A 110,301-nucleotide genomic window follows, 5' to 3' on the forward strand; every position below is an offset into this window, starting at 1 on the left:
CGGCGCGCGAGCACCGGTGAGGTCGTCGACGAGGACTGGCTGCGGTTCTCGTTTCCGGTGCAGTGGCACTACGACGTGCTGCGCGGCCTCGAGTACTTCCGTGCCACCGGAGAACAGCCGGACCCGCGGCTCACCGAGGCGATCGCCGTGGTCCGCGGCCGGCGACAGCCGGACGGCGCGTGGCTCCTCGAGAACACCCACCCGGGTCTGGTCCACGTCAAGATGGAGGACGGCGACGGCCGGCCCAGCCGGTGGAACACGCTGCGTGCCCTCCGGGTGCTGCGCTGGTATGCCCGAACCACCTGAACCGCATCCTCGCCTGCGGTGCAGGCTCGCTCAGTCCGAACCACTCTCGTCGTCGCTCGCACCGCTGCGCACCGTGCTCGGCAGGACCCGGCGCATGATGTCGGCGACCGTGACCAGCCCGACGGCGCTGTCCCCGGCGACGACGACGGCCAGCTGCTCGCTCCGCTCCCGCATCCTGGCCAGCGCCTCGTAGACCGGCACCGAGGGATGGAGCACGAAGGACTCCCGAGCGAGCTCGGCCGCCGGGTGACCGGGGGGCAGGGTGAGGGTGTCCCGAACGTGGACGACCACCGGAAGCCCACCGTCCGGGGCCGCCAGGAGGATGCGCATGTGGTCGCTGGCCGCAGCCGCCGCCTGCACGTCGTCCACGGTGCTGTCAGCGGCGACGGTGACCGGCTCCTGGTCCTGCGGAACAAGCTCGCCGACGGTCAGCCGCTCGAGCTCGATGACCTCGGAGATCTGGGTCTGGAACTGCGGGTCGAGGGTCCCCTTGGCCGCCGACTGCTCGACGAGCTGGCGGATCGTCTCGGCGTCGCGTCCGCCGACCGCCGCCCGGTCGACCGGCGTGACCCCGCTCGCGGCGACGAGCCGGTTCGCGAGGGCGTTGACGCCCACGAGGATCGGTCGCACGACGCGGATGAACGCCCGGGCCGGGACACCGACGGCCTTGGCCGCCGTCTCGGGGTGGGCGATTGCCCACGACTTGGGCGCCATCTCGCCCACGACGAGGTGGAGGAAGGTGACGAAGAGCAGGGACAGTGCGAAGGATGCCCCGCCGGCCAGCCACGCGGGGAGGCCGACGGTCTCGAGCAGCGGGCCGAGCCACCGGTCCACCGCCGGCTTCGTGACCGCCCCGAGAGCGAACGTGGCGGCCGTGATCCCGAGCTGGGCACCGGCGAGCATGACGGTGAGCTCGTTCATCCCCCGGAGCGCGGCTCGGGCGGAGCGAGAGCCAGGGGCTTCGAGCTCGAGCCGATGCCGCCGCGCCCCGAGCAGGGCGAACTCGATGACGACGAAGAATCCGCTCAGCACGATGAGCAGGATCGTGACCGCGACGACGACGAGCGGGTTGCTCATCGCATGTCCTCGCGGTCGTCGGTGCTGTGCCCGGAGAGGTCACCGACGTGCTCGTCGGCACGCGGTGTGTCGAGAGGTCGGCGCAGGAGCCGGATGCGGAGCTCGCTCGGGACGTGCCGGGCGATGTCGAGCACCTCGATCTCCAGGGAGTGAACCTCTTGCTCGTCCGAGACGAGGTTGCCGGGGTCCTGCGGCAGGTCGACCGTGAGCACGCGTCCGACCTCGGGCAGTTCACCGGTCTCGGCGATCACGAGGCCGGCGATGGTCTCGAAGTCCCCCTCGGGCAGTCGGTGGCCGACGGTCCGCTCGACCTCATCGACGTGTACGTCGCCCTCCATGTGCCACTCGTCATCCTCAGCGCCTGCGGTGATCGGCTCAGGCGGACCTTCGTCGTGCTCGTCGGTGATCTCGCCGAGCAGCTCCTCGGCGAGGTCCTCGACGGTGAGGATCCCCGCGAAGCCGCCGTACTCGTCGATGACGCAGGCGAGTTGCTGGTCGGCCTCGGTCAGTTCGGCCACGGCGGCCGGCAGGGGCATCAGGGTAGGGACGAGGACGGCCTCGCGCATCACCGTGGAGACCGGCGCGCGGGCCGAGGTGGCCTCGCGGAGCACGTCTCCGAGCTGCACCACACCGACCGGCTCGCCCCGGCCGTCGATGACCGGATAGCGCGTGTGGGCTTCGGCCATGAGAGTGCGCAGCTCCCCGACCGTCATGTCGGGGCCGATCGTGTCCACCTGGGCCCGCGGCACCATGGCGTGCTCGACGTCCTGGTCCGGGAAGTCGAGGATGCGGTCGAGCAGCATGGAGAGCTCACGCGGCAGGTCCCCGCTGTCGCGTGAGTCGGCGACGATCCGCTCCAGGTCCTCAGCCGTCGCGGTGGTGTCGAGGTCGTGGATCGGCTCGATGCCGACGAGACGGAGGAGGACGTTCGCGGACTTGTCGAATAAGGCGATCAGCCAGCCGAAGACCGTCAGGTAGATCAGCGTCGACCGGGCCATCCAGCGCGCCAACGGCTCGGCGTTGGCGATCGCGAGGTTCTTCGGGTAGAGCTCACCGAAGAGCATCTGGACGAGCGTCGCCACGACGAGCGTGAGGACCGTGGCCACGGAGATGCTCGTGGCGGTGGACACCCCGCCCCCGAGCAGGACGCCCAGAGACTCCCCGACGAGCGGCTCGGCGACGTAGCCGACAAGCAGGCCGGTGACCGTGATGCCGAGCTGCGCTCCTGAGAGCATGAACGAGGTTCGGCGTGTCACCTTCAACGCGCGCTCGGCGGCGGCGTCGCCCTCCTTGGCCCGCGCGGCGAGCCGGTTGCGGTCGACCGACATGAAGGCGAACTCCTGAGCCACGAAGTAGCCGTTCGCGGCGATGATCACGAGGATCACGACGATGCCGAGCAGGAGGAGGAGCACCGCCTCAGTCACCGGGGGCCCCCTTCAGGTCCGGGCTGGGTGAGCAGCGGGGACTAGGAGGCTGCGGATGATCGGGGTCCGGCATGTCTCCACTGTAGGAGGGTGGAGGCACGACCTCCGATTCGCGCCCTCAGCCGCCGGCCGCGGCCGCGGCGGGGTGCGCCCGGTCGTCGAGGCGCTGCCGTGCGACGAAGCGGAACCGGTCACCGCGGAACTGCGAGCGGGTCCACTCGACGACCGTACCCTTCGAGTCCCAGGCCGTCCGGTGCACGAGGAGCAGCGGGAGCCCGGTGTCCACGCCGAGCAGGTTCGCGGTGAGGGGCTCCGCGAGGACGGTCTCGACGACGTCCTCGACGGCCTCGACCTCCCGGCCGTACGCCTCGCCGAGGCTGCGGTAGAGCGACCCGCGGGCCTCGAGCTCCTCGCGCAGGCCGGGAAGAGGGCCGGGGACGTGCGCGACCTCGAGCGCGATCGGCTCGCCCGCCTGGGTCCGCAGCCGCTCGACCCGGTGCACCGGCGTGCCCGGGTCGACCTGCAGCCGGCGGCACAGCTCGCCGGCCGCCGGTTCCGTCGTGATCGAGAGTATGCGGCTGCCGGGTCGCCAGCCTTCCTCCGCCAGGTCCTGGGAGAAGGAGGTCAGCTGGCGCACCTGCATGAGCTTTGGCCGGGCGACGAACGTCCCCCGCCCCTGGGTGCGTTCGAGCCGGCCCTCCACGACGAGCTCGGAGATCGCCTGGCGGACCGTCGTCCGGGAGGTGCCGAAGCGCTCGGCGAGCTCGCGCTCGGTGGGCACGACGTCACCCGGCTCGAGGTCGGCGATGAGCGCGAGGATCTCGTTCTTGACGAGGTAATACCTGGGAACCTTCACGAGTCCTCCGGACCGTGCGCTCGTGGCCGAACGCTTGACGTATCGATTGGTCTATGCCAATCTTGCCACATCGCACAGTGGTCTAAACCAATTCTCGGACCACTACCCCACTCGTCACGACAACCGCCACGACCCCACGACCGCCCCGGAGGATCCCATGACAACGACCGTCACGTCCCCAGCCACCGAGAAGCGGGGACTGCGCATCCCCGGCTTCGCGCAGCTGCAGCGACTGGGCAAGAGCCTGATGCTGCCGATCGCACTGCTCCCCGCCGCCGGGATCCTGCTCCGACTCGGACAGGACGACCTCCTCGGCGGCATCGAGGCACCCATCGTCGGGCCCTTCTTCGACGCCATGAGCGCCGCCGGTGGCGCGATCTTCGCCAACCTGCCGCTCCTGTTCGCCGTGGGCGTGGCCATCGGTTTCGCCCGCAAGGCGGACGGCTCGACGGCGCTGTCTGCGGTCGCCGGCTACCTCGTCATCGCCGAGGTGTTCTCGGCCATGTCACCGGTCGTCCTCGCCGGCGAGACCACCCCGAGCGGTGACCAGGCGACGATCAACTACAGCGTCTTCGCCGGCATCGTCATCGGTCTGGTCACCGCGTACCTCTTCGACCGCTTCCACACGATCCAGCTGCCGCCGTATCTCGGCTTCTTCGGTGGGCGCCGCTTCGTGCCGATCGTCGTCTCCTTCTCCGCACTCTTCATCGGCTTCGCGATGAGCTACCTCTACCCGATCTTCGACATCGGTCTGACGGGCATCGGTGAGTTCATCGGCGGTGCCGGCGCGCTCGGGGCCTTCGTCTACGGCTTCGTCAACCGGATGCTCATCCCGCTCGGCCTGCACCACATCGTGAACACCTACATCTGGTTCCTCTACGGCGACTTCACCGCCGACGGTGTCACCTACACCGGCGAACTCACCCGATTCGCCCAGGGCGACCCCTCGGCGGGCCGGCTCACCTCCGGCTTCTACCCGATCCTCATGTTCGGCCTCCCCGCCGCCGCGCTCGCGATGATCCACGCGGCCCGCCCCAAGCAGAAGAAGATCGCCGTCGGCATCCTCTCCGCGGCCGGCCTGACCGCGTTCCTCACCGGCATCACCGAGCCGCTCGAGTTCGCGTTCATGTTCGTCGCGTTCCCGCTCTACGTGATCCACGCCCTCCTCACCGGTCTGTCGCTGGCCATCGCGTACTCCCTCGACATCCACCTCGGGTTCTCGTTCTCGGCCGGGCTGATCGACCTGCTCCTCTACGGCACGGCGCCGGCGGCCAAGAACATCCCGCTGCTCGTCGTCATGGGCCTGGTGTTCTTCGTCGTCTACTACCTGATCTTCCGCTTCGCCATCGCCAAGTGGAACCTCATGACCCCCGGGCGCGACCCGCAGGGTGACGACGTCGCGGCGATGGACGACGACGCCACCGACGAGTCCGGCGCCTCAGGGTCCGCCAGCGAGCGCGCGGAGAAGCTGATCACCGCCTTCGGCGGGGCGGAGAACCTCAAGGCCGTCGACGCCTGCATCACTCGGCTGCGGATCGAGGTCGCCGACAAGGGCAAGGTCGACCAGACCGCCCTCAAGGCCCTCGGCGCCTCCGGCGTCGTCGAGGTTGGCAACAACGTCCAGGCGATCTTCGGCACCCGGTCCGACGCGCTCAAGGACGAGATCCGGGCGACGCTCGACTCCGGTTCCACCCCAAGCGGCACATCGTCGCAGCGGACCGCCCCGTCCGCCGACGCCGCACCGACGAGCGCGACCGCTGCTCCGGCCGCACCGACCGGCCGCACCGTCGTCGTGTCGCCCATCGCCGGCACCCTCGTGCCGCTGCAGGACGTGCCCGACGCGACCTTCGCCAAGGGTCTGGTCGGTCCGGGACTGGCCATCGATCCGCCCCGCGAGCACGTCGACGCCGTGGCGCCGGTCTCCGGCACGATCGCCAAGCTCTGGCCGCACGCCTACGCGATCAAGACACCCTCCGGCGCCGGAGTCCTCGTCCACCTCGGCCTCGACACCGTCCAGCTGAAGGGAGAGGGCTTCACCGCATACGCGAGCGAGGGCGACGAGGTCGAGGTCGGCCAGCGGATCGTCGGCTACGACGTCGCGGCCGTCGAGGCCGCCGGCCGCAACCCGGTCGTGCCGGTCGTCGTCCTGGACCGCAAGGCTGCGGACGTCGCCCTGCGCGAGCTCGACGCCGGAGCCGACGTGCGCTCGCTGGAGCTGCTCCTGACCGTCGCTGCGACCAAGTCTGCCGCTGCCGCGAAGGGAGCGTGAGCGGTCATGGAGGTCGTCATCCTCGACGAGCCGGCCGCCCTGGCCGCACTCGCCGCCGACGCGATCGGGGCCCTGCTGCGGGATCGACCCGACGCGGTTCTGGGACTCGCCACCGGCTCCTCGCCCCTGGCGGTGTACGACGAGCTGGCCGCCCGGTTCGAGCGGGGTGAGCTGAGCTTCGCCGCAGCGCGGGGCTTCACCCTCGACGAGTACGTCGGCCTGCCGGCCGACCACCCGGAGCGGTACCGGACCGTCATCGACCGCGACCTCGTCTCCCGGGTGGACTTCGGCCCGGGGGCGGTGTCCGGACCGGACGGGTCGGCGAGCGACATCCCGGAGGCGTGCGCCGCATACGACCGGGCGATCGCAACCGCCGGAGGGGTCGACCTGCAGATCCTCGGCATCGGCACCGACGGACACATCGCCTTCAACGAGCCCGGCTCGTCGTTCGCCTCGCGCACCCGGATCAAGACCCTGACCCGACAGACGCGACTCGACAACGCGCGGTTCTTCGACGGCAACGTCGACGCGGTGCCGACGCACTGCCTCACCCAGGGTCTCGGCACGATCATGGAAGCCCGGCACATCGTGCTCCTCGCGACCGGAACGGCGAAGGCCGAGGCGGTCCACCAGCTCGTCGAGGGTCCGGTCAGCGCGCTCTGGCCCGCGACCATCCTGCAGCACCACCGGCACGTCACCGTCCTGCTCGACGAGGCAGCCGCGAGCCGGCTGCAGCTCGGGCAGTACTACCGCGAGACGTATGCGGGCAAGCCGGACTGGCAGGGGATCTGACGATGATCATCGGCGCCGGATCGCTCCTCACGGGCACGGCTTCCCTCGGCGCGGGCTGGGTCGAGGTCGCCGGCGACCGGGTCGTGGCGCTCGGCTCGGGCCTGGCGCCGGGTCCGGTGGACCTCGACCTGTCGAGTGCCACGATCACGCCCGGCTTCGTCGACATGCACGTCCACGGCGGAGGAGGCGGCGCCTTCCCCGAGGCGACCGCCTCCGCCGTCGCCGCGGCGGTGGGCCTGCACCGCAGGCACGGCACGACGGCGATGATGGCCTCGCTCGTCTCCGAGCACCCGGCCACTCTCCTGCACCAGGTGACGACCCTCGCCGACCACGTCGAGTCCGGCGACCTGCTCGGGATCCACCTCGAGGGTCCCTGGCTGTCCCCGCAGCGGGGCGGGGCGCACGAGTCGTCCGCTCTGCGCGGTCCCACCCCTGACGAAGTCGAGACTCTCCTCGCCGCGGCGCGCGGCACGATCCGGATGGTCACCATCGCCCCCGAGCTGCCCGGGGCGATGGACGCCATCCGCCGGCTGTGCGACGCCGGGGTCGTCGTCGCGATCGGTCACACCGATGCGACCTACGACCAGGCCCGGGCCGCCATCGACGCGGGCGCGACGGTCGCCACCCATCTCTTCAACGCCATGCGCCCCGTGCACCACCGCGAGCCCGGCCCGGTCGTCGCCGCCCTGGAGGACCCCCGCGTCACGGTCGAGCTGATCACCGACGGCGTCCACCTGCACCCGGCCCTGCACCGGCTCGTCACCGCGGAGGTCGGCGTCGACCGCGTCGCTCTCGTGACCGACGCCATGGCGGCGGCGGGTATGGCCGACGGTGCCTACACGCTCGGCTCGCTGAACGTCGAGGTCGTCGACGGCGTGGCCCGGCTGGCGGGCAGGGACACCATCGCCGGCAGCACGGCGACCATGGCGCTGCTGGTGGCCCAGGCCGTGCACAACTCCCGCGCGGAGCGTGCTGACGCGATGCTCACGGCCGTCCGGCAGGTGACCGTCAACCCGTTGCGCGCCCTCGGCCTGCCGGCCCCAGGACTGGCGGAGGGTGCACCCGCAGACCTCGTCGTGCTCTCTCCCGACCTCGATGTCGTCGGTGTCATGCGGCAGGGCACCTGGCTGCGACGACCCGGCTCACCTGGCGACTGACCTGCCCTCGCACGAGTACGGTCGGGGCAGGAGCAACGAGGCTCCTCACGACCACGGAGGCACCATGTCGAACCACGTCTACAACGTCTCGGAGATCGTCGGCAGCTCGCACGACTCCATCGAGGACGCCGTGCAGACCGCGATCGCCGAGGCGAGCCAGACCCTGCGCAATCTCGACTGGTTCGAGGTCACCGAGATCCGCGGTCACCTCGAGGAGGGGCGGATCGCCCACTGGCAGGTCGGCATCAAGCTGGGCTTCCGGCACGAGAGCTGAGCGAGGCGCCTCCTTCACAGCTCCGCTCACGGCTCCGAGGACCCGGCCGGACGGCCGCGGCCCTCCTTGAGCCGGCCCCGGCGGCGCTTGTCGTCCAGACGGCGACGACGAGAGGCCGCCGTCGGCCGGGTCGGTCGTCGCGCCGGACCCGGCGGTGAGCCGGCCTCGCGCAGCAGCTGCGCCATCCGGGCTCGCGCCGCGCGCCGGTTCGCGAGCTGGCTGCGATGCTCCGACGCCACGACGGTCAGGACGCCGTCGGTCAGGCGACCCGACAGCCGGCGCAGCACCCGCGACCGCACCTCCTCGGGGACGCCCGGACTGCCGGCGATGTCATAGCTGAGCTCCACCCGCGAGTCGGTCGTGTTCACGCCCTGGCCGCCGGGGCCGGAGCTCCGCGAGAAGCGCTCCCGGAGCTCTCCGCCGGGCACGACCCACCGGCGGCTCACGACGAGGTCCTCGGCCACGGCTCCAGTCTCGCCCGTCCGCGGCGCCGACGTCGACGCGCCCCGTGTCGTCCTCCCGCGCCAACCCACCCGTGTCGCCCGATATCCGCAGCGGAGTACGGTGGCTGGATGACGGAGAACACCGGCACCGACACCAGCACCAAGATCGCCGAGTACGCCCACCCCGAGCGGCTCGTGACCACCGCCTGGCTCGCCGAGCGGATCGAGGCCGGGGAGACCGGTCCGGGGAAGCAGATCGTCGTCCTGGAGTCCGACGAGGACGTCCTGCTCTACGACATCGGGCACATCCCGACAGCGCTCAAGCTGGACTGGCACCAGGACCTCAACGACCCGCTGACCCGCGACTACGTCGACGGCAAGCGCTTCGCCGAGGTGATGACCGAGCGGGGCGTGGCCCGGGACTCGACCGTGGTCATCTACGGCGACAAGAGCAACTGGTGGGCGGCCTACGCGCTGTGGGTCATGACCCTGTTCGGCCACGAGGATGTCCGACTGCTCGACGGCGGCGGGGCGAAGTGGGTTGCGGAAGGCCGCGAGGTGACCCGCGAGATTCCGCAGGTTCCTGCGGAGTGGACCACCGCATACCCCCTGGTGGAACGCGACGACGCACCGATCCGCGCGTTCAAGGACGACGTGCTCGGCCACCTCGGCAAGCCGCTCGTCGACGTCCGTTCCCCCGGCGAGTTCAGCGGCGAGCTGCTGCACATGCCGGACTACCCGCAGGAGGGCGCGATGCGCGGCGGGCACATCCCCGGCGCGAAGTCCGTCCCGTGGGCCCGCGCGGCCAACGAGGACGGGACGTTCAAGTCGCGGGCCGAGCTCGAGGCGATCTACCTCGACGAGCAGGGCCTGGCTGCTGACGACGAGGTGGTCGCGTACTGCCGGATTGGCGAGCGCAGCAGCCACACGTGGTTCGTGCTCACCCACCTGCTCGGGTTCGAGAACGTCCGCAACTACGACGGGTCGTGGACCGAGTGGGGCAACTCGGTGCGCGTGCCGATCGAGCGGTGACGATGGGTTCGCCGCTCGCCGAGATCGCCGCCGACTTCCGGGAGGCGGCGCCCCCGGACCGACTCCAGCTGCTGCTCGAGTTCAGCGAGGAGCTGCCCGACCTGCCACCGCGGCTCGCCGACGCCCCGGAGAAGCTCGAGCAGGTGCACGAGTGCCAGTCACCGCTGTTCCTCGCCGTCGAGGTGGGTGAGGATCCGGGGGTGCCGACCGACGACCAGCGCGTGTCGCTCTTCTTCTCCGCACCGCCGGAGGCGCCGACGACGCGAGGGTTCGCCGGGATCCTCCACGAGGGTCTGGACGGGCTGACCGTGGCCGAGGTGCTCGCGACCCCCGACCAGGCGCCGATGGAGTTCGGGCTCGCCGAGGTCGTCTCGCCGCTGCGGATGCGCGGCATGGTCGCCATGCTGAGCCGGATCAAGCGCCAGGTGCGGCTGCGGACCTCGGCGGAGACGGCCTCGAGCTGAGGTAGGTCAGGCCGGCAGTCCGTCGAGGCGCGCCAGCACCTGGAGCATCACCTCGTCGGCGCCCCCGCCGATCGAGGCGAGCCGGACGTCGCGGTACAGCCGGGCGGTCCACGTCTCCTCGAGATAGCCCATGCCGCCGTGGAACTGCAGGCAGGTGTCCGCGACCTCCCGGACCAGCCGACCGGCGGTGAGCTTGGCGACGCTCGCGAGGCGGGTGATGTCCTCGCCCGCCTCGTACGCCTCGCAGACGGCCAGGTTGTGGCTGCGGAGCAGCTCGACCTGCGCCTGGAGCTCGGCGAGGCGGAAGGTGACGTATTGCTTCGAGGCGAGCGGGCCGCCGAACACCGAGCGCTCGTGGACGAACGCGCGGGTCCGCTCGAGCGCCTTGTCGCACGTGCCGACCGTGGAGTACGCGGCGAACATCCGCTCGATGATGAACTGCTCCATCTGCTGCTGGAATCCGCGCCCGATCTCGCCGATGGTGTTCGCGACGGGCACTCGGACCTCGTCGAGGACGAGCTCGGCGGTATCCGAGCTGCGGTTGCCCAGCTTGTCGAGGGTCCGCGAGACACCGAAGCCCGGGCGGTCGGTCGGCACGATGATCTGCGACATGCCCTTATGGCCGCCCTCGTCGGAGGTGCGGGCGAGCAGGCAGACCCAGTCGGCCTGGGTGCCGTTTGTGATGTACATCTTGCGGCCGGTGATGACCCAGTCGTCGCCGTCGCGGACGGCCCGGGTGCGCAGTCGCGACACGTCGGAGCCGGTGTCTGGCTCGGTGACCGCGATCGAGGTCACCGACTCCCCCGCGATGGCGGGCGCGAGGAACTCCCGCTTCTGCTCCGGGGTGCCGAACCGGTGCAGCGACGGCGTCGCCATCATCGACTGGACCCCGATGGCCATGCCGACCCCGGCGGAGTCCATCCGGCCGAGCTCCTCGGCCGCCACGAGCTGGTAGCTGTGGTCGGCTCCCTCGCCGCCGTACTCCGGGTCGTACTCGAGACCGAGCAGGCCGATCGCCGCCGCCTTCGGGAAGAGCTCGTGCGCGGGGAAGCGACCAGCCGCCTCCCACTCGTCCGCGTGGGGGTTGACCTCGACGTCGACGAACCTCCTGACGCTGGCCCGGAAGGCGTGGTGGTCCTCGGTCAGTCGCATACAGGGACGCTAGGGCGCTGATGTGAAAAAAGCAATCATGCTTGCTTTTTTCGAGACGTCCTGCCAGCCTCGCTCCATGAGCGAGACGGCATCGGGCACAGGCACACCGCGTGCGACGGCGACCGCCTTCGTCGAGGAGTGCGAGGACCTCGACGCGCTCGTGGCCGACCTGTCTGCCTCCGACTGGGCGCGCGAGACCCCGGCCGTGGGCTGGACGATCGCGCACCAGATCGCGCACCTCGCGTGGACCGACGAGGTCGCCCTGCTCAGCGCGACCGACCCGGAGGGCTTCGCCGATGTCGCCGCCGAGGCCGCGCAGGATCCCCTCGGCTATGTCGACCGGCAGGCCGAGGCACGGGCCGCTCTGCCCCCGGCCGAGCTGCTCGCCGGCTGGCGAGACGGTCGCCGGCGCCTCGCCGACGTCCTCGACTTGGTGGACCCGGACGTCAGGCTGGACTGGTTCGGGCCGCCGATGAAGCCGCGCTCGATGGCCACGGCCCGCCTCATGGAGACCTGGGCCCACGGCCAGGATGTCGCGGACACGCTCGACGTCAGCCGGACCCCGACCGACCGGCTACACGACATCTGTCACCTCGGGGTCCGGACCCGCGACTGGGGCTACCTCATCAACGGCAAGGAGGCGCCGGCCGGGGAGTTCCGCATCGAGCTCACCTCGCCCTCGGGGGCGGTCTGGACGTGGGGTCCAGAGGCCACGGACGGCGCGGCGGGCACGGTCACCGGATCCGCGTTGGACTTCTGCCTCGTCGTCACCCAGCGCCGCGACGTCGCCCGAACGGACCTGCGGAGCACCGGTGCGGCGACCGAGTGGCTCACCTTCGCCCAGGCCTTCGCCGGGGCACCGAAGGGTATGCGCGGGTGAGCGCCCCCTCGAACGGAACCGCGGTCGGGCGGGACCCCGAGCTGCTGCGCATCGGGAACTGCTCCGGCTTCTACGGCGACCGTCTCTCCGCGATGCGTGAGATGCTCACCGGCGGGGAGCTCGACGTCCTCACCGGGGACTGGCTGGCCGAGCTCACGATGCTCATCCTGCTCCGCGACCGGCTCAAGGATCCGGACACCGGATACGCCAAGACCTTCCTGCGTCAGCTCGAGGACTGCCTCGGACTCGCTCTCGACCAAGGGGTGACCATCGTCGCCAACGCGGGCGGGGTGAACACTCCCGGTCTCGTGGCGGCGATCCGCACGATGGCCGCAGCCCAGGGGCGGGAGCCGACCGTCGCATACGTGCGGGGGGACGACGTGGGCGCGCGGGCCGGCGAGCTCGGTCTCGGGTCCCCGCTCGGAGCGCACGCCTACCTCGGCGCATTCGGGATCGCGCGGGCGGTCGCCTCGGGGGCGGATATCGTCGTCACCGGCCGGGTGACCGACGCCTCGGTCGTCCTCGGCCCCGCGATCGCGCACTTCGCCTGGACCCGGGAGGACCTCGACGCGCTCGCCGGCTGCACGGTGGCCGGGCACGTCATCGAGTGCGGGGCACAGGCGACGGGCGGCAACTACCCGTTCTTCACCGAGGTCGCCGACCTCGTCCACCCCGGCTTCCCGCTGGCCGAGATCCGTCGCGACGGCTCGAGCGTCATCACCAAGCACCCCGGCACCGCCGGCCTCGTCACCGTCGACACGGTCACCGCGCAGCTGCTCTACGAGGTGGGCGACGGCCGGTATGCGGGGCCGGACGTCACGACCCGGCTCGACACCGTGCGCCTCACCGAGGACGGGCCCGACCGCGTGCTCATCTCCGGGGTGCAGGGGGAGGCGCCGCCGCCGGAGCTCAAGGTCTCGTGCACGTCCTTCGGCGGCTTCCGCAACGAGGTGACGATGGTCCTCACCGGCCTGGACATCGAGGCCAAGGCGGACCTGTTCCGGCGGCAGTTCGAGGACGCGCTCACGACCTCCCCGGCCGAGGTCACGTGGACACTGGCCCGGACCGACCGTCCGGACGCCCCCACTCAGCAGCAGGCGGCCGCCCTCCTCACCGTCGTGGGCCGCGACCCGGACGCGAACGTCGTCGGTCGGGCCTTCGCAAACGCAGCGGTCGAGGTGGCACTGGGCTCCTACCCCGGCTGCCACCCGACCGCTCCGCCCGCGGCGGGGTCCCCCTACGGCGTCTTCACGCCGCGGTTCGTCCCGCAGGAGGCTCCGGCGCACGAGGTCGTCCTCGACCACGGGACGGTGGAGCGCGTCGAGCCGCCCACGGTCACGGCGACGCTGCAGCCGTTGCGCGGTCCGGGCCCCGAGGAGACCGGCGACCTCGGCCCGACCCGGCGGCTCCCACTCGGCGCGGTCGCCGGCGCTCGGGCCGGCGACAAGGGTGGACACGTCAACGTCGGCGTCTGGGTGCGCGACGAGCGGGCCTGGCCGTGGCTGTCGGCCCTGCTCACCGAGGACCGGGTGCGCGAGCTGCTCCCCGACACGGCCGGGCTCGACCTCGAGATCACGCGCCTGCCGAACCTGTGCGCCGTGAACATCGTCGTCCGCGACCTGCTCGGACTCGGCGTCGCCTACAACGCTCGCTTCGACCCCCAGGGCAAGGGGGTCGGCGAGTGGCTGCGCTCGCGCCACGTCGACATCCCCGAGGCACTGCTGACCTCGACACCGCCCTCCGGAGAGAACCGATGAGTCACGCCGACTGGACCACCGACGAGCTGCGGGCGCTGCGCGCCACGACCACCGCCTTCGTCGACAAGGAGGTCCTCCCCCACCAGGACGGATGGGAGGAGGCCGGTGAGCTGCCGCGCGCACTGCACCTCGCCGCCGGGCGGCTCGGCCTGATCGGCGTCGCCTTCCCGGAGTCCGCCGGTGGGGGCGGCGGAGGCCAGCGGGCGGCGGTGACCGTCGCCGAGGCACTGCACGAAGCGGGCGCGGCGGCCGGTGTCTATGCCTCGCTCTTCACGGCCGGGATCGCGTGTCCGCACATCGTCGCCGCGGGCGACAAGACGCAGATCGACCGGTGGGTCGCGCCCACCCTCGCCGGCGAGCTGATCGGCGCGCTCGGAATCACCGAGCCGGGTGGCGGCTCCGACGTCGGAGGCCTGCGCACGACCGCGCGCCGCGATGGCGACCACTACGTCGTGGGCGGATCCAAGACCTTCATCACCTCCGGGGTGCGCGCCGACTTCGTGACGACAGCGGTCCGCACCGGCGGGGGGGAGCTGCGCGGCGCCCGCGGCCTCTCCCTCCTCGTCATCGAACGGGACACCCCGGGGTTCGAGGTCTCGCGACGGCTCGCCAAGATGGGCTGGCGCTGTTCGGACACCGCCGAGCTGTCCTTCACCGACGTCCGGGTGCCGGTCGAGAACCTCGTCGGCCCCGAGAACGCCGGCTTCCTCCTCATCGGCCGCGCTTTCCTCAGCGAGCGCATCGCCCTCGCCGTCCAGGCGTACTCCCAGGCCCAACGCTGCCTCGACCTCGCGACCGCGTGGTGTCGCGACCGCACGACCTTCGGTGCGCCGCTGATCTCCCGGCAGGGGGTGCAGACGACCCTCGTCGAGATGGCCCGCCGCATCGACGTGGCCCGCACCTACACCCGGGCGGTCGTCGACCGCTACGAGGACGGGGAGGAGCTCGCCGACCTCATTCCGCAGGTGTGCTTCGCCAAGAACACCGCGACCGAGACCGGCGAGTGGGTCGCCCACCAGGCCGTGCAGCTCTTCGGCGGCCTGGGCTACATGGCCGAGAGCGAGGTCGAGCGGCAGTACCGCGACATCCGCATCCTCGGCATCGGCGGTGGGACCGTCGAGATCCTCAACGACATGGCCGCACGACGACTGGGACTGACCGCATGACCATCCTCCGGAGCACCCTCGACCCGACGAGTGAGGAGGCCGTCGAGGCCCGCGAGTCGATGCTCGCCGCTCTCGACGAGATCGGCGAGGAGGCGCACAAGGCCGTCCTCGGCGGGGGCGAGAAGGCCGTCGCCCGGCACCGGGGGCGCGGCAAGCTGACCGCCCGGGAGCGCATCGAGCTGCTGCTGGACCGGGACAGCCCGTTCCTCGAGCTGGCCCCCCTCGCGGGCTACGGGTCCAGCTTCACCGTCGGCGGCAGCGTCGTCGCCGGGATCGGTGTCGTCTCGGGGGTCGAGTGCCTCCTCGTCGCCAACGACCCGACGGTCAAGGGTGGGGCGAGCAACCCGTGGTCGCTGCGCAAGAGCCTGCGGATGCACGAGATCGCCCTGCAGAACAGGCTTCCCGTCATCTCCCTCGTCGAGTCCGGCGGTGCCGACCTGCCGACCCAAAAGGAGGTGTTCGTCCCAGGTGGCGCGATCTTCCGCAACCTCACCCGACTCTCCCGCGAGGGGATCCCGACCATCGCCCTGGTCTTCGGCAACTCGACGGCGGGCGGCGCATACCTGCCGGGCATGAGCGACCACGTCGTTATGATCGAGGAGCGCTCCAAGGTCTTCCTCGCCGGGCCCCCACTCGTCAAGGCCGCGACGGGCGAGGAGTCCGACGACGAGTCCCTCGGCGGGGCGCAGATGCACGCCCGCGTCTCGGGTCTCGCCGACCACTACGCGCTCGACGAGCAGGACGCGATCCGGATCGGGCGGCGCATCGTCGCCCGGCTCAACCGGCGCAAGGCCGCCGGGCCGCTCGTCCCGGCTCCACGGCCGCCGCGCTATCCGGCCGAGGAGCTCCTCGACATCGTCCCGCCCGGCCTCAAGGCCCCCTTCGACCCGCGCGAGGTGATCGCCCGGGTCGTCGACGACAGCGACTTCGACGAGTTCAAGCCGCTGTACGGCACGTCGCTCGTCACCGGGTGGGCGCAGCTGCACGGCTTTCCCGTCGGCATCCTCGCCAACGCCCGGGGGGTGCTGTTCAGCGAGGAGTCGCAGAAGGCCGCGCAGTTCATCCAGCTCGCCAACCGCGCGAACACCCCGCTGTTGTTCCTGCACAACACGACCGGGTACATGGTCGGCAAGGACTACGAGCAGCGGGGGATCATCAAGCACGGCGCGATGATGATCAACGCCGTCTCGAACTCGACCGTTCCGCACATCTCGGTGCTGCTGGGCAACAGCTACGGCGCCGGGCACTACGGGATGTGCGGTCGGGCCTACGACCCCCGCTTCGTCTTCGCCTGGCCGTCGGCGCGCTCGGCCGTCATGGGTGCCCAGCAGCTCGCGGACGTCGCCTACATGGTCTCCAAGGCATCGGCGGAGTCACGGGGACTGCCGTTCAACGAGGAGGGCATGCAGGCCCTCCGGACCATGATCACCGACCAGATCACGGCCGAGTCGATGCCGATGGTCCTCTCCGGTCTGGTCTACGACGACGGCATCATCGACCCGCGCGACACCCGCGACGTCCTCGGGATCGCCCTGTCCGCCATCCACACCGCACCGGTCGAGGGCACCTCGTCCTTCGGCGTCTTCAGGATGTGACGACGATGCCCGAACTCATCTCGACCGACACCACGACCATCACGAGCGTCCTCGTCGCGAACCGGGGCGAGATCGCCCGCAGGGTGTTCGCGACGTGCCGCCGTCGCGGTCTGGCCACCGTCGCCGTGCACTCCGACGCCGACGTCACCGCGCTGCACGTGCGCGAAGCGGACGCCGCCGTCCGACTCCCGGGCAACGCCGCGGCCGAGACGTACCTGCACGTCGACCGGATCATCGAGGCAGCCCGACGCGCCGGCGCCGACGCCGTCCATCCCGGCTACGGCTTCCTCTCCGAGAACGCCGACTTCGCCCAGGCGGTGCAGGATGCCGGCCTCACCTGGATCGGCCCGCCGGCGGAGGCGATCCGTCTCATGGGCAGCAAGGTCGCGGCCAAGGAGCTCATGCGCGCCGCCGGCGTCCCGGTCCTCGACCGGCTCGACCAGGACGCCGTGACCGAGGCCGACCTGCCGCTTCTCGTCAAGGCCTCCGCGGGCGGTGGGGGCCGGGGGATGCGTATCGTCCGGCGCCTCGACGACCTGCCGGCGGCGATCGAGTCCGCCGACGCCGAGGCCGCCTCGGCCTTCGGTGACGGGACCGTCTTCTGCGAGCGCTTCGTCGAGGGGGGACACCATGTCGAGGTCCAGGTCATGGCCGACCGCTACGGGACCGTGTGGGCCCTCGGCGAACGCGAGTGCTCGCTGCAGCGCCGGCACCAGAAGGTCATCGAGGAGGCGCCATCGCCGCTCGTCGAGCGCGTCGGCCCGGGCATGCGGGACCGGCTGCTCGAGGCCGGTCGGGCTGCCGCGGCCGCGGTCGGCTACGTCGGGGCGGGCACGGTCGAGTTCCTGGCCACCGAGGACGGGTCGTTCTTCTTCCTCGAGATGAACACGCGTCTGCAGGTCGAGCACCCGGTCACCGAGTGCGTCACCGGTCTCGACCTCGTGGGGCTCCAGCTCGACGTGGCGCAGGGGCGGGCTCTGGAGGGTGCCGAGCCGACGATGACCGGCTGGTCGGTCGAGGCGCGCATCTATGCCGAGGACCCCGCTGACGGTTGGACCCCGCAGACCGGGACCGTGGCCGTGTTCGACGTCCCAGGGGTCGGTGCCGAGTTCGACCGTCCTCCGGAGCACGGCATCCGTCTCGACTCCGGCGTCTCGGCCGGCTCCGTGGTCTCCACGCACTACGACGCGATGCTCGCCAAGGTGATCTCGCGCGCACCCACCCGCGAGGCCGCCGTCCGCGAGCTGACCACCGCCCTGCGGCGCACCCGCATGCACGGGGTCCGGACGAACCGGGACCTCCTCGTCGCCACCCTCGCCCACCCCGAGGTGCTCGCGGGGACGGCGCACACTGGCTTCTACGACACCAACGACCCGGCCGCCCTGAGCGCAGACACCGGACTCGCGCCCGACCTCGGCGCCCTCGTCGCGGCCCTGGCCGACGCAGCGGAGGAGCGATCACGTCTCGGTCACCTCGTCGCGGTCTCGAGCGGCTTCCGAACCGTCCGCGACGGGTTGTACCGGCACCGCGCATACCTGGTCGACGGCGGTGGGGCCGACGGCGATGGCGTGAACGGCAGCGAGTATGCGGTGGGCTACCGGTTCGCGCGGGACGGACTCGAGCTGGAGAGACTTCCCGCGGGCACCCAGGAGGTCCGGCTCGTCGACCTGGCGGGCGACCGCGTCGTCCTCGAGCTGGACGGGGTGCGCCGGTCCTTCGAGGTCTCGCGGCACCCGGTGCCGGGGCAGGATGAGGCGGCCGTCGCCATCGACTCCCCCCTCGGCTCGGTCGAGCTGCGGCGGCTCCCGCGCTTCGTCGACCCCTCGGCCCGGGCCCCCGAGGGTGCGCTCGTGGCTCCGATGCCCGGCGCCGCCGTGCGGATCGCGGTCTCGGTCGGCGATGTCGTCGCGGCGGGCCAGCCGCTGATGTGGCTCGAGGCCATGAAGATGGAGCACGTCATCGCTGCACCCGCCGCCGGCACGGTCCGCGAGATCCTCGTCAGCGTCGGCCAGCAGGTCGAGCAGGGCACCACGCTCGCCGTCGTCGATCCGGCTGCCGCCGAGGACGGCCCGGCGGCGTGACGATCTCCGGCGAGCCGAAGCAGGACCGCAGCCGCGCCACGCGGCAGCGGCTCCTCGAGGCGGCCGTGTCGTGCCTGGCCACGAGGGGATGGGATGCCTCCACCGTGTCCGTCATCGCGGCGGAGGCCGGCATCAGTCGTGGCGCCGTGCAGCACCACTACCCCACCAGGGAGCACCTGGTGCTGGCGGCGCTGCGCTTCATCTTCGACGAGCGCAAGGCGGCTGTGGAGGCGACCGAGATGCCGCGCCGAACGGGTCGGGCGCGCGTCCACGCGGTCGTCTCACTCATGGTCGAGGTCTACGGCGGCGACCTCTTCCGGGCGGCACTGCAGGTGTGGACGGTCGCCGCCGCGGATGCTCAGCTGCGCGATGCCGTCGTGCCGATGGAGCGGGCCTTCGCCCGGGAGGTGCACGAGATGGCTGTGCGACTGCTCGAGGTCGACGACTCGGACCCGCACAGCCGAGCGCTCATCCAGGCCACCTTGGACCTCGCGCGCGGGCTGGCATTGGCCAACCTTCTCACCGACGACACCAGACGTCGGCGCAGGGTCGTCGACACCTGGTCCGACCAACTCGCCGAGGCGCTCGGGGTCCCCGACTGACGGATCGTGTGACCAGACCGGTGCCAGGAGGCCGTTTCGGTCACACGATCTCAGCCGCCGTGGTCTGCACGCGGCTCGGAGGCGACGAGCATCGCGTCATAGGCGGTGAGGTTGTGCCGCAGTTCCCATACCCGCGAGATGAGACCCGACATCGGAAGTCGGTCGACGGCGAGCCGACCCCACGTCCCGAACATCAGCCGGGCATTGCGGGACTCGAGGAGACCGCCTGCGACCATGCTCCGCACCGCGTGCGCGACCTCGGCGTCGATGAGGTGGGGTGCTGCGAGGCGGCGATCCTCGACTGCCTGAACGCAAGCGGCGTTGCCGGATATGGCACCGACGGCGACCGAGGCGTCGACGACGATCACGTGTCGCGTCCGGAGCGCACCGCCTGGACGATGTCCTCCAGATCGAGCTCGCGGCGTGGTGCTTCGTGCAGGACCTCTGCGTTCGCCCGGAACGCTACTGCCGCCTTGAGCTCTCGGACCGCCAGCGAGCTCACCGACATCGACTCGCGTCGTGCGAGCTCCTCGAGTGCGCGAGCCACCTCGTCGGGAACGTTCCGCAGGTACAGCGTCCGCATGTCGCAGAATGCTAGCGCTATGCGATCGACCCGCACCACCGACGAGTCACCAGAGCCCGTCATCGTGACCTGCTGTCATCACGAGTTCGGAGACCACGTTGTCTGCGACCGTGATGAGCGACAGGCGTCCGTCGTCCCGCTCGGCGGCGATGACACCCGAGACCACATGGTCGAACGAGAATTCGGCGAACTGGGCGCGTCCCGATGTCGCAGCCCGAGCACCGGGGCGCAAGAAGTGGTCGATGAGGTACTGGATCTCGACCGTCGCGTGGTTGGACTTCTCTCGCTGGACCCACCGCAGATGCGTCCCGGTCACGGTGGGCTCCCAGTCGCATGAGCCGAACCCGCTCTCAACGACCACTGCGGGCCCGACAACACCGAGCGAGGCCTGCCGATGCTCAGCCTCTCGCAGTTGCTCCAGGCTCGGGTTCATCGGGACGTCGTACGGATCGGAGGCCTCCGGTCCCGGCCACCGTCGACAGAAGGCGCGCAACCACTGAACCTCCGCCGGGTTGAGGTGCGGGCGGATGCGTGGCCCTCCGAGATAATGCGTCGAGTACCCCACCATTGACCCTTCCGTCGTCGTGCCGCACGAGACGACTCCATCACGTGACGGATCGGAGCGTTGAGCGTTGTCCACAGCTCTGTGGATGACGACCGGCGCCCCTCCCCATCCTGCGGGAGGCTGCCGACATGGACCGACATCTGGAGCATCAGCCATGGATCCTCGACGACCCTGCCGCGACGTTGCCCGTTATCATCCGTCAGGGACGAGGACGGATCGGCAGCACTCTCGTGGCGCATGTCGACCGCGAGACTCGCGCCCTCATGGGGGTACGACGCCTTCGAACACCTGAGCCACGGTTCACATCCGAATCCGAGCACTGGGGGCAGGTTCTCAGCCCCAGTCAGGATCTCAGTGACCTCCTCGGCGACATCGCCCATGAGATGGCGCCACCACGGGTCCGGACCGATGCCGGTTGGAGTCCCACCGCCGCGGACCTCTTCACCGTGGTGTGTCGCGAGGGATATGTCGTCGACACCGCTGTCGAGTGGCAATTCGTCCATGCCTGGCGCTACGCCGCCATCACGTCGGCCTGCAGCGACGGGGACGTCTATGTCGTCACGCCGGACGGGTGGACGGGCATCATGGATCGACGAGCCGGACTGACACCCACGGTGGCGCAACGACCGCGCCTTTTTGCGCTGTGACCGAAAGGGCGACGACGGGCGCCACTCCCGCAGTAATCACACGAAGGACGGACATGGGACACCTGGTCTACACCGGCATCGGGTCGCTCGACGGCTACGTCGCGGACGTCGACGGCGGCTTCGACTGGGCCGCTCCGGATGAGGAGGTGCACGCCTTCGTCAACGAGCGCGACCGGGCCGTCTCGCTCGAGCTCTACGGCCGGCGGCTCTACGACGTCATGCGGGTGTGGGAGACCTACGGCACCGAGCCGGACAGCCACCCGGTGGAGCGGGAGTACGGCGAGATCTGGCGCGGTCGTGACAAGGTCGTCTACTCGACGACTCTTCCCGAGGTCACGACGACGCGAACCCGGCTGGCGCGGGACTTCGACCCCGCGGCGGTGCGGCGGCTGGTGGAGCACGCGACCGGGGACGTCAACATCGGCGGTCCCGAGCTCGCCGCCCACGCGCTCCGAGCGGGCATCGTGGACCGCCTCGAGTACTACGCCCACCCTGTCGTCATCGGCGGCGGATCACGCTGGCTACCCGACGGTCTCCGCGTCGACCTGCGTCTCCTGGGGACGAACCGGTTCGCCTGCGGCGTGGTGCATCTCGAGTATGCGGTGGTCGCCTGACCAGCGGAGACCCGCCCACGCCGAACCGCTCAGCCGGCGTCGGGTCCGGTCGCGCGGGCCTCGTCGACCGACCGCAGCGCCTCCTGGAGCCGGGCGATCCAGTCACCCTCGTGGCGGCCGACGAGCCGGACACACCACGCGAGGGCGTCCGAACGCGAGCGGGCGACGCCGCCGGCGACGAGGGTGTCGAGGACGCGGCGCTCGTTCTGGCGCAGCCGGGTCATGACCGGCACCGCGAGATGGGTGAACAGGACGACGTCGTCTCCGTCGGCCACACCCCAGGACACCTTGCGTCGGAACAGCTCCTCGGCCTCCCGGGCGATCGCGATGCGCGCGGTGCGGGTGCGCTCCCGGTAGTCGGCGATGCTCTCCTCGCCGGCCTCGTCGGCACGCTGCGGACGCGGTCCGACGACGGTGATCTCCTCTTTGTCGACGGTGACGGTGGCGCCGTCGCCGAAGAGGTCGCTGATGCGTGGGGTGAACCAGTCGATGATTTCTTGCATACAACAATTACATCATTACATCCGAGACAGCACAAGACCCTCGGGCACCGGCACGCGCAGTTCGCTCAGTCCTCCGGCAGCGCCGCGAAGTCCCGCTTGACCCCGAAGTACCAGTCGAGCGACTTCTTGGGCCGCTTCCACCGACCGCGCATGTCGGTGTCGGCCTGCTCGTGGCTCGCGTCGCCGCCGCGCACGGCGTCCTTGAGGTGCCGGTCCTGCTGCTGGATGATCTCGTCGGCGCTCTCGCCACGGAAGGCCACTTCGCACGGGCCGCCGAGCTGGCGGCAGGTCATCGTCTTCATGGTGGGTCCTCTCGTCCTGCGGATCGGGTATGCGGTGGGCGAGGAGCGAGAGCCCCTCACCGCATACGACGATCGCCGGGTCGAGAGTGTGACACCGGTGCGATCCACGTGTCTGGCGCGCCTACCGTTCGTGCGCACCGCGTCGACGCCGCAGCGTGGCGAGGATCCCCGGCTCGGCACGGAACTCGATGCGCGTCACGCGTCCCTCTCGGACGGCGAAGTCGAAGGCAACGCGCGGGGTCCCTCGGTCGAACCAGGCCGCCCCGGGCCGGTCCCCGACGAAGACGGGCAGAGCGGAGGCCGCGGCGCCGTCGAAGAAGGCCGCGACCTCGGCCCTGCCCTCGATGCGTTCGGGGGTTCCGAGGGCGACTGCGGGCTCGTCGCCCAGGACGACGACATCGGGGGCCAGCAGCTCGAGCAACCGGGTGAGCTCTCCGCCGCGGGCTGCGGCGAGGAATGCGTCCACCACCGCATGGTCGGCGAGCCGGTCCTCGGCGGCCGGCTGGGCGACCTTGGCACGGGCTCGCGACGCGAGCTGACGGGCGGCGGCGGGGCTGGTGTCGAGCAGCTCGGCGATCATCGGGAACTCGAAGCCGAACGTGTCGTGCAGGACGAACGCGACCCGTTCACGCGGCGAGAGCCGGTCGAGGACGACGTGCAGAGCCGCTGCCACCGTGTCCGCGAGAACGACGTCGTCCACGGGGTCGGCAGCCGGTGCGATGGCAGGCTCGACCTCCTGCTCGGGCACCGGAACCCGCGCCTTGAGCCGGTCCAGGCACAGCCGCACCGTGACCGTCGTGAGCCAGGCGGCCGGGTTGTCCGGCTCGTCCGATGTGCCGTGCAGGCGGATCCAGGCCTGCTGCGCGATGTCCTCGGCCTCGCCATGGTCTCCGAGGATCCGCGTCGCCAGGCCGACGAGCCGGGGGCGCTCAAGGGTGAAGGCAGCGGTCCGGTCCACCGTGACTCGCTGTGCCCCGTACTTCTAGCGCGTCTTGGAGACCCAGGTGCCGGCGAACTGGTCATGCCAGCCACGCCGCCACTGGGTGTCGTTGTTGATCGTCACCGCGATGTAGATGACCGCAGCCAGCGACGCGAGCCCCGCGATGAGGCCGCCGAGGATGGGCAGGATGCCGATGAGCGAGATGGCGAAGTAGGCGTTGCGCTTGAGCGCCTGCTCCACCGTCGGGTTCTGCCCTTCGAGGTTCTGGACCCTGAGGCCGAGCACCATCTTGCCGACGGTCTGTCCGCGTGAGGACTCCATGAACGCGTAGTAGCCCACGACGATCGCCGTCGAGATCAGCGTGCTGACGACGCCCGCACCCCAGCTGCTGCGCATCCCCATGCCGAAGGCGGCGAGCCCGAGGATCGCGGAGATGATCCCGATCGACAGCCCCAGGAGAATGCCGTCGATGATCTTGGCGACGAACCGCGTGCCGAGGTCACCGGGCTGTCCGGCGGAGGAGACCTGCTGGGGCGGCTGGTACTGGTACGGCGGCGGGGGCTCCCCTCCACCGGGCGGCGGCGGGGGCGGTGCGCCTCCTCCACCGGGCGGCGGCGGGGGCGGCGGGGTCCCACCGGGCGGCGGCGGGGGCGGCGGGGTCCCACCGGGCGGCGGCGGGGGCGGCTGCTGGGTCATGACGTCCTCCTCGGCTCGACTGACGCCCCTCGACCGTACCGAAGAGCGGCTCCCCGCAGAACGACAGGGCCCGACGATCGGCCGAAAGTGTGACGGCGGGAGCCACGCGGCGGCCCGCACCATTGGCGCACCGCGGGGCGATGGTGCAGCCTTGGAGGTCGACGACAGGAGACGATGCCATGGCCTTCACCCGAGACTCCGTCCCGGATCTCACGGGGCTCACGGCGGCGGTGACAGGAGCCAACGGCGGCCTCGGACTCGAGACGGCCGCGGTCCTCGCGGACAAGGGTGCGACCGTCGTCATGGCCGCGCGAGACCAGGACAAAGCGCACGGCGCCCTCGAGACGATCCGCTCCCGGTCGCCCCACGCGAGGCTCGAGCTGGTCGAGCTGGACCTGGCCTCCCAGGAGTCGGTGCGGCGGGCCGCGGAGACCATTCGTGCCGGTCACGACCGGCTCGACATCCTCGTCAACAACGCCGGCGTGATGGCGATGCCGGAGCGGGCGACCGAGGACGGCTACGAGATGCAGCTGGGCGTCAACCATCTGGGCCACTGGACACTGACCGCGCTGCTGATGCCGGTCCTCTCGGCCGCGCCGGCGGCGCGGATCGTGACCGTCACGAGCACCGCGCACCACTTCGGGCGTGCGCTGGACCCCGCCAACCCGCACCTGCACGGCAGGTACGACCCGTGGCGTGCCTATGCGCAGTCGAAGCTCGCGAACTACCACTTCGGGTTGGGTCTGCAGGCCGAGCTCGAGCGGGCCGGCTCCCGGGCGATGAGTCTCATCGCCCACCCCGGTCTGTCCCACAGCGAGCTCCAGACGACCACGGTCGCCGAGGGTGGCGGCGGTGTCCTCGGGCCGTTCTTCGCGTGGATGGCCGCGCACACAGGCATGGACGTCGAGGACGGGGCGATGCCGCAGATCCGGGCAGCGACCGACCCACGGGCCGTCGGCGGCGAGTTCTACGGCCCTCGCTTCGTGAACACCGGACGCGCCGTGCGCCTCCCCGTTCTCCGGCGAGGGAGCGCCGAGGCGATCGCGACCCTGTGGGCGGTGTCCGAGCGCGAGACGGGCGTCGCGCTCGAGGTGACGACGTGATCTTCGAGGTCGACGCCATCCTCTTCGATATCGACGGGACGCTGGTCGACTCCACCGGCACCGTCGAGCGGACCTGGCGCGCCTGGGCCGCACAGCGCGGCCTTCCTGCCGAGGACATCCTCGCCGTCTGTCACGGTCGCCGCACCGAGGACACGGTCGCGGAGTTCCTGCCCGCCGCGGAGCGGGCAACGGCGGTCGCGGAGCTCGAGCGGCTCGAGCTCGACGACCTGGAGGACGTCGTCCCGCTGCCCGCCGCCTTCGAGATCCTGAGCCTGCTGCCTGCCGACCGCTGGGCCGCCGTGACCTCCGGCTCCGGCCCGCTCATGCGTGCACGTCTCGAGGCTGCTGGACTTCCGGTCCCCCGGGTGCTCGTCGCCGCCGAGGACGTCAGCGCCGGCAAGCCGGACCCCCAGGGGTACCGGCGGGCGGCGGACGGACTCGGGGTCGACGCCCGCCGTTGCCTGGTCGTCGAAGACGCGCCCGCGGGTCTCGCAGCCGGGCACGCAGCCGGCGCGAGCGTCCTCGCCGTGGCAACCTCGCACCCTGCCGAGGTGCTCACGCCGGCCGATGCCGTCGTCGCCGACCTTCGCTCGGTGCGGGTCGGGATGTGGACCGAGCGGCTGACCGTGGAGGTGACCGGGGGCTAGCGGATCGACTCGCCGACCGGAACGAGCGGCGGGAGGGTCCATTCCCCGGAGAGGATCTCGGGCCTGGGGCGGTAGAGCCGGACGAGGACGTTCCAGCCCTCGGGGACCGGGATGGCGTTGGGGGTCGTCGTGTCCTCGCGATCAGCACTGAACCGGACCGTGACGGAGCCGTCCGGAGCCGGCCGGGCCATGACGCTGTTGACCGTGTAGCGGCCGGCCGGGTTCGGTTGGAAGAAGCCGTCGGCGTTGTAGACCGACACGGACCAGAATGCATCGACCGGCACGTCGCGGAAGGTCATCTCGTACTCCCCCGGTGGCAGCCTCGGGTCCACCCCCATGTAGACCGCCTCGGACGTCGGCAGCCCTCCCCAGCCCGCCGCAGTGCCGATGAGATGGCGGACCGGGTCCACCTCGTCGCGGGTCCCGAACATCCGGTCGTAGCCGACGAGGCCACTGGCGAGGACGAGCAGCGCGTTGCGCGTCTCGTCGAGGCTCACACGATCGAGATCCGGGGCAGGGAACGGCACGCCCGACTCGGCGGTCAGCACGAGCCGGTCCTGGAGGCGAGCCACCTCCGCGATGTCGCCTGCATCGGCGGCATCCACGAGGATCCGCACGGCCAAGAACGCGTATGCGGTGCCCACCGACTCCGTGTCGAGGCGATAGGTGCCGGACTCGTGCCAGACGGCCACGACATGGTGGCCCTCGTCGACCACCATGACCGACAGATAGCGGTCGCCGGCGTCAGGCACCTCGAGAGTGGCTCCGGCACGGAGGTCGACGACTGCGAAGCTGTAGAGCGTGTCGCGGTTCATTCTGATGACCGTCTGTTCGTCGATCGAGGCCGGCTCCCGGTTGTGCCGGAACCTGTTCACACCCCCGGCGTCCCGCTGCAGGTCATGGAGCATCCGGGCCGTCTCTGCCCACACGAAGTTGTCGACCGTCACACGTGTCGCCATGTGGACCTCCTCGGATCTCATCGCGGGTGCCGACACTACTCCCCCGGACGAGCGTGGGCGTGATCAGTCCGTGACGGGTTTGGCGGAGACGAGCTGGATGAGGTTTCCGCAGGTGTCGTCGAGCACCGCCATGACGACAGGGCCCGCGTCCGTCGGCGGTTGGGTGAACACCACCCCACGCTCGGACAGTCGGGCGTACTCCGCCTCGACGTCGTCGACCTCGAACTGCGCGAGCGGGATGCCGTCCTCGGCGAGCGCCGCCCGGTACGGTCCGACCGCGGGATGCTCGGCCGGCTCCAGGAGCAGCTCGGGGCCGTCCGGGTCCGCCGGTGATGCGACCGTGAGCCACGAGTGCTCACCCACGGGGATGTCATGGCGCGGCACGAATCCGAGGACATCCGTGTAGAACTGCAGAGCAGACCGCTGGTCGTCGACGTAGACGCTGGTCAGGCTGATCTTCATGGCCGGGGCCTTCCGGTCGTGGGCCACCGCCGGCTGATCTCGGCGAGCGGCTCCGGGGTGAGGAAGTGGAGCTTGGTGCGACCACGCCGCTCGGTGGCGACCAGACCGGCCGCCTCGAGCACGTCGAGATGCTGGGAGATGCCCTGACGACTGATCGTCACACCGTGTCGGGACATCAGCGTCGCGCAGATCTCGAACAGCGTCTGTCCGTCCCGGGCGGTGAGCTCGTCGAGGATCACCCGTCGGGTCTCGTCGGCCAACGCCCGGTAGACGTCCACATCACGACTATATGCAAGTATCCACTTGCATATCAAGCACCTGGCCGCCTCCCGGCCCTCGGCGGTCCGAGGTCGGGGCGCGCAGCATCCGGACGATCAGCCGCACTCGAGCGCGGAGCCGAGGTCTGAACGCGCACTCTCCACCTCCTGCGCCTGGGCCCGGATCGTGTCCGCCGCCTCCTGCAGCGTCGCGTCGCTGTCGGCATCCGTGATGGCGGAGTCGAGGTCGCTCCACGCCTGGTTCAGGGCATCGACGCGGTCCTGGGCGACGTCACCGAGGGCGCTGTCGAGTTCACCGGCGGCGGAGGCGACGTCGTCACGGGCCTCGCGGACCTGTTCGACGGTCGCGTCGGCAGTCAACGAGTCACGCAGGGTGGTGAGGGCCGTCTCGTACTCGGTGAGTGCGGTGCAGGCGTCGGCGGTGTTCTCCTCCGGGGTGTCCGAGCAGGCTCCGGTCAGGAGTGCGGCGCCGAGCGCGAGGGTCGCGGCGGCGCCACGAAAGGGGGTGGTCATGATGGCTCCTCCAGGTGGGGATCAGGACAGCACCACTGTGAGCCGACCCCCGCGGCGCCCACCTCACCCCCCGCGGATGAGATCACCGGTCCGGACTGCCCTACCGCCGATCCCCGGCGCTCGTCATCGATGGCGATCGTCGCCATCCCGGGAGGTGCAGTGTCACAGTGGATGAGTCATGGGGTTCCGACTGCTCGCCGATGCGGCCATGGTGGCGCACTTCGCCTTCCTGGCCTACCTCGTCATGGGCGGCTTCCTCGCCTGGCGCTGGCCGCGGACCATCTGGGTTCACCTGGCCGTCGCCGCATACGGCTTCTTCAACGTCCTCGTCGGGTGGGCCTGCCCGCTGACCTACGTCGAGAACTGGGGCCGTGATCGTGCCGGCGATGCGACCCTGCCGGCGACGGGGTTCATCGACCACTACATCGCCGGTGTCGTCTACCCCCGCGAGCACGAGGCGCTCGCGCAGCTGCTCGTGGCGGTCGTCGTCCTGGTCTCCTGGGTCGGCTTCGTGGTGCGCCGCCGGCGGGGTACCACGGGGCGACGGCCCCTCGTGGGCGGTGCTAGGCCGCGGTGACCTCGCTCAGTCGGCCCGTGGCGACGTCGAAGACGAAGCCGCGCACCGAGTCCTTGTGCGGGATGAACGGACTGGCCTGGATCCGCGCGATGGACTGGACGACGTCGGCCTCGAGATCGGAGAAGACCTCACAGGCCCAGGTGGGCCGCAGGCCGGTGTCGGCCACGATGGAGTCCTTGAAACCGTCCTCGGTGAACGTGAGCATGCCGCAGTCGGTGTGGTGGATGAGGATGATCTCGGTCGTCCCGAGGAGGCGCTGGCTGATCGCGAGCGAGCGGATGCCGTCCTCGGTCACGACACCGCCGGCGTTGCGGATCACGTGTGCGTCGCCCTCCTGCAGGCCGAGCACCCGGAAGACGTCGAGGCGGGCGTCCATGCAGGCGAGGACCGCGACGGACTGGGCCGGAGGGAGCGGCAAGGGTCCGCTGAACCGCTCCGCATACCGCTCGTTGTTCTCGAGCAGGGAGTCTGTGACGGACATGGGTTCTCCTTCGGGTCTGCGGTCTGGATAAGCATCCGTTATGTCGAAGGTAGAGTGCTCTGATGTGAGCGCCGGAGACTGGAAGGACATGTTCCTCGCTGCGTGCGACGGAGATCTCGAGCTGGTGCGCTACCACCTCGATCACGGAGTCGACGTCGACTTCGTCCATGCCGAGTTCCAGTCGACCGTGCTCGTCGCCGCGATCCTGGCCGGTCAGGAGAGAGTCGCGGACCTCCTTCTCGACCGCGGCGCCGACCCCACCGCGAGATCCCCGCTCGAGGGGCAGACGCCGCTCGAGGCGGCCCGCGAGATCGGCATGAGCCATGTCGTGGATCGCCTGCTCGGGATGGGGGTCGTCGACGCGACACCCGCCTGAACGCCCGGCCTTCAGTACCGGCGCGGGGCCGGAAAGCGTAGACTGGCGCCCGTACCGGTCGTTCCGCGAGACGCCGGCGATGACGAGGCGGCTTCTCGTCCCCCTGGGGTTGTCGAGCACTGGGGTTGTCGAACGCGGGTTCACGGGCCTGTGCTCGCAGGCAGGTCCCCGCGCCGCCCGCCCCGTCGTGACAGCCGCCCCCGTGACGAGCAGGTGCACGGCACCGCACGCGGCCCCCCGCCGTGTCCACTCAGGAGAAGGATCCGCTTGGCTCAACGAGCTCAGCGCCGCACAGGCGCGACACGCGACCGACGTCGCCCGCAGGCCGGGGGCGAGGCCGGCATGATCCCCGTTCTGGCGAGGACAGCCCGCCAGGTCGAGGCCGCCGCACGCCGCGGCAAGGTGCGGCCGAGCAACCGGACGGCCTTCCAGGTCGTCGCGCTCCTCATCCGCGAGGAGCGGGCCCGCATCAAGGCCGACGGCGACCTGTCCGAGTCCCAGAAGACCGTCGGCCAGAAGCGTCTCGACGACATCGCGACGGTGCTCGCCAAGACAGCGGCCCGCGACACGTCGCTGCTGCAGCTGCTCGCCGAGGACGCCGACCTGTCCTACGCCGCCGTTGACCTCAAGAACGAGATGCTGCGCGCCGGCGGACGTGAACCCGAACCGGAGCCTGAGCCGGAGGCGGCAACCGAGGAGCCCGCTGCGTCGGCACCGCGCCGCGTCGTGCCGCGGACGGTGGTCGCCGCCCAGCTCGCGAACCCCTTCCTCCAGCCGGAGTACTCGGCGGTGCCGCCACGCCCGAGGACCAACCGCCTCGGCGGCTGGGAGCTGCTCGAGCCCCTCTTCAGGTCCTTCGAGCAGGGCGGCGAGGCCGCCTGCATGCCGCTTCCCGAGCCCGAGGAGGCGATCCACGGGATCGCCGACCTCGAGCTCATGCACCACCAGGCCCAGGTCGTCGCCGCCGCAGCGGAGGGGCACCGCACGTTCCTGCTCGCGGACGAACCGGGACTCGGCAAGACGGCCCAGGCGCTGCTCGCGGCGGAGGCGGCCGGCGCATACCCGCTGCTCGCCGTCGTGCCCAACGTCGTCAAGGCCAACTGGGCGCACGAGGCCGAGCTGTGGACGCCCCGCCGGCGGGCGACCGTCATCCACGGTGACGGGGAGACGACCGACGGCTTCGCCGACATCATCATCGTCAACTACGAGATCCTCGACCGGCACGTCGGCTGGCTGGGCAACCACGGGTTCCGCGGCATGGTCGTCGACGAGGCGCACTTCATCAAGAACAAGTCCTCGCAACGCTCGCGCCACGTCCTCGAGCTGTCCGAGCGGATCCGCTCGCGCAGCCGGGGCGCGTTGTTCATGGCCCTGACCGGAACGCCGCTGATCAACGACATCGAGGACTTCCGCGCCATCTGGCAGTTCCTCGGGTGGATCGACGACAAGAAGCCGCGGCACGCGCTGATGGCCGCTCTCGAAGAAGCGGGCCTGACACCGGCCGACCCCGGTTTCTCCGCCGCGGCCCGCAGCAGCGTGATCGACCTCGGCATCGTGCGCCGCCGCAAGGTCGACGTGGCATCGGACATCCCGGCACGGCGGATCGCCGACCTGCCGGTGGAGATCGACGACGAGGCCGGCCGCTCGATCCGGGCTGCCGAGGAGGAGCTGACCCGCCGGCTCGTCGCCCGGTATCACTCGGCGCTCGCCACCCGGACCGGGGTCGACGACGTCGAGGGGATCGACCTTGACCTCGTCCGCCGCGTGGCCACCTGGGAGCGCGAGAACGCCGACTCCGCGAAGAGCGGCGAGAACGTGTTCTCGGTGATGCGACGGATCGGTCAGGCCAAGGCCGGCCTGGCGGCCGACTACGCAGCCCAGCTGGCCCGCAGCGTCGGCAAGGTCGTCTTCTTCGCCAAGCACATCGACGTCATGGACGCGGCTGAGGAGACCTTCGCCCGACGGGGCGTGGGGTATGCCTCGATCCGGGGCGACCAGACCCCGAAGTCTCGCAAGGAGAACATCGAGGCCTTCCTCACCGACCCCGAGGTGGCCGTCGTCGTGTGCTCGCTCACCGCTGCCGGGGTGGGTCTGAACCTCCAGGTCGCCTCCAACGTCGTGCTGGCCGAACTGTCCTGGACCTCGGCGGAGCAGACCCAGGCGATCGACCGCGTGCACCGGATCGGCCAGACCGAGCCCGTCACCGCGTGGCGGATCATCGCGGCTCAGACGATCGACCCGCGGATCGCCCAGCTCATCGACGACAAGGCGGGCCTCGCGGCCAGGGCCCTGGACGGCTCCGACGAGGAGGTCGGCTCCTCCGCCGACGTCCAGCTGCAGGCCCTGATCGACCTGCTCACCGAGGCGCTCACGGCCCAGATCGAGGCTGCCCGTGCCACGACTGATGCCGAGGTCGAGTCCCTGCTCGGTTGAGCACGACCTGGCCTCTCGGTGAGGCGGACCACGCCGTGACCCCCTAGCCCCGGCGCGGGGTCGGGGAGCAGAATCGGATGTGGGTGCCGTGGCCGTCGCCACCGCCCCGGCACCCTCCTGCACCACGGTGACGACCCACGTGAGGAGCAGCCATGAGAGCCAAGCCCGGTGACCACATCATCCTGGCCGGCGAGCTGGTCAACCAGCCGGTGCGCGCAGGTGAGGTCCTGGAGGCGCGAGGAGCGGACGGAGGACCGCCGTATGTCGTGCGCTGGGAGGACGGACACGAGAGCACCATGTTCCCGGGACCGGGAGCGGCCCTGAGAGTGACCGGCAGCGAGTCCGAGAATGCGCCCGAGCACCACACCGACCTCGTCGCGCGTCCCGAGCTCGGGACCTCGCGGCAGTGGAACGTCCGGATCACGATCTTCGAGAAGGGTGACGACACCACGGCAACCGTCGCGCTACTCGCCGACTCGCCGGAGGCGCTCACCGCGAAGGGGATCAGCCACCGCAGCAGCGAGGACGACACCGACGCCCACATCGGCGACGAGGTGGCCGTGGCCCGCGCGCTGCGGCATCTGGCCGACCAGCTCATCACCACCGCCGAGCACGACATCGAGGAGGCGACCGGCGAGGTCGACGTCATGGTCAGACCGCGCTGAATATCGCCGACAGCACAGATCGCGCCTCCATGGACGCCGTCATTCGGTGGCGCGCGGTGGAGGCTCGGCGTAGCCTGAACCGCGTGCGCGGGGGCCGGACCCGGCGCCCGTCGGAGGAGAGATCGTCATGCGCAGGTCCGCCATCGCCGTCGTCAGCTCCCTGATCCTCATCGCTCTGGCGGCCGCCATGCCGACGGCTGCGCAGGCTCGCCCCGACCCGGTGCGTTTCGCGACGTTCAACGCCTCGCTGAACCGAAACGCCGAGGGGCAGCTCGTCGCGGACCTCTCGACGCCCGGCAATGCCCAGGCGCGGACGGTCGCCGAGATCATCCAGCGCACCCGGCCGGACGTCCTGCTCATCAACGAGTTCGACTATGTCGAGGACGGCGTTGCGGCCGAGCTCTTCCAGGAGAACTACCTCTCGGTCAGCCAGCAGGGCGCGGCGCCGATCGAGTATCCCTACTACTTCGTGGCGCCGTCCAACACCGGCATTCCGTCGGGCTTCGACCTCAACAACAACGGCGTGATCGGTGGTCCGGACGACGCCTTCGGCTTCGGCTTCTTCCCCGGGCAGTTCGGCATGGTCGTGTACAGCCGGTACCCGATCGACGACGACGCCATCCGGACCTTCCAGACCTTCCTGTGGAAGGACATGCCGGGTGCCCTGCTTCCCGACGACCCGAACACCCCCGAGCCGGCGGACTGGTACTCCCCCGAGGAGCTCGAGGTCTTCCGGCTCTCCTCGAAGAGCCACTGGGACGTGCCGATCCGGATCGGCGCCCGCGACGTCCACTTCCTCGTCAGCCACCCGACCCCGCCGGTGTTCGACGGCCCCGAGGACCGCAACGGGACACGCAACTTCGACGAGATCCGGTTCTGGGCCGACTACATCAGTCCCGGCCGGACCTCCTCCTACATCTACGACGACGAGGGCGTGCGCGGCGGCCTGAAGCCGGGGTCGATGTTCGTCATCGCCGGCGACCAGAACAGCGACCCGCTCGACGGGGACAGCATCCCCGGCGCGATCCAGCAGCTGCTCGACCACCCGCTCGTCAACACGACGGTCACGCCGTCGAGCGAGGGGGCCGTCGAGGCGAGCGAGCTCCAGGGAGGAGCCAACGAGACGCACCTCAGCGACCCGCGCTTCGACACCGCCGACTTCTCGGACGTGGCACCCGGCAATCTGCGGGCCGACTACGTTCTGCCCAGAGTGAACCTGCGCATCGCGGATGCCGGCGTGTTCTGGCCGGTTCTGAGCGATCCGCTGTCACGGCTCACCGGAACGTTCCCGTTCCCGAGCTCGGACCACCGGTTGGTCTGGGTGGACGTCGACGTCCCCGGGTCGGCCGCGCGCGCTCGCTGACGTCCACGGGTTCAGGTCGCTGACGCACGTCGGGCGGCGGTCACGATGACGATGACCGTCCCGAGGAGGAGCCCGCCGAGGAGCAGCGCAACGCTGCCCACCACCGGTGAGATCCACCCACGGGCCAGGTGGTCACCCACCGCGACCGCGGTCCCGGGCTCGAGGTCGGCGACGACGACCGCATAGGTGCCGGTCCGGTCGGCTGCGAAGGACAGCACCGCATCCCCGACCTGGCCGGGCTCGCCGGGCACGTCGTAGCGCAGCTGCGCCCCGTATGCGCGGAGCGCCGCCTCCTCACCGGACGGTCCCGTGACGGTCACCGCGGGGGTCGTGGGCACGGCCGTCGACCGGTCGTGCTCGAGGTAGACGAAGAACCGTCCGGGATCGGTCACCGAGACCGAGATGGTCCCGTCGGCGGTGAGTCGGGAGAAGTCCTGGAGGTGCGATCGCCAGTCGAGGAACGTGGTCGTCCCCCACATCAGCGCGGCGACGGTGGCCAGGATGGCCACGAGTGCCCCGAGCCAGTAGCCCGCGGTACCGGGGCGGGTGGCTTGTGCTGTCGGTGACGCCCGCAGATCGGTTGCTGGGGTCGTTGTGTGCGTGCTCATGACGGTTCCCTTCTGTCTGTCTGTCTGTCGTCACGGCTGGGTCCGTTCGAGGACGGTGCCGACCAGGTAGTCGACGAACTCGTCGGGCTGCTCCCACAGCGGGCGGTGGCCCGAGGTGTCGAGGACGATGCGGTCCTTCGCCGGAGCCTGGATCGTCGGGTACCACTCGTCGAAGAGGTCGGCCCGGCCGGGCGCCTCGTGGGCGCCCTGGACGAAGAACATCGGGACCTCGAAGTGTGTCGCGCTCTTGCGGAAGTCGATGTCCTGAAGCTGCGGGTAGAGCGCGGCGAAGGTGTCCAGGAAGGCTCCGAGGATGTGGACCTGGTCGATCAGGGTGTACTCATCGACGAGGAGGTTCTCCGACATCTGCCCGGAGCCCTCGGAGTTCCCGCTGTGGTCGTAGGGGTAGACCGCCTGCTCGTGGGAGAGCGCCGTCTCATACGGGAACATCTCGTCGTAGGGCGGCGGTCCGGCGTCACGGAGTCGGGTGGCCAGTCCGTCGTCGCCCGTTCGGGTCGCCCACGCGAGCGTGTCGTCGTAGAAGATCTCGTCTGTGGCGCGCTGGCTCACCATCTGGCCGGTGCCGACGAAGGCGCGGTAGAGCTCCGGTCGCTGCTGCACCGCGAGCACTCCGAGGGTGGTGCCCCAAGACTGTCCGAGCAGGTAGACCTGCTCCACGCCGAACCGCTCGCGGAGGTGGTTCGTGACGTCGATGGTGTCCGCGACGTAGCCGTCGAGCGTGACGGAGTCGGTCGGATCCAGCTCCGGGTACGACGTCCCGGCCCCCCGCTGGTCCCACGTGACGACGGTGAAGTGCTCCTCGAGCGCCGGCAGATGGCGACGCATCGTGCCGATCTCGGAGCCTCCCGGGCCGCCGGCGAGGAACAGCAGCACCGGGTTGTCGACGCTCGCGCCGCGGATCATGAGCCGCAGGTCGTGGCCGCCGACCTCGAGTGTCGTCAGCTCGGCCACCGACCCGGGGAGCGCCTCGCCGTCCACCCCGGTGATGGGGTCCGTCGACGCGGGTCGAGCCAGCGCGGCGACCAGCACGAGCAGCGCCACGGCCGTGAGCGCGACCCCGGCCCGGCCGAGCGCTACGGTCCCCCGTCGGGAGGTGCTACCGGAGCGGGTCCTCGGATCCGGCAGTCGAGAGCGCGCCACCCCGGCTCCTACCGCCGCTCCCAGCACGAGCGGAAGGAGTGACAGCAGGGCGTGGAACCCGCGACCGGTGACCAGCGCGATGGCGCCGTACATCGTCAGGTGGATGCCGTCGACCATCGGACCGTCGACGGACATCCTGGCGAGCTCGAACACCGCGGCGAAGGTGGCAGGTGCCACGAGCATCGCCCATCGGCTGCGCATGAGGAAGCCGGCCATCAGACCGACGACCAGGCTGACGAGGATCGACCAGAGCGCGGTGCTCGTCGTCAGCGGCCCTCGCGGCGTCCACGCCGCGGCGACGAGTCCCCAGACGGCGGCGATCGCCACGGCGTAGGCCAGTCCGAGGGCCTGGGAGCCGGCGACCCGGTCTGTTCGAGGACGCCCGGTTCCCAAAGGCTCGGTCCGTGACGGCTCGGTGCATGAAGGCTCGGTCCGTGGGGTGTGGAGATCAGTGGTCATGGTTCCAGCGTGGTTCGCCGGCTCTGCTATGTCGTCCCCCTGGGCGCTCGGCCTGGACCACCCCCGAGGAGGGACCGGCCGTCCCCCCGCGGGAGGACGCCCGGCGCAGGCGAGGGCGATACGGTCGACGTGTGGTGCGATGGATGGCTGCGGACCGGCGTCACCCGCAGGGGATCTGGTGGATCGCCTCGGACGTCGTCGTCGCGGCGCTGTTCACGTGGATCACCGTCGTCTCGCTGCGCAGCCCGGCCTACGTGGACCTCTACGGCGAGATCGAGGGCGCCGGATGGCTCCTGGCCCTCAGCCCCAACGCCCTGCTCCTGGTCCGCCGGCACGCGCCGGTCCTCGCCCTCGGTGCCGCGGCCGGCCTCTACCTGCTCGCCAGCGCCACCCAGGGAGACAGCAACGCACCCCTCGCTCTGCCCTTCTTCACCTACTCCGTCGGACTGACCCGTCCGCCCAGGGTCTCCGCTCCTCTGGTCGGAGCCGTCGCGCTCGCCCTCTCGACGACGACGTTCTACGGACCTGGCGATCCGGACGCCCTCGTCATCGTCGTCTGGTTCCTCCTGTGCGCCAGCGGGTGGGCGCTCGCGGTCGCCGTCCGCCGAAACCAGGGGCTGGCCGAGCGGCTCAGCCAGGCCGTGGACGACCTCGAGGCCCACCAGGCGCAGGTCGCAGCCGAGGCGGCGGCCGACGAGCGGGCGCGAATCGCACGCGAACTGCACGACGCCGTCGGCCATGCCGTCAACGTCATGGTTCTACAAGCCGGTGCCGCGCGGCTCTCCAAGCAGCCCGACAAGGCCTTCGCGGCGCTGCAGGAGATCGAGCACCTGGGCCGCACGGCGCTGACCGACCTCGACCACATGCTCGGCCTGCTCGACGACACCGAGGCGCCGATCCGGGGACCGGCGAAGACGAGCGCCGACATCGTCGCCATGGTCGAGGAGCTGCGCGCGGCGGGTGCGAGCATCAGCCTGCGCGACGAGTGTGACGTCCCGCTGGAGCGGCACGTCGGCGCGGCCGCGTACCGCATCGTCCAGGAGGCGCTGACCAACGCCCTCAAGCACGCGGGCGTCGCCCACGTCGACGTGACCCTGTCATGCACGCCGACGCATCTACACCTGAGTGTCGTCGACGACGGTCGGGTGTCGCCCACGTCGGGCTCCGGTCGCACGGGACGCGGCATCGCCGGCATGACCGAACGGGCCAAGGTGCTCGGCGGCCGACTGAGTGCGGGTCCGGTCGAAGGCGGGGGCTTCCGCGTGAAGGCGGTCCTCCCGCTCAATCCTCAGGACGACCTGCTCGCGCCCGACACGACGGCTGGCTCGCGTGCCGACGGTGTGCCCGCGCCCGCGCGGACCGCCGATTCGAGGACGTGGGCGCGATGACGATCCGCGTCCTGATCGTCGACGACGACACCCTGGTCCGGGCCGGCCTCCGGTTGATGATCGAGACCCAGGACGACCTCGTCGTGGCCGCCGAGGCGGCCGACGGTGACGAGGCGGTCGCGCTCGCGCGTGACCTGCGGCCGGACGTCGTCCTCATGGACGTCCGCATGCCCGGGATGGACGGCATCGAGGCGACCCGCCGGATCACCACCACCCCGGGAGAGGATGACGACTCCGATCCCCCGCGGGTCGTCATCCTCACGACGTTCGAGATCGACCAGTACGTCTACGACGCGGTGCGCGCCGGCGCGAGCGGGTTCCTCCTCAAGCGCACCCCACCGGAGGCCCTCATCGAGGGGATCCGAACCATCGCGTCGGGCGACGCGCTGCTCTCACCGTCGGTCACCAGGCGGCTGATGCGCGAGTTCGCCCGAGCCACCACCGAGAGTGGCCGGCCCACCGATGTGACGAACCGCGACCTCGAGCGGCTGACCGAGCGTGAGCGTGAGGTGCTCATCCACATGGGTCATGGTCTGGCCAACCGGGAGATCGCCCGCGAGCTCCACCTCGGTGAGAGCACGGTCAAGACGCACGTCAAGCGGATCCTCATGAAACTGGCACTGCGGGATCGGGTTCACGCCGTCGTCTACGCCTACGAGTCGGGGCTGCTCGCGCCACGTCCGCCGGACGGCCGGTGAGCCCACCTGCCGTTCCGAGTCCTCGACCTCAGGGGGTCGGTGAGGGCTCCCCGCCGAGGAGGGCGTTCATCCGACCATCGGGGTCGAGGCGGGTGAGCAGCGCGTCGCCGATGCGGGTCAGCTGGTCGACCTGCTCGGGCGTGAGGACGTCGAGCACGTGGTGTCGCACCGCGGCGACATGCCCCGGAGCGGCCTCGACGACGGCCGCCCAGCCCTGCTCGGTGAGCCGGGCGTTGGTCGCCCGACCGTCCTCGGGGCAGGGGAACCGCTCGACGAGCCCACGGGTCTCGAGGCGCTGCACGACGTGCGACAGCCTCGGGAGGGTGGCGTTGGTGCGCTGCGCGAGCGCCGTCATCCGGAGCGTGCGCTCGGGCGCCTCGGAGAGCATCGCGAGCACGTAGTACTCGAAGTGCGTGACTCCGCTCTCCCGGCGTAGCTGGGCGTCCAGGACCCCGGGCAGCAGCTCGGTGACCGCTACCAGGCGCAGCCAGGCGGCGCGCTCGTCCTCGTCCAGCCATCGCGGTTCCATGAGTCCACCCTAACGTAATAGTTGACACGACAACTAATCTCTGCCACAGTCTTACTTGTAGCAACAACCAACCACCCGACGCCCAACCACCCGAGGAGCCCCTCATGTCCCACATCTCCATCATCGGAACCGGAGCCATGGCCCAGGCGATCGCCGCCGTGGCCGGCCGCGGCGGCCACACCGTCACCCTGCTCGGCAAGGACGACCTCGACGTCACCCTCGGTGACGTCGTCGTGCTCGCCGTCCCCTACCCCGCCGTCACCCAGGTCCTCGCCGCCCGCGCCGACAGCCTCGCCGGTCGCATCGTCGTCGACATCACCAACCCCCTGAACTTCGAGACCTTCGACTCCCTCACCGTCGCGGCCGACGGCTCGGCCACCGCCGAGATCGCCGCCGCCCTCCCGCAGTCGCGCGTCCTCAAGGCCTTCAACACGAACTTCGCCGCCACCCTGGCCTCCGGCACCGTCGGCGACCTGCCCACGACCGTCCTCATCGCCGGAGACGACGCGGACGCCAAGTCCACCCTCGCCGGCATCGTCGCCTCCGGTGGCCTGAAGGCCGTCGACGCGGGTTCGCTGCAGCGCGCCCGTGAGCTCGAGGCCATCGGCTTCCTCCAGATCACCCTCGCCGCCGGCGAGAAGGTCTCGTGGACCGGCGGCTTCGGCGTCGCAGCCTGAGCCACGACCCCGGCACCACCCACTCATCGACTCCTCTGGAAGTGAGCACCGCCATGACCGTCAGCCCCGTCCGCCTCAACCACGCCGTCCTGTTCGTCAGTGACCTCGACCGCAGCGTCGCCTTCTACGGGCAGGCGTTCGGGATGACGGTCATGGCGAGCGAGCCCCGCGCCAACGCCGCCTTCCTGCGGCTGCCGCGCTCGGGGAACCACCACGACCTCGGCCTGTTCGGGGTCGGCGCCCAGCCCCCCCGCCCCCGCGGCGCCCTCGGTCTGTACCACCTCGCCTGGCAGGTCGACACGATCGACGAGCTCGTCGCCGTCCGCCGCACCCTGCACGAGCTCGGCGCCTGGACCGGCGAGTCCAGCCACGGCGCGACCAAGAGCGTCTACGGACAGGACCCGGACGGCAACGAGTTCGAGGTCATGTGGATGCTGCCCCGCGCGAGCTGGGGCGAGTACGCCGACGCGGCCCCCGTGGACCGCCTCGACCTCGCGGCCGAGCTGGAGCGCTGGTCCGGCGTCGGCACCGCCGCCGAGCTCGTCCCGCTGGACGTCGTGTGAGCGCCGAGATCCGAGTCGACGACCGCGGGTTCGGCGAGCCCGTCGTCGTCACCCACGGTGACTCCGGCCCGGACGTTCCGCTCGTCGTGCTGCTCCACGGCCGCGGGTCGGACGAGCGCGAGATCCTCTCGCTCGCGCCGCACCTCCCCGCGGGTGTCGAGTACGCCGCGGTCCGCGCGCCCATCGCCGAGGGCGGTGGCTACGCATGGTTCGCCAACCGCGGCATCGGCCGTCCCGTCCCGTCCTCCCTGGCCGAGACGATGGCCTGGTTCCGGGGCTGGCTGGACCGGGTCGCGTCGACCGGACGCCCGGTCATCCTCGTCGGCTTCAGCGGCGGCGCCGCCTTCGCCGGCGGTCTCGTCCTCCACGACCCCGGCCGGTATGCGGGGGTCGCCGTCCTGTACGGGACCCTCCCGTTCGACGGCGGGGTCCCCGTGGAGACCGGGCGGCTGGCTCACCTGCCCGTGTTCGTCGCTCAGGGCGACACGGACACGGTCATCCCCCGCGAGCTCCTGGACCGGACCTGGTCCTACCTCCACCGGGAGTCCGGCGCTCCGACGGTCGGCAGACGCGACGCGGGCGGGCACGCCATCACGGTGCCGACGCTGCAGCGACTCGGGCAGTGGATCGCCGAGCGGCTCAGCCACGTCCAGGTCAATGGCGCGGCTCCGGGCGGGCGACCCGACGACGTCGTCTGGCCCACCCTCGCCGGCGGATCGCTGTCGGCCCGGACGGGAGTGCGCCCCGAGGTGTTCACCGACATCCCGCAGCAACAGCTCACCCAGAACGCTCCCGAGGATCTCCAAGAGGAGCTCTTCACCCGTGTCGCCGCTCTCCCGGAGGTCGCCGGCGGCGCCTCGCAGATCTCCGTGCCGGGGGCGCGCGCCTTCCGGCTGCCCGACGGCAGGGGACCAGACGACGCCTACCTCGTCCCCGCCGCCCGGGAGTTCGCCCACCTCCACCCCGGCTACGACGGGTCGCTGCACCTCGCCCTACCACCCGAGCAGGCGGCCGACGTCGTCGCCAAGGGATGGGGCGTGCCCCACATGTGGGCCGGCACCCGCCTGTCCGCGGGGTTCGTCATGGTCTTCGGCCCCCGCGACCGCGAGGAGCTCCAGACCGTCGCCGGCATCGTCGAGGCGAGCCACGCATACGCATCGGGGACCGCAGCCGGGGCCGCCTGACGCGAGAGGTGCCCACCCACACATCGGCTAGCGTGGGGCAGCGTGACCACGACCAAGCGCATCACCCTGGCCCAGCGACCGACCGGACTGCCCACCGACGAGACCTGGGCGCTCGAGGAGGTCGAGGTTCCCACCCCGGGCGACGGCGAGCTCGTCGTCAAGGTCGACCACATCTCGCTCGACCCGGCGATGCGCGGCTGGCTCAACGACGTCCGCTCCTACGTGCCCCCGGTCCAGATCGGTGAGGTCATGCGCGCCGCGGTCACCGGCACGGTCGTCGAGTCGCGGCACCCCGACTTCGCCGTCGGTGACGCCGTCACCGGAACGCTCGGCGTCACCGAGTACGCCGTGACGGACGGCGCCGGTGTGCGGAAGATCGACACCTCCGTCGCGGGTCCGGCCACCTGGCTCGGCGCACTCGGCATGCCTGGACTCACCGCCTACCACGGCCTCTACGAGGTCGGCGAGATGAAACCGGGCGAGACCGTGCTCATCTCGGCCGCCGCCGGCGCGGTCGGCAGCGTCGCCGGCCAGCTCGCCAAAGCGCGCGGGTGCACGGTCATCGGCATCGCCGGCGGTCCGGACAAGTGCGCCTGGCTCGAGGAGCTCGGCTTCGACGCGACGATCGACTACAAGAACGACAACGTCCTCAAGCGGCTGCGCGAGGTCGCGCCCAAGGGCATCGACGTCTACTTCGACAACGTCGGCGGCGAGATTCTCGACGCCGCCCTGGCCAACCTGCGACGGGGCGCACGCATCGTCATCTGCGGGGCCATCGCGTCCTACAACGACGAGGAGCTGCCGCCCGGGCCGAGCCGCTACATGTCGCTGCTCGTCTTCCGCGCGCGGATGCAGGGCTTCCTCGTCTTCGACTACCCCGACAAGGACGAGGCGGCGCTCACCGACCTCGCCGGGCTCATCACGTCCGGGCAGATCGTCGCCCGGGAGACCGTCGTCGAGGGCGGCGTCGAGGACTTCGGCGACACGCTGCTCGGGCTCTTCGAGGGACGCAACACCGGCAAGCTCGTCCTGAAGATCGCCTGATCCGCACCCGGGCGCCGGCGCCGGGCGCCCGCGCCCCAGCCGGTCACGGCCGCCCCGGGTCAGCCGGCCAGCGCGCGCTCGATGTCGGCGATGACCGCGGCCTCGCGCTCGGAGCGGTCGTCCGCCGCGTTCGCGACGTCCTCGGCGGACTGGAGGACGACCTGCGTGAACTCCTCGACGAGCGTCGGGGCCTTGAGCCGGAGGATGCCGACAGCCTGACCGAGGAGCTCGAGGGTGCGCACCCGCGCCTGGTCCGGGCTGCCGGACGGCATCTCGGGGAAGCCCTTTGTGAGCAGTCGCTGCAGCTCCGGTGAGGCGCCCTTGATCGCCTTGCTGCCGGCATACGACTCCTTGAAGGAGTCGAAGAACCCCGGGTCGGCCTGCGCCACCATCGCACCGGCCCGGACTGCGGCCGACCGCACCGTCTTCTCCTCCTCTTCGGTCAACGCGTTGCCCGGGTCCTGTGTCGTGTCGGTCATCTGCATCTCTCCTGTCCGGAGAGTCCTCGTCGACCCTCCTGCCCCGTTTCTACCTCACCGCACGACACGGCGCCCCTCGAACGACGCGTCGCGGGCGGATGGGACATCATCGTCAGCAGCGACGCCTGCGCCCGTGGAGTCGCCCGAACGAGGAGTGCCGCCCGATGACCGCCATCACCGTCCCCGCCCCGGAGGACCTCCGCCGGCAGGCGGCCTCCGCCGCCGCAGCGTGTGGAGTCGACCTCGCCGCCCACGCCGGGAACCGCGAGCACCACTCCCCCATCACCGGTACGACGGTCTCGGCCCTGGCGTGGAACTCGCCCGAGGACGTGGCGCAGGTGTGCGAGAACGCGCACACCGCATACCTCGGCCTCCGGCAGGTTCCGGCGCCGGTGCGCGGCGCCATGGTCCGGCGGTTCGCCGACCTGCTCACCCAGCACAAGGCCGACCTCGCGACGCTCGTGAGCATCGAGGCCGGCAAGGTCACCTCCGAGGCGCTCGGAGAGGTGCAGGAGATGATCGACATCTGCGACTTCGCGGTCGGCCTCTCCCGCCAGCTGTACGGCCGGACGATGCCCAGCGAACGACCGGGCCACCGGCTCATGGAGACCTGGCACCCGCTCGGCGTCGTCGGCATCATCAGCGCCTTCAACTTCCCTGTCGCCGTGTGGAGCTGGAACGCCGCCCTAGCGGTGGTATGCGGTGACCCGGTGATCTGGAAGCCGAGCGAGCAGACCCCACTCTCGGCTCTCGCCGCCGCGGCCCTCCTTCAGCAGGCCATCGCGGACAGCGACCTCGACCCCGCGATCTCCCAGGTGGTGCTCGGGGACCGCGAGGTGGGCCTGGCGCTCGTCGACCACCCGCTCGTCGCGCTGGTCTCGGCGACCGGGTCGACGCGGATGGGTCGCGAGGTCGGGCCGCGGGTCACCGGCCGCTTCGGCCGGGTGCTCCTCGAGCTCGGCGGCAACAACGCGGCCATCGTCGCGCCGAGCGCCGACCTGGGGCTGGCCTCCCGGGGCATCGTCTTCGCCGCCGCCGGCACCGCGGGTCAGCGGTGCACGACGATGCGGCGGGTCATCGCACACGAGAGCATCGCCGACGCGCTCGTCGACAAGGTGAGCACCGCATACCGGAAGCTGCCGATCGGCGACCCGATGGAGGAGGGCACCCTCGTCGGTCCGCTCGTCAACGGGTCGGCCTTCGCGGCCTTCGAGTCGGCGGTCGAGACCGCCCGAGAGGCCGGCGGCGAGGTCGTCGCCGGCGGCTCCCGGGTGGAGGTCGAGTCGGTGCCCGACGCGTACTACGTCGAGCCGACGGTGATCCGGATGCCCGCGCAGGCGGACGTGGTCCGCCAGGAGACCTTCGCGCCGATCCTCTACGTGCTGACGTATGCGTCGCTCGCCGAGGCGATCACGCTCAACAACGCGGTCCCCCAGGGTCTCTCGTCGTCGATCTTCACCGAGGACCAGGCCGAGGCGGAGCTCTTCATGAGCTCGGTCGGGTCGGACTGCGGCATCGTCAACGTCAACATCGGCACCTCCGGTGCCGAGATCGGCGGGGCCTTCGGCGGCGAGAAGGAGACCGGCGGCGGGCGCGAGTCCGGATCGGACGCCTGGCGGGCCTACATGCGGCGGGCGACGAACACGGTGAACTACTCCGGTGAACTGCCGCTGGCCCAGGGGGTCACGTTCGAGGTCTGAGGCGTAGTGCGCTCAGTCCTCGATGTCGGCCTCGCCCCGCTGCCGCAGCTCCTCGAGCCCGTCCCTCATCGCCCGCAGACGCTCTGGTGGATGGCCTACCCAGTCGACGATCTCCCCCACCACGCGCACCGGATCTCGCGTGCGGAAGGAGCGGGTCGGATTGCCCGGGAACCGCTTGTCCGTGACGTTCGGGTCGTCCTCGAACTCGCCGGTCGGTTCGACGAGGTAGATCCGGCCGCGCCCCTCGCCGGCTGCCAGCTCGGCGCCCCACGTCGCGGCGTCGAGGGTCTCGGTGAAGTACACGTGGTTCATCATGCGGCCGGCCTCGAAGTTGGAGTCCCGGCCGGGGACGAGGAGCTCACCCATGGCGAGGTCGGCCTTCGTGCCGTGCAGGTGGACACCCTCCTGGTACACCTCGAACGGGACCGGCTCCCGCGGCTCGCTCACCGGCTCCACCTCGGTCGACGTCGCCGCCCGGTGACGGTGGGCGCATCGGGATGCTGCGCCGGGCCACCCAGGACGCGGTAGAGGGCGTCGCGGATCGAGCGTTCCCGTTCGTCGTCCCAGAGCCGGAAGCCGGAGCGGTTCATGGCGTAGCAGAAGCCGACCTTGTGCTCCGGGTCGGCGAACCCGAAGGAGCCGCCGGCACCGGGTGTGCCGAACGCCCTCCACTGGCGCCCCCCGAAGCGGAAGCTCGGGGAGGGCTTGACGTAGCCGAGGGAGAAGGCGGTGTCGACGTGCAGGATCTCGTCGTGCAGGCCCTCGGTCGGCGGCGTCGCCGGCTGTTCCAGCTGGGAGAGGGTCTCGGGCCCGATGCCGAGGTCCTGTCCGCCGCAGGCGAGGGCGGAGTAGATCCGCGCGACCGCGCGGGCCTCACCCGTCCCGTTGGAGGCCGGCGACTCGACGGCGAGCACGTCGCGGCGGTTGTAGTTGTCCAGGACGCCGAGCAGTCGGGGGTTGCCGAAGGCCTTCGCGGTGGCGCTGCGAGGGTCGAGGAAGGCCCGGACGAACCGGGGCGGCAGCTCGCGCAGGTGCAGCACCATCTCGGCCGGCTTGTAGCCGTGGATCGTCGCCAGCCGTTCGGCGGGGACCTCGGTCGGGAGTCCGATGTGGAAGACCGCGTCCAGTGGAGCAGCCACCTCGTCCGCGAAGTACCGCCCGATGGTGCGGTGCTGTGGGTCGACCCGGCGCAGCAGCTCGCTCTCGTACCAGCCGAGCGAGATGCCGTGATAGCCGTGCCGGGTGCCGGCCGGCCACGCAGGGGTCTGGCCGTCGATGGCGGCGGCGACCCGGTCGGGGTCGGCGAGGACCTCGAGGTCCATCGGCACGTCCGTCACGGCCAGACCGGCCTGGTGGCTGAGCAGCTGACGAACGGTGATCGCGCCCTTGCCCGCCGCGCCGAACTCCGGCCAGTACGACGCCACGGTCGTGTCGTAGTCGAGCAGCCCGCGGGAGTGCGCATGGGCGAGCGCGACGGAGCTGACGCCCTTGGTGGTGGAGAACATCGTCACCAGCGTGTCCCGCTGCCACGGCAGCCTGGCCACGCCGTCGCGGTACCCACCCCACAGGTCGACGACCGGCCGGCCGTCGACGTAGACCGCGCACGCGGCGCCGACCTCGGCACCGGCGGCGAAGTTCGCCCGGAACGCGTCGGCCACGGGTCCGAAGCCGTCCTCGACATCTCCGTCGAGCAGCGTGGGTGGAACGTCGACCTTGAGAACCATCGTGACCTCCTGGGCCTGGCGACCTGCCGGGGCCGGTGGCCGGAAATCTACACGGATAGGCGCTGATCGCGCGGGGGCGCTCTGGGTGGTCAGCCCGTCGCGCCGCAGGCACGCCAGACGAGCCGTGCTGTCCGACGCGCCCAGTCCTCGGGCGGAGGGACCTGGGCGATCGCGAGGGCGTACCACGAGCCGGTGAGGAAGGTGCCCGCGATGACCAGGTCGGCGTCGGCGTCGAGGACTCCCTCGTCGATGGCTCGCTGCAGACACGAGCGGATTCGCGCACGCCGCGGTGCAACGACCAGGTCGTGGTACTTCGCCCGCAGGGCGTCGTTGACTCCATCCCCCAGCATCAGACCCGCCAGGGGCAGGGCGGCCGCTTCGGTGATGCAGTGACGGAAGTGCTCGAGCTCCGCGACGAGGTCCTCGAAGGGGTTGTCGCCGGTCGGCGGTGGCGAGACTTTGGCCAGCCGGGCGATCGCGTCGACGACGAGCGTCTCCTTGTCCGGCCAACGACGGTAGATCGCCGGCCTGGACGTCCCCGCCTCTGCGGCCACGGCTGCCAGTGACAGCCCCGAGAAGCCGTCGCGGGCAAGCTGTCGCAGCGCGGCCTCGAGCACGGCGTCGTCGATCGAGGCGTCGCGGGGTCGGCCGGCACCGTGACGTTCGAGAGTCCGCTCTGGCATGACGCCAAGATTACGTGACAGGGATGTATTGCTCTAGCGATCTCACTGTGGGTATCTTTACATTCCGCCTCTGCAACGTAATGAAAGGCTGACGATGTCCACGACGATCGACGTCCACGGTCCCGCCAAGCGGGTCCTCATGGTGGTGTCCAACCCCTCGACCTCGGACCAGACCGGCTGGCCGATCGGCTTCTGGTGGGCCGAGCTGACCCATCCGTACTGGGAGTTCACCGAGGCCGGCTACGAGGTCACGATCGCCAGCCCGGACGGCGGCCCTGTCGTGGCCGACTCGTTCTCGGACCCCTCCGACGAGTCCGGCTACTCCGCGCACGACCTCATCAGTCGCGGCTTCATCGCGAGCCCGGAGCACGCAGCCCTGGTCGAGTCCACCCCCGCCCTGGCGGACGTCGACGAGACGACGTTCGACGCCGTGTTCCTCGTGGGCGGTCAGGCCCCGATGTACACGTTCCGCCGGGACCAGCGGGTCAAGGATCTCGTCGGGCGCTTCATCGCCGGAGGGAGGGTCGCCGCCGTGGTGTGCCACGCGACCTGCGTCCTGCTCGACGCGACGACGCCGGACGGCGAGCTCGTGGTGAAGGGCCGGACGTGGACGGGGTTCGCGAACTCCGAGGAGGCCTACGCCGACGCGTCGTCGGACAGCGCATCCAACCGTTCTGGATCGAGGACGAGGCAGCCTCCCTCGAGGAGACGAACTTCGTCGTCCACGGCCGCTTCCGCGCCCACGCGGTGCGAGACGGCAACCTCGTTACCGGGCAGCAGCAGTACTCCGGTGCCGCCGCGGCCCGGATCGTCGTCGACATCCTCGGCCGATGACGACAATCGGCGGCGCAGCCCTCTCGGTGGTCGTGGTCGGTGCCGGATCGGTCGGCACCGCCCTGGCGACCAACCTGCGTCGGCTCGGTCACCGGGTGCGTTTCGCACGGAGGGCTCCGCGCGACGACGAGGTCGAGATCGACGGCGCGTCGGTCGGGGCCGACCTGACCGTCCTCGCGGTGCCCTTCGGGGTCGTCGGTGACGTCGTGCCGCGCCTCGGGCTCTCCGCCGGTGACGTGGTCGTCGACGCGACCAACCCGTTCGGGCGGCCGCTCCCGGTGGATGCGACAGCGGGCGCAGCGGTCGTCGCGGACGCTGCCGGACCCGGCATCCACGTCGTCAAGGCGTTCAACGTCATGGGGGCCGAGCACCTGAGCGACCCCACACTTCCCGATGGCTCACGACCCCTCCTCCCGGTCGCCGCGGACGACGACATCGCCCGCTCGAGAGTTGTCGCCCTGGCGCGGGACATGGGGTTCGACGCGGTCCCGATCGCGGGTCTGTCGAACTCGGCCCTACTCGAGGACGCGGCACGGTACTGGGGTCTGCTGGCCATGAACGGCGGCCTCGGCCGCGATGTCGTCCTCGTCGCACACCGGCGCCGGGCGGACCCCGCTCCATGATCGTCAAGCGCAACCTCAGCCCCCGTCGGGTGCTCGCCTACACGGCGGCGCCGCTGGCCTGGGCGGCACTCTGGGCTGTGGTCGCGCCGATGGCCGTGGGTCTCTCAGGGGAGACCCGTCTCACCGTGCCGTTCCCCATCGTCGCGACGCTGGGCGCCGCGCTCGCGATCTTCGTCGCATTCCGGAACAACAGCGCGTTCGCGCGCTGGAGCGAGGCCCGGGCCGCCTGGCAGGCGGTGCTCGTGGCGTCCCGGACTCTCACGAGACAGGTGATGGCGTCCACGCATGCCGCAGTCAGAGTGGGCGCGGTCGCCGAGCACCAGGCGCACGAGCTGCGGGCCCGGATCGCCGACCTGCTGATCGAGTTCGCGTGGAGTCTCGCGTCCGTCACTCGCCCGATGCGTCCCGTGCCGAGCGGCCGGGACCTCGGCCGCCGCCCCGACGCCGTGCTGGTCGAGATCGCCGGTGCGATCAAGGAGGCCATCGGGACGGGCGCGCTCGGCCAGTTCGACCCGATCGCCACCGAGCCACAGCTCGTCGCGCTCGGCACCGCCCAGGGTTCGATCGAGCGCATCGCGACCACGCCGACGCTTCGTCAGTACGACTACTTCACGCGGCGCCTCATCGCCCTGTTCGCACTCGTGGCGCCGTTCGCCGTGGTCGGTCTCGTGCCCGAGTCGCTCTGGCTGGCGACACCATTGGCCCTGCTGCTCTCCGGCACGTTCATCGTCCTGGTCGTCACGGGCGCGGCCAACGACGAGCCGTTCTCCGGCGCCGTCACGGACGTGCCCATCGAGACCGTGTGCACCCAGCTCGAGCACGACGTGCTCACCGTCGTCGGCCACCGTGACGCACCGACGCCGCTACAGCCGGTCGACGGCTATCTCTGGTGATCAGGGCCCTGAGGAGGATGCCCGACCGATCCTGTACAAAAAATGTGCGCCACGGTGCATCCAAACCTGTACGCCCGATAGAAGTAATGGATATCGGGTGACTCCGCACCCGCCGACAGATAGGAAGTTCAATGAAGCGCATCCTCGCCACCACCTCCGTCGCCGCTCTGGCCGTCATCGGTTTCGCCGGAACCGCCAGCGCCGCACCCGCCGACGCCGCCTGCTTCGGCCAGGTGCACAAGCTCGTCAACACGGAGGGCTTCGGCGATTTCGTGAATGTCGGCCAGCTCGTCCAGGGTCTCGGTGGGAGCGGCGAGTACAAGAACGGTGGGCAGGCCAAGAAGGCGGTTGCTCCGGTCGTGGGTGAGTGCTGAACGGGTAGTTCGCCATCATCTGACACCTCTGACGGCGGCTCGGATCTTCGGATCCGGGCCGCCGGTCTGTGTCGCACCGCTGCTCTACTGGCCAACGCGGCGAGACACCGGCGCTCGGACGTAGGTAGTCCACTCTCGCTCATCCGGGGAGGCGCCCGGCGCGCCGAACCGCGACACTCTCCAGGCAGTATCGAGTCCAGACAGCGTCGATGCACCCGGTCGCTGTGACCTCGCAGACGCGGTCGAACCGGCCCTGCCCTCTCGGGTGGACACTCGAAGGTGCACGGGCTTCGGCTGCGTCTCCGCAGCAGCCGGACCGAACGGACCGGCTCGCTTCACGCTCGAGCCGGTCGTGGCCCAGATGGGAAGCGACGCCGTGACGAGCGATCCGGTGACGGCCGGGCCGGTGACCGACCGGAGCGCTCCCGGGCTCACCGGTCCGGAGGTACTGTCCCGCCGCGACCGGGACGGGCCGAACAGGCTTCCCGAACCGCGGCGGCGGTCGCTCTGGCGCCGTCTCCTCGGTGAGCTGTTCCACTTCTTCGCGTTGATGCTGTGGGTCGCGGGAGGTCTGGCCCAGGTCGCGGGGCTCACCCAGCTCGGTGTCGCCATCTTCGCCGTGATCCTCATCAACGCGATCTTCGCGCTCGGCCAGGAGGCGCGGGCGGACCGCGCGGCGGACCGTCTGCGCGCGATGATGCCGACCCGCGTGACCGTCCGCAGGGACGGTAGACGCCAGATCATCGACGCGGCGGACGTCGTCGTCGACGACATCCTGATACTCGAGAGCGGCGACCGGGTGCCGGCCGACGCCCGCCTCGTCGCCGGCAACCGGGTGCTCATGGACACCTCGATGCTGACCGGTGAGAGTGTCGCGACGACCGTCGCCGACGGCGACCTGCTCTATGCCGGCACGTTCCTGGTCGAGGGCGAGGCGGTGGCGCTCGTCGTGGCGGTCGGAGAACGGACCCGGCTCGCGGAGATCGCCCACCTGACGACCGCCACTCCCAAACCCGTCACACCCTTGACCCGGGGCCTGCGCCAGGTCGTGCGGGTCATCGCCGGCATCGCGATCACCATGGGGATGCTCTTCCTCGCGATCTCCGTGCTCATCGGCAGACCGCTCGAGGACGGCTTCATCTTCGCCATCGGGGTCACCGTCGCGCTCGTCCCCGAGGCCCTCCTCCCGACGGTCACCCTGTCGCTGGCGTGGGGGGCCGAGCAGATGGCGCACCGGCAGATCCTGGTCCGCAACCTCGACGCGGTCGAGACGCTGGGGTCGACGACCTTCATCTGCACGGACAAGACGGGAACCCTGACCCGCAACGAGATGACCGCGACCGAAGTGTGGACCCCTGAAGGGACCCTCAGGATCACCGGCGCCGGCTATGAGCCGAGCGCGCAGATCTGGGCTTCGGCCCCCGAGGCGATTGCCAGCGGCCTGGCCATGGCGGTCGCGGGTATGCGGTGCTCCACCGGGCATGCCATCAACACCGATGGCGTGTGGCGGGCACACGGCGATCCGACCGAGGTCGCGATCGACGTCCTGGCGCGCCGGCTCGGCGCCGACACCGACGCGGATCGGCGGGCCCACCGGGCCCAGCTCCGTCTTCCCTTCGACGCACGCACGAGACGGATGTCGGTGGTCATGGACGGGGTCCTCGTCGTCAAGGGAGCACCGGAGAGTGTCTTTGCACTGTGTCAGGGTCTCGGGGTCTCCGAGGCGGAGTCGGCGGACGGGGTCCACAGGACGGCGGCCTCCACCGACGCCGCCACCGTGGCGGCAGCCCTCATGGACCGCGGACTCCGTGTGCTGGCGATCGCAACGGGAGCCCCGGGGGCTCCGCCACCGGATGACGCAGGGAGGTTCGAGCAGCCGCTCCGGTTGCTCGGGCTCGTCGGCCTCGAGGACCCGCCCCGCGACGATGTCGCGGCCGCGCTCGCCGCATGCCGCAAAGCAGGCATCGCCGTCGCCATGATCACCGGCGACCATCCGGCCACCGCATGCGCGGTCGCCGACGCGGTCGGCCTCCGCCGTCCCGAGTCACCGGTGCTGACCGGTGCCGAGCTCCCCTCGGATGACACCGTCCTGGCCTCGACGCTCGACCACGACGGGATCGTCGTGGCGCGCGTCTCCCCCGAGGACAAGCTGCGGATCGCCCGCGCGCTGCGTTCGCGGGGCCACATCGTCGCGATGACCGGCGACGGCGTCAACGATGCCCCGGCGCTGCACGAGGCGGATATCGGGGTGGCCATGGGGCGATCGGGCACCGACGTCGCGCGTGAGGCTGCCGACCTCGTCCTGCTAGACGACTCCTTCTCGAGCATCGTGTCCGGTGTCGAGCAGGGCCGCGCGACCTTCGTCAACATCCGACGGTTCCTCACGTACCACCTGACCGACAACGTCGCGGAGCTCACGCCGTTCGTCGTCTGGGCGCTCTCGGGCGGCCAGTTCCCGCTCGCACTCGGTGTCCTGCAGATCCTCGCTCTCGACCTCGGCACGGACACGGCGTCCGCGGTAGCGCTGGGCGCCGAGCCTCCCGCCCGTCATCTTCTCGAGCGACCTCCAGTCCGTGGACGTCTGCTGAACGGGACCGTCCTGCGCCGCGCCTTCGGCGTTCTCGGCCCGACGGTCGCGGCCTCGACAATGCTCGCCTTCCTCGTCTCCCTCGTGGCCGCCGGCTGGACGCCGGGTGCCGCCTTCCCCTCCGAGGGTGCCCTTCGGGCCGCGTCGGGCGCGGCGTTCATGACGGTCGTTCTCGCCCAGACCGCGAATGCCTTCGCCTGTCGGAGCTCGACGGTGTGGCCTGGGCGTCTCGGCTGGCTGACCAACCGCCTCCTCGTCCCCGCGGCGTCGATCGAGCTGACCTTCTCCTTCGTCGTGCTTCTGGTCGCACCCATCGCCCTCGTTCTCGGACAGGCCTCCCCGCCTCCCGCCGGCTGGGTCGTCGCGCTGCTGTCTGCGCCGCTGGTACTCGCCGTCGACGCCCTCGACAAGAGGTCTCGAGCAAGAGCGACGTCCCGGTAGCGCGGCCCATGCGCGGGCTCCCCTACAGGCGGGTCAGATGAGATGCGGCAGCGGCCAGGTCCGGCCGGTCGTCGTGTCGACAAGAGCTGCATCGTGGATGTGGAGGGTCAGCGGCACGACGTCGGAGACCATCCTCACGACAGTGGACAGCTGCGCGCCGCTGGCTCGGGTCGCAACGGAGACATGGGGTATCCACTGACCGGCGCAGTAGTGACGATGAAGCTCACCACCCGAAGTCGTCACGGCGGTGACCGCCGCAGCCTGACGAGACGCGATGTCGGTCGAGATGGCCGGGGCCAACGCCACCCGGCCACGTGGAAAGGTGATCGTGCCGTGAACCGTGACCGGGGAGGGATCAGCCCGGGGAAGCCCGCCCAGCGCGCCCTGGACGCGGTGCAGGTCCCAGCTGCGGAGGACCGCATACGACAGGTGCGGAAGGTGGCGTCCGTGGGTGTGGGTCGCCGGCGTGGAGATCCCCGCCTCCTCGAGCCGCGACCACAGCTCGCGTACCCGCAGATCGGAGTCGGCATCGAAGAGAAGACAGACGGCCAGGGCCATCCCCCCATCATCCTCGGGGGACCCGATGCTGGTCGCGGAGCCCGTGCACGCACCAACCTCCCCGCCTGAGCCCCACGCACACGGTCGCCTCGACCGATCCGGTGATCCATCCGGGAGGACGCCGGCCTCCGGTGACCCGAGCCACACCCCGCCAGCCGCAGGGCGCGCCTTTCGGCACGTCCCCCGCTACGGGCTGATGCGGAACTCGCTGACGTCCGCGTGCTCGATCATGGCGGTCTGGTCTCCCGATGGCCCGGATCCTCGGAAGGTCATGAGTGCGCCCTCGTCCGCCCACCGCTCGTAGACGTTGACGCGCCGCGGGTCCAACAGGTCGGCTGACACGGCGAAGTCCAGACATCCGTCGGTGCTGCGGGCACGCTCGACGACGTCCCGGCATCCGGCCAGGTAGTCCTCGCGAGCGGACGCAGCCACGAACAACGCGCCGGCAACGATGATCACGAGGCGCGTGCCGCCCGCGTGATGATGTCCGCGAGGTCCTCCGGCCTGCTCCACATCGGCCAGTGGCCGGTCGGCAGGTCGACGAGCGTCAACCGCCGATACTCCAGGAGACCCGCGAGGAACGGGATGCCCTGCTCGGCGTAGGAGCGGTAGTCGGCCGACGAGTATGCGCTGCACACAATGGTGCCCGGGACGTCAAGGCGTCGCTCGTCACTCAGGGTGACGGCCTCGCGCATCATTGCCGCGGGTTGGGGCACCGCTCTGTCGCGGAACGTCGCCAGCTGCTCCTCGGTCAGACCGGCCATGGATCCCTGCTCGAGCTCCTCGTCGTACTGAGCGGACAACGGGTACTCGGCGCCGGCGACCTCCGGGTCCATCGCATGTCCGTCGACCACGGGAGCGGTGTCGACCCAGACCGCGTGGTCGACATCGTCGACGTGCCGATCCAGCGCGACGGTGGCGGGAATGGCTGCACCGCTGTGGGCCACGAGGACTGTGCGTGCGTCCTCCGGCGCGGCAGCGAGCGCCGCCTCGATCGCGGCGACGTGATCCTCGAGGTGCACCGAGCCGCGGTCGGGATGATCAGGCTCCAGACCGGGCAACGTCAGGGCGACCGCCTGCACGCCCTGCTCGTCGAGACGGGGCAGGACCTCGTCCCATGCCCACGCCCCGAGCCAGAACCCCGGCACGAGGACGACGTACGGGGGCACACCACTGTCGTTTCCGCTCATCGCGCCAGTATCTCGCTCACGTCGTCAGATCGCAGGGGCAAGGCGGCGATGGGGTGCGAAGCCGTGCAGCCCAAGCCGGTCACACACCGTTGCCGGGGACAGCCGGACGTTCGGGAAACGTCACCGGGGTGAGCAGCTGTCGCGTCACCAGGCCGACGAAGGATGAGCGGGACTCGAGGTAACCCGCGTACGCGTCCGGTCTGCCCTGCAGGGCCCACTGCACCGTCGCGCTGAGCCAGGCCGCGTCTCGAGCCGCCTCGATGCTCCACCCGCCGACGACGTTGAGTACCGGAGCCGCCGCCCGGTCGAGGTCGACTGCGGCTCCGGCGAGGAAGGACTCGCGCACCTGCTGCACCTCTGCCGCGAGGAGCTCATTGATGGCGAGGAAGTCGGCGCGCACTCCCGGCGAGTCCAGGGTCCGACCGAGCTGGCGGCACGTGCGCACCAGCGCCAGACCGAGATCGAAGTTGATGTGCGCGTTCATCCCTGCCAGGGCGTACTGCAGGGGCGCGGTGCCCGGTTGCGCGCGGAGCTCGAACAGTGGCTGCCAGGCGTTGCTGCGAGAGTTCGCGTCGCTCGCGCGGCATGCGTCGAGGTAGAGGCCCGCGAATACGCAGTCGAGGCGCTCCATGAAGGCCGCGTCCTGGAAGGAGCGGGCCGCCACCTCCTCTCCAACGCGCTCGGTGACGTGCAGGTACATGCGGTGGAAGTCGGCGACCCCGTCTCCGGCGGGCAGGGCAACACTCAAGCGGCGCATCTCGTCGATCACCTGACGAATCGACGCGGGCTGTTCGGGCGGGGGGTCCACCTTCGCCAGTGGACGATTCCCGTTCAGCGCCGCAGTCATTCTGGTGACCGCACCCGAGGCACGGCTGAGTCCGTTGCGGGCGGCGAGAGCCATGTCGTTGAGGAACCCCATGGGAGCGGCCTCTCCTTCGTCTCTGCTCGGATCCCCTCACCCTAGTCTCGGCCGGGAGGGAGCGACCTGCCATGATGGGCGCAACCCCCACGCGTGTGTGATTGGCGGGTACCGGGGGAACACTCACATGTCGTTCGGAGAAGGAGGGGACGTGAGCGACGAGCAGCGTTCGACGCCGACCGAGCCCTATACGACCTGGCCACAGCCACAGCCACAGCCCATTCAGCCGTACGCGCCCGCCGGCCCCGCGCAGCCGGCACCGTACGGCCCCGCCGCAGGGTTACCGGCCGGAACCGGCGCCTACACGCACACGACGGCGGTCGCTCGCCCGGTGGGTTCGGCGCACATCGCCATCGCCTGGGTGTTCGCAATCATCACGTTCGGCTACTTCCTGCCCTGGGCCGTCGCCGCCACTCGGCAGAAGAGCAACACACTGGCCATCGCTGTGCTCAACCTCCTCGTGGGCTGGACCTTCATCGGATGGATCGTGGCTCTCGTCATGGCCGTCCAGAGCGAGCCCGCCCAGGTGACCAACGTCGCGTATGCGGTGGCGCCGGTGGTGCACACCGGCGCGCAACCCGTCCCGGCGGGTTGGTACCCCGACCATCTCGGCGTACGACGCTATTGGGACGGGCAGCGCTGGACGGGCCACACCGCACCGTGAGTGGCCGGTCGGGGCCCAGCCCCCTGGGGGCTGACTCGGAGACCGACGACGGACTCTCGGCTGCGACTGTCTCCGACATCACACGGCGAGGCGGTGCCGCGCGCGTACGCTGAAAGTGAGGAGGTGGTCCGAATGTCCGCCACTTCGACCCACAAGCCAACGCCGACCTCATCCAGGGCGCGAACGCTCACGCTGGCGGCCTACCTGGTCAACCTTGCCTATCTCGTGTGGTTCTGGGTGATGTTCGCCGGCGCCTATTGGGTCGCATCCTGGTTCGACATCGACCCGGCCGAGGAGTCGGTGTTCGACCAGGGCCTGCTCGGCTGGGTGGCAGGCATCGGAAGTCTTCTGGTCATGGTGCTTCCGAGCCTCGTCGGTGCCCTTCTCGCCCTTCGGGCGAAGCGGGCCGGGGCGGGCACGGCCGCAACCGTGGCGCTCGTCCTCAACCTGGCATTGCCCGTCGGGTGGATCGCACTCCAGGTGCTTCTCGCCCCGTAAGGACTGCCGGACCGGCGGAGGGCTGGCCCGGTTAGTCTGGCAGTTCGGTGAACACGGCCACGGGGGGACCGATGGATGTGCAGGACTACCTGCGCGAGCTCGCGCAGGTGAACCAGAACGGCTTCGGGTTCCTCGTTGCGTATGGGCTCACGTGGCTGACGGCCGCCCTGCTGGGCCGGCGCTTCGGTGATCGCGTCGGCACCTACGCGGCGCTCTTCCAAGGAATGGTCGGCCTACCACTCGGGCTCCTGCTCACGATGACAGCCGCCCAGGGCGCGCGGCCCGACGACCCGACCTTGAACGCCCTGTCCATCTATCTGAGCATGGGACAGCTGCTGGTGCTGCCGTTCGTCATCGTCCTGGTCGCCCGTGGCCGGCACACAATGGCTGTCGCCACTCTCGCCGTGACCCTGGCGGTCCACTTCGTGCCGTACTCCTGGTTGTACTCCACGCCGATCTACCTCGTCGTGGCGGCCATCGTCGCCGTGGGCACCGCGGTGCTCGTCGCCCGGGACTCACAACCGGCAGGCACCGGATGCCGGATCTGTGCCGTGACCGGATCGGCACTCCTGCTGGGCGGCGTCATCGCCTTCGCAAGCTGACCGAGCCCGGCCGGCCAGTCACGGCGATCTCGGAACGAACGGCCGCCGTCTCGACCGCGCGGCCATGTCGTCGCGCTCGGTGAACACGCAGCAGGTGCGGAGCCGGACAAGGCCGGCACCGACGCCGGGTCGCGTCAGGCATCGTTCGACGCGAGGTATCAGGGTGACCCTCCGCGACTCTTCCTCAGTGAACCCACGAGGAGAGGAGTCGAGATGCGACGTCACGCTATGCCGGTTGCGGCCATTGCCGCTGCCGTACTCAGCACAGCCACTGCCTGCCCGGGAACATCCAGCGTTCCAGGGCAAGACATCCTCGACTTGATCAACGACAAGCGTGCCGCGGCCGGCTGCGATCCGGTTGCCGGCGAAGACCGGCTACGCGCCGCTGCGGACCGCCACGCGGTGGACATGCGCGACAACCCGGCAGTCCGCTCGGATCCGAGTCACCTCGGATCCGACGGAAGCACGCCCTCGCAACGCATCGCGGATGCCGGCTACGCACCCGTGTCCCGCATCGGGGAGATCATGTACTGGGCGAGCGGGCCTCCCGGCAATACGCCATCGGCCACCGTCGACTGGTGGATGAACAGCCCTCGTCATAGGGAGATCATCGAGACCTGCGCGTTCACGCACGCCGGAGTGGGCCTGGTCTACCCGGGCGGTACCGAGTGGTACACAACGGTGGACTTCGGAGCCCATTAGCTGCCGTGCGCCAGCTGCACCCGCGCGCCGCTGCCCGGCGAGTCGCATACGCTCGGGACCAGAGATCGCTGTCAGCGGCGGAGGGAGCCAGCATGCGGCACGGAGACGACGACGCCCTCGACCCGACGGCGGCCGAGGTCGAGGAGGAGGTCGTCGACTCCTTCCGAGAGTCCGTCGAGGAGGGCAGCGAGCGGCTGCACCGCGGGTGGCGGGCACTGCTGACCACGGGGATGTTCGGGGGCATGGAGATCGGCGTCGGGGTGCTCGCCTACCTCGCCGTGCTTGAGGCGACGGGCAACCACCTCCTCGCCGGCCTCGCCTTCGGGATCGGGCTCGTGGCGCTGCTTCTCGCCCACAGTGAGCTGTTCACCGAGGACTTCCTCCTCCCGGTGATGGCCGTCTTCGCCGGGAGAGGGCGACTGCGTCACCTGGTGCGGCTCTGGACCGCGACCCTGGTCACCAACCTGGTGGGTGGGTGGATCTTCATGTGGGTGGCCGTGCAGGCTTTTCCCCAGTTCCGCGAGGTTCTCGAGACAACCGCCCGGGAGTTCGTCGAGTCACCGCTCGATCTGCGCGCGGTCGCCCTTTCTCTTCTGGGTGGAATGGTGATCACCCTGCTCACCCGGATGCACCGCGGCACCGACTCCGACGGGGTGCGAGTCTTCGCGTCGGTAGCAGCGGGGTTCCTCCTTGCCGGGCTCGGCCTCTTCCACTCCGTGCTCGACTCCATCCTCATCTTCGGTGCGATCCACGCCGGAGCCGCGGTCAGCTATCTCGACTGGCTCGCGTGGGTCTGGTACGTCATCCCGCTCAACATGCTCGGTGGCCTGCTCTTCGTCACCGGGCTGCGGATGGTGCGGGCCAGTGAGCTTCCCGAGGCGCCGGGACCCGACAACCGGGTCGTCGAGGGACGCGGCCCGCTGTAAGTCGTTCACGGCAGACTGAGTGAATCGCGGAGTCACGGTTCGAAGGAGAAGAGATGTCGCCCCTGCCGCACCTGGAGCCGACCGAGCAAAGAGTTCTCGGGGCCCTGCTGGAGAAGCAGGTCACCGTACCCGCCGGCTATCCCCTCACCGTCAACGCGTTGCGCACCGCGTGCAACCAGAGCACCAGCCGGGACCCGGTCGTCGACTACGACGACCAGACGGTCGAGTCCACTGCCCGCGCGCTCAAAGGGCGAGGGCTGGTGCGGGTCGTCTGGGACGGCCGCGGCCAGCGCACGCTGAAGTTCCACCAGCTCCTCGACGAGACCCTCGGCCTCGACCCCGCCGAGCGTGCGCTCATCACCGTGCTCCTGCTGCGCGGTCCGCAGTCCGCCGGCGAGCTGAGGACTCGCACCGAGCGGCTGCACGGGTTCACCGACCGCGCTGCTGTGGAGGAGTGCCTGAGCAGGCTCGCAACCCGCGAGGAACCACTGGTCCAGGAGCTCGCCCGGCGGCCCGGGTGGCAGGACCCGCGATGGATCCACCTCCTCGGGCCGGTGCAGCTTCCCTCGGACGCCCACGTGGCATCGGAGTCGGTCGACCTGGAGAGCGTGCTCACCGAAGGACCGCAGGCTCGGGATGCCAAGGTGAGCGCCGCATACGACTCGCTCGCCGGTGAGTACGCGACCAGGCTCGCCTCCGAGCTCGACGAGGCCCCCTTCGAGCGGTGGCTCCTCGAGCGGGTCGTCGACCTGGCGGACGGGCACCCCGTGGCGGATGTCGGTTGTGGTCCCGGGCTGATCAGCGCCTACCTGCACGACCACGGTGCCCGCGTCGTGGCATCGGACCTGAGCGCCGAGATGATCGCACAGGCTCGGGTCGACCATCCCGAGATCACCTTCGAGGTGGGCGACCTGCGCCGCCTGATGCGCCCGGTGGACGCCGACGGCTGGGGCGTGGTGCTCGCGTGGTACTCGCTCGTGCACCTCGCCGGCTCCGAGCTCCGCGACGCGATCGAAGCGCTCGCCCGGCCCGTGCGCCCCGGAGGTTCGGTGGTGCTCAGCCTGTACGCCGGTCCCTCGATCCGGCATGTCGCCGAGCTGTGGGACATCCCGGTGGATCTCGACTTCGTCCACCACGACCCCGCCACGGTCATCGCAGCTGCGGAGGCGGTCGGACTGACCGACGTGGAGTGGTACGAGCGGGGAACCTCACCCGGCGCGGACGAGCCGGTCCACCGCTTCTACCTCATCGGTCGGCGAGGGAGCTGAGTGTCGGGCCTCCAGGTCACGGGCACTCACCAGATGTTGCCCGCACCCGGCGTGTAGGACGGAGAGACCACGCCGACGCCGGCGATGAGGGTCTGGCAGTTCACGACGCCGCTGAAGGTGGCGACCGGCGCGTCGACCGTGAAGGAGGGCGCGGTGACGTTCACGGCACTGCCGGCGGTGATCTCGATGTCACCGGCCGCGGTGATCCTGATCGTGGACCCGTTGGAGTGTGTGACGGTCACTTCCGCCGCGCCCGCGTCCAGCACGACCTGGTGCCCCGACTGCGTGCTCATGCTGATCTTCGGGCCGGTCGCGCCATCGTCGAACTCGAGCCTGCTGTCGCCGCGGGTTCGAAGCAGGCGGATGTCGTTGCCGGGCGTGGGGAAGTGCGGAAGCGGCAGGTGATCGCTCCACGTGGAACCGATGACGAACGGATGGCGCAGCTCACCTCCCTCGAACGCGACCACGACCTGGCTGTTCACCTCCGGGAGGATGACGAGCCCGTGGTCTCTGTCGGCGTACGGCGTGCACATCGCGGCCCAGAGTGTGAGATCGCCGCCCTCGCTGTCGGCCAGACCGGGCAGCCTCACCTGGACCCGACCACGGTTCGTCGGGTCCTGGATGTCGACGACCAGAGCGCGATAGACACCGTAGAAGGCGGGCTCTCGGCTCGACTCTGTCGACCTGACCGTGTTCATGACCACCGATCCTCCACTCGCACATGGGTCCGAAGCCGTGAGCCTCGGTGATGCGGCTCGACGAACCCCTCCATGCTCGCGCCTCGTATCCCGGGTCACAAGCGGTCGTAGGATCGTCCCCTAGCGAGAAGCGGATCGACAGGGGAGCCGGCGATGCCCGACCTGGAGGAGAACAAGGCCAACGTCACGGCGTTCTATGACCTGATGTTCAACCAGTGCCGTCCTGCCGAGGCGATCGAGCGGTACGCCGGGGACGTCTACATCCAGCACAACCCGCACGTCGGAGACGGCAAGCGGGCCTTCGTCGACTACTTCGAGCGGATGGCCCGCGAGTACCCCGGCAAGCGGGTCGAGTTCATCCGAGCCTTCGCCGAGGGTGACCACGTGATCCTGCACTGCCACCAGGTGTGGCCCGGTGACCTGGAGTACGCCGGGATCGACATCTTCCGCCTCGACGACGCCGGCAGGATCGTCGAGCACTGGGACGTTCTCCAACCGGTCCCGGAGCTGTCGAGCAACGCCAACGGGATGTTCTAGGCCCATGGCAGAGGGCTCGTTCGGCCGGTCCGGGTGGGAGGACCGCTGGACGCAGGTGCGCGCGACCGCCGGCGAGAAGGTCGGACGGATGCCGCCGAACAGATGGCTGCTCGAGCTGACCGCGGACCTGGAACCGGGCCGGGCTCTGGACGCCGGCTGTGGACACGGCGCAGAGGCGGTGTGGCTGGCTGAGCGAGGCTGGCAGGTGACCGCCGTCGACTTCTCCGCCACCGCATTGGACTTCGGGCGAGCTCGCGCGCAGGCAGCCGGTCCAGACGTCGCCGGCCGCGTCGAGTGGCTGGAGGGTGACCTCGGATCATGGGTTCCGGAGGCGGAGGCGTTCGACCTCGTGGCGAGGTCTACGTGCATGTCGCCGGGTCGGTGCCGGGGGCACTGGCACGCCTGGCTGGTGGGGTCGCCCCGGGTGGCCGGCTGTTGCTCGTCGGTCACCAACCCCGTGACCCCGCCACCGGTGCGCCGACCCCCGCGGCCGGTCAGCGGCAGGTGTCTCTCGCCGACGTGGACGAGTGGATCGACGACCCGCACTGGCACGTCGAGCTCTCGGAGGAGCGGCGCCGACCCGACCCGACGTCCGGGGTCGACGCGGTGATCCGGGTTTTCCGGCACCCCTGAGCCACGAGCCCGGCAGCTACATGTCTGCTCTGGTCACAGGTCTGCTCTGGTGGGGGGACGGGCCGCGAAAGGGCCGGGGCCGGCGTCCATGACACCGGCCCCGGTGGGGTTGCGTGCGGGGCTCAGCCACCGCATACGGGCTGGATGTATCAGCCGGTCACTTGACCTCGGAGCGACGGACGATGACCAGACCGACGGCCAGGGGGATGAGGAACCACAGGGTTCCGGAGACGGCCAGCTGCTGCCACTGCTCGCTCGTCACCGTCCCGTTGAACAGCGGCGCCTGCGCGAAGCCGTAGTCCACCCACGGCTGCAGGTCGGCGAACCACTGCTGGGTCGAGGCGAGCAGGCCGAGGAGCGGGGGGAGCACGAGCGTGTAGACGAAGTACGCGACGATCGCGCCGGCGGAGTTGCGGATGAGCACGCCGAGCATGAACCCGAACAGCATCCCGAGGACGCTGCCGACGACGATCAGGGCGAACTCGCTGACGGTGGCGTTCCAGACCGGGTCGAGCCCGGTGACCACGCTCCCCAGCAGTGTGCCCAGGGTTCCGACCACGAGCGCGATGAACATCGCCACGATGCCGACGACGAGTGCGGCGAGGAACTTGGCACCGAGCACCCGGCCGCGGTGGGGGATGAGGGTGAACGTCGTCAGGCCGCTGCGCTGGCTCCACTCGCTCGTCACCGCGAGGATGCCGATCATCGGCAGGATCACCGTCATCGGCGCCCCGATCGCTGCCGCGAAGTTGTCGAACGTCAGCGCGTCGTCGGGCGCGAAGACGATCAGGGCCGCGGTGGCCAGGAGGCTGGTGATGACGATGCTCGCCATCAACCAGAAGCCCGCGCGGGTGTCGAACATCTTGCGCAGCTCGACCCCGACGATGCGGGTGAGCGGGATGCGCGCCGCCGCCGCCCGGGGGCGCACGACGGTGGCTGTGCTGTCGCCGGACGTTGGCCCGCCGACGGTGGGTTCGAGGACGGTGGTGCTCATGCTGCGACTCCTTCGCGCTGGGTCTGTGCGGTGAGCTCGAGGAACATCTCCTCGAGCCCTGCCCCGTCGGCGTGACGGAGCTCGGTGAGAGCGAGGCCAGCGGCGAGGGCGACCTCGCCGACCTGATCGGTCGTGGCGTCGGTGTGGACGCTGCCGTCGGGGTGGACCGTGTGGTCGAGACCGGCTTCCTCCAGCGCACGGCTGAGTGCGGCCCGGTCCTTGGCGCGGGTCACCGTACCGACAGTGGCGAGCAGGTCGGTCTTCGTGCCCTGGGCGACGATGCGGCCGTTGCCGATGACGACGAGGTCGTCGGCGATCACCTCGATCTCGTGGAGGAGGTGGGAGGAGAGGAGGACGGTGCCGCCGCGGTCTGCGTAGCCGCGCAGCAGGTCGCGCATCCAGCGGATGCCGGCGGGGTCCAGGCCGTTGGCCGGCTCGTCCAGGATGAGCACGTGGGGGTCACCGAGGAGGGCGGTGGCGATGCCGAGTCTCTGCCGCATACCGAGGGAGTAGTTGCGCACGCGGCGGTCGGCTTCCTCGGCGGTCAGGCTGACGAGGTCGAGCATCTCCTGGACCCGGGACTTCGGCAGGCCCATCGTGCGCTGGGCGATGGTGAGGATCTCCCGGCCGGTCCGTCCGGCGTGTTGGGCCGAGGCGTCGAGCAGGACACCGATCTCCCGACCCGGGTTGGGCAGGTCGGCGAAGCGGCGCCCGTCGATCGTGGCGGTCCCGGCGGTGGCCGGCGTCAGGCCGGTCAGGATCCGCAGGGTGGTGGACTTGCCGGCGCCATTGGGGCCGAGGAAGCCGGTGACGCGACCGGTGGCCGCGGTGAAGGTGACGTCGTCGACGGCCGTGAAGCGGCCGTAGGTCTTGGTGAGCGATTCGACTGAGATCATGCGGACCAGCCTGCTGCCCAGACTGATCAGCCGCTATGAGGGGGGCACCTGAGCGCACCCTGGTCGCCCCCCGGAACAGGCTCGGGGTGTGAGTCAGGGGGAGTTCAGGGCCGAGGACACGGTCCTCGCGACGCCGCGCACGGCCAGGGCCAGCAGAACGAGGGTCAGGCCGGTGACCACAACGTGGAGTCCGAGCACGATCGCGAGGACGGCCAGCGAGACGGCCGTGTTGCCGAAGATGAAGAAGAGTCCGGCCGCGACCGAGATCAGGCCCAGAGCGAGGTTCCAGCCCCAGCCCTGCACCTCGCCCCTGGCCAGCCAGGCCATGACGGCCTGGATGAGGCCGCCGGCGAGGAGGGAGATACCGACCGTGAGCACGAGGACGAAGAGCGTCACCTGGGGCCACACGACGGTGACCACCGCGCCGATGAGGTAGGCCGCCCCGACGAGCCACCCGATCCACCGGCGCTCGCGCAACGAGGCGGTGCCGAGGGCCTCCACCGCCGAGAGGAGCAGGGCGAAGAACACGAGCCAGCGCAGGGTGTTGACGCCGGCTGAGAGGTTGAACATCAGCACGAGGCCGAGCCCGATCATGACGAGACCGAGAATGAGCATGGTCATCCAGCTGGCCTTGACCCACCCGGGCAGGTCCTGCACGCCTCGTGGGTCGGCAGGGTTGTCGATGCTGGTCATTCGAGCCTCCGGTGTGCAGGGCCGCGCGGTGCGACGACCTGAAGCTAGTTGCGCCGCCCGGGTCCGTCAACGACCTCGGAGGCGGTCACCGGGCGAGCGCCGTGCTTGCATACCGGGAGAAGAGTCGAGGGTGGGCGGACCCAGTCCGCCCACCCTCGAGTGGTTCACCTCAGATCAGTCGGCGACGCGGTCGTGGTCATGGTCATGACCGTGGTCGTCGCCGCCCAGCGGGCCCGCGAACGTGTGCTCGGGACCAGCGGGTGCCGGGATCCGGAAGTTGCCCGGGATCTTCGCGCCCCGGACCTCGTTGACGCCCTCGGTCGACGCCGCGTACGTGAAGACCGCGAAAGCCACCGCGTCGGAGTTGACCTCCAGCGCGTGCGGGTCGTAGTTGTCGATCGTGTCGCAGACGAGGTGGTAGCACGGGTCGAACTGATCGCCCGCCGTTCCACCCCAAATCGCCTGCTGCTCGGGGGTTTTGATCTGCTCGGCGCCGGTGAAGAGGCCACCGGAGGCGATGCCGTTGTTGATGAACGCCTGGTAGTCGCTCCGACCGCTGAACGCCGAGTCGTCGTAGGGCTCGCCGCGCTGGGTGTAGAAGGACTCGAAGGTCTCCTCGATGTGCGTGGAACCGGCGGGCACGTCGACCGGCGCCTCGAAGCTCGACTGGTCCGCGTCATAGACACCGAAGTAGTAGTTCGGCGACCCGATCATGTCGAAGTTGAGGTAGAGCGCGATCTCGTCGAGCTCCTCCTGCGTGCGCTGACCGACCCACTCCGTGGACCCGATGAGGCCCAGCTCCTCGGCGCCCCACCACGCGAAGCGAACGGTGTTCTGCGGCCGGGACTTGCTCATCTGCTGGGCGACCTCGAGGAGTGCCGCCGAACCAGAGCCGTTGTCGTTGATCCCGGGGCCGGCGGGGACGGAGTCGAGGTGCGCGCCCGCCATGACGACGTTGTCGTCGGTCTTGCCGGCGAGCTCACCGATGACGTTGTAGGACGTCACCTCGAAGAAGTCCACCTTGACCTGTGCGGTCGAACCCGGTTGGGCCAGCGCCTCACCGGCGGCGAATGTGGTGCCCACCACGGGGATCGCCGCCTCGAAGGGCAGCAGCGTCGCGTTGAGCGCACCGAAACGGTCTCCGGCACCCGGGTCGCCCTGGTTGAACAGCACGACCGCCTCGGCGCCTGCCGCCTGGGCGTTCTGCGCCTTCAAACCGAAGGCACACGTCCCGCGCTGCAGGAGCGCGATGTCGTTCGGACCGGCGAAGTTCAGGCCCGCGAAGTCGGCAGCCTCGCAGCCGCTGCTGTTGGCTCGGTCGCCGACGAGGTTGATGTCGACGGGGATCACACTGCCGGTGACGTCGCCCTCGCCCGTGCCCTGTGCGTCGAAGGCGGTGTAGTCCGCGGTGACCGGCGTCAGCTGCCGGAGGACGACGTCGGCCGCGTCGTAGGTGAACGGGACCACTTCGGCGGACCAGCCCGCCTCCTCGAGGACGTCGACGACATAGGCGACGCTGGCGTCGTAACCCGGCGTCTGGTCGGCCCGGTTGCCGCCGTTGGCGTCGGCGATGGCCTGGAACTCCTCCATGTGCTCGACGACTCCGGCGAGCCGCACGCACTCGAGCAGCTTCTCGTAGGTGTTGTTGGTGCGGGTGTCGCACGCGGCCTGGGCCGGTGCGGCGCCGGAGGACGGCGCGGTCACGAGCGCTGTGCCGAGCAGAACGCCCACCACTCCCGCCGTTCCCACGGTGCGCTTCATGCGCGGACTTGTCATCAGGACTCCTTCGTCACTGTGCAGGGGACACGGTGCCGGGTCGTCGGCACACGAGAGGCGAACGTAACCCGGATCGGCGCGCCTCGCCACCGGAACGGTTTTCGAGGGGTGCGGCGCCACAGTCGACGGGCCGACCCGGTGGCCCGGGTGGGCGGGTCAGAGGTCCGCGAGCAACCACGAGTCCGCGACACCGACGACCACACGGTCGGGAGGCTCGCGATGCGCGCGCACGAGAGCGGTGTTGACCTCGTCGACCTCGGCCACCCAGGCGGCTGCGAGGTCAGGGCGCTTGCCGAACCGAATGTGCCGGTCGGTGAGCCGTCGCAGACGCGTCGCGTCGTCGGTCTCGACCCACCAGACCTGGTCGAGTTCGCTTCTGACGGAACGCCACTCGGGCCGGTCGAGCAGCAGGTAGTTGCCCTCCGTGACAACGAGCCGGACGGTCGGAGTCACGACGACGGCGCCCGCGATGGGCTGCTCGAGGGTGCGTTCGAAGCCCGGTGCATAGACAGGTCGGTCGGCGTCGGTTCGCAGCCGCCGGAGCAGCGCGGCGTACCCCGCGGCGTCGAAGGTCTCCGGCGCGCCCTTGCGGTCACGCAGGCCGAGCCGCTCGAGCTGGACGTCGGCGAGGTGGAAGCCGTCCATGGGGACATGGGCGACGACGTCCGGTCCGAGGGCGGCCGCGATGCGCGTGACGAGGGCTTCGGCCAGGGTGGTCTTCCCCGAGCCGGGGGCGCCGGCGATCCCGAGAACGGCCCGTCCCGTGTCGGGCACGAGGTCGAGGGCGGCGGCGACGAGCTTGTCGAAGCTCACGTGGTCCGACTTCCGGAGGGGGCTGTCATGGCTCTCCCTCGATGTCTACGGTAGAGGTATGCGGTCGGTGCCGCCCCGCCCCATCATCCCGTGGTCGGTGGTCCTGTCGGTCCTGGTGACCATCTCCAGTCTGGCCGGTCTTCTCGACTCCCGCGTGTACGACCGGGAGACCGAGAACTGGACTATCCAGGCGTGGGGCCAGGATCTCGGAAACCTGGTCGCGGTCGTCGTCCTGCTCATCGCCGCCGTGCGGTACCGGAGCGGGTCGCACCGAGCGGGACTCGTGTGGCTCGGGACCCTCATGTACCTGATCTACGCTTTCATCGTCTACGCGATGGCGGTCCACCTGAACTACCTCTTCCTCGTCTACGTCGCCGTGCTGGGTTTGAGCGCATGGGCGGTGATCTTCCACGTGAGCGACGTGCGGGACCGGACCACCGCATACCCACCCGGTCGTCCGCGGACCGTGGCCGCGTGGGTGCTCATTCTCACCGGCGTCCTGTTCGCCGCCCTCTGGCTCGGCGAGCTCGTGCCGGCCCTGGTCACCGGTTCGGTGCCGGCCGGCCTGACCGAGGCGGGCCTGATCGTGAACCCGATCCACGTCATCGACCTGTCCGTGGTCCTGCCGGGGTTCATCATCAGCGGCGTGGCGGCCTTGCAGAACCGTGACTACGGGCTGTTCTGGGTGGCGCCGTGGCTGACGTTCTCGGTTCTGATGGGGACAAGCATCGTCGCGGCCATGACACTGATGCTCGTCTCGGGCGTCGGAGACTCGCTGCCCCCGGCGGTCCTCGTCTCCCTGATCGTCGTCGCGAGCCTGGTGGCCCTGGCGGGGTACCTGCGCGCCTTCGGTGGCGACCGCGACCCCGCGACAGTCGGCGAGTGACTAGGGGGTTGGGCGTGTCGCGACTGGTCGGTTCGTTGCAGCGCCGCGAGCGGCCGCCGCGCAGGACCGGGGTGTCCAGCGGCATGGAGTTCGCCGTCCTCGGAGCCGGTCCGCAGTCGATGCTGTTCCTGCCGGGTGGGCCCGGGAGCGAGGTCGCGACCGGGCTGATGGCGGCGTTGGAGGAGCGACAGCTGCGGCCCTATCTGGCAGCTGGCTACGCCACCTGGACGACCACTCGGCGCCGAGACATGCCGGCCGGTCACACGGTCGCGGACATGGCCCGCGACCAGGCGAAGTTCATCCGTGCCGAGATGGGCGGCAGGGCGGATGTCGTCGTCGGACAGTCCTACGGCGGGCTGATCGCACTGCACCTGGCGGCGGACCACCCCGACGTCGTCGGCCGGGTGGTCATCGTCGGTGCCGCGGCGAGGGTCTCCGACTGGGGTCGCGAGGTCGACGGGCGCTGGGCCCGGCTGCGGGCGACCGGCCAGCACGCGCGGGCGGGGTCGACCATGCTCGAGTACCTGCTGCCCGACGAACGCTATGCCTGGCTGCGGCGCATGGCGGGTCCGCTCGCCGGGGTGGCGTTCCGCGGTGGCCGGACGCCGGCCGGCGACCTGCTCGTCGAGGCCGAGGCAGAGCGGACCTTCGACGCCCGAGAGGCGCTGTCCCGCATCTCGGTGCCGGTGCTCATGGTCTGCGGAGGATCCGATCGGTTCTTCCCGCCACCGTTGGTCGAGGAGACGGCTGAAGCGATCGACGACTGCACGACGCTCACCTATCAGGGTCTCGGCCACATCCGGACGATCTCCAGCAGCCGTCTGCCCCAGGACATCCTCGGCTGGTTGGACGACCGGCCGACCGTCCGGTGACCAGCGTTCCGGATTCTGCTGTCAGAGAAAGGGGAAGGTGATGAGAGTTCTCGTGGCCTATGCGACGCGACACGGAGCCACCGCCGGGATCGCCGAGCACATCGCGAAGGAGCTGACCGACCGCGGTCATGACGCTCGGGCTCGTCCCGTCGAGGACATCGACAGCCTCGACGGCTGTGACGCGGTCGTCCTGGGAGGTGCGGCCTACATGTTCCGTTGGCTCAAGCCGGCCGTCCGCTTCGCCAAGAAGTACCGCGACGAGCTGGCGGCACGGCCGGTGTGGCTGTTCAGCAGCGGACCACTCGGCACCGATCTGGTCGACGCAGAAGGCAAGGACGTCCTCGAGACGACGCGGCCTCGGGAGTTCGACGAGCTGACCGAGTTGCTCCGGCCGCGAGGGGAGCAGGTGTTCTTCGGCGCCTATGACCCCGACGCAGAGCCCATCGGGCTCGCGGAGCGCCTCACCCGTCGCATGCCCGCGGCCCGCGACAGCCTCCCGGCCGGCGACTTCCGCGACTGGGAGGCGATCACGGCGTGGGCGGAGGAGATCGCGGCGACGCTCGCGTCAGCCGAAGGAAGCCCCTGACTCCCCCGGTGTGAACCGCACGAGCCGGCTGTCGAGCACCGCGGCGGTGCGGTTGACGACGGCCTGCCGGTAGTCAGGATCGGCGAGCATCTCGAGGAAGGCTGCCGCGCTCGGGTACTGGGCGATGAAGGCGTCGTCCCACCGCTCGCTCTCGGGGCCGATGACGGTGCACGCGAACGTCCCCCGCCAGACGATGACCCCGCCCACTCGGGCGAACACCGGACCGCTCGTGCGGCCGTACTCGCGGTAGGCGCGCCGGCCGGTCCACCCCTTGTCGGCGTTCTGGTGACCGTCCGGATAGCTGGCCACATCCCGGAACTGGAGCAGGTTGAGCATGTGGATCGGCTGGTCCCGAGGCAGGTCCTTGAAGGCGTCGAAGCTCTCTCTGCTGGGGTCGACGTGGCCGGTCACCTGTGCTCCTCTGCATCTGGGGACGCGGTATGCGCGGGTCGGGTCCGTCGTGACGGTCCCGTCATCGCACGTTACCGCAGACCCAGGAGGCGAGCGCCGACCGCGTCGTTGACCCGCGTGGGGAGAACGGCGTTCACCGTGAGCATCGCCCGGGCCTGGACCCCCGCAGCGTAACGGGCTCGCGGGCGGCGGGTGGTCAGCGCCTGCTCGACCACCTTGGCGACGACGTCAGGAGGAACGGTGCGGGGCTGAAGGGTTCCGACCAGTTTGAGCATCCCTCGGATGTGCTGCTCGTAGAGCCGGCGATGGTCCGCCGACATCCTCTGCTCCATATCGGTGAACATCGACTGGATCTCCCGCCACGGGCCGGTGTCGGTGGGCCCGGGTGCGACGACCGACACGTCGATGTGCCAGGGTCGCAGCTCGACCCGCAGGACGTCTGCGAGCGTTTCGACTGCGGACTTCGAGGCGCAGTAGGCGCCTTCCATGAGCACCGGAGCGCGCCCGCCTGTCGAGGAGATGAAGACGATGCGGCCGCCGGCGGCGCGGATCCTCGGGAGGACGGCCTGGGTGACGGCGACCTGGCCGAAGACGTTGACCTCGAACTGACGGCGGAAGTCCGGGATGGACACAGCCTCGACGGGGCCGACGACGCCCATGCCCGCGTTGTTGACGAGCGCGTCGAGACGCTCCGGGAGCAGGTCGGCCAGAGCGGCGACGTGCGCCTCGTCGGTGATATCGAGAAGGACCGGCGCGATCCGACCGTCTTGAGCCGCGAGGCGGTCCCCGCTGGCGGTGTCGCGCACGCCGGCGAACACGCTCCATCCGGAGTGGGCCAGTCGCAGAGCGATGGCCTCGCCGATGCCGCGGCCGGCGCCGGTCACGAGTACTGACGGCATGGTGGCCGCCTTTCCCGGCACAGCTCTGTGCCGATGTCCGGCACACTACTCCCGTAGTGGATCGATGTCACTACTCCTATAGTGACGACGTGACCACTCAGCGGGATCGGGTCCTGGACGCCGCCATCGAACTCCTGGGTGAGCAGGGCCTGAAGGCCCTCACGCACCGCCGGATCGACGACCGTGCCGAGCTCCCGCCCGGATCGACGTCCAACTACTTCAGAACGCGCCAAGCGTTGCTCAGTGGGGTTTCCGACTCGATCCTTGAGCGGGAGGTGGCGGGCATCGAGGCGTCCTTCGCCCCGCGCTCGGCCGACGATCTGGTCGACGCCATGGTCACGCTGTTGGACCGCACCACCGAGGACCAACGGACTCTGACGACCGCGCGGCTGGTCCTGTTCATGGAGGCCAGCCACGACCCTGTTCTTCGCGAGAAGCTCGGCCAGGGTCGAGGGGTCTTCGAGTCAGGGCTGGAACGCCTGCTTCACGACCTCGGTGCGGCTGACGCACGCGCGTCGGCACGGGCCCTGATGGCGTGTGCGGAGGGGCTGATTCTGCACCGCGTCGCCCGACATGACGACTCCGACATCCGGCCGGTCCTGGACCTCGTCGTCCGCGCTGCGTTCGCCTGACCGACACGGACGGCGGACCACGGCCCCCGGCCGGACCAATGGTCCGTCAGCGACATCGAACTCGGGGCTCGATGCGGCGCGATCAGCGACCGTCGCGCCGGTATGGGCGACCTTGCTAACCGGGGGCTCCCGATGCCCCGCGTCGCGGCACACCGAGTAACGAGATTCGAGATGCTACGGGCCGAGTACCGAACCCGTGGTCCGGCGACGCCGAACGGGTGAGGTCGGGCGGCAGCGGTTCCACGTCGAGGTCTACCTCCCACCGGAGACGGCAGAGCGGCAGATCGCGGCCGCCGTCTCTGCGGTCGGAACGATCGTCGACGACAGCAACGCACCCTCGTTGACGGTGATCGCCGACAAGACGGGAACAGGGGCATCATCTGCGTCGACGTCTCCGCCGCGACGTCCGCCTGAACCGGCTTGTTCGCCCTTGGCGGTCAGGTGGGTGGGGCGACTACAGCGATGTGGGCGGCGAGGATGCGCCACCCGGCATCGTCGTCGTGCGTCCATGTCCGCGTGTACCGCAGGCGAGCCGACATGGACTCGCCACCGAACGTCCCGGCGATGGTCCCCGTGAAGAACGTGACTCCGGTGCTCCCCGCGACGAGCGCCTCAAGATCCTCCTCGACCAGCTCAGTGATGACCGAATGGCCGGACCGCCATCCGGCTAGATCGTCCTTCTTGGTGAACGTGGCGCCATCGGGCCCGATGGCCACGAGCCGGTCATCGAGCAACCGGTCGAGCGCCACGACGTCGGCTGCTCGCTGAGCCGTGTGCAGGGCGCGCTCGGCTGCCAGCAAACTGTCCAGGGAGGGGGTCGTCTGCATGAGGCTGAGGGCTTTAGAAGTTCTGGGCCATGTTCGCGAAGCGGCTGAAGTGACCCTGGAACGCCAGGGTGATGTCGCGGGTGGGCCCGTTTCGGTGCTTGGCCACGATCACGTCGGCCTCCCCCTCCTTGCCCGAGGCCGGGTCCCGGTCGCGATGCAGGAGGATGACCATGTCGGCGTCCTGCTCGATGCTGTTGTGCACCGAGATGCCGTCGGCGACAAAGTTGTGCGATCCCAACACCGTGGCGTCGAAGACCTCCTCGACCCCTGCGGGCTCGATATCGGTGACGGCGTCCCACTCGACATCGTTGATCGCTGACAACTCGATGTCGGCCGAAGACAGCGCTTCCGCGAGGAGCGCGGGGCGAGCACTCGAAGGAGCCTCCGCGATGGCGACCGTGCCCGCCTCGGAGGCGCGAGACGCTCCCGCGAGGATCGACCTGGTGACCGACTCGCCAGCCATGATGTCCTCGAGCTCCTCGAGCACTTTCTGCTCGATCTCCGCGGCCTCCGCCGCCTTGACCTCGGCGAGCAGTCCGGCAGCCGCGGGGTCGCTGACGCCGATCTCCTGACACAGCCTCCGAATCGAATCTGAGTGGTCGACGATGAGTGCGCCGTCGACCACGCGGCTCGAGATGCCGAACCGGAGCTGAAGACGGGCTACCGAATCGGCGACCTGGCGCGACGCCGTCGTCAGGTGCACGCAACCAAGGTCGCCGTCGGAGTCGCGCACGGAGCCGGCCACCGCATACATCTCGCGTAGGAAGCGGGCGATCTGCTCCTTGGGCAGGCTGAAGGCGTCAGTGGGGACAGGGAGCCCGGCGACGGCGGACAGGCGAGCAGCACCGGTCACGTCCTCATCGGTCCACTCGGTGACCAGCCGCGGCGAGGACACGTGTCTGGGCACCGCGATGCGGTCGCCCTGCCGCAACGACGCGAGCGGCTGCCATCCGTCGTACGTGAAGAAGGGGTGGTTCTCCGTCGCGCGCACCGTCTTGCCCGATGCCAGGGTGAGCCGGAAGACAGGTGCAGTCCCCGTCGAGAACACGTGCGTCATGGTTCGCTTGCGATAGCGCAGTCCGTCGTCGAGGGACCAGACCTCGATGTCCTTGGCGCCTGACGCATACAGCTCGCCGATCGTCGTCTCGGCACCGGTGTCCGCCCGCAGGATCCGAGTGTCGGCGGGCAGGCATCCGGACTCACGGAGGTCCGACATCTGGGGACGCTTGTCGGTGCGCTGCTCCGGGCCACGGTTGAGCTGGGAGATCGCGATGACCGGGACGTCGAGTTCTTTGGCGAGGAGCTTGATAGCGCGGGAGAACTCGGAGACCTCCTGTTGCCGGGACTCGACCTTCTTGCCGGACGTCATGAGCTGGAGGTAGTCGATGACGACGAGCTTGAGGTTGTGCAGCTGCTTCAGGCGCCGGCACTTGGCCCTGATCTCCATGAGCGTCATGTTCGGGCTGTCGTCGATATAGAGCGGCGCCACCGAGATGTCACCCATGACCCGCGCGAGCTTCTGCCAGCCCTCGTCGCGCAGCGTCCCCTTGCGCAGGTCCTGCAGCTGCAGCGACGCCTCAGCGGAGAGCACGCGCATCGTGATCTCGGTCTTGCTCATCTCGAGCGAGAACACCGCAGTCGCCATGCCGTGCTTGATCGCCGCGGCGCGGGCGATGTCGAGTCCTATCGTCGATTTGCCCACGGCCGGCCTCGCCGCGATGACGATCATCTGCCCCGGGTGCAGACCATGGGTGAGCTCGTCGAGCTCGATGAAGCCGGTCGGCACGCCGGTCATCTCGTCCGAGCGGCCCGAGGCGACCTCGATCTCGTGCAGCGTCGCCTCGAGCAGCTCCGACAGCGGCGCGTAGTCCTCGCTGCCGCGCTTGTCGGCCACCGCATACACCTCGGCCTGGGCCGCGTTGACGACGTCCACGACGTCGCCCTCCTGCGCATAGCCCATCTGCACAATGCGGGTGCCCGCGTCGACGAGGCGTCGCAGCACCGCGCGCTCGGCGACGATCTCGGCGTAGTACGCGGCGTTCGCCGACGTCGGCACCGACTGGATCAGGTCGTGGATGTAGGCGTGCCCGCCGACCCGCTGCAGCTGCCCCCGCTTGGTCAGCTCGTCGGCCACGGTGATCGCGTCGACCGGCTCGCCCCGCCCGAACAGGTCGGCGATCGCGTCGTAGATCATCTCGTGCGCGGGCCGGTAGAAGTCGCTCGCGCGCAACCCCTCGGCGCAGTCGGAGATCGCGTCCTTGCTCAGCATCATCGAGCCGAGCACGCTCTTCTCGGCGCTGACGTCCTGCGGGGGCAGGCGGTCGGCCGGCCCCAGATCCATCTCCCGCTCGACGTCAGAGACCGACATCAGATCCTCCGCTTCCCACCATGGTCCGAATGCTGTCAGCGACGTCCGACAGCCCTTGCGCGAGGCGGGCTGTCACCGACCCGGAACGACACTAGGTCGGCCGTGCGGGAGCCGCTACCGGCGCGCCGGAGACGTGGCCAACGTTGTGGGGACGACCGGTGGAGAACCTGTGGTCAAGGCGGTGGAGAACAATCCACAATCCTGTGGACGACTGTGGACAAAGGGGTATGCGGTCCTCACCCGAGCGGTCCGGCACACCCTCTGACCTGCGAGAATGTGATCCACCGGCTGTGGATCACACAAAGTCCTCGGCGTGTTTGTCCACAGTCCTCGGATCGATCCCGTTCGACCCTGTGACACGGACGGGGACGCCGTTCAGGACGGCATTGGCTGACACCGACTCGACCCGCAAGGGGTCGGTGAGGTCGTTGATCGAGACCCCCGGCAGGCCCCGGGCGTGAGTCATCGCGACCCCGTCGCGGTCGTGCCCATAGCCGTGCGGCAGCGACACCACCCCGGGCATCATGTCCTCGGTCAGCGCCACCTCGACCTGCACCCGGCCCGCGGTCGAGGAGACGTCCACGCGCATACCATCCTCGATGCCGCGCTCCCGCGCATCGCCCGGGTGCATGAGCAGCTGATGGCGCGACCGCCCGCGGGTCAGGCGCGGCGCGTTGTGCAGCCAGGAGTTGTTGTCGCGCTGATGCCGGCGGCCGATGAGGAGCAGCTCGTCCGGCTCGGGCCGCCAGGTCGCATCGCCATCGACAGCGGCCGCGAGCGCATGCACCTGCTCGAGCACGGTGTCGACCGCGACGTCGATCCGCTTGTCCTTGGTCCACAACCGCCCGGGGAGGCGCGAGACGTGCGCGCCGGCGTCGAGGCCGGCCGGGGTGCGGGTCAACTGACGCACCGAGGTGCGTGGAGAGCCGGTCCGCAGCAGCAGGTCGACCTGCCGCCGCGGACTCAGCCGGAGCCGCGCCTGCTGCTGCAGGCTCGGCCGCTGGCCCCGCTCCCGCAACAGGGCCAGCGTCAGGTCGCGCGCGATCTGCCAGTCGTGCCGCTGATGCGCCGCCGGCTCGTAGAGCGCCTCGGAGAACCGCGCCGTGTTGCGCACCGCGAGCGTGTGGAAGATCAGGTCGTAGTGGTCGCGTTCCAGCGGCGCCGTCGGCGGCAGGATGACGTCGGCGTGCCGGGTGGTCTCGTTGAGGTAGAAGTCGATCGCGACCATGAAGTCCAGCCCGGCGAACGCCGCGCCGAGCCGGTCGCCCGCCGGCGTCGAGGAAACGGGGTTGCCGGCGACCGTGACCATCGCGCGGATCTGCCCCTCGCCGGGAGTCTCGATCTCCTCGCGCAGCACCGAGACCGGCAGCTCGCCGCCCATCGACGGCAGGTCCCGCACCCTCGACCGGCGGTGCCCCAGCTTGCCGGGACCGATGATCCCCTTGGCGATGATGTCGATGACGGGGCTGCTCAACATCGTGCCGCCCTCGCGGTCGAGGTTGCCCGTGACGATGTTGATCACCTGCACGGCCCACTGCCCGACGACACCGTGCGCCTGCGTCGACAGGCCCATCCGCCCGTGCACGGCGGCCCGCTTCGCCGACCACAGCGCGTCGGCGAGGTCGACGATGGCTGTCGCGCGCATACCGCTGACGGACTCGGCCACCTCGGGGGTGAACGGCTCGACCGCCTCGCGCACCCGGTCCAGTCCGTCGATGTATGCGGCGGCCCGGTCCCCCTTCGCCAGCAGCTCGCGCAGGATGGCCAGGAGAGCGAAGGCGTCGGTGCCCGGACGGATGAAGTGGTGCTCGTCGGCCACCTTGGCCGTCTCGGTCCGGCGCGGGTCGATGACCACCATCCGACCCCCGCGGGAGGCGAGGTCGCGACGGCGCTGCGGGAAGTCCGGCACCGTCCAGATCGAGCCGTTGGACGCCATCGGGTTGTGGCCGATGAGGACCAGCAGGTCGGTGCGGTCGATGTCCGGCACGGGCAGGAGGAACTGGTGTCCGTAGAGCATCCAGGCGACCACTTGGTGCGGCAGCTGGTCCACCGAGGTCGCGCTGAAGACGTTGCGGGTGCGGATCGTCCGGACCAGCTGGAGGTTGTGGGTGAGCGCGCCGAGGCTGTGCACGTTGGGGTTGCCGAGGTAGACGCCGACCGCGTCCCTGCCGTGCGCGGTCTGGATCTCGTGGAGGCGGCGGGCGACGTGCTCGATCGCCTCGTGCCAGCTGACCTGGACCCACTCGCCGTCGATCTTGCGCAGCGGCCGCTGGAGGCGGTCGGGGTCGTCGTGGATGTCCTGGAGCGCGAACGCCTTCGGGCAGATGTGGCCGCGGCTCAGGGGATCGTCCGCATGGCCGCGCAGGTCCTGGATCCGCTGATCGGCGTCCAGCGTGACCTGCAGGCCGCAGCTCGCCTCGCACAGAACGCACGTGATGTGGCGGGTGGTCGTGCCGGCTGCTGGGTCTTCCCTGGTCATGCGTCTTCCCCTGTCATGGACCCGAGCCTATGGTGGGTCGCATGTGCCGCAACATCCGTCCGCTCCACAACTTCGAGCCGCCGGCCACGACCGACGAGGTCCAGGCGGCGGCGCTGCAGTACGTCCGGAAGGTGTCGGGCACGACGAAGCCGTCGCAGGTGAACGCCGAGGCGTTCGAGCGGGCTGTCTCGGAGGTGGCGCAGGCGACGGCGCGCCTGCTCGACGCGCTCGAGACGTCGGCGCCGCCGAAGGACCGCGAGGTCGAGGCGGCCAAGGCGCGGGCTAGGGCTCAGAAGCGCTACGCGTCGTAGTCGCTCGCCTCAACCAGGTCGTGCTCCTGGGCCGGCCGCAGGATCGTGAACTCCGACGTTGCGATGTCGTCGCGCGAGATGCCGGTGAGGCGCTCGAAGATGGCGAGCGCGGACTCCTCGGTCAGGCGGTCGAAGCCCTCCTCCTCCGGCAGCGGCTCGCCGGTGTTCAGTGAGCTCTCCTCGAGCGCGTCGACCAGGTGGCGACGCCGGCCGTCGGCGTCGCTGACGGACAGGGTGTAGATGTCGGCGTTGCTCGACAGGCCGACGGCGACGACTCTCGTGCCGAAGGTGCGAGCGATCGACTCGTCGGTCTCCGTCAGGTCGGAGTGCCCGTGCACGATGAGCACCCCGCCCGCCGTCTCGCGGGCCGCGGGCTCATCGCCCGCGCCCGCCTCGGATCCCGGGGCGGTGATGTCCATCGCGTAGAGCCCGATCCGCGGCAGGTCCGCGAGACCGATTCCGTCGATCTTGACGAGTCCTCGTGGCATGTTCATGCACTTCAGGCTCGCACACTCGGCTGACGGTGTCCGCGCGGGCGGGGAGCGGTCGGTCCGGGCGTGTGGGAGTCGATCGGGTTATCCACAGGCATTCGGTATGCGGTGCGCACCTCTCGCAGAGTCGGGTTAGCCTCGTGGGGCACCGGTGAGAGGTTCGCCGGTGGACCTCACTCTCATCAGGCGGGGAAGAACGAATGGCAGGACATACTTCGGCGCGCTCGCGTGCGCGTCTGGCGGCGGTCGGCATGGCGCTGGCGGCGGTCATCGTCGTGAGCGGGTGCGGTGACGCCGATGAGCCGGACGGCTCGGCGACTTCGACTGCGACGACATCGGTGACCGAGACGTCGACCGAGTCACCAACGACGGAGATGCCGGAGCCCACCGAGACGTCGGCCCTCCCGCCGTTGCCGGACGAGGCGACCGAGAACACCCCCGAGGGTGCTGAGGCGTTCATTCGGTACTACTTCGACGTGGTGAATCGTCTCCATCGTGATCCAGCCGTCGGGGTGCTGGCGGATCTAGCCGACGCGGACTGCCAGTCTTGCGCCAATGCCGAGGACACCATCTCTTACTTGGTGACAAACGACGCCGCCCTCGACGCTGACCTAATTGAGGTTCAGTCCATGTCACGACTGGGCGGCGGGGCGCCGGACGTTACCCGCTTCACCGCCGAGTGGGTCTACCTGGAGAACCAGGCTGTTGCCTCTGATGGACAAGTGGTCGACACCATTCCGCGCCAAGAATTCTCCGGCATCCTCGCAGCTAAGTGGACAGGTGACTCATGGGTCTTCTACGACGCCGCCTCCGACGACACGTAGTCGCCCTGTTCGCTGCGAGCGCGGTCGGTCCAACTCTTCTACTCGCGCCTGCCCTTGCGAACCAGCCACCGGATTGGACTGGCGCGACAGAGAGTGAAGGCATCCGCGTCGGGGCTTCCCGCGGCGAAGCGCAACAAGTCGCCCGATCCGGCGAACGCGCAGGCATCACCTACACCTACACCTCGATCTCCTTCTGCGCGACGGACCCTACCGACCCAGCGCGTGACGACGTCTGCACGGCGGCCTTCGTCGAGTGCGCGGGCAACACCCCGGAGCAGGGCCTCGGTCCGGCGATCCGCATCTTCCGCCAGGCCGACGGCGACACAACCTGGGAGTTCCGGGGGATCTCCTGCTTCCCCGACCTCGTCAACGCCGGCCCTGCCCTCACGATGGACATGATCGTGGAGGCCTTCCACGACACTGCCTTCGCGGTCCCGGGAGTGAAGATCCAGCCAGAGGGCGACGTCACCCTGGTCACCCTGCCGACGTACTACGAGGTGCGTTTCCCCACCGAGGGCTACGAGCCCGCCGAGATCGACACCACGGACATCCTCGGCTTCTCCGTCGACATCCGCCCCCGTCTCGACGCCATCACCTACCACTTCGGCGACGGCGCAACCGCCGGCCCGACGACCGAACTCGGCGGCCCGTACCCCACCGGTGGCATCGTCCACGAGTACTCCTCGAAGGGCACCTTCCCGGTCCGGGCCGACATCACCTACGGCGGCGAGTTCCGGGTCAACGGCGGCGGCTGGTCCGACATCCCGGGCACCGCGACGATCACGGGCACCGAGACCCCCGTGACGGTCATGGAGTCCCGCGCCCGCCTCGTCACGAGCGGCGACTGAGCCGCCACAGGCGACTCAGAACGTTTGTGTCATGGCGACACGCCGACGGCCATGCGATGTGACCAGCGTGTCTCCATGACACAAGCAGCGCCACAACTCGAGCCCGGGGTCACCACCCGTCGAACGGGCTGATCTGATCGAGCGAAACGCCGATGTGGATCGCGAGCCGACGGATCAGCTCTGTCCGGCGCCAGGACTCGAAGATGTCGGCCTTGAAGATCTCGACGACTCGCCAACCAGCCGCCTCGGCCAGCCCGCGTTTCGCCGAGTCCTTCCCGCGAGCATCGAGGCCTGCGTGCGGAGCCCCCTGGAACTCACCCACCGTTCGTTGCCTGCGCCAGGTCAGATCGCCCTTGAGGATCTCTTCGCCGTCGGGTCCTCGCACCCATGCGTTGAGCAAGGGCTCCGGCAGACCGGCGCGGGTGACGAGCAGCCTCGAGCGCGTCTCCATCGGTGACCACACGCGTGGCCGCATGAGGGGCAGCGCCTCGAGCAGCTGGGCCTTCCCTTTGTGGCGCCTCCTTCTCGCCATCGCCCGCCACAGATGCGCGATGCCGCCCAACGCCGGGTCTGTCAGCCATCCCTTCTCACCGGGCCGAAGGGTGGGATGGACCTCCTCCGTCTCCCACCGTGTCGGCGCGATCAGTTCGCACGCAGCATCACCGGCGACGACGAGCTCTTCCACCGTCAGACCCAGCCACGGTGCGGCCAGGTCCACCCAGGTATCTGCGGCCGACGTCACGTTCAGGCCGTCCCGCTCGACGAGCAGGCGAAGCTCGGCTCCGTTGTGGGACCGCACGCCAGAGCGAACAAGGGGAGGGCGCCCTCGCGCTCGCATGACGTCGAGCACCGGCTCTCTCTCGATCCGACGTGGCAGGGGTATACCCCAGATCAGGGCCGCAGTCGCGTGAGAGAACACCGCGTCGTCAGGGAGAGCCAAGGCGAACGCGCGCGCATGCTGGCGCCACCCTTCGAGCGGCCCGTCGGCGCGCACCGATCGCGTGGGAATGTGCAGATGCGGTCGGCGGACCTTCCACGCCGGGATGCCCCTGGTCCCGCTCTCGGAGGCTGGGAAGATGGCGGGCGCCTGACTATCACTGCGTCGGTCCACGGGACGATGGTTCCGGAAGGCTCGGAACTGCGCCGTCGGCTATCCACAGGCGCTTTGTGTCATGGAGACACGCCGACGTCCCACCGGAACCATCGGCGTGTCTCCATGACACAAACGCGGGAGAGGCCCCGGCCCAGCGGGAGAACGGCCACAACCGCGCAGGCGACGGGCGGCGACTGAACGGCATCCGAGCACGCGGCGCCGGCCGGTCTATGGTGGCCGGGTGAGTGAGGGAACGCGGCGCCTCCCCCGGCTTCCGCCTCGTCGCAGCCCCCGCGCCCCCGACGAGCAGCAGCGCAACCGGGCCGAAAGCCGCGAGGTCCTTCGGCTCGCCGTCCCCGCCTTCCTCGCCCTCGTCGCCGAGCCGCTGTTCCTCCTCGCCGACTCGGCGATCGTCGGACACCTGGGCACCCCGCAGCTCGCCGGTCTCGGCGTCGCCAGCGCGATCCTGCTGACAGCCGCCAACGTCTTCGTCTTCCTCGCCTATGGCACGACCGCCACCGTGGCCAGACATCTCGGCGCCGGCTCCCGGCCCAACGCCGTCGCCGCCGGAATCGACGGCGCCTGGCTGGCCATCGCGCTCGGCACCGTCACTGGCGTCATCGTCGCACTCACCGCCGAACCGCTATGCGGCGTGTTCGGCGCATCCGAGGAGGCGATCGGGTATGCGGTGACCTACCTGCGCATCTCGGCCATCGGCATACCCTTCATGCTCGTCGTCCTGGCCGTCACCGGAGTGCTGCGCGGACTCCAGGACACCAAGACCCCGCTCATCGCGAGCGTCTTCGGCTTCGGTCTGAACATCGTCCTGAACTTCTGGTTCGTCTACGGGCTCGACATGGGCATCGCCGGCGCCGCCTGGGGCACGGTGATCTCGCAGTTCCTCATGGCCTCGGGCCTGGTCTTCATGTTGCTGCGCGAGGCGCGCCGGCTCCACACTCCCCTGCGCGCGCACCCGGCGAGGGTTCTCGTGGCAGCCCGCGACGGCATACCGCTGCTCGTCCGGACCCTCGCCCTGCGCGCGATCCTCCTCACCACGATGTGGACCGCGGCCAGCCTCGGCGACGTCCCGCTTGCGGCGCACCAGATCGCGGCGACGATCTGGAGCTTCCTCGTCTTCGCCCTCGACGCGATCGCGATCGCCGCGCAGGCGCTGACCGGCAAGTCGCTGGGCGCCGGCGACACGGTGGCGACCCGACGCTCGACCAACCTGATGGTGCGCTGGGGGATCTGGAGCGGCGTCGTCGCCGGGCTCGCGCTCCTCCTCGTGCTGCGCTGGCTGCCGCAGCTGTTCACCAACGACCAGGACGTGCAACGCGTGCTGGCGAGCGCGCTGCTCATCGTCGCGCTCTCGCAGCCGCTGTCGGGCTACGTCTTCGTCATCGACGGCGTGCTCATCGGTGCCGGCGACGCACGCTGGCTCGCCAAGGCGATGGTCGTCAACTTCATGCTCTATCTCCCCCTGATATTCGGCGTGTATGCGCTGGGCCCCTGGCTCCTGTCCACCGAGCCTCCCGTGCGCGGCATGCGTCACGCGATGCTCTGGCTTTGGCTGGCGTTCACCGGCTTCATGGCCATCCGGGCCGTCCTGCTCGGGATGCGGGTGCGCACGGACCGTTGGATGGTGACGGGCGCTCCTCGCTGACAGCCGCCCGCCACCAGACCGCCATCACATCACCCTTTGTGTCATGGAGACACGCCGGCGAGTGCGCGCGCGCGTCGGCGTGTCTCCATGACACAACACGGGGCTGGCCCGCCAGGCGAGGGACGTCGCCCGTGCGGGGCACCGGGTCTCAGGCGACGCCGGTGGCGGCCTCGCGGCGGGGGTCGCCGGCGGCGGCGAGCACGCCGGACGGTGACAGGGTCGCCGCGCCGACCCCGCCGAAGTACATCGCGTGCGTGTCGTGCTCGAGCCCCGGCAGGCCCAGCTCGGCGACCGCCGCCTCGATCTCCGGGTCCGTCTCGAAGTCGACCCGCGTCGCCTCACCACGCACGACGCGCACGTGTGCCCGGGTCCGCGCGATCGCCTCGCCGATGTCGACGCCGAGGACGCAGTGCCGGGCGAGCACCTGCATCAGCGCGGTGGTGATGCGGTCCGCGCCGGGGGTGCCGATGGCCATGACCCGCCCGTCGGACGAGCGCCCGGCCGACGGCGCCATGTTCGAGGCCAGCCGCGTGCCCGGAGCCAGCGCATGCAGCCCCAGCCGGTTGAGCTCCGGCTCGCCGAGGCAGTTGTTGAGCATCAGTCCGGTGCCGGGGACCATCGCGCCCGACCCGTATCCGCTCGACGCCGTGACCGCGCACGCCATCCCGTCGGAGTCCACCGCGGAGACGTGCGCGGTCGACGACGAGGTCGTCAGCCCGGCCAGACCCTTGCGCCGCACCTCTTCGAGCATCCGATACCCGTCGTCCTCGAGGTCGGCCGAGAAGTCGTGTACGTCGGTGCGGTACGTCAGCACGTGCTTCTGCACCTCGATGACGTCCCGCCACGCGAAGCCCCCACGCGCGACGAGCTCACCGAGCATCACCGCGAGCATCGGACCACCGATGCTCGGCGGCGGGTTCGTCGCGATGTCCCAGTCCCCCGCCGGGAGGCGGAGCGGCGTGCGCACGACCGCCTCGTACGCGGCGAGGTCGGCCTCGGTGACCAGCCCGCCGCGCTCCGCCTGGTCCGCGGCGAGCGCCCGGCCGATCTCGCCCGTGTACGCCTCGCGCCACCCGCGCTCCCCGATCAACTCGAGGCTCTCGGCGAGCGAAGGACTGACGAGCCGGTCGCCCGCGACGAAGGCGGAGTCGTCGTCGCGGGTCATCGCCTCGCGAGTCTGCTCGTCCCAGCCGAAGATGTTGTCCGTCGTCAGCGCGAGGTACGACGCGGCGGCCCTCCCGAGGTGGAACCCCTCGCGCGCCGCCTTGACCGCGTCGTGCATGACGCGGGTCCACTCCCCCGCCCCGTGTCGTTCGTGAGCCAGGCCCATCGCCGCGAAGGCGCCGGGGATCGCGACCGACCCGGGCCCCGCATACACCGTGATCCCGCCGCCGTAGGCGAGGTCGAACTCCATCAGCCCGCCCCCGAACCGCTCCGCCGGCAGGCCGCGGCCGGGCATCTCGACGTTGCCGTCGATGACCTCCGGTTCGCCGTCGGGCGGCCAGACGGTGACGTATGCGCCGCCCATGGGCGTCACGATGCCCGGCTCCGTCGTCATGGCGGTGACCATGGCCGCCAGAGCGGCATCGACCGCGTTGCCTCCGGCGCGCACCGCCCCGAGGGCGGCGTCCACTGCGACCGGTCCCGTTGCGGCGACCGCGACACGTCTCATGGACGGCCATTGTGGCGCAGGTGCGCCCCTCGTGGGATGCCGTGCCGCTGGACGGTACGACCGGCGGCTCGCGTCACCACCTCGTCACCGGATCGTCCGGCGTAGTTCGCCGGAGTGATGGTCTCGAGCCCTGCACGCCGGATACGTTCCCGACAGCGACCTCGCGACGTCTCCTCATGCGGCGCGAGGTACGCGGTCCCCTGCCTCAGCCTCGCAAAGGAGTACGACCGATGAATCATCCTGCCCGCCAACGAGGTACCAGATCGGCACTCGCCGGACTGGCTGCCCTCGTCATGACCGTCGCCACGGCGGCCACCGGTGTCGCCGCCCCCGGCGGACAAGGACAGGGGAAGGGCCCTGGTAGCGCGCCTCCTCCGGCCGCCGCTCAGTCCTTCGAGCTGACGATCCTCCACATCAACGACGGCGAGTCCGCGCTCCTGCCCAGCCAGCCCAACAACGAGGGAGTCCTCCCGCCGAACCCCGACCCGGGGGTCGCCCGCTTCGTCGCCGACCTCAAGAGCCTGCAGGCAGAGGGCAACGCCCCCGCCAGCCGACTGCCGGCCCAGGCGAGCCCCCGTGCCAAGCAGGTGCAGCAGCAGCTCAACCCGCGTGCAGCCATCACGATCTCGTCCGGCGACAACTACCTGTCCGGTCCTCGCCTCAACGCCTCCCTGAACGACCCGGACGGCACCTTCTACGACGCTCTCGTCTACACCGAGGGCGGCTTCGACGCGATCACGATCGGCAACCACGAGTTCGACCTCGGCCCTGACCTGCTCGCCGACTTCATCGAGGCCACCGGCGACATCCCGTTCGTCTCGGCCAATCTCGACGTCTCGGGCGAGCCCCGGCTCGCCGCGCTCGAGGAGGAGGGCCGCATCGCCGGCAGCACCATCGTCGAGAAGGCCGGCCGCCAGATCGGTGTTGTCGGCGCGATCTACGAGGAGCTGGGCTCGATCTCGAGCCCGCGCAACGTGACGACCACGGACGCCGCCAAGGCCGTCCAGGCCGAGGTCGACGAGCTCACCGAGGACGGGGTGGACATCATCATCCTGTCCAGCCACCTGCAGAGCATCGCGAGCGACGTCGAACTCATCGGCGAGGTCACGGGCATCGACGCAGCGATCGCCGGCGGTGGTGTGGAGCGGCTCGACCCCTTCCCGTCCACAGCGACCGACGCGGCCGGCAACGACATCCCCGTGGTGACCACGGTCGGCAACTATCGGGACATCGGCCGCCTGGTCCTGAAGTTCGACAAGAAGGGTGAGGTCACCGACGTCGTCGAGGAGAAGTCGGCTCTCATTCCCGTGCCGTACGACGGTCCCCGTGACCCGTTCATCGCCGAGAACGTCGAGGCGCCCGTCGCCGACTATGTCGCGGACCTGGCCGAGAACGTGCTCGGCACCACACAGGTCTGGCTCGACGGCGCCAACCCGCCGATCCGCTTCCGCGAGACCAACGTCGGCGACCTCTTCACGGACGCGATGATGGCGGCGGCCCGCGACCGGGCGGCGGAGTTCGGTGTCGGCCAGGCCGACGTCACCCTGCTCAACAGCGGCGGCATCCGCAACAACGTCCGGCTCGCCCCCGGCTCAGACGTCACCGAGCTGACGACCTTCGACATCGGCGCGTTCTTCAACCTCGTGTCGATCGCGCAGATCGACGGGGCCGAACTCAAGGAGGTCCTCGAGCACAGCGTGTCCTCGCTACCGGCGACAGGCAACGGCCGCTTCGGCCAGTGGAGCGGAATTCAGTTCGTCTACGACCCGGCCCTTCCTGCCCAGACCTTCGACGGCACGACGGTCCTCACCCCCGGTGAGCGGATCCGCGAGGCCGTCGTCACCAAGGCCGACGGGACCCGCGTGACACTCGTTCAGGGCGGCGCTCTCGTCGCACCGGCGGAGACGTTCTGGTTCGTCACGAACGACTTCACCTTCCGCGGCGGCGACAACTACCCGCTCACCGACCAGTCGTTCACGACGCTCGGCGTCACCTACCAGACGGCGCTCTCGGACTGGATCGAGCAGCTCGGCACCATCACGGCGGCCGACTACCCCGACCTCACGGTCGAGAACGACAGCTACCGCCGCTTCGGACCGGTCGGCTCGTTCACCATCCCGGCTCCGTGACCCGCTAGCGGATCCGACCGGACAACGACGGCGGGCGTCCCTTCGGGGGCGCCCGCCGTCGGGGTGTCAGCCGACGGGGTGTCAGCCGACGGTTGTGTCAGCCGACGACGAGTGCCACCGCGGCCACAGCCGACCCGAGCAGCACCGCGATCTCGAACTGGTGCTGGGCCATCCGCCGGACCAGGGCGCGACCCGCGAACCCGCCGAGCACGACGACCGGGAAGACCAGAACGGCCCGCCAGACATCGATCCACGACATCAGCCCGAGACCGACACTGAAGGGCACCTTGGCGAGGTTCACACCGAGGAAGAACCACGCGAACGAGCCGATGAACCGGGCCTTCTCGACGCCCTTCGCGACGAAGAGAAGCGTCATCACGGCACCTGCGGCGTTGGCCGTCATGGTCGTGAATCCCGCTGCGGTTCCGGTGATCCAGGACGTCAGAGGATGGTCGGCACGGCTCGGTCCACCACCTTCCGCCTCCGGCTCGGATCCGGTCCTGGGTGGGCGGGTGCGCCGACGTCGGCCGAGCCAGAGCTGAAGGCCGACGAGGACGAGCAACATGACGCCGATCGAGCGCCGCAACACCTCGTCGCTGACGACAGCGAGGAACAGCGTCCCGAGCACCAGCCCCGGCACGACGGCAGGGATGAGGCTGCGCAGCAGCGACCAGTCGACGTGGCGGCCGAAGAGTCGGACGGCGACGAGGTCACCGGCGATGAGGACCGCGAGGATCGCGGCGGTCGACTCCTTGGCGGGCATCGCGAGCGCCGCGATCGCGACGGCGATAGCCGCCAGTCCTCCAACCGAGGTCTTGCTGAACCCGATGATGAGCCCGATGACCGCGAAGACGGCGGTCAGCGGGGTCATCAGCTCGGCCATCAGGCCATCCTCACACCGTCCTGGCCCCTCGGCCGACGGACCTCACCCGTCGGAGCGCGGCCGAGCACGCGCGGGAGATCCCGACGACCGACTGCCGGCAGCATCAGAACCCGAGCCGGCGCGCCTGCCCCCGGATCGCCTCGGCGCTCGCCTGCAGCCGGGCGAGCTCGTCCTCGTCGACGGGGACGAGCAGCCGCTGGCCCGCGCCACCGGCGCCCACGAGGGTCGGCACCGACATGCAGACGTCGGTGATGCCGTGCCAGTCCTGGAGCAGCGTCGAGATCGGGAGGACCCGCCGCTCGTCGCGTCGGATCGACTCGACGATCCGCGCCCCGGCGAGCCCGACGGCGTAGTTCGTCGCACCCTTGCCCGAGATCACCTCGTACGCGGCGTTGACGACGCGATCCGCGATCGCCTCCCGACGCACGGCGCCGAGCCGCCCGGTCTGCTTCTCCCACTCCAGCAGCGGCACGCCGCCGATCGCAGCGGAGGACCAGAGCGGGACCTCGGTGTCGCCGTGCTCACCGGCCATGTAGGCGTGCACGTTGGCCACGGCCACGTCGCACGCCTCCGACACGAGCCACCTCAGCCGCGACGAGTCGAGCACCGTGCCCGAGCCGAAGATCCGGTGCGGCGGCAGGTCGGTGATCTTGAGCGACGCATACGTCACGACGTCGACCGGGTTGGTCACCATCACGTAGATCGCCTCGGGCGCGACGTTCTGAACCGCCGGCAGGATCTTCTTCATCAGGTCGACCGTCGTCTCGGCGAGGTCCATCCGGGTCTGGCCGGGCTTCTGCTTCGCGCCGGCCGTCACGACGACGACATCGGCGCCCCGGCAGACCTCGACGTCGTCGGACCCGTCGACCTGCGCCTCCGGGACGAACATCGCGCCGTGCGCGAGGTCGAGGACCTCGGCACGCACCTTCTCGGCGTTGATGTCGTGCAGGACGACCCGCCGGGCCGAGCCGCGGACGAGCATCGCGTAGGCCATCGTCGCTCCGACCGCGCCCGCTCCGACGACCGCGACGGTGAACCGCTCAGCACTCATGCCTGTCAACCTAGAGCCCGCGCGGGCGAGCCGTCACCGGAGCCGGGGCGGAATGTTGTGCGGCGAGATGATCTCGACCGTGTTGAGCACCGACGTCGGAGCTCCGGGGATCAGGCGGCGGGCGCGCAACAGCTGCTCGACGGCCCTGCGCGCATCCCGCCTCAGGTCGTGGTGCAGCACGGCGGTCAAGCGCCCCGACCGCAGCAACGCCGTGTTGTCGTCGTCGAGATCGTGCGCGATGAACGCCATCGGCGTGATGTCCGCGGCGTCGAGCGCCGCGAGGATGCCGCGGTTGCCGCCGCCGATCGAGTACACCGCGACGATGTCGCGCCGCTCCCCCAGCACCTCACGCACCGCGCGCTCCATCGAGCGGTCCAGGCCGTCGACGTCGCCCGCGAGGACGATCTCGCGCCCGCACCGGTCTCGGAACCCGCGCAACCGCTCCCGCTCGCCCATGAACGACCGCTGGCTCACGGTCGTGAGGACCACGCCGGGGCGGTCGCCGGTCGCCAGGTCGATCAGGTATGCGGCGCTCGCCCCCGCGGACCGGTCGTCCAGTCCGACGTAGGCCACGCGACGGGACTCGGGCACATCGGTCACGAGCGTGACGGTGGGGATCCCCCGGTCGGCGAGCCGGTCGACCGCGGCGGCGACCACGGGGTCGTCCGGCGCCTTGAGGACGAGTCCGTCGCACATACCCCTCGTGCCCAAGGTGAGCAGCCGGGAGGCGAGCTCCGCGGGGGACCCCGTCTCGGTGAGGTTGAACCGGGCGCGCACGCTGACCGGCCGCAGCCGCGCCAGCTCGAGCTCGAAGGCCGACCGCACCGGTCTGGTGAACCGGCTCGGCGCCTGCATGACGACGTCGATGAGCAGGGCCCTGGCCCCGAGCCGGAGCTGGGTCTGCTGGCGGTCGAGCTCGGCGATGGCCTGCTCGACGGCGCGGATCGCGCGGGCGCTCGCACCGGGGCGTCCGTGCACGACCCGGTCGACCGTCGCCAGGCTCAGCCCGGCCTGGGCGGCGATGTCGGAGAGTCGGTGGGGACCGTGGGGCATGGGGACCTTCAGGAGGGTTCTGCGGAGGAGCTCACGACCGGCGTCGAGTACGTCCGGTTCGGTGTGGTCGGGACCGCGAGGATGTCGCGGAGGTAGGTGTAGAAGCGGTCGGCGTCGACCGCCTCGATCACCTCGGTGTTGGGCGCCAGGCCGTGGACCCCCCACGAGACGGCCGAGTAGCCGCGGGTGAGCGCCGAGTCGGCCTCGACCGCGACGTGGCACCGGGAGGAGCGGGTCACGAGGTCGGGGTGGAGCAGGACGGCGACCGAGAGGGAGTCGGGGTGGGTGGTGCCTGGGATGCCGACCGACTCGTCGAAGGCGAGCGTCGTCTCGCAGACCCGGCCGAAGAAGTGCGCGAGCGGAGTGTCCAGCGCGGCGATCTCGGCGAGGCGCTCGCGCCCGAACACCGCGTCGTTCAGGGTGAGCGGCGCCCACGGCACGAGGACGACGTCGAAGCCCGCCTCGAAGACGACCCGCGCCGCGTGCGGGTCGACGTAGAAGTTGAACTCGCCCGCGGCGGTGATGTTGCCGCGCCCGTTGTTCGAGCCGCCCATGACGACGAGCCGCTTGACGCGGCGCGGGAAGTCGGGGTCCATGACCGTCGCGAGCGCGATGTTGGTCAGCGGTCCGATCGCGACGATCGAGAGCTCTCCGGGCGACTCGGCGGTCAGGCGGAGCAGCGCGTCGACGGCGTGCTCGGTCTCGGTGGGCAGGTCGGTGTCGTCGATGCGCAGGCCCCCACTGCCGTCGCCGTGGACGTTCTCCGCCGACACCCATGGCAGCACCATCGGCCGACGGCAGCCGAGGTGGATCGGCACCTCACCGAGGCGGCCGAGGGCGTTCAGCGTGAGGTGGGCGTTGCGGACCTGCTGGTCGAAGCCGACGTTGCCGGCGACCATCGTGATGGCGCGCAGGTCCGCCTCGGGGTCTGACATCGCGGCGATGATCGCCACGCAGTCGTCCTGTGCGGTGTCGGTGTCGATGATCAGGGGCGTCGTCATGGTGCTCCGTGCCGGGTACTGGGTTCGGGAAACGGGTCAGGTGCGGGTCAGATGGGAGGTGACGCGGAGCCGGTCGGCGCGCAGCCAGACGTCGGAGAACTCCAGCGGGACCTCGTCGGTGGTGAAGGTGAGCTGCTCGAGGTGCAGCAGGGGGGTGAGCGGCGAGATGCCGAGGAGGGCGGCGGTGGTGTCTCCGGCGGTCACCGCGTCGAAGCGGCGGCGGGCACTCGTGATCGTCACGCCGCACGTGTGCTCGAGTGCGGCGAAGAGGGTATGCGCGGCGAAGTCGACGTGCTCGATCGCCGCGGCGAGGTCGAGACGCACGTAGTTGACCAGCCGAGCCACCGCGGTGCCGTCGAGATGGCGGACCCGCTCGAGCCGCAGCACCGACCGGGGACCGTCGATCTCGAGGAGGGCGGCAACCGGGGCGGGCGGCTCGGTGACCTCCTGGCCGATGACGGTGGTCGTCAGCGGGTGGCCGGCATCGACGAGGGCCTCGCTCAAGGTCGTGAGGCGCTGGGCCAGCGGCGGCTCGACGACCGTCGTCGCGACGAAGGTGCCCCGCCCGCGCGTCTGGACGAGGAGGCCCTCGCCGACCAGGGTGCGAACCGCCCGGCGCAGTGTCCCCCGGCTGACGCCGAGTTGACTGGCGAGGTCCGGCTCGGCGGGCAGGCGGTAGTGCTCGGGCCAGTCGCCGGTCGTGATCCGCTCCCGGAGCCACTGCGAGATCTGCGAGTGGAGCGTGCACGGCGCGGTCGGGTCGAGACCCGCCTCCAGCGTGGGGGCGGGGGCGTCGAGAGTGGGCTCGGTGCGGCGTCGGGCGTGCATCAGTAGCTTGTCGTCGAGTCGTCGGAGGTGTCCGACACGATGGAGATGCCTGCGCTCGTGCCGACGAGGGCGGCACCCGCGGCCAGCAGCTCCACGACCTGCCCCCGGGTCGTGATGCCGCCGGAGGCTTTGACGAGGACCCCGGCCGGAGCGCGCTCGACGAGGTAGCGGATGCTCTCCGGATTGGCCGTCTCGATCGCACCGCTGCTCGCGTTCTTCAGGTATGCCGCACCGGCCTCGCACGCCAGCTCGACGGCGGCCGCCTTCTCGTCGTCGGTGAGGAGCGGCAGCTCGAGCATGACCTTGACGGGAACCCCCGCAGCGCGGACGACTCCGGCGATGTCCTCGCGGAACCCCGCGTAGTCGCCGCTCCTGAGCCACCCGACCTGGACCCCCATGTCGAGCTCCTGTGCCCCGAGGCGCACGAGCTCTGCGGCCTCGGCCGCCTTGCCGGCGCTCGTCATGACCCCCACCCTGGGGAAGTCGAGCGCCGAGGCGACGGAGACGTCGGTGCCGGCGAGCACCTCGGCCGCGAGAGGCACCCAGGAGCCGGCCACCATGGCCGCGTCGAAGCCGAACTCGACGGCCTCCTGCAGGTGGGTGAGCATCTCGTCGCGGGTGGTGCCGACCGCGATCTTCGTGTGCTGGATGTGGCTCGCGAGCTCGCGCGCGGTGTACGAGTCCGGGTCGCTGCGGGTCATGTGGATGGTCCCCCTGGTGTGGTGTCGGTTGTCCGGTCGTGGAGTGGTTCGGTCACGCGGGCGAGATCCGCCCGGGTCGGCAGAGCCGGGATGACCTCGTGGCGCCCGACGACGTAGGAGCCGACCCTCGCGGCGAAGCGGGCGGCGGCGATCGGGTCCGCGCCCTCGGCGAGCGCGACCGCTGCGGCGGCGGTGAAGGCGTCGCCCGCTCCGGTCGTGTCGACGACGCGGTCGGCGCGGACTGCGTCGATCGTCGCGACGCCGGTGTCGTCGGCGACGGTCACCCCATCGCCACCCTGGGTCAGCAGGACGGTGGCCCCGGTGCGTTCGTGCAGAAGCCGGGCGAGCTCCTCGGGCGGATGGTCGGAGGCGGCCGGGTCGAGGCCGAGCAGGATGGCGGCCTCGGTGAGGTTCGGGGTGACGACGTCGACGTGCGTCCAGACTCCGCCGGGCAGGGACATTGCCGGGGCGGGGTTGAGCAGGGTCCGGGTTCCCGCGGCGTGGGCGACCTCGACCGCGTGGACCGCCACCTCGACGGGGATCTCGAGGGAGACCACGGCGATGTCGGCTGCGGCCAGGTCGCCGGACTGCTCGTCGACGTGCTCGGGCGTCAGGTGGTCGAGCGCGCCGGAGGCGATGACGATGCGGTTCTCGCCACTCGGCTCGACGAGGATGACGCCGGCCATCGTCGCCGCCTCGCCGACGACGACGGGGTGTGCGGCGACGCCCTCGTCGGCCCACAGACGTTGAGCCGACTCGCCCATCGTGTCGTCGCCGACGGCCGTGAGGAAGGTGACGTCGGCCCCGAGCCGGGCAGCCTGCACGGCCTGGTTGGATCCCTTGCCGCCGTGACCGCTGGCGAACTCGCCGCCGCTCAGCGTCTCGCCGGCGACCGGGACGCGGGGGACCCGCATGGTCAGACCCACGCCGTAGCTACCCACGACCGCGACCCGCACCATGCCGTTCCCTCTCAGAAGTCCTCACCGCACGATAGGTGACTTGTTCATAGTTGTCCATAGACATACCGCCCAACTCCCCCAGCCTCCCACCACTTCTTCCGAATAGGACCGAAACGGCGAACGGTCACGCGCATACCGTTCGCCGTTTCGGTCCTATTGGGAGGATATGGTCTGACGCGGCTGGGGCGGGACGAGGGTTGAGGGGATTTTGAGGGGTTCGGTGCCCTGACAACCCGGCGCTGTGGCGGCACGCTGGGATGCAACGCCCGAGACGCGCACCGACGAACACCTTCACCGATCCCGCAGGAGCACTCGATGACCACCGCCACCCGACCCCGCCACTGGCTCTCCGCCGCCGACTGCCGGCTCGAGGACCTCCTCGCGATCCTCGACACCGAGACCGTCCTCGCCGACTACCCGCACGCCGAGACCGTCGAGCAGGGCGTGGTCGTCTACGCCGCACCGGCGCTGCGCGCCGCGATCGCCGCACGTGAGCAGGCCGCCATCATGGCGGAGCTCTGCCACGCGTGGACCGACGGTCCCGGCATCGTCGTCATCCGCGGGGCCCTGGAGCGCGACGTGCTCGACCGGGTGAGCACCGCATACGAGGAGATCGTCGCCGCGGAGAAGGCGGCCGGGGGCGAGCGCGGCGACCACTTCGGCACGCCGGGTGCGAACGACCGGATCTGGAACGCCCTCGAGAAACTTGCGGTCGCGGACCCTGAGGCCTTCGTCGACTACTACGAGAACGACATGATCGCGCTGGGGCCGAGCGCCTGGCTCGGGCCGGGATACCAGGTGACGGCGCAGGCGAACATCGTGCTGCCGGGTGGCGCCGGCCAGACGGTGCACCGCGACTACCACCTCGGCTTCATGGACAGCGAGCAGGCCGCGCGCTACCCGCGGCACGTGCACCTCTTCTCGCCCGAGCTGACCCTCCAGGGCGCCGTCGCGCACGTCGACATGCCGGTCGAGTCCGGGCCGACGCTCTATCTGCCGCACTCACAGAAGTACGAGCTCGGCTACCTCGCGTACTGGCTGCCCGAGTTCCAGGACTACTTCGTCGGCCACCACATCCAGCTGCCGCTCTCGGCCGGCGACGTCGTCTGGTTCAACCCCGCGCTCTTCCACGCGGCCGGCTCCAACCGCACCGGTGTCGACGGCCTGCAGCCGGTCCAGCGGATGGCGAACCTCCTCCAGGTCTCGTCCGCGTTCGGCCGCTCGATGGAGACGGTCGACCGCGCGAGGGTCGTCGAGGCGGTGTACCCGTCGCTGCTGCGCCGCGTCGGGGAGTGGTCGCAGGCCTCCCTCGAGCGGGTGGTCGCCGCCAGCGCCGAGGGGTATGCGTTCCCCGCCAACCTCGACCGCGCCCAGCCGGTCGACGGCATGGCTCCCCCGACCCAGGCCGACGCCGTCCTCGCCGCCCTCGCCTCGGGTGAGCCCGTCGAGACGCTGCGCGAACGCCTCAGCGCGCAGGTGGCGACGACGCGTAGTCACTGAGGCGGCCTCGCGCGCGTCCTCGGGTGCCCTACCGTCGACGCGTGAGGACTCCGACGCTCGGTCTGCGCGAGAACGCCGGGCAGTTCGCGCTGCTCGTCGTCATCAACGCCCTCGTCGGCGGAATGGTCGGCCAGCAGCAGACCGTGCTCCCGCTGCTCGCCGAGGACGAGTTCGGCCTGACGGGCTACACGGTCATCTTCACCTACGTCGCGGCGTTCGGGATCACGAAGGCGACGGCGAACTACGTCGCCGGCGCGTGGTCGGACCGCTACGGCCGCAAGCCGGTCCTTCTCCTCGGGTGGCTGATCGCGCTCCCGGTGCCGCTCCTGCTCATCTGGGCGCCGAGCTGGGGCTGGGTCGTCGCGGCCAACGTCCTGCTCGGGATCAACCAGGGCCTGACCTGGTCGACCACCGTGATCATGAAGATCGACCTCGTCGGTCCGCGCCAGCGCGGCCTCGCGATGGGCCTGAACGAGGCCGCCGGCTACGGCGCGGTCGCGCTCACGTCGATGGCCGCCGGCTACCTCGCGGCCGAGTACGGCCTGCGACCCGCCCCGTTCCTCCTCGGCCTGTCGTATGCGGTGCTCGCCATCGCGCTCACCTCGCTCGCCGTGCACGAGACCAAGGGGCACGCGACGCTCGAGGCCGCCGCGCATACCCCTCGGGCCGACGGACGCCACGACCACCTGCACGGCGAGCTGACGAACCGGGAGGTGTTCGCGCAGACGAGCTGGCATGAGCCGGCGCTGTCGTCGGCGAGCCAGGCGGGGCTGGTCAACAACCTGAACTTCGGACTGTCGTGGGGGCTCTTCCCGCTGCTCTTCGCGAGCTCGGGGTTGGGTGTGGGCCGGATCGGGCTGCTGTTCGCGATCTACCCGGGCGTCTGGGGCGTCGGGCAGCTGGTCACCGGGGCGCTGTCGGACCGGTGGGGGCGCAAACACCTCATCACCGTCGGCATGCTGCTCCAGGCGAGCGGGCTGGCGGTCATCGCTGCGGTCGGATCCTTCGGTGGGTGGGCGTTCGGGGCCGCAGTGCTGGGGGCCGGCACGGCGATGGTCTACCCGACGCTGCTCGCCGCGATCGGCGACGTCGCCCACCCGAGCTGGCGCGGCCGGGCGGTCGGGATCTACCGCGTCTGGCGGGACCTCGGCTACGCCGTCGGGGCGGTCATGGGCGGTGTCGTCGCCGACCTGTGGAGCTTGCGCGCCGCGGTCTGGGTGGCCGCCGGCATCAGCGTCGTCTCCGCGCTCGTCGTGGCGGTGCGGATGTACGAGACCGGCTCGCGGCGACTGCTGCTACGCCGTGAGCACCCGCCGCAGCGCGTCGACCTTGGCGTCGGTGAAGGCCTTCATCGAGGGCGCATCCGGCATCGCGACGTCGGCGCCGTGCGGCATCCCCGGGACGACGTGCAGCTCGACGTCGACGCCCGCGGCCCGGAGCCGCTCGGCGTACTCGACGTCCTCGTCGTGGAACAGGTCGATCGAGCCGACCCCGATCCAGGCGGGCGGGAGGCCGGCGAGGTTCGTGCGACGGGCGGCCACCGCATACTCCGGCGCGAGCCCGCCGATCGGCGCCCGGCCGAGGTAGGAGGTCCACCCGAACCGGTTCGACGTCGGGTCCCACCCGACCCGGCCGGTGTCGCCGTGGTCGGAGCGCAGGCAGGTGCGGTCGTCGAGCATGGGGTAGACGAGCATCTGGTGCCGCACGGGGACCTCGCCGCGGTCGTGCGCGAGCTGCACGAGGGCGGCCGCGAGCCCACCGCCGGCGCTGTCGCCGCCGACCGCGATGCGCTGCGGGTCGATGCCGAGCCGCTCGGCGTTGTCGTGCAGCCACCGCAGCCCGGTGTAGCAGTCCTCGAGCGGGGTCGGGAAAGGGTTCTCCGGAGCCAGCCGGTAGTCGACCGCGGCGACCAGGACGCCGAGCTCGGTGGCCACGCGGCCGGCGAACGGCTGGACCATCTCCGGCGTGCCGAACAGGTAACCGCCGCCGTGGATCCAGTACAGGACGCCGGTCGGTCCGGTGCGGTTCTCCGGCTCGTAGAGATGGACCGCGACCGGCTCGCGCCCGCGGACGTATGCGGTGCGCACCTTCGTCGTGACCCCCGCCGGCAGTGGGAGGACGCTGCCGAGCGGGATCCGACGGACCAGCCGCAGCACCGTCGCGTTCGGGACCGGCGTCGGGAGGTACAGCATCGGGCTGCGCAGGTCCGGCGCGACGAGCTCCTCGACGGCTCTGCGGCGTCTGAGAATGCTGCGGGTGAGCAGGCCGGCGACGACGAGCTTCGTCAGTGCGATCCCGGCCAGGATCGGTCGTGCTCGCATGGTCGTCGCCTCCCGTGACTCTCGTGGTGTGCCTGAGTAGGTCGCGCCCAGCATCCCACTGCGCGGCGTCGACCGGGAGGCCCAGCAGCGAGCCGCGGCGTCGGAGGCGAGCCGCGCCGATATTGCGCCGCGGCTTGTCTCGAACGCCGCGGGTCGGTGTTACCGCTGCGCCCGGTTCGAGGCGTCGTAGGCGATCGTGCCGGTCAGGGTGGCCGATGTCGTGCCGCCGACGAGGTCACCGATGGGGTTGGCCGTGCCCTCGCCGGTGGCGCCGACGAATCGGCCCGTCCCGCCGACGATCTCCCACTCCAGCTCGATCAGACTCGAGATTGGGAAGGTGTTCGTCGGGTCGAGCACCAGCTCGAAGCTGCCCTCTTCCGTCATGAACAGCTGGTCGCCGTTCGCTGCGGTGACGGTGATCGTGCCGCCACCGAAGACACCGGTCGTCGGACCGGTGAAGGCGCTGCAGTGCTCGATCTCGAACCACACTGTGCCCAGGTGGCTGAAGGTCCCGGGACCCTCGCCGCTGAAGGACCACATGGCATCCGGCATCGTGCACCCGTCCGGTGGACCCATCGTGTCCTGGGTGACGACTGATCCAGTGAGCGGCCGAATCGGCGGGTCGCTCGGTCCCGCAGTCGCCGGCGCTGAGGCAAGGGCCAGGGCCGCAACGACCCCCGCCCCCGCGATGATGTGCCTCTTCATGATGTTCCCCTTCCTCCCTGATCAATGGTGACCAAGCTCTCGCCCTATCTCCCCCCTACTCCTCTCGCGGGCGACACGCCAGGGACATGTGGCTGACTCGTTGGTCACCTGCCCTTCCATCTCCTCCCGTCAATGCACTAATGTCCTGACATATACCGTGTCCACGATCCCAGGAGACCCCATGGCACTCGTCGACCTCCTCCGCGACAAGGTCGTCCTCGTCGTCGGCGGCACCTCCGGCCTCGGGGCCGCGATCGCTCGAGCCGCTGCCCGGGAGGGCGCGGCTGTCGTCGTGACGGGGCGCCGGCCGGACCGCGGTGACCAGCTCGTGAGTGAGCTCGAGGAGACCGGGGCGAGCGCCGCATACGTCCAGGGAGATGTCGGGGACGCGGCCGAGGCGACCCGTATGGTCGAGGCGGCCGTCGAGCGGTTCGGGCGGGTCGACTGCCTCGTCAACTGCGCCGGCATCACGACCCGCGGCACGCTGCTCGACACGACGCAGGAGCTGTTCGACGAGCACATCGCGACCAACCTGCGCGGGCCGTTCTTCACGATGCAGGCGGCGGTGCGCGACATGGTGGGGCGCGGCGCCGCGGGCACGATCGTCAACATCATCACGATGACGAGCCACGGTGGTCAGCCGTACCTCGCGCCGTACGCCGCATCCAAGGGCGGACTCGTCACACTGACCAAGAACGCCGCACACGCCCACCGGTTCGACCGGATCCGGATCAACGGCCTGAACATCGGCTGGACCGAGACCGAGGGCGAGGACGCGATCCAGCGGCGCTTCCACGGCGCCGGCGACGACTGGGTCGAGAAGGCCAACGCCGGATTGCCGATGGGCAAGCTGGGCCAGCCCGACGAGATCGCGGACGCCGTCGTGTTCCTGTTGTCCGACCGCTCCGGCGTCGTCACCGGCTCGGTCATCGACTGGGACCAGACGGTGCCCGGCACCTACGACTGAGCGCCGCACGCTGCCCACTCCCTGCCACCTGCCCTGCCACCCAAGGACCTCCATGCGCATCGGACTTATCGGCCTCGGCCGCATCGGCGCCTTCCACGCCGACACCCTCGCCGCACTCGACGCCGTCGACGAGCTCGTCGTCACCGACCCGGTGGCGGCGGCCGTCGACGGCGTGCTCGCGCGGCACTCCGTCGCCAGGGCGGTCGGCTCGCCTGCCGACGTGCTGGCGAGCGGCGTCGCCGGTGTCGTCATCGCGGCCGCGACGAACGCCCACGCAGAGCTGCTTCTCGCCGCCGTCGCGGCCGGTATTCCGACGTTCTGCGAGAAGCCCGTCGCCGGCCGGATCGAAGAGGCGCTGAAGGTCCAGCGCGCACTCGCGGACTCCGACGTGCCGGTGCAGATCGGCTACCCGCGGCGGTTCGACCCCGCGTTCGTCGAGGCGCGTTCGCTTGCCCTCGGCGGCGCGCTCGGCCAGGTGCACACTGTCCGCTCCACGACGCTGGACCCGGCTCCGCCGCCCGCCGCGTACCTCGCCGTGTCCGGCGGCATCTTCCGCGACTGCTCGGTGCACGACTTCGATGCCGTGAGGTGGGTGACGGGCCAGGAGGTCGAGCAGGTGTATGCGGTGGGCGCCGTCGACCCGGACGCCGCCGCCGAGCTGTACGCCGACAACGACGACTACTCGACGGTGTCGACGTTGTTGACGATGGCCGACGGCACGATCGGCGTCGTGTCGAACACCCGCACCAACGCCCGCGGCTACGACGTGCGGCTCGAGGTGCACGGCGTCCTCGACAGCGTCGCCGCCGGCCTCGACGACGGGCTCCCCCTGCGCTCCACGGAGCCGGGGGTGACCTGGCCGGCCGGACCGGCGCATACCTTCTTCATGGACCGGCTGACCGAGGCTTTCCGGCGCGAGCTCGCGGCGTTCACGCGGGTTGCCGCGGGTGAGATCGGGTCGCCGTGCACTGTCGACGACGCGATGGGAACCGCGTGGGTCGCCGAGGCGGCGACGCTGTCGGCGCGCGAGCGGCGGCCGGTCGCGATCGACGAGGTGCGCTCGGCCGCCGGCTGAGGTCGGTCGCGAGTCGACCGGCTCAGTGGGTCGGAGGGGCGGTCGAGGCGCGCACGACGAGGCGGGGGCTGACGATCACGTCGGTATGCGGTGGAGACTGCGCCTCGTCGGTGTCACGTCGGTCGCTGGTCAAGGCTTCGCTCAGGACGGCGACCACCGCGGCCGCGAGGGCGGGCGGGTCCTGGCTGACGGTCGTGAGCTCGATCGTCGCGAGCCGGGCGAGTGGGCTGTCGTCGTAGCCGGTGACCGACATCTGTTCGGGCACGGTGATGCCGGTGCGGGCGAGGCCGGTCCGCACTCCGACGGCGCAGTGGTCGTTGAAACACGCGACCGCGGTGGGGCGGGCGGCGTTGTCCATGGAGAGGATCTCCTCGGCGGCCGCGAGTCCGGCCGTCTCGTCGACGCCGCCGGGGATGACGACGACGTCGAGGTCGCGGCGGCGCATGGCGTCCCGGAACCCCCGTCGCCGAGCCGTGGCGATCGAGCCGCGAGGTCCGTCGACGTAGGCGATCGAGCGATGGCCGAGGTCGACGAGGTGGTCGACGATCGCATCCATGCCCGTCGCGTCGTCGGCGAGGACACCGGTCGAGTGGGAGGTCCCCAGGCGCCCGACGACGACGGTCGGGACCTCACGCGCCACCGCGTCGATGCGCGCCTCACTCAGCCCCGGGCCGACGAGAACGATGCCCTCGCACCGCTGGTCGAGCAGTGCCTCGAGCGCCTGCTGCTCGCTGCGGCGCGGTGTCGTCGTGCCGAGGACGAGGTCGAGCCCGGCGTCGGCCGCGGCACCGTCGAGCACCTCGACGAGCTCGGCGTGGAACGTGCTCGAGATCGCGATGAGGACGCCCAGGTGACGTGAGCGCCGGCTCGCGAGCAGGCTGGCCGACCGGTCCGGACGGTACGCCAGGCGCCGGGCCGCGTCCTGCACCGCGTCGCGCGAGGCCTGGCTGGGTCCCGGTCGACCGCGCAGCACGAGGGAGGCCGTCGCCGTCGAGACCCCCGCCTCGGCGGCGACGTCCACGAGACGCGCGCGCGGCATACCCACTCCTCCCTCCGGATCTCGCCCAGTATGTCCGCGTTCGGTGCGCAGCTCCCAGTTCGGCGCGATGCCTCGCACCGGTCGGTCGACCGGGGCACCGGTTGGTCGGTGTCGTGGGGTCTGCCGCTCGCGCGCCGGGCGTGGTGGGGGTTCAATGGGCAGATGACCGAGCAGCGCATCGCCTCCGCCACCCGTGACGTCGCCGCCGACGCGGCGACGATCTTCGAGCTCATCGCCGACCCGAGCCGTCAGCCCGAGTGGGACGGCATGGACAACCTCGTCGCGGCGGCGCCGGGGCAGCGGGTGCGGGCCGTGGGCGATGTGTTCGTCATGACGATCCATCTCGGCACCGACCGCAACAACCGGATCGTCGAGTTCGAGGAGGGCCGCCGCATCGCCTGGAAGCCGTCCGAGCCGGGCAAGCCCGAGGCCGGGCACCTGTGGCGATGGGAGCTCGAGCCGGTGAGCGAGACGGTGACCCGGGTGACGCACACCTACGACTGGAGCGGGCTCACCGACGAGAACCGGATGGGCCGGGCGAGGCGGACGACGTCGGAGCGGCTGATGGGCTCGATCGACCGGCTCGCCGAGATCGCCGAACGGGGCTGAGGGCCGGCCGGGGCCCTCCCATGCCCGCGCGGCACGGCTGCACCACGCAAGTGCATCGTTGACCACGGGACCTAACCGTGGTCAACGACGCGTTTCCCGGTTGGGGAGAGAAAGGGAAGTGGCGGCCGAACCCCGAGCGGGGTCGTCATGCCGACGGACTACTGGTTCTGGGGGAAGCCGAGGTTGAGGCCGCCGTGGCTGGGGTCGAGCCAACGGGAGGTGACGACCTTGCCGCGGGTGTAGAAGTGCACGCCCTCCATGCCGTGGGCGTGGGTGTCGCCGAAGAGGCTGTTCTTCCAGCCGCCGAAGGAGAAGTAGGCCATCGGGACCGGGATCGGCACGTTGATGCCGACCATGCCGACCTCGACCTCGTTCTGGAAGCGCCGGGCCGCCCCGCCGTCGTTGGTGAAGATCGCGGTGCCGTTGCCGTAGGGGTTCGTGTTGATCAGCTCCAGGCCCTCGTCATAGGAGTCGACGCGGATCACGGACAGCACCGGCCCGAAGATCTCGTCGTCGTAGACCGACATCCCCGGCTTGACGTTGTCGAACAGCGTCGGCTTGAGGAAGAATCCGTCGCCGTCCGCCTCGACGTCACCCTCGCGGCCGTCCACGACGAGGGTCGCGCCGTCCTCGACGCCGGAGTCCAGGTAGGACGTGACCTTGTCGCGGTGCTGCGCCGTCACGAGCGGGCCCATGTCGCAGCCGCGGGTGCCGTCACCGGTGACGAGCTTGCCCATCCGGTCGGTGATCTTGGCGATGAGGTCGTCGGCCACCGGCTCGACGGCGACGAGTGCCGAGATCGCCATGCACCGCTCGCCCGCGGAGCCGAAGCCGGCGTTGACCGCGGCGTCGGCGGCGAGGTCGAGGTCGGCGTCGGGGAGGACGAGCATGTGGTTCTTCGCACCACCGAGCGCCTGGACGCGCTTGCCGTTCGCGGTGCCGGTCTCGTAGACGTACTTGGCGATCGGCGTCGAACCGACGAAGGAGATCGCGCGCACGTCGGGGTGGGTCAGCAGGGCGTCGACGGCCTCCTTGTCACCGTGGACGACGTTGAGCACACCGTCGGGCAGGCCGGCCTCCTTCCACAGCTGCGCGACCGCGTTGACCGCCGACGGGTCCTTCTCCGACGGCTTGATGATGACCGAGTTGCCGCACGCGATGGCGATCGGCACGAACCACAGCGGCACCATCGCCGGGAAGTTGAAGGGGCTGATGATGCCGACGACCCCGAGCGGCTGGCGGATCGAGTAGACGTCGACCTTGGTCGAGACATTCTCGGAGAAGCTGCCCTTGAGCAGGTGCGGGATGCCGCAGGCGAACTCGGCCACCTCGAGGCCGCGGGTCACCTCGCCTTCGGCGTCGGAGAGGACCTTGCCGTGCTCGGCCGTGATGAGCGCGGCGATGTCCTTCTTCTTGGCGTTGAGCAGCTCGCGGAAGGCAAAGAGCACCTGGGCGCGGGCGGTCAACGTCGAGCGCTGCCACGTCGAGTCGAAGGCGGCCTTGGCGATGGCGACGGCCTCCCCGACGACCTCCGTCGAGGCGAGGTCGAGGTCGCCGGTGTGCTCGCCGGTCGCCGGGTTGTAGACCGGGCTGGTCCGCTCGGCGGTGCCCTCCCACGGGGCGCCGTTGATCAGGTGGGTGATGCGGGTGGGGGTGCTCATTGCTGCTCCGTTGCTCACGTGGTCACACGCGGATGGTGAGGGTTTGCTAGTTTGTCCTGACAAATGTAGCAGGTCGGGCTGGATCAGGCGAGACCCGGGATCTCGTCCAGGCGGACGGGCCGTCCCTCGCTGCGGGAGAGCTCGCACGCCTCGGCGACCCGGAACGCCTCGAGCCCATCGGTGATTGTGCACGGCGTGACGATCTCGCCGCGCACCAGGCTCACGAAGGCGGCCAGCTCCGCGACATAGGCGGGTCGGAACCGGTCCATGAACGTCGTATGCGGTGGTCCCGCCGGGAACTCCACGCCCGGCTCCGCGCTGCGGAAGGCATACGAGTCGTCGAGCCCCACGGCGAGCGAGGCCTCCGACCCGTGCACCTCCACCCGGACATCCTGGCCACCGCCGTTGTAGCGGGCCGCGCTGACGAGGGCAACCGTGTCGTCGTCGAGGGTGAGGACGGCCGCGCCGGTCGAGACGTCGCCGACCTTGGCGAAGAACGGCGCGCCCTTCGTGCCGCCGGTCGCGTAGACGGTCTCGACCTCGCGCCCGGTGACGAACCGGATCGCGTCGAAGTCGTGCACCGAGCAGTCGCGGAAGATGCCGCCGGACGTCGCGATGAACGCCTCCGCCGGCGACGTGACGTCGTGGGTCGTGCACCGCAGCTGGTGGATCTCGCCGAGCTCCCCCGCCTGCACGGCCTCGCGCGCCCGCAGATAGCCGGAGTCGAACCGGCGCTGGAAGCCGATGTGCACCGGCACGCCCGACTCCTGCTCGAGCCGGGCCAGCTCGCCGGTCTCGGCGAGCGTGGCGGCGACCGGCTTCTCGCAGAACGTCGGCACCCCCTCGGCGATCCCGCGCCGCAGCAGCCTGGCATGGGTCGGCGTGCCCGTGGCGATGACGAACCCGTCCAGGCCCGAGGCGAACAGCTCGTCGAGCGACGTCACGTGTTCGGCGCCGAGCTGGGCCGCCACCCGGGCGGCGGCCTCGGGGACGGCGTCGGTGAGGACGAGCTCCGGGGCGTCGGGGAGGCTGAGGATGGTGGCGGCGTGGAAGGCGCCGATCCGGCCGGTGCCGGCGAGGCCGATGCGCATGGTGTCGAGGCTCCTCGGGTTGCTGTCGTTCGGTATGCGGTGGTCGCGGTCCCGGTGATGTCTCTCGTCGGGCGTGGCGTCAGTCGGTGAGGCGCGGGTCGACCGGCAGTTCCGGCCACGACTCGCGCACCCAGCCGTGGGCGGGGTCGTCGCAGATCAGCCAGACCCGTTCGGGGCCCGGGCCGGCCATGACGTTGAGGTAGTAGAGGTCGGCGTTCGGTGCGGCGATAGCCGGGCCGTGCCAGCCGTGCGGGACGAGGACGACGTCGCCGGTGCGGACCTCGGCGAGGACGTCGATGGGCCGCTCGGCGGTGCCGTACACCCGCTGGTAGCCGACCGCGTCGACGCCTCGCTCGTCGGTCGACCGCGTCTCGAAGTAGTAGATCTCCTCGAGCTCGGCCTCGACTCCCGGCCGCTCGGTGTCGTGTTTGTGAGGTGGCCAGGACGACCAGTTGCCGGCCGGGGTGATGACCTCGCAGGCGATGATCCGGCTCGCGTCGAGCACGCCGGGGACGCCGAAGTTGCGGACCTGCCGGGACGCGATCCCGGCTCCGCGCAGCTCGACCGGCACGTCGTCGGCCGGCAGGTGGGTGACCGCCGGAGGCTCGTCCCCGGTCTCGTCGAGCGCCAGGGCGATCGCGACCCGGCTCGCCTCTGCGTCCCCACCGGCTCCGGTGAGGGTGAGGGAGGAGGCGCGCGGCGCATACAGGATGTCGGTCGGTCCGGCGAACACGCTGGACCGGCCGGCCAACGCATACTCACCGTCGCCGGCGACGGCCACGGTGACAGGTCCTGAGAGCGGCACGACGACCGCCTCCCAGGACCCGAGGTCGCGCGTCACCGACTCGCCCGACGCGAGGGTCAGCGTCATCAGTCCGGTGTGCCGCCAGCCCGGCGTCCGCTCGTCGATGACGAGGTCGGCGCCGTCCTCGGCGCGCGACCCCGCCGGGTGGAACCAGGTCTCGTTGTCCGCTCCGCGGCTCATGGCGTGATCACCTTCCGTGCACGAGGTCGGCGGCGACATCGACCGCTCGGGCGACGTCGCCGTCCTCGGGATAGAGCAGGGCGCGGCCGACGACGAGGCCGGCCGCCTGGGGCACGTCGAGCGCGCGGCCCCACGACGCGTAGGTCTCGGCCGGGTCGCCCGTCGGGTCGCCGCCGAGGAGGAGGGTCGGCAGCGTCGTTGCGTCGAGGACGCGGGGCATGTCGTCGACGACGGGGAGCTTGAGCCAGGTGTATGCGCTGGTCGCCCCGAGTCCGGAGGCGATCTGCATCGAGAGGATCACCGAGTCGGGGTCGAGCCGGTTGTGCACCCGGTCGGGAGCGCCGCGCTCGGTGATGAACGGCTCGACGAGGGCGACCAGCCCGCGCGCGGCGAGCTCGCTCACGGCGCGGCCGCTCGCCTCGAGCGTCGCGGCGGTGCCGGGGTCGTCGAAGCAGATCCGGGTGAGCATCTTGCCGCCGTCGAGCCCGGCGTCGGCGATCGCCTGGGCGTCCATCGCGGTGAAGCGGTCGTCGAGCTCGAAGGTGGCTCCCTGGAGCCCGCCGCGGTTCATCGTGCCGAAGACCGTCATGCCGTCGAGCAGGCCGAGCAGGAGGAGGTCGTCGAGGACGTCGGGGCCGGCGAGGACGCCGTCGACGCCGGGACGGGTGAGGGCGGTGGTGAGTCGCGCGAGCAGGTCGGTGCGCGAGGCCATGGCGAGCGGCTCGCCCCGGACGCCGAGTGCCCCGCGGGCCGGGTGGTCGGCGGCGATGAGGAGCAGGCCCCGGCCGTCGGACTGGCGCTGCTGGAGCGAGGGGCCGCGGGACCGGGTGCGCCAGCCGGCGGCTACGGCGGCGGGGTCGGTGCGGCGGGCTGCCGAGAGGCGAGCGGCGAGGTCACCCATGACCGGCTCCGTCGCTCGCGGTGGTGGGAGTGGGCGAGCCGGCTGTCGACAGGGTCGGGGTGCCGGCCTGCAGCGCGAGCACCTCGTCCTCGGTCGGCATCGCGGTCGCGCACTCGCGGCGGGCGGCGACGTGGGCGCCGGCGGCGTTCGCGAAGTCGATGGTGCGGCGCAGGTCCCAGCCCTCGAGAAGGCCGTGGCAGATCGCCCCGCCGAAGGCGTCGCCGGCGCCGAGGCCGTTGAGGACGTCGACCCGGTAGGGCGGGCACTCGACCCGCTCACCGTCCGAGGTCATCGCGAGGACGCCGCGTGGGCCCTGCTTGACGACGGCGAGGTCCACGCCGCGGTCGAGCAGCGCGCGGGCGGCCCGCTCGGGCTCGATCTCGCCGACGGCCACCTCGCACTCCTCCCGGTTGCCGATGGCGACGGTGCACGCCTCGAGCGCCATGGCGGCGGCCCGGCTGGCGTCGGTGACGTGCGTCCAGAACGTCGGCCGGTAGTCGAGGTCGATGACGGTGAGCGGCTTGCGGCCGCGCAGCTCCCAGGCGGTCAGGTGCGCGCTGCGGCTCGGCTCGGCGGACAGGCCGGTGAGGGTGCTCCAGTGCAGCCGCGACTCGGCGACGGCGACCGGCGGGATATCGCGCTCGCCGATGCGCAGGTCGGGCGCGGTCGGGAACCGGTAGAAGTAGAGCGGGAAGTCGTCCGGCGGGAAGATCTCACAGAAGGTCACCGGGGTCGGCAGCCTCGGGTCCGTGCCGAGGTATGCGGTGCTCACGCCGAGCTCCTCGAGCGCACGTCGGACGAAGCGCCCGAACGGGTCGTCACCGACCCGGGAGACGAGGGCGACCTCATGGCCGTAGCGCGCCGCCGCGACGGCGACGTTGCCGGCGCTGCCGCCGAGGTACTTGCCGAAGGTCTCGACGTCCTCGAGGCCGACGCCGTCCTGCATCGGGTAGAGGTCGACGCCGACCCGCCCCATGGCGAGGACGTCGAAGGCCCGGGGGGCGAACGACGTCGAGGCGGCCATAGGACTACCTTGGCGCATCCTCCGAACGGCGTCAATATTTGTTCGGACATTATGAACTAGTGCATGTTAGGACGTTACTGACATACACTCCCGCTTGTGAGCAAGACCATTCCCGTCGTCATCGATCGCACCAGCCCCGTGCCGCTCTACCACCAGCTGGCCGAGCAGCTCACCGAGGCGATCGAGACCGGTGTGCTGCAGCCCGGAGACCCGTTCGAGAACGAGCTCGCCCTGGCCGCACGGCTCGACCTGTCGCGACCGACCGTGCGGAGGGCGATCGCCGAGCTCGTCGGCCGAGGCCTGCTGGTGCGGCGCCGCGGCGTCGGGACGACGGTGGCGAACCAGGTGATCCACCGCCGCGACGAGCTGTCCTCGCTGTGGGAGGACCTCGTGCGGCGCGGCACGAAGCCGAGCTCGGAGATCCTCGAGATCGACCGCGAGCGCGTGAACCCGGTCGCCGCCGAGGCGATGGGGCTGGCCGAGGACACCCCGTTGCTGTATCTCAAGCGCCGGCGGATGGCCGGTGACACCCCCGCCGCCATCCTCGAGAACTACCTCCCCCCGCACCTCGCCGACCTCGACGACTCCGATCTGCGCACGCGCGGGCTCTACGACATCCTCAAGGCGCGGGGCGTCCGTCCGGTCATCGCGCACCAGGTCATCGGCGCGCGCCGGCCGACCTCGGAAGAACGTCGCCTGCTCGGCCTCGCCAGCGGCGATCCGCTCCTCACGATGACGCGCCGCGCATACGACTCCGAGGGCGCGCCGGTCGAGTACGGCGACCACTGCTACCGCTACGACCAGTACGCCTTCGACGTCACCGTCTACGAGCGCTGATCGCCTCGGTGCCTCGGTGCCGCGCGGTCGGCATGCCACCGCTGCCGCGCCGGAGCACCGGCATGCCAAAGGCGCGACATACCGCGCGATCGGCATGCCACTGCTACACGGCTCGCTTCAGGGGCAGGCCGAGAGCCCGATGGATGCGAGGTATGCGCGGGTCGCCACCGCGGTCGGCAGCAGACGCCGACGGTGAGCTTCGCATACCGCTCGTCCTGGGTGTTGCGTGACCTGTCGACCGTCTGGTCCACCGCCGGCTCCTTCGCTGGGATCTCGGGTTCGGCGCACTCTCGGGAGGCTTCCCTGGTCGGCACCCTGGTGCTATCGTACTAATGTCTTAACATTTGTACAGCGCGTCTGGCATGCCCACTACCCCCGAACCGGAAGGCCCAGGAGGATCGATGCGGATCGCCCAGGACCCCACGCCGTTCCACCACGACTACGACCTGCTGGAGTTCCCGCGCGTCGTCGCGGACCTCGGCTATGAGTGGATCCAGCTGACCCCCCACAAGGACCTCGTCCCCTTCTTCCGGCACCCCAGGGCCGACGACGCCCTCGTCAGGCAGTTGAAGAAGGCGTGCGACGATGCGGGCGTCGGGATCGCGAGCATGCTTCCGGTTCAACGGATCTCGGGTCCGGACGAGTGGGCTCGCGAGGCCGCGGTCCGCAACGTCAAGCGCACCATCCAGATCGCCGTCGACCTGGGCGTCCGGGTCATCGGCACCGAGTTCTCCGGCCGGCCGGAGCGGGCGGAGGCGTCCGAGGCCTGCTTCTACCGCTCGATGGAGGAGCTGCTGCCGATCATCGAGAGTGAGGGGCTGAGCCTGCTCATCGACCCGCACCCCGACGACTTCGTCGAGGACGGCCTCGAGGCGATCCGGGTCCTGCGTGGCCTCAACTCCCCCTCCGTCGGCATGGTCTTCGTCGCGTGCCACTCCTTCCACATGGGCCACCCGATGCGCGAGGTCATGCGCGCCGGCAAGGACCTCATCCGGCTCGTGCACGTCGCCGACACGATGGACCACCACGCCTCGCACGGCCTGCGCTACATCACCAACCCGCCGGGCAACGCCGTCCGCGTCCACCAGCACCTGCGCATCGGCGCCGGCGACGTCGACTGGGACGACTTCTTCGGCGGCCTCGCCGAGATCGGCTTCTACGACGACCCCGACAGCGTCATGTGCAACTCCGTCTTCGCCGAGGACGAGAACGCGCACGACATGGCGCGCTACCAGCTGACCACCATGAAGGAGTACGTCGCCACGCACGGCGGCTGACATCGAGGATGACCATGACGACGACCGACCCGACCGCCGCCACACCGGACCAGCAGCCCAACGTGACACCCGGGCTCACCCCCCTCGAGCAGATGACCGCCGGCGAACCCACCGTGCTCTGGAACGACTCCGCCGACCCCCGCGAGCTCGCCCAGTCGATCGCCTGGGGTGCGGTCGGCGCGACGTGCAATCCGGTCATCGCCGTCGCCTGCGTCAAGGCGGACCTGTCGCGCTGGACGGCGCGGATGGCGGAACTCGCGCGGCAGCGTCCGACGGCGAGCGAGAGCGAGATCGGCTGGACGGTCGTCGAGGAGATCTCCCTGGAGGCGGCGGAGATGCTGCGCCCCGCATACGAGCGGCACGAGGGGGTCAACGGCCGGCTGTCCATGCAGACCGACCCGCGCCTGCACCGGGACGCGCGGGCCCTCGCCGACCAGGCGGAGTACTTCTCGTCCCTCGCCGACAACATCATCGTCAAGATCCCCGCGACCTCGACCGGGATCGTCGCCATCGAGGACGCCGTCTCGCGCGGGGTGTCGATCAACGTCACGGTGTCGTTCTCGGTGCCGCAGGCACTCGCCGCGGCCGAGGCCATCGAGCGCGGGATGCGTCGGCGCGAGTCCGCCGGCCACGATGTCTCCCGCATGGGTCACGTCGTGACGATCATGGTCGGCCGGCTCGACGACTGGCTCAAGGACGTCGTCAGCCGCGACGGCATCGAGATCGACCCCGAGCACCTCGAGTGGGCCGGCATCGCGGCCTTCAAGCGGGCGTATGCGGTGTTCCAGGAGCGCGGGTACCGCTCGCGTCTGCTCTCGGCCGCCTTCCGCAACACCCGGCAGTGGTCGGAGCTCATCGGTGCCGACGCGGTGATCTCGCCGCCGTTCACGTGGCAGCAGAAGATCCAGGCGACCGGACACGTTCCGGTGCCGCGGATCGACGAGCCGGTCGAGGACGAGGTGCTCGAGTCGCTGCTCGGGCTGGCCGACTTCCGGCGCGCGTACGAGCCGGACGGGATGTCGGTCGAGGAGTTCGACGCGTTCGGGCCGACCCGCAAGACGCTGCGCCAGTTCCTCGGCGCCGACGAGGAGCTCGACCGGCTCGTGCGCGACGTCCTCGTGCCGCACCCCCTGCCCTGACGCCCCCGCCACTTCCCCCAATAGGACCGAAACGGCGAACGGTCACAGCCGCCCGTGGCACCACCCGCGGCGCGAGCGCCGGGGTTGCGACCACGGGCCGCGGTTGTGCCGGGCCGCCGGAGCTGGGGTCGCCGGTCGGAGAAATTGCTGCGGCCAAAGGGGAAAGGTCCGGCATGTCATCGGATCCCCGGCGGGTGACAAGTGATGATGCGCGCGCGCGGCAAATGTCTTGACAAAGCCCACGCCACGCCACGATCATGGTTAAAGCGTTTTAAACCGTCAACGACGACACACCTGGAGAAACCATGAGCACACCGATCGGGGTCGCCGTCATCGGTGCTGGGATGGCCGGCCGGGCGCACTGCGCCGGCTACCGCAGCGCCCCCACCCTCTTCGACCCGCCGCTCCCACCGATCCGCTATGTGGCGGTCGTCGACGCCGACGAGGCCGTGGCCCAGGACGCCGCGACCCGCTACGGCTTCGAGCGCGCCGGCACCGACTGGCGCGAGCTGCTCACCGATGACTCCGTCGACGTCGTGAGCATCGTCGTCGCGAACTCACTGCACCGCGAGATCGCCGAGGCCCTGCTCGACGCCGGGAAGCACGTGCTCTCCGAGAAGCCGCTCGCCGACACACTCGAGAACGCCCGCGCG

Annotated in this window: 116 protein-coding genes and 3 pseudogenes (2 of these 119 running past the window's edge); 62 read left to right on the forward strand and 57 right to left on the reverse strand. The window is 70.5% G+C overall.

The annotated features are described in order from the left end of the window. A protein-coding gene (locus GA707_RS05530; protein WP_152177781.1) for a hypothetical protein crosses the window boundary here: on the forward strand, positions 1–306 show its final stretch. 594 nt of this gene lie to the left of the window's left edge; only the last 306 of its 900 coding nucleotides appear in the window; its start codon lies beyond the left edge, outside the window; it ends in the stop codon at positions 304–306. 30 nt (positions 307–336) lie between these two features. On the opposite strand, the gene GA707_RS05535 is transcribed toward GA707_RS05530, so the two are convergent. The 3 genes from GA707_RS05535 to GA707_RS05545 form a co-directional block, all read right to left on the reverse strand. Continuing rightward, complete coding sequence (locus GA707_RS05535; protein ID WP_152177408.1) at positions 337–1,383, reverse strand: CNNM domain-containing protein; 1,047 nt, start codon at positions 1,381–1,383, stop codon at positions 337–339. Further along, entirely contained in the window at positions 1,380–2,807 is a 1,428-nt protein-coding gene (locus tag GA707_RS05540) for a hemolysin family protein (RefSeq protein ID WP_152177409.1), read from the reverse strand. Before GA707_RS05540 ends, GA707_RS05535 begins: the two co-directional genes overlap by 4 nt. A gap of 118 nt (positions 2,808–2,925) precedes the next feature. Then, positions 2,926–3,663, reverse strand: coding sequence for a GntR family transcriptional regulator (locus tag GA707_RS05545; RefSeq protein WP_152177410.1), 738 nt, complete (start codon positions 3,661–3,663; stop codon positions 2,926–2,928). Between the two features lie 157 nt (positions 3,664–3,820). Here GA707_RS05545 and GA707_RS05550 point away from each other — a divergent pair, with 157 nt between their 5' ends. The 4 genes from GA707_RS05550 to GA707_RS05565 all read left to right on the forward strand — a co-directional run bounded on the left by GA707_RS05550 (position 3,821) and on the right by GA707_RS05565 (position 8,155). Next, positions 3,821–5,932, forward strand: coding sequence for a glucose PTS transporter subunit IIA (locus GA707_RS05550; RefSeq protein ID WP_152177411.1), 2,112 nt, complete (start codon positions 3,821–3,823; stop codon positions 5,930–5,932). A gap of 6 nt (positions 5,933–5,938) precedes the next feature. Further along, positions 5,939–6,724: a glucosamine-6-phosphate deaminase gene (nagB, locus tag GA707_RS05555; protein ID WP_152177412.1), complete on the forward strand. Its 786-nt coding sequence runs from the start codon at positions 5,939–5,941 to the stop codon at positions 6,722–6,724. Between the two features lie 2 nt (positions 6,725–6,726). Continuing rightward, positions 6,727–7,881 carry an N-acetylglucosamine-6-phosphate deacetylase gene (gene nagA, locus GA707_RS05560; RefSeq protein WP_152177413.1) on the forward strand — a complete coding sequence of 385 codons (1,155 nt, stop codon included), beginning with the start codon at positions 6,727–6,729 and terminating at the stop codon, positions 7,879–7,881. 64 nt (positions 7,882–7,945) lie between these two features. Next, entirely contained in the window at positions 7,946–8,155 is a 210-nt protein-coding gene (locus GA707_RS05565) for a dodecin (RefSeq protein WP_152177414.1), read from the forward strand. A 26-nt stretch (positions 8,156–8,181) separates the two neighbouring features. Here GA707_RS05565 and arfB read toward each other — a convergent pair whose 3' ends face one another. Further along, a complete protein-coding gene (gene arfB, locus GA707_RS05570; protein ID WP_152177415.1) occupies positions 8,182–8,619 on the reverse strand; it encodes an alternative ribosome rescue aminoacyl-tRNA hydrolase ArfB in 438 nt (145 codons plus the stop codon). Between the two features lie 108 nt (positions 8,620–8,727). On the opposite strand from arfB, the gene GA707_RS05575 reads away from it, so the two are divergent. Both GA707_RS05575 and GA707_RS05580 read left to right on the forward strand, forming a co-directional pair. Further along, positions 8,728–9,630, forward strand: a complete 903-nt coding sequence (locus GA707_RS05575) for a sulfurtransferase (protein WP_152177416.1) — start codon at positions 8,728–8,730, stop codon at positions 9,628–9,630. Positions 9,631–9,632: 2 nt separating this feature from the next. Then, complete coding sequence (locus GA707_RS05580) at positions 9,633–10,094, forward strand: SufE family protein (protein WP_152177417.1); 462 nt, start codon at positions 9,633–9,635, stop codon at positions 10,092–10,094. Positions 10,095–10,100: 6 nt separating this feature from the next. On the opposite strand, the gene GA707_RS05585 is transcribed toward GA707_RS05580, so the two are convergent. Next, a complete protein-coding gene (locus tag GA707_RS05585) occupies positions 10,101–11,246 on the reverse strand; it encodes an acyl-CoA dehydrogenase family protein (protein WP_152177418.1) in 1,146 nt (381 codons plus the stop codon). 76 nt (positions 11,247–11,322) lie between these two features. On the opposite strand from GA707_RS05585, the gene GA707_RS05590 reads away from it, so the two are divergent. The 6 genes from GA707_RS05590 to GA707_RS05615 are packed head-to-tail and all read left to right on the forward strand — an operon-like array spanning position 11,323 to position 19,327. Next, on the forward strand, positions 11,323–12,126 hold the full coding sequence (locus GA707_RS05590) for a TIGR03084 family metal-binding protein (protein WP_152177419.1): 804 nt from the start codon (positions 11,323–11,325) through the stop codon (positions 12,124–12,126). Then, complete coding sequence (locus tag GA707_RS05595) at positions 12,123–13,883, forward strand: acyclic terpene utilization AtuA family protein (RefSeq protein ID WP_226963551.1); 1,761 nt, start codon at positions 12,123–12,125, stop codon at positions 13,881–13,883. Before GA707_RS05590 ends, GA707_RS05595 begins: the two co-directional genes overlap by 4 nt. Further along, positions 13,880–15,049 (forward strand): acyl-CoA dehydrogenase family protein, encoded by a 1,170-nt coding sequence (locus GA707_RS05600; RefSeq protein ID WP_152177420.1) that lies wholly within the window; start codon positions 13,880–13,882, stop codon positions 15,047–15,049. The genes GA707_RS05595 and GA707_RS05600 overlap by 4 nt, the downstream gene beginning before the upstream one ends. Then, positions 15,046–16,644, forward strand: a complete 1,599-nt coding sequence (locus GA707_RS05605) for an acyl-CoA carboxylase subunit beta (RefSeq protein WP_152177421.1) — start codon at positions 15,046–15,048, stop codon at positions 16,642–16,644. Before GA707_RS05600 ends, GA707_RS05605 begins: the two co-directional genes overlap by 4 nt. A gap of 5 nt (positions 16,645–16,649) precedes the next feature. Beyond that, complete coding sequence (locus GA707_RS05610; RefSeq protein ID WP_152177422.1) at positions 16,650–18,725, forward strand: biotin carboxylase N-terminal domain-containing protein; 2,076 nt, start codon at positions 16,650–16,652, stop codon at positions 18,723–18,725. Further along, the gene (locus GA707_RS05615) at positions 18,722–19,327 is read left to right on the forward strand and encodes a TetR/AcrR family transcriptional regulator (protein ID WP_226963552.1); all 606 of its coding nucleotides are present in this window, start codon (positions 18,722–18,724) and stop codon (positions 19,325–19,327) included. Before GA707_RS05610 ends, GA707_RS05615 begins: the two co-directional genes overlap by 4 nt. Positions 19,328–19,377: 50 nt before the next feature. Here GA707_RS05615 and GA707_RS05620 read toward each other — a convergent pair whose 3' ends face one another. Genes GA707_RS05620 through GA707_RS05630 form a run of 3 tightly spaced genes read right to left on the reverse strand, consistent with a single transcriptional unit; the run spans position 19,378 to position 20,343 of the window. Further along, positions 19,378–19,695 carry a type II toxin-antitoxin system VapC family toxin gene (locus tag GA707_RS05620; protein WP_152177423.1) on the reverse strand — a complete coding sequence of 106 codons (318 nt, stop codon included), beginning with the start codon at positions 19,693–19,695 and terminating at the stop codon, positions 19,378–19,380. Further along, positions 19,692–19,910 carry an antitoxin gene (locus GA707_RS05625; protein ID WP_152177424.1) on the reverse strand — a complete coding sequence of 73 codons (219 nt, stop codon included), beginning with the start codon at positions 19,908–19,910 and terminating at the stop codon, positions 19,692–19,694. Before GA707_RS05625 ends, GA707_RS05620 begins: the two co-directional genes overlap by 4 nt. 46 nt (positions 19,911–19,956) lie before the next feature. Beyond that, a complete protein-coding gene (locus GA707_RS05630; protein WP_152177425.1) occupies positions 19,957–20,343 on the reverse strand; it encodes a hypothetical protein in 387 nt (128 codons plus the stop codon). 260 nt (positions 20,344–20,603) lie between these two features. On the opposite strand from GA707_RS05630, the gene GA707_RS05635 reads away from it, so the two are divergent. Together GA707_RS05635 and GA707_RS05640 are read left to right on the forward strand one after the other, a co-directional pair. Further along, on the forward strand, positions 20,604–21,122 hold the full coding sequence (locus GA707_RS05635; protein ID WP_152177426.1) for a hypothetical protein: 519 nt from the start codon (positions 20,604–20,606) through the stop codon (positions 21,120–21,122). A gap of 53 nt (positions 21,123–21,175) precedes the next feature. After that, on the forward strand, positions 21,176–21,736 hold the full coding sequence (locus GA707_RS05640) for a dihydrofolate reductase family protein (RefSeq protein WP_152177427.1): 561 nt from the start codon (positions 21,176–21,178) through the stop codon (positions 21,734–21,736). A 29-nt stretch (positions 21,737–21,765) separates the two neighbouring features. On the opposite strand, the gene GA707_RS05645 is transcribed toward GA707_RS05640, so the two are convergent. The 4 genes from GA707_RS05645 to GA707_RS05660 all read right to left on the reverse strand — a co-directional run bounded on the left by GA707_RS05645 (position 21,766) and on the right by GA707_RS05660 (position 24,177). Next, the gene (locus GA707_RS05645) at positions 21,766–22,239 is read right to left on the reverse strand and encodes a hypothetical protein (protein ID WP_152177428.1); all 474 of its coding nucleotides are present in this window, start codon (positions 22,237–22,239) and stop codon (positions 21,766–21,768) included. A gap of 65 nt (positions 22,240–22,304) precedes the next feature. Next, positions 22,305–22,541, reverse strand: a complete 237-nt coding sequence (locus GA707_RS05650; protein WP_152177429.1) for a DUF1059 domain-containing protein — start codon at positions 22,539–22,541, stop codon at positions 22,305–22,307. A gap of 121 nt (positions 22,542–22,662) precedes the next feature. Beyond that, a complete protein-coding gene (locus tag GA707_RS05655) occupies positions 22,663–23,499 on the reverse strand; it encodes a sigma-70 family RNA polymerase sigma factor (protein WP_152177430.1) in 837 nt (278 codons plus the stop codon). Positions 23,500–23,523: 24 nt separating this feature from the next. Further along, entirely contained in the window at positions 23,524–24,177 is a 654-nt protein-coding gene (locus tag GA707_RS05660) for an RDD family protein (protein WP_152177431.1), read from the reverse strand. Between the two features lie 179 nt (positions 24,178–24,356). On the opposite strand from GA707_RS05660, the gene GA707_RS05665 reads away from it, so the two are divergent. Next, entirely contained in the window at positions 24,357–25,280 is a 924-nt protein-coding gene (locus tag GA707_RS05665; protein WP_152177432.1) for an oxidoreductase, read from the forward strand. After that, positions 25,277–25,927 carry an HAD-IA family hydrolase gene (locus tag GA707_RS05670; RefSeq protein ID WP_152177433.1) on the forward strand — a complete coding sequence of 217 codons (651 nt, stop codon included), beginning with the start codon at positions 25,277–25,279 and terminating at the stop codon, positions 25,925–25,927. Before GA707_RS05665 ends, GA707_RS05670 begins: the two co-directional genes overlap by 4 nt. Here GA707_RS05670 and GA707_RS05675 read toward each other — a convergent pair. The 4 genes from GA707_RS05675 to GA707_RS05690 form a co-directional block, all read right to left on the reverse strand. Next, positions 25,924–26,886 carry a DUF1214 domain-containing protein gene (locus GA707_RS05675; RefSeq protein ID WP_152177434.1) on the reverse strand — a complete coding sequence of 321 codons (963 nt, stop codon included), beginning with the start codon at positions 26,884–26,886 and terminating at the stop codon, positions 25,924–25,926. The two genes, GA707_RS05670 and GA707_RS05675, sit on opposite strands and share 4 nt — an antisense overlap. A gap of 63 nt (positions 26,887–26,949) precedes the next feature. After that, entirely contained in the window at positions 26,950–27,348 is a 399-nt protein-coding gene (locus tag GA707_RS05680) for a VOC family protein (protein ID WP_152177435.1), read from the reverse strand. After that, positions 27,345–27,626, reverse strand: a complete 282-nt coding sequence (locus GA707_RS05685) for a helix-turn-helix transcriptional regulator (RefSeq protein ID WP_226963553.1) — start codon at positions 27,624–27,626, stop codon at positions 27,345–27,347. Before GA707_RS05685 ends, GA707_RS05680 begins: the two co-directional genes overlap by 4 nt. A 96-nt stretch (positions 27,627–27,722) precedes the next feature. Continuing rightward, the gene (locus tag GA707_RS05690) at positions 27,723–28,139 is read right to left on the reverse strand and encodes a hypothetical protein (protein ID WP_152177437.1); all 417 of its coding nucleotides are present in this window, start codon (positions 28,137–28,139) and stop codon (positions 27,723–27,725) included. Between the two features lie 178 nt (positions 28,140–28,317). Between GA707_RS05690 and GA707_RS05695 the strand changes: the two genes are divergently transcribed. Beyond that, on the forward strand, positions 28,318–28,716 hold the full coding sequence (locus GA707_RS05695; protein ID WP_152177438.1) for a DUF2784 domain-containing protein: 399 nt from the start codon (positions 28,318–28,320) through the stop codon (positions 28,714–28,716). Here GA707_RS05695 and GA707_RS05700 read toward each other — a convergent pair. Next, complete coding sequence (locus GA707_RS05700; protein WP_152177439.1) at positions 28,703–29,197, reverse strand: carbonic anhydrase; 495 nt, start codon at positions 29,195–29,197, stop codon at positions 28,703–28,705. The genes GA707_RS05695 and GA707_RS05700 overlap by 14 nt on opposite strands. A gap of 64 nt (positions 29,198–29,261) precedes the next feature. Between GA707_RS05700 and GA707_RS05705 the strand changes: the two genes are divergently transcribed. The 4 genes from GA707_RS05705 (at position 29,262) to GA707_RS05720 (ending at position 34,034) form a co-directional block, all read left to right on the forward strand. Then, complete coding sequence (locus tag GA707_RS05705) at positions 29,262–29,573, forward strand: ankyrin repeat domain-containing protein (RefSeq protein ID WP_193315189.1); 312 nt, start codon at positions 29,262–29,264, stop codon at positions 29,571–29,573. 342 nt (positions 29,574–29,915) lie between these two features. Further along, on the forward strand, positions 29,916–32,006 hold the full coding sequence (locus GA707_RS05710; RefSeq protein ID WP_152177441.1) for a DEAD/DEAH box helicase: 2,091 nt from the start codon (positions 29,916–29,918) through the stop codon (positions 32,004–32,006). Positions 32,007–32,158: 152 nt separating this feature from the next. After that, positions 32,159–32,671, forward strand: coding sequence for a dsRBD fold-containing protein (locus GA707_RS20740; protein ID WP_193315190.1), 513 nt, complete (start codon positions 32,159–32,161; stop codon positions 32,669–32,671). A 127-nt stretch (positions 32,672–32,798) separates the two neighbouring features. Beyond that, positions 32,799–34,034, forward strand: a complete 1,236-nt coding sequence (locus GA707_RS05720; RefSeq protein ID WP_152177442.1) for an endonuclease/exonuclease/phosphatase family protein — start codon at positions 32,799–32,801, stop codon at positions 34,032–34,034. Positions 34,035–34,045: 11 nt separating this feature from the next. Here GA707_RS05720 and GA707_RS05725 read toward each other — a convergent pair whose 3' ends face one another. Further along, positions 34,046–34,642, reverse strand: coding sequence for a hypothetical protein (locus tag GA707_RS05725; protein WP_152177443.1), 597 nt, complete (start codon positions 34,640–34,642; stop codon positions 34,046–34,048). Positions 34,643–34,672: 30 nt separating this feature from the next. Then, positions 34,673–36,262 (reverse strand): alpha/beta fold hydrolase, encoded by a 1,590-nt coding sequence (locus GA707_RS05730; protein ID WP_152177444.1) that lies wholly within the window; start codon positions 36,260–36,262, stop codon positions 34,673–34,675. Between the two features lie 131 nt (positions 36,263–36,393). On the opposite strand from GA707_RS05730, the gene GA707_RS05735 reads away from it, so the two are divergent. Further along, positions 36,394–37,650: a sensor histidine kinase gene (locus GA707_RS05735; protein ID WP_152177445.1), complete on the forward strand. Its 1,257-nt coding sequence runs from the start codon at positions 36,394–36,396 to the stop codon at positions 37,648–37,650. Beyond that, positions 37,647–38,348, forward strand: a complete 702-nt coding sequence (locus GA707_RS05740) for a response regulator transcription factor (RefSeq protein WP_152177446.1) — start codon at positions 37,647–37,649, stop codon at positions 38,346–38,348. Before GA707_RS05735 ends, GA707_RS05740 begins: the two co-directional genes overlap by 4 nt. Before the next feature lie 28 nt (positions 38,349–38,376). Here the strand turns inward: GA707_RS05740 and GA707_RS05745 are convergent, their stop codons facing one another. Next, positions 38,377–38,877, reverse strand: coding sequence for a MarR family winged helix-turn-helix transcriptional regulator (locus tag GA707_RS05745; protein WP_152177447.1), 501 nt, complete (start codon positions 38,875–38,877; stop codon positions 38,377–38,379). A 104-nt stretch (positions 38,878–38,981) separates the two neighbouring features. On the opposite strand from GA707_RS05745, the gene GA707_RS05750 reads away from it, so the two are divergent. From GA707_RS05750 to GA707_RS05765, 4 genes are read left to right on the forward strand one after another with little or no spacing between them, the layout of a single operon-like run. Then, a complete protein-coding gene (locus tag GA707_RS05750) occupies positions 38,982–39,554 on the forward strand; it encodes an NADPH-dependent F420 reductase (RefSeq protein WP_152177448.1) in 573 nt (190 codons plus the stop codon). 53 nt (positions 39,555–39,607) lie between these two features. Beyond that, the gene (locus tag GA707_RS05755; protein WP_152177449.1) at positions 39,608–40,117 is read left to right on the forward strand and encodes a VOC family protein; all 510 of its coding nucleotides are present in this window, start codon (positions 39,608–39,610) and stop codon (positions 40,115–40,117) included. Beyond that, positions 40,114–41,301: a luciferase family protein gene (locus GA707_RS05760; RefSeq protein WP_226963554.1), complete on the forward strand. Its 1,188-nt coding sequence runs from the start codon at positions 40,114–40,116 to the stop codon at positions 41,299–41,301. The genes GA707_RS05755 and GA707_RS05760 overlap by 4 nt, the downstream gene beginning before the upstream one ends. Positions 41,302–41,343: 42 nt before the next feature. Beyond that, positions 41,344–42,345 carry an NADP-dependent oxidoreductase gene (locus tag GA707_RS05765; protein ID WP_152177450.1) on the forward strand — a complete coding sequence of 334 codons (1,002 nt, stop codon included), beginning with the start codon at positions 41,344–41,346 and terminating at the stop codon, positions 42,343–42,345. A gap of 59 nt (positions 42,346–42,404) precedes the next feature. On the opposite strand, the gene GA707_RS05770 is transcribed toward GA707_RS05765, so the two are convergent. Further along, entirely contained in the window at positions 42,405–42,824 is a 420-nt protein-coding gene (locus GA707_RS05770; RefSeq protein WP_152177451.1) for a hypothetical protein, read from the reverse strand. A gap of 164 nt (positions 42,825–42,988) precedes the next feature. Between GA707_RS05770 and GA707_RS05775 the strand changes: the two genes are divergently transcribed. Then, a complete protein-coding gene (locus GA707_RS05775) occupies positions 42,989–44,524 on the forward strand; it encodes an aldehyde dehydrogenase family protein (RefSeq protein WP_152177452.1) in 1,536 nt (511 codons plus the stop codon). A gap of 12 nt (positions 44,525–44,536) precedes the next feature. On the opposite strand, the gene arr is transcribed toward GA707_RS05775, so the two are convergent. The 3 genes from arr to GA707_RS05790 form a co-directional block, all read right to left on the reverse strand. Further along, positions 44,537–44,971 (reverse strand): NAD(+)--rifampin ADP-ribosyltransferase, encoded by a 435-nt coding sequence (gene arr / locus GA707_RS05780; RefSeq protein WP_152177453.1) that lies wholly within the window; start codon positions 44,969–44,971, stop codon positions 44,537–44,539. Next, positions 44,968–46,248 carry a serine hydrolase domain-containing protein gene (locus GA707_RS05785; RefSeq protein WP_152177454.1) on the reverse strand — a complete coding sequence of 427 codons (1,281 nt, stop codon included), beginning with the start codon at positions 46,246–46,248 and terminating at the stop codon, positions 44,968–44,970. The genes arr and GA707_RS05785 overlap by 4 nt, the downstream gene beginning before the upstream one ends. A gap of 89 nt (positions 46,249–46,337) precedes the next feature. Next, positions 46,338–46,931, reverse strand: coding sequence for a TetR/AcrR family transcriptional regulator (locus GA707_RS05790; RefSeq protein ID WP_152177455.1), 594 nt, complete (start codon positions 46,929–46,931; stop codon positions 46,338–46,340). 139 nt (positions 46,932–47,070) lie between these two features. Between GA707_RS05790 and GA707_RS21710 the strand changes: the two are divergent. The 6 genes and pseudogenes from GA707_RS21710 to GA707_RS05815 form a co-directional block, all read left to right on the forward strand. Then, positions 47,071–47,502 (forward strand): annotated as a pseudogene (locus GA707_RS21710) (DJ-1/PfpI family protein); the annotation flags it as partial. 35 nt (positions 47,503–47,537) lie between these two features. After that, the gene (locus tag GA707_RS21140) at positions 47,538–47,765 is read left to right on the forward strand and encodes a hypothetical protein (protein ID WP_226963603.1); all 228 of its coding nucleotides are present in this window, start codon (positions 47,538–47,540) and stop codon (positions 47,763–47,765) included. Next, positions 47,762–48,388, forward strand: coding sequence for an NADPH-dependent F420 reductase (locus GA707_RS05800; protein ID WP_152177456.1), 627 nt, complete (start codon positions 47,762–47,764; stop codon positions 48,386–48,388). Before GA707_RS21140 ends, GA707_RS05800 begins: the two co-directional genes overlap by 4 nt. Then, positions 48,385–49,281, forward strand: a complete 897-nt coding sequence (locus tag GA707_RS05805) for a bestrophin family ion channel (RefSeq protein WP_152177457.1) — start codon at positions 48,385–48,387, stop codon at positions 49,279–49,281. The genes GA707_RS05800 and GA707_RS05805 overlap by 4 nt, the downstream gene beginning before the upstream one ends. Before the next feature lie 131 nt (positions 49,282–49,412). Next, positions 49,413–49,655 (forward strand): hypothetical protein, encoded by a 243-nt coding sequence (locus GA707_RS05810; protein WP_152177458.1) that lies wholly within the window; start codon positions 49,413–49,415, stop codon positions 49,653–49,655. Between the two features lie 361 nt (positions 49,656–50,016). Beyond that, positions 50,017–52,683: a cation-transporting P-type ATPase gene (locus GA707_RS05815; RefSeq protein ID WP_152177785.1), complete on the forward strand. Its 2,667-nt coding sequence runs from the start codon at positions 50,017–50,019 to the stop codon at positions 52,681–52,683. 33 nt (positions 52,684–52,716) lie between these two features. Here the strand turns inward: GA707_RS05815 and GA707_RS05820 are convergent, their stop codons facing one another. The 4 genes from GA707_RS05820 to GA707_RS05835 form a co-directional block, all read right to left on the reverse strand. Next, positions 52,717–53,241 carry a 2'-5' RNA ligase family protein gene (locus GA707_RS05820; RefSeq protein ID WP_152177459.1) on the reverse strand — a complete coding sequence of 175 codons (525 nt, stop codon included), beginning with the start codon at positions 53,239–53,241 and terminating at the stop codon, positions 52,717–52,719. 186 nt (positions 53,242–53,427) lie between these two features. Next, positions 53,428–53,700: a putative quinol monooxygenase gene (locus tag GA707_RS05825; protein ID WP_152177460.1), complete on the reverse strand. Its 273-nt coding sequence runs from the start codon at positions 53,698–53,700 to the stop codon at positions 53,428–53,430. Further along, the gene (locus GA707_RS05830; RefSeq protein ID WP_152177461.1) at positions 53,697–54,431 is read right to left on the reverse strand and encodes an alpha/beta fold hydrolase; all 735 of its coding nucleotides are present in this window, start codon (positions 54,429–54,431) and stop codon (positions 53,697–53,699) included. The genes GA707_RS05825 and GA707_RS05830 overlap by 4 nt, the downstream gene beginning before the upstream one ends. Before the next feature lie 79 nt (positions 54,432–54,510). Then, positions 54,511–55,350, reverse strand: a complete 840-nt coding sequence (locus GA707_RS05835) for a DUF5995 family protein (protein ID WP_226963555.1) — start codon at positions 55,348–55,350, stop codon at positions 54,511–54,513. A gap of 151 nt (positions 55,351–55,501) precedes the next feature. Between GA707_RS05835 and GA707_RS05840 the strand changes: the two genes are divergently transcribed. The 6 genes from GA707_RS05840 (at position 55,502) to GA707_RS05865 (ending at position 60,010) form a co-directional block, all read left to right on the forward strand. Then, a complete protein-coding gene (locus GA707_RS05840; RefSeq protein WP_226963556.1) occupies positions 55,502–56,014 on the forward strand; it encodes a superinfection immunity protein in 513 nt (170 codons plus the stop codon). A gap of 132 nt (positions 56,015–56,146) precedes the next feature. Next, positions 56,147–56,512: a hypothetical protein gene (locus GA707_RS05845; protein WP_152177463.1), complete on the forward strand. Its 366-nt coding sequence runs from the start codon at positions 56,147–56,149 to the stop codon at positions 56,510–56,512. Positions 56,513–56,559: 47 nt separating this feature from the next. Then, positions 56,560–57,114 (forward strand): hypothetical protein, encoded by a 555-nt coding sequence (locus GA707_RS05850; protein WP_152177464.1) that lies wholly within the window; start codon positions 56,560–56,562, stop codon positions 57,112–57,114. 318 nt (positions 57,115–57,432) lie between these two features. Beyond that, on the forward strand, positions 57,433–57,816 hold the full coding sequence (locus GA707_RS05855; protein ID WP_193315191.1) for a CAP domain-containing protein: 384 nt from the start codon (positions 57,433–57,435) through the stop codon (positions 57,814–57,816). A 92-nt stretch (positions 57,817–57,908) separates the two neighbouring features. Beyond that, a complete protein-coding gene (locus tag GA707_RS05860; protein WP_152177466.1) occupies positions 57,909–58,742 on the forward strand; it encodes a formate/nitrite transporter family protein in 834 nt (277 codons plus the stop codon). A 53-nt stretch (positions 58,743–58,795) separates the two neighbouring features. Further along, complete coding sequence (locus GA707_RS05865; RefSeq protein WP_152177467.1) at positions 58,796–60,010, forward strand: DUF480 domain-containing protein; 1,215 nt, start codon at positions 58,796–58,798, stop codon at positions 60,008–60,010. Between the two features lie 26 nt (positions 60,011–60,036). On the opposite strand, the gene GA707_RS05870 is transcribed toward GA707_RS05865, so the two are convergent. Next, positions 60,037–60,708 carry a phage baseplate assembly protein V gene (locus tag GA707_RS05870; RefSeq protein ID WP_152177468.1) on the reverse strand — a complete coding sequence of 224 codons (672 nt, stop codon included), beginning with the start codon at positions 60,706–60,708 and terminating at the stop codon, positions 60,037–60,039. Positions 60,709–60,861: 153 nt separating this feature from the next. Here GA707_RS05870 and GA707_RS05875 point away from each other — a divergent pair, with 153 nt between their 5' ends. From GA707_RS05875 to GA707_RS21150, 3 genes and pseudogenes are all read left to right on the forward strand, one after another. Next, the gene (locus tag GA707_RS05875) at positions 60,862–61,245 is read left to right on the forward strand and encodes a nuclear transport factor 2 family protein (RefSeq protein WP_152177469.1); all 384 of its coding nucleotides are present in this window, start codon (positions 60,862–60,864) and stop codon (positions 61,243–61,245) included. A 4-nt stretch (positions 61,246–61,249) separates the two neighbouring features. After that, positions 61,250–61,546 (forward strand): annotated as a pseudogene (locus GA707_RS21715) (cyclopropane-fatty-acyl-phospholipid synthase family protein); the annotation flags it as partial. 17 nt (positions 61,547–61,563) lie between these two features. Next, positions 61,564–61,878, forward strand: a complete 315-nt coding sequence (locus GA707_RS21150; protein WP_226963604.1) for a hypothetical protein — start codon at positions 61,564–61,566, stop codon at positions 61,876–61,878. Between the two features lie 157 nt (positions 61,879–62,035). Here the strand turns inward: GA707_RS21150 and GA707_RS05885 are convergent, their stop codons facing one another. The 5 genes from GA707_RS05885 to GA707_RS05905 form a co-directional block, all read right to left on the reverse strand. Next, positions 62,036–62,872, reverse strand: a complete 837-nt coding sequence (locus GA707_RS05885; RefSeq protein WP_152177470.1) for an ABC transporter permease — start codon at positions 62,870–62,872, stop codon at positions 62,036–62,038. After that, on the reverse strand, positions 62,869–63,768 hold the full coding sequence (locus tag GA707_RS05890; RefSeq protein WP_193315192.1) for an ABC transporter ATP-binding protein: 900 nt from the start codon (positions 63,766–63,768) through the stop codon (positions 62,869–62,871). Before GA707_RS05890 ends, GA707_RS05885 begins: the two co-directional genes overlap by 4 nt. Before the next feature lie 93 nt (positions 63,769–63,861). Continuing rightward, positions 63,862–64,461 carry an HdeD family acid-resistance protein gene (locus tag GA707_RS05895; protein ID WP_152177472.1) on the reverse strand — a complete coding sequence of 200 codons (600 nt, stop codon included), beginning with the start codon at positions 64,459–64,461 and terminating at the stop codon, positions 63,862–63,864. Positions 64,462–64,635: 174 nt separating this feature from the next. After that, positions 64,636–66,237, reverse strand: a complete 1,602-nt coding sequence (locus GA707_RS05900; protein WP_152177473.1) for a M20/M25/M40 family metallo-hydrolase — start codon at positions 66,235–66,237, stop codon at positions 64,636–64,638. Positions 66,238–66,393: 156 nt separating this feature from the next. After that, a complete protein-coding gene (locus tag GA707_RS05905) occupies positions 66,394–67,050 on the reverse strand; it encodes a nucleoside/nucleotide kinase family protein (RefSeq protein WP_152177474.1) in 657 nt (218 codons plus the stop codon). Between the two features lie 58 nt (positions 67,051–67,108). Between GA707_RS05905 and GA707_RS05910 the strand changes: the two genes are divergently transcribed. Genes GA707_RS05910 through GA707_RS05920 form a run of 3 tightly spaced genes read left to right on the forward strand, consistent with a single transcriptional unit; the run spans position 67,109 to position 69,394 of the window. Then, positions 67,109–67,936 carry a hypothetical protein gene (locus GA707_RS05910; RefSeq protein ID WP_152177475.1) on the forward strand — a complete coding sequence of 276 codons (828 nt, stop codon included), beginning with the start codon at positions 67,109–67,111 and terminating at the stop codon, positions 67,934–67,936. Positions 67,937–67,950: 14 nt separating this feature from the next. Continuing rightward, entirely contained in the window at positions 67,951–68,808 is an 858-nt protein-coding gene (locus GA707_RS05915; protein ID WP_152177476.1) for an alpha/beta fold hydrolase, read from the forward strand. A 40-nt stretch (positions 68,809–68,848) separates the two neighbouring features. Beyond that, positions 68,849–69,394, forward strand: coding sequence for a flavodoxin domain-containing protein (locus tag GA707_RS05920; RefSeq protein WP_152177477.1), 546 nt, complete (start codon positions 68,849–68,851; stop codon positions 69,392–69,394). On the opposite strand, the gene GA707_RS05925 is transcribed toward GA707_RS05920, so the two are convergent. Together GA707_RS05925 and GA707_RS05930 are read right to left on the reverse strand one after the other, a co-directional pair. Continuing rightward, the gene (locus GA707_RS05925) at positions 69,374–69,805 is read right to left on the reverse strand and encodes a DUF1330 domain-containing protein (protein WP_226963557.1); all 432 of its coding nucleotides are present in this window, start codon (positions 69,803–69,805) and stop codon (positions 69,374–69,376) included. The two genes, GA707_RS05920 and GA707_RS05925, sit on opposite strands and share 21 nt — an antisense overlap. 71 nt (positions 69,806–69,876) lie before the next feature. Further along, complete coding sequence (locus GA707_RS05930) at positions 69,877–70,704, reverse strand: SDR family oxidoreductase (RefSeq protein ID WP_152177478.1); 828 nt, start codon at positions 70,702–70,704, stop codon at positions 69,877–69,879. Between the two features lie 89 nt (positions 70,705–70,793). Between GA707_RS05930 and GA707_RS05935 the strand changes: the two genes are divergently transcribed. Next, a complete protein-coding gene (locus GA707_RS05935; protein WP_152177479.1) occupies positions 70,794–71,336 on the forward strand; it encodes a TetR/AcrR family transcriptional regulator in 543 nt (180 codons plus the stop codon). A gap of 437 nt (positions 71,337–71,773) precedes the next feature. Here the strand turns inward: GA707_RS05935 and GA707_RS05945 are convergent, their stop codons facing one another. The 3 genes from GA707_RS05945 to GA707_RS05955 all read right to left on the reverse strand — a co-directional run bounded on the left by GA707_RS05945 (position 71,774) and on the right by GA707_RS05955 (position 77,010). Beyond that, positions 71,774–72,163, reverse strand: a complete 390-nt coding sequence (locus GA707_RS05945; protein ID WP_152177480.1) for a nuclear transport factor 2 family protein — start codon at positions 72,161–72,163, stop codon at positions 71,774–71,776. Between the two features lie 13 nt (positions 72,164–72,176). Beyond that, positions 72,177–74,531 carry a replicative DNA helicase gene (gene dnaB / locus GA707_RS05950; protein ID WP_152177481.1) on the reverse strand — a complete coding sequence of 785 codons (2,355 nt, stop codon included), beginning with the start codon at positions 74,529–74,531 and terminating at the stop codon, positions 72,177–72,179. 295 nt (positions 74,532–74,826) lie between these two features. Continuing rightward, positions 74,827–77,010 (reverse strand): molybdopterin-dependent oxidoreductase, encoded by a 2,184-nt coding sequence (locus GA707_RS05955; RefSeq protein ID WP_152177482.1) that lies wholly within the window; start codon positions 77,008–77,010, stop codon positions 74,827–74,829. Positions 77,011–77,051: 41 nt separating this feature from the next. Here GA707_RS05955 and GA707_RS05960 point away from each other — a divergent pair, with 41 nt between their 5' ends. Next, positions 77,052–77,321 (forward strand): DUF2277 domain-containing protein, encoded by a 270-nt coding sequence (locus tag GA707_RS05960; protein ID WP_152177483.1) that lies wholly within the window; start codon positions 77,052–77,054, stop codon positions 77,319–77,321. Here GA707_RS05960 and GA707_RS05965 read toward each other — a convergent pair. Further along, a complete protein-coding gene (locus GA707_RS05965) occupies positions 77,309–77,815 on the reverse strand; it encodes a hypothetical protein (RefSeq protein WP_152177484.1) in 507 nt (168 codons plus the stop codon). The two genes, GA707_RS05960 and GA707_RS05965, sit on opposite strands and share 13 nt — an antisense overlap. A gap of 248 nt (positions 77,816–78,063) precedes the next feature. Between GA707_RS05965 and GA707_RS05970 the strand changes: the two genes are divergently transcribed. Together GA707_RS05970 and GA707_RS05975 are read left to right on the forward strand one after the other, a co-directional pair. Further along, positions 78,064–78,636 (forward strand): DUF6318 family protein, encoded by a 573-nt coding sequence (locus GA707_RS05970; RefSeq protein ID WP_152177485.1) that lies wholly within the window; start codon positions 78,064–78,066, stop codon positions 78,634–78,636. Beyond that, positions 78,600–79,484, forward strand: coding sequence for a hypothetical protein (locus tag GA707_RS05975; RefSeq protein WP_152177486.1), 885 nt, complete (start codon positions 78,600–78,602; stop codon positions 79,482–79,484). Before GA707_RS05970 ends, GA707_RS05975 begins: the two co-directional genes overlap by 37 nt. 109 nt (positions 79,485–79,593) lie before the next feature. Here the strand turns inward: GA707_RS05975 and GA707_RS05980 are convergent, their stop codons facing one another. Next, positions 79,594–80,283, reverse strand: a complete 690-nt coding sequence (locus tag GA707_RS05980; RefSeq protein WP_152177487.1) for a hypothetical protein — start codon at positions 80,281–80,283, stop codon at positions 79,594–79,596. 535 nt (positions 80,284–80,818) lie between these two features. Between GA707_RS05980 and GA707_RS05985 the strand changes: the two genes are divergently transcribed. Beyond that, complete coding sequence (locus tag GA707_RS05985) at positions 80,819–82,240, forward strand: MATE family efflux transporter (RefSeq protein WP_152177488.1); 1,422 nt, start codon at positions 80,819–80,821, stop codon at positions 82,238–82,240. Between the two features lie 148 nt (positions 82,241–82,388). Here the strand turns inward: GA707_RS05985 and GA707_RS05990 are convergent, their stop codons facing one another. Further along, the gene (locus tag GA707_RS05990) at positions 82,389–83,912 is read right to left on the reverse strand and encodes a gamma-glutamyltransferase (RefSeq protein WP_152177489.1); all 1,524 of its coding nucleotides are present in this window, start codon (positions 83,910–83,912) and stop codon (positions 82,389–82,391) included. A 230-nt stretch (positions 83,913–84,142) separates the two neighbouring features. Between GA707_RS05990 and GA707_RS05995 the strand changes: the two genes are divergently transcribed. After that, positions 84,143–86,041, forward strand: coding sequence for a bifunctional UDP-sugar hydrolase/5'-nucleotidase (locus tag GA707_RS05995; protein ID WP_193315193.1), 1,899 nt, complete (start codon positions 84,143–84,145; stop codon positions 86,039–86,041). A gap of 97 nt (positions 86,042–86,138) precedes the next feature. Here GA707_RS05995 and GA707_RS06000 read toward each other — a convergent pair whose 3' ends face one another. From GA707_RS06000 to GA707_RS06030, 7 genes are all read right to left on the reverse strand, one after another. Continuing rightward, on the reverse strand, positions 86,139–86,924 hold the full coding sequence (locus GA707_RS06000; protein WP_226963558.1) for a sulfite exporter TauE/SafE family protein: 786 nt from the start codon (positions 86,922–86,924) through the stop codon (positions 86,139–86,141). 103 nt (positions 86,925–87,027) lie between these two features. After that, complete coding sequence (locus GA707_RS06005; RefSeq protein WP_152177491.1) at positions 87,028–87,975, reverse strand: L-lactate dehydrogenase; 948 nt, start codon at positions 87,973–87,975, stop codon at positions 87,028–87,030. A 33-nt stretch (positions 87,976–88,008) separates the two neighbouring features. Next, positions 88,009–89,028 carry a LacI family DNA-binding transcriptional regulator gene (locus GA707_RS06010; RefSeq protein ID WP_152177492.1) on the reverse strand — a complete coding sequence of 340 codons (1,020 nt, stop codon included), beginning with the start codon at positions 89,026–89,028 and terminating at the stop codon, positions 88,009–88,011. An 8-nt stretch (positions 89,029–89,036) separates the two neighbouring features. Continuing rightward, the gene (locus tag GA707_RS06015; protein WP_152177493.1) at positions 89,037–90,029 is read right to left on the reverse strand and encodes a nucleoside hydrolase; all 993 of its coding nucleotides are present in this window, start codon (positions 90,027–90,029) and stop codon (positions 89,037–89,039) included. Between the two features lie 36 nt (positions 90,030–90,065). Next, positions 90,066–90,857, reverse strand: coding sequence for a GntR family transcriptional regulator (locus tag GA707_RS06020; RefSeq protein WP_152177494.1), 792 nt, complete (start codon positions 90,855–90,857; stop codon positions 90,066–90,068). Beyond that, positions 90,857–91,558 carry a deoxyribose-phosphate aldolase gene (deoC, locus tag GA707_RS06025; protein ID WP_152177495.1) on the reverse strand — a complete coding sequence of 234 codons (702 nt, stop codon included), beginning with the start codon at positions 91,556–91,558 and terminating at the stop codon, positions 90,857–90,859. The genes GA707_RS06020 and deoC overlap by 1 nt, the downstream gene beginning before the upstream one ends. Beyond that, on the reverse strand, positions 91,555–92,517 hold the full coding sequence (locus tag GA707_RS06030) for a ribokinase (RefSeq protein WP_226963559.1): 963 nt from the start codon (positions 92,515–92,517) through the stop codon (positions 91,555–91,557). Before GA707_RS06030 ends, deoC begins: the two co-directional genes overlap by 4 nt. 315 nt (positions 92,518–92,832) lie before the next feature. Here GA707_RS06030 and GA707_RS06035 point away from each other — a divergent pair, with 315 nt between their 5' ends. Together GA707_RS06035 and GA707_RS21720 are read left to right on the forward strand one after the other, a co-directional pair. After that, complete coding sequence (locus tag GA707_RS06035) at positions 92,833–94,017, forward strand: phytanoyl-CoA dioxygenase family protein (RefSeq protein WP_152177496.1); 1,185 nt, start codon at positions 92,833–92,835, stop codon at positions 94,015–94,017. A gap of 23 nt (positions 94,018–94,040) precedes the next feature. Beyond that, a pseudogene (locus tag GA707_RS21720) lies at positions 94,041–95,285 on the forward strand (MFS transporter); the annotation flags it as partial. A 27-nt stretch (positions 95,286–95,312) separates the two neighbouring features. Here the strand turns inward: GA707_RS21720 and GA707_RS21725 are convergent. Continuing rightward, positions 95,313–96,392 carry an alpha/beta hydrolase gene (locus GA707_RS21725; RefSeq protein WP_370460015.1) on the reverse strand — a complete coding sequence of 360 codons (1,080 nt, stop codon included), beginning with the start codon at positions 96,390–96,392 and terminating at the stop codon, positions 95,313–95,315. Between the two features lie 105 nt (positions 96,393–96,497). After that, positions 96,498–97,043: a hypothetical protein gene (locus GA707_RS06050; RefSeq protein WP_152177497.1), complete on the reverse strand. Its 546-nt coding sequence runs from the start codon at positions 97,041–97,043 to the stop codon at positions 96,498–96,500. Between the two features lie 181 nt (positions 97,044–97,224). Between GA707_RS06050 and GA707_RS06055 the strand changes: the two genes are divergently transcribed. Continuing rightward, positions 97,225–98,010: an SDR family oxidoreductase gene (locus GA707_RS06055; protein WP_152177498.1), complete on the forward strand. Its 786-nt coding sequence runs from the start codon at positions 97,225–97,227 to the stop codon at positions 98,008–98,010. Positions 98,011–98,062: 52 nt separating this feature from the next. Further along, positions 98,063–99,085: a Gfo/Idh/MocA family oxidoreductase gene (locus GA707_RS06060; RefSeq protein ID WP_152177499.1), complete on the forward strand. Its 1,023-nt coding sequence runs from the start codon at positions 98,063–98,065 to the stop codon at positions 99,083–99,085. 22 nt (positions 99,086–99,107) lie between these two features. Here GA707_RS06060 and GA707_RS06065 read toward each other — a convergent pair whose 3' ends face one another. After that, positions 99,108–100,124, reverse strand: a complete 1,017-nt coding sequence (locus GA707_RS06065) for a LacI family DNA-binding transcriptional regulator (protein WP_152177500.1) — start codon at positions 100,122–100,124, stop codon at positions 99,108–99,110. Positions 100,125–100,286: 162 nt separating this feature from the next. Here GA707_RS06065 and GA707_RS06070 point away from each other — a divergent pair, with 162 nt between their 5' ends. Next, positions 100,287–100,733: an SRPBCC family protein gene (locus GA707_RS06070; protein ID WP_152177501.1), complete on the forward strand. Its 447-nt coding sequence runs from the start codon at positions 100,287–100,289 to the stop codon at positions 100,731–100,733. Between the two features lie 158 nt (positions 100,734–100,891). Here the strand turns inward: GA707_RS06070 and GA707_RS06075 are convergent, their stop codons facing one another. The 5 genes from GA707_RS06075 to iolC all read right to left on the reverse strand — a co-directional run bounded on the left by GA707_RS06075 (position 100,892) and on the right by iolC (position 106,395). Then, complete coding sequence (locus tag GA707_RS06075) at positions 100,892–102,394, reverse strand: CoA-acylating methylmalonate-semialdehyde dehydrogenase (protein ID WP_152177502.1); 1,503 nt, start codon at positions 102,392–102,394, stop codon at positions 100,892–100,894. A gap of 83 nt (positions 102,395–102,477) precedes the next feature. Then, positions 102,478–103,485: a Gfo/Idh/MocA family oxidoreductase gene (locus GA707_RS06080; protein WP_152177503.1), complete on the reverse strand. Its 1,008-nt coding sequence runs from the start codon at positions 103,483–103,485 to the stop codon at positions 102,478–102,480. Between the two features lie 79 nt (positions 103,486–103,564). Continuing rightward, entirely contained in the window at positions 103,565–104,470 is a 906-nt protein-coding gene (gene iolB / locus GA707_RS06085) for a 5-deoxy-glucuronate isomerase (protein WP_152177504.1), read from the reverse strand. 7 nt (positions 104,471–104,477) lie between these two features. After that, on the reverse strand, positions 104,478–105,371 hold the full coding sequence (locus tag GA707_RS06090) for a deoxyribose-phosphate aldolase (protein WP_152177505.1): 894 nt from the start codon (positions 105,369–105,371) through the stop codon (positions 104,478–104,480). Beyond that, positions 105,364–106,395, reverse strand: a complete 1,032-nt coding sequence (gene iolC / locus GA707_RS06095; protein WP_152177506.1) for a 5-dehydro-2-deoxygluconokinase — start codon at positions 106,393–106,395, stop codon at positions 105,364–105,366. Before iolC ends, GA707_RS06090 begins: the two co-directional genes overlap by 8 nt. Positions 106,396–106,491: 96 nt before the next feature. Between iolC and GA707_RS06100 the strand changes: the two genes are divergently transcribed. The 4 genes from GA707_RS06100 to GA707_RS06115 all read left to right on the forward strand — a co-directional run. Continuing rightward, entirely contained in the window at positions 106,492–107,232 is a 741-nt protein-coding gene (locus GA707_RS06100; RefSeq protein ID WP_152177507.1) for a GntR family transcriptional regulator, read from the forward strand. Positions 107,233–107,633: 401 nt separating this feature from the next. After that, on the forward strand, positions 107,634–108,509 hold the full coding sequence (locus GA707_RS06105; protein WP_152177508.1) for a sugar phosphate isomerase/epimerase family protein: 876 nt from the start codon (positions 107,634–107,636) through the stop codon (positions 108,507–108,509). Between the two features lie 14 nt (positions 108,510–108,523). After that, entirely contained in the window at positions 108,524–109,648 is a 1,125-nt protein-coding gene (locus tag GA707_RS06110) for a transaldolase family protein (RefSeq protein ID WP_152177509.1), read from the forward strand. Positions 109,649–109,953: 305 nt separating this feature from the next. Beyond that, a protein-coding gene (locus GA707_RS06115; protein WP_152177510.1) for a Gfo/Idh/MocA family protein crosses the window boundary here: on the forward strand, positions 109,954–110,301 show its 5' portion. The gene runs 846 nt beyond the window's last position; 348 of the gene's 1,194 nt are visible here — the first part of the coding sequence; the start codon lies at positions 109,954–109,956; its stop codon lies off the right edge, out of view.

The organism is Nostocoides sp. F2B08, assembly GCF_009184895.1.
Lineage (GTDB): Bacteria > Actinomycetota > Actinomycetes > Actinomycetales > Dermatophilaceae > F2B08.

Bases quoted from the DNA above. Each gene is read 5' to 3' on its own strand.
- GA707_RS05800 (WP_152177456.1), top strand. From the start codon at position 47,762: ATGACGACAATCGGCGGCGCAGCCCTCTCGGTGGTCGTGGTCGGTGCC.
- GA707_RS05845 (WP_152177463.1), top strand. From the start codon at position 56,147: ATGTCCGCCACTTCGACCCACAAGCCAACGCCGACCTCATCCAGGGCG.
- GA707_RS06090 (WP_152177505.1), bottom strand. From the start codon at position 105,371: ATGGGTGACCTCGCCGCTCGCCTCTCGGCAGCCCGCCGCACCGACCCC.
- GA707_RS05590 (WP_152177419.1), top strand. From the start codon at position 11,323: ATGAGCGAGACGGCATCGGGCACAGGCACACCGCGTGCGACGGCGACC.
- GA707_RS05605 (WP_152177421.1), top strand. From the start codon at position 15,046: ATGACCATCCTCCGGAGCACCCTCGACCCGACGAGTGAGGAGGCCGTC.
- GA707_RS05920 (WP_152177477.1), top strand. From the start codon at position 68,849: ATGAGAGTTCTCGTGGCCTATGCGACGCGACACGGAGCCACCGCCGGG.
- GA707_RS05770 (WP_152177451.1), bottom strand. From the start codon at position 42,824: ATGACCGACACGACACAGGACCCGGGCAACGCGTTGACCGAAGAGGAG.
- GA707_RS05900 (WP_152177473.1), bottom strand. From the start codon at position 66,237: ATGACAAGTCCGCGCATGAAGCGCACCGTGGGAACGGCGGGAGTGGTG.
- GA707_RS05975 (WP_152177486.1), top strand. From the start codon at position 78,600: ATGGGTCTTCTACGACGCCGCCTCCGACGACACGTAGTCGCCCTGTTC.
- GA707_RS06110 (WP_152177509.1), top strand. From the start codon at position 108,524: ATGACGACGACCGACCCGACCGCCGCCACACCGGACCAGCAGCCCAAC.
- GA707_RS05910 (WP_152177475.1), top strand. From the start codon at position 67,109: ATGCGGTCGGTGCCGCCCCGCCCCATCATCCCGTGGTCGGTGGTCCTG.
- GA707_RS05610 (WP_152177422.1), top strand. From the start codon at position 16,650: ATGCCCGAACTCATCTCGACCGACACCACGACCATCACGAGCGTCCTC.
- GA707_RS05860 (WP_152177466.1), top strand. From the start codon at position 57,909: ATGCGGCACGGAGACGACGACGCCCTCGACCCGACGGCGGCCGAGGTC.
- GA707_RS05630 (WP_152177425.1), bottom strand. From the start codon at position 20,343: ATGAACCCGAGCCTGGAGCAACTGCGAGAGGCTGAGCATCGGCAGGCC.
- GA707_RS05810 (WP_152177458.1), top strand. From the start codon at position 49,413: ATGAAGCGCATCCTCGCCACCACCTCCGTCGCCGCTCTGGCCGTCATC.
- GA707_RS05645 (WP_152177428.1), bottom strand. From the start codon at position 22,239: ATGCAAGAAATCATCGACTGGTTCACCCCACGCATCAGCGACCTCTTC.
- GA707_RS05550 (WP_152177411.1), top strand. From the start codon at position 3,821: ATGACAACGACCGTCACGTCCCCAGCCACCGAGAAGCGGGGACTGCGC.
- GA707_RS05960 (WP_152177483.1), top strand. From the start codon at position 77,052: ATGTGCCGCAACATCCGTCCGCTCCACAACTTCGAGCCGCCGGCCACG.
- GA707_RS06060 (WP_152177499.1), top strand. From the start codon at position 98,063: ATGCGCATCGGACTTATCGGCCTCGGCCGCATCGGCGCCTTCCACGCC.
- GA707_RS05785 (WP_152177454.1), bottom strand. From the start codon at position 46,248: ATGGTTCTCAAGGTCGACGTTCCACCCACGCTGCTCGACGGAGATGTC.
- GA707_RS05665 (WP_152177432.1), top strand. From the start codon at position 24,357: ATGGCCTTCACCCGAGACTCCGTCCCGGATCTCACGGGGCTCACGGCG.
- GA707_RS06055 (WP_152177498.1), top strand. From the start codon at position 97,225: ATGGCACTCGTCGACCTCCTCCGCGACAAGGTCGTCCTCGTCGTCGGC.
- GA707_RS06105 (WP_152177508.1), top strand. From the start codon at position 107,634: ATGCGGATCGCCCAGGACCCCACGCCGTTCCACCACGACTACGACCTG.
- GA707_RS05890 (WP_193315192.1), bottom strand. From the start codon at position 63,768: ATGATCTCAGTCGAATCGCTCACCAAGACCTACGGCCGCTTCACGGCC.
- GA707_RS05870 (WP_152177468.1), bottom strand. From the start codon at position 60,708: ATGAACACGGTCAGGTCGACAGAGTCGAGCCGAGAGCCCGCCTTCTAC.
- GA707_RS05580 (WP_152177417.1), top strand. From the start codon at position 9,633: ATGGGTTCGCCGCTCGCCGAGATCGCCGCCGACTTCCGGGAGGCGGCG.
- GA707_RS21725 (WP_370460015.1), bottom strand. From the start codon at position 96,392: ATGCTGGGCGCGACCTACTCAGGCACACCACGAGAGTCACGGGAGGCG.
- GA707_RS05945 (WP_152177480.1), bottom strand. From the start codon at position 72,163: ATGCAGACGACCCCCTCCCTGGACAGTTTGCTGGCAGCCGAGCGCGCC.
- GA707_RS05640 (WP_152177427.1), top strand. From the start codon at position 21,176: ATGGGACACCTGGTCTACACCGGCATCGGGTCGCTCGACGGCTACGTC.
- GA707_RS05720 (WP_152177442.1), top strand. From the start codon at position 32,799: ATGCGCAGGTCCGCCATCGCCGTCGTCAGCTCCCTGATCCTCATCGCT.
- GA707_RS05710 (WP_152177441.1), top strand. From the start codon at position 29,916: ATGATCCCCGTTCTGGCGAGGACAGCCCGCCAGGTCGAGGCCGCCGCA.
- GA707_RS05865 (WP_152177467.1), top strand. From the start codon at position 58,796: ATGTCGCCCCTGCCGCACCTGGAGCCGACCGAGCAAAGAGTTCTCGGG.
- GA707_RS05575 (WP_152177416.1), top strand. From the start codon at position 8,728: ATGACGGAGAACACCGGCACCGACACCAGCACCAAGATCGCCGAGTAC.
- GA707_RS05970 (WP_152177485.1), top strand. From the start codon at position 78,064: ATGGCGCTGGCGGCGGTCATCGTCGTGAGCGGGTGCGGTGACGCCGAT.
- GA707_RS05835 (WP_226963555.1), bottom strand. From the start codon at position 55,350: ATGGGGTTCCTCAACGACATGGCTCTCGCCGCCCGCAACGGACTCAGC.
- GA707_RS05675 (WP_152177434.1), bottom strand. From the start codon at position 26,886: ATGGCGACACGTGTGACGGTCGACAACTTCGTGTGGGCAGAGACGGCC.
- GA707_RS06000 (WP_226963558.1), bottom strand. From the start codon at position 86,924: ATGGCCGAGCTGATGACCCCGCTGACCGCCGTCTTCGCGGTCATCGGG.
- nagA (WP_152177413.1), top strand. From the start codon at position 6,727: ATGATCATCGGCGCCGGATCGCTCCTCACGGGCACGGCTTCCCTCGGC.
- GA707_RS06030 (WP_226963559.1), bottom strand. From the start codon at position 92,517: ATGGTGCGGGTCGCGGTCGTGGGTAGCTACGGCGTGGGTCTGACCATG.
- GA707_RS05820 (WP_152177459.1), bottom strand. From the start codon at position 53,241: ATGGCCCTGGCCGTCTGTCTTCTCTTCGATGCCGACTCCGATCTGCGG.
- GA707_RS05660 (WP_152177431.1), bottom strand. From the start codon at position 24,177: ATGACCCAGCAGCCGCCCCCGCCGCCGCCCGGTGGGACCCCGCCGCCC.
- GA707_RS06010 (WP_152177492.1), bottom strand. From the start codon at position 89,028: ATGCCCCACGGTCCCCACCGACTCTCCGACATCGCCGCCCAGGCCGGG.
- GA707_RS06035 (WP_152177496.1), top strand. From the start codon at position 92,833: ATGACCACCGCCACCCGACCCCGCCACTGGCTCTCCGCCGCCGACTGC.
- GA707_RS05790 (WP_152177455.1), bottom strand. From the start codon at position 46,931: ATGCCAGAGCGGACTCTCGAACGTCACGGTGCCGGCCGACCCCGCGAC.
- deoC (WP_152177495.1), bottom strand. From the start codon at position 91,558: ATGACCCGCAGCGACCCGGACTCGTACACCGCGCGCGAGCTCGCGAGC.
- GA707_RS06015 (WP_152177493.1), bottom strand. From the start codon at position 90,029: ATGACGACGCCCCTGATCATCGACACCGACACCGCACAGGACGACTGC.
- GA707_RS05930 (WP_152177478.1), bottom strand. From the start codon at position 70,704: ATGCCGTCAGTACTCGTGACCGGCGCCGGCCGCGGCATCGGCGAGGCC.
- GA707_RS05535 (WP_152177408.1), bottom strand. From the start codon at position 1,383: ATGAGCAACCCGCTCGTCGTCGTCGCGGTCACGATCCTGCTCATCGTG.
- GA707_RS20740 (WP_193315190.1), top strand. From the start codon at position 32,159: ATGAGAGCCAAGCCCGGTGACCACATCATCCTGGCCGGCGAGCTGGTC.
- GA707_RS05895 (WP_152177472.1), bottom strand. From the start codon at position 64,461: ATGACCAGCATCGACAACCCTGCCGACCCACGAGGCGTGCAGGACCTG.
- GA707_RS05775 (WP_152177452.1), top strand. From the start codon at position 42,989: ATGACCGCCATCACCGTCCCCGCCCCGGAGGACCTCCGCCGGCAGGCG.
- GA707_RS05600 (WP_152177420.1), top strand. From the start codon at position 13,880: ATGAGTCACGCCGACTGGACCACCGACGAGCTGCGGGCGCTGCGCGCC.
- GA707_RS06065 (WP_152177500.1), bottom strand. From the start codon at position 100,124: ATGCCGCGCGCGCGTCTCGTGGACGTCGCCGCCGAGGCGGGGGTCTCG.
- GA707_RS05745 (WP_152177447.1), bottom strand. From the start codon at position 38,877: ATGGAACCGCGATGGCTGGACGAGGACGAGCGCGCCGCCTGGCTGCGC.
- GA707_RS06050 (WP_152177497.1), bottom strand. From the start codon at position 97,043: ATGAAGAGGCACATCATCGCGGGGGCGGGGGTCGTTGCGGCCCTGGCC.
- GA707_RS05725 (WP_152177443.1), bottom strand. From the start codon at position 34,642: ATGAGCACGCACACAACGACCCCAGCAACCGATCTGCGGGCGTCACCG.
- GA707_RS05700 (WP_152177439.1), bottom strand. From the start codon at position 29,197: ATGTCCGTCACAGACTCCCTGCTCGAGAACAACGAGCGGTATGCGGAG.
- GA707_RS05585 (WP_152177418.1), bottom strand. From the start codon at position 11,246: ATGCGACTGACCGAGGACCACCACGCCTTCCGGGCCAGCGTCAGGAGG.
- GA707_RS05750 (WP_152177448.1), top strand. From the start codon at position 38,982: ATGTCCCACATCTCCATCATCGGAACCGGAGCCATGGCCCAGGCGATC.
- GA707_RS05690 (WP_152177437.1), bottom strand. From the start codon at position 28,139: ATGACCACCCCCTTTCGTGGCGCCGCCGCGACCCTCGCGCTCGGCGCC.
- GA707_RS05625 (WP_152177424.1), bottom strand. From the start codon at position 19,910: ATGCGGACGCTGTACCTGCGGAACGTTCCCGACGAGGTGGCTCGCGCA.
- GA707_RS05995 (WP_193315193.1), top strand. From the start codon at position 84,143: ATGAATCATCCTGCCCGCCAACGAGGTACCAGATCGGCACTCGCCGGA.
- GA707_RS05965 (WP_152177484.1), bottom strand. From the start codon at position 77,815: ATGAACATGCCACGAGGACTCGTCAAGATCGACGGAATCGGTCTCGCG.
- GA707_RS05635 (WP_152177426.1), top strand. From the start codon at position 20,604: ATGGACCGACATCTGGAGCATCAGCCATGGATCCTCGACGACCCTGCC.
- GA707_RS05695 (WP_152177438.1), top strand. From the start codon at position 28,318: ATGGGGTTCCGACTGCTCGCCGATGCGGCCATGGTGGCGCACTTCGCC.
- GA707_RS05680 (WP_152177435.1), bottom strand. From the start codon at position 27,348: ATGAAGATCAGCCTGACCAGCGTCTACGTCGACGACCAGCGGTCTGCT.
- GA707_RS05955 (WP_152177482.1), bottom strand. From the start codon at position 77,010: ATGACCAGGGAAGACCCAGCAGCCGGCACGACCACCCGCCACATCACG.
- GA707_RS05730 (WP_152177444.1), bottom strand. From the start codon at position 36,262: ATGACCACTGATCTCCACACCCCACGGACCGAGCCTTCATGCACCGAG.
- GA707_RS05755 (WP_152177449.1), top strand. From the start codon at position 39,608: ATGACCGTCAGCCCCGTCCGCCTCAACCACGCCGTCCTGTTCGTCAGT.
- GA707_RS05885 (WP_152177470.1), bottom strand. From the start codon at position 62,872: ATGAGCACCACCGTCCTCGAACCCACCGTCGGCGGGCCAACGTCCGGC.
- GA707_RS05805 (WP_152177457.1), top strand. From the start codon at position 48,385: ATGATCGTCAAGCGCAACCTCAGCCCCCGTCGGGTGCTCGCCTACACG.
- GA707_RS06075 (WP_152177502.1), bottom strand. From the start codon at position 102,394: ATGAGCACCCCCACCCGCATCACCCACCTGATCAACGGCGCCCCGTGG.
- GA707_RS06005 (WP_152177491.1), bottom strand. From the start codon at position 87,975: ATGAGTGCTGAGCGGTTCACCGTCGCGGTCGTCGGAGCGGGCGCGGTC.
- GA707_RS05815 (WP_152177785.1), top strand. From the start codon at position 50,017: ATGGGAAGCGACGCCGTGACGAGCGATCCGGTGACGGCCGGGCCGGTG.
- iolC (WP_152177506.1), bottom strand. From the start codon at position 106,395: ATGGCCGCCTCGACGTCGTTCGCCCCCCGGGCCTTCGACGTCCTCGCC.
- GA707_RS05830 (WP_152177461.1), bottom strand. From the start codon at position 54,431: ATGAGCGGAAACGACAGTGGTGTGCCCCCGTACGTCGTCCTCGTGCCG.
- GA707_RS06080 (WP_152177503.1), bottom strand. From the start codon at position 103,485: ATGCGCATCGGCCTCGCCGGCACCGGCCGGATCGGCGCCTTCCACGCC.
- GA707_RS05990 (WP_152177489.1), bottom strand. From the start codon at position 83,912: ATGAGACGTGTCGCGGTCGCCGCAACGGGACCGGTCGCAGTGGACGCC.
- GA707_RS05565 (WP_152177414.1), top strand. From the start codon at position 7,946: ATGTCGAACCACGTCTACAACGTCTCGGAGATCGTCGGCAGCTCGCAC.
- dnaB (WP_152177481.1), bottom strand. From the start codon at position 74,531: ATGTCGGTCTCTGACGTCGAGCGGGAGATGGATCTGGGGCCGGCCGAC.
- GA707_RS05740 (WP_152177446.1), top strand. From the start codon at position 37,647: ATGACGATCCGCGTCCTGATCGTCGACGACGACACCCTGGTCCGGGCC.
- GA707_RS05650 (WP_152177429.1), bottom strand. From the start codon at position 22,541: ATGAAGACGATGACCTGCCGCCAGCTCGGCGGCCCGTGCGAAGTGGCC.
- nagB (WP_152177412.1), top strand. From the start codon at position 5,939: ATGGAGGTCGTCATCCTCGACGAGCCGGCCGCCCTGGCCGCACTCGCC.
- GA707_RS21150 (WP_226963604.1), top strand. From the start codon at position 61,564: ATGGGTTCCGGAGGCGGAGGCGTTCGACCTCGTGGCGAGGTCTACGTG.
- GA707_RS06070 (WP_152177501.1), top strand. From the start codon at position 100,287: ATGACCGAGCAGCGCATCGCCTCCGCCACCCGTGACGTCGCCGCCGAC.
- GA707_RS05875 (WP_152177469.1), top strand. From the start codon at position 60,862: ATGCCCGACCTGGAGGAGAACAAGGCCAACGTCACGGCGTTCTATGAC.
- iolB (WP_152177504.1), bottom strand. From the start codon at position 104,470: ATGAGCCGCGGAGCGGACAACGAGACCTGGTTCCACCCGGCGGGGTCG.
- GA707_RS06020 (WP_152177494.1), bottom strand. From the start codon at position 90,857: ATGCACGCCCGACGCCGCACCGAGCCCACTCTCGACGCCCCCGCCCCC.